The sequence below is a fragment of the Streptomyces sp. NRRL B-1140 genome (assembly GCF_001280065.1).
Lineage (GTDB): Bacteria > Actinomycetota > Actinomycetes > Streptomycetales > Streptomycetaceae > Streptomyces.
Genome location: NZ_LGEA01000090.1, coordinates 1 through 115,343, shown reverse-complemented (window position 1 = coordinate 115,343; position 115,343 = coordinate 1). Strand labels below are relative to the sequence as shown.

Below are 115,343 nucleotides of genomic sequence, written 5' to 3'. Positions count from 1 at the left end.
GCGGCAAGAAATGTCCGGTCGTCAGGCCACAGCCGGGCATCGGCCGTTTGATTCCAAAGGCTGCGCACGACGGCCTGACCTGCCCGAGCGGGATCGCTCTGCTGAGCGTCGGCCAGTACCTGGACGAAGAGTCGGTTGTAGTCCTTCGTCGTCATCAGGCACACGGCTCGCCGCATGAGAAAGGAGTCGATGGCGCGGGCCGCGATCGCTCGCTGGTCGTTCGGTACGTCGTCTGTCGCGTGCAGATAGAGCAGTACCGGCCACGGCGTCGTCGTCATGGTCTGCATGCGGTCGAGCAATCGGCCGGTGGGATCGGTCAGCGGCAATCCCCGAACCCGCTGATACGTCTCGGCATAATGCCTGATGTCCCGGATCACGTCCGAAGCCTGCCGGCCACTTTCCGGCAGCCACTTCTTGAAGTCGGCGAAGAGGTGCTCCACCAGCACGTCTTGACGCTTTTGAACAGTCAGCCAGTAAGCCAGGAGCAAGTCGATCAGGGCACGCCTGATGCGTCCTGTGGTGACCTGACCGCGCCAGGGTTCGGCATCCAGAGGCAGCCAGGCGTTCATCAACAGCTCTTCGGAGTGCTGGTGCTCCCCCTGCGACTCGACGGTTTGGAAAAGGAGGTTCTTCACGAGGTCCGCGGCGTCAAGGCGCACGCCACGGTGATTCAGCGCCTCGAAGATCACCTGCGGGTCGTCACCCGCGTCCAGGACGATCTCGACGAGCTGCATGCGCTCTTGAAGCGTGTAGAACAGGTCGTCAAGCCGCTGGACCGGGCTGGGCGCGGCCTTGGCCCAGTCGCCGATCTCCTGCTCGAACCACACGCGGGCGCGGACCAGCCGGTGGTCGGGGGCGGGCGCCGCACCGTCGTCGTCGCTCCCGCGTACGGCCCAGAGGAATGCCGCACGGTCCTGAGGGAGCGGCCAGACTTTGTAGCGGTCGTCCGGGTACGCCTCGTGAACCGTCTCCGCCCGGTTCTCCAGCAGACTCGTGAAACGACCGACGACGCTGTCGGCGGCAATGTCGTGGGCGACAGCCCGAGCTGCCGCGAAGAGGATCTGCAGCGTGGTCATACGCTGCTGGCCGTCGATGATGTGGGACGAACCGAGGCGCCGGGGCGGCCGGTATCGCTCCTGTACGACCACGGCGCCCAGGAAGTAGGTGCGCGGCTTCGACTGCCCCGTACCACTCTGGGGCTCCGTCTCCGCCTCCACTTCCTCCGCCGCCGTCCGGACGTCCATCCACAAGGGTTCCCAGTTGTCCTCCTGATCCCATACATAGGGCCTCTGGAAGATCGGGATCACGCTCTGGTGGTCGTTCGCGAATACCTTCCCCAGCTTGACGTCGCCGGCTTGCATCGCCCCTCCGGTCCCAGTACCTGCATGGTCATCGCAGCGTAACGGCGCAGCGCAGAATTTGATCGCCCTTCCTGTGAACGTCCGCACTTGCAAGGTCACTTGAGCTAAAGGTCCGTGGACCTAGCATCATGAGCTGTTCACCCTGGCGTGCGTCAGGAGAGGGCGAAGGAGGATCGGCACACATGTGGTTCGGGGACCCCGGGCACGTCAGCGATGTCACGATCCGGGCCGCCGCCGAGAAGGCACTTGCGGGCATGTCCGACAGCGTGCGCGCCGCATGGACGGCAGCGATGGAGGAGGCACGCAAGGACATCCTCGGCAGCGGCACCGTGCTGGAGTCGAAGCAGTACACGGGCACCTACGACCACCGGTACGACTGCTGGGACATGCCTGCCGAACTGGGCATCGGCATCGACGCCGTCGACGACGGCCAGGCCACCGTGCGGCTCGTTCAGCACCGTATCGGGGAATTCGACACCATCAGTCAGGTCGTGTCGTTCATCAACGGCAGACGGCTGTTCCACAAGGTGACCGTGGGCGAGATCCTGTCCGCAGGGTCCTGGACCAGCTACAGCCCGGAGAGCTACACCCTCCGACTCCGCGAGGCGGAAGACGCCTACCGCACTCTCCAAGCCGCCTTCGGGGCCCCCGACGGCCGTGCGGAGCGCTACCAGAGCCTTCTTCGGCTGACCGCGTCTCTGAAAGAGCAGGCGCGTGCTCTGGAGACGACCGCTCCCGCTCCAGCCGAGTCACGTGCGGTACCCGACTGGTTCGCCTTGTCGCCGACCGAGTTCGAGTACGCCGTCGCCGAGTTGTGCCGTAAGGACGGCTGTACCCGGGTGCAGGCGATCGGCGGGGCCGGGGACCTTGGAGCGGACGTCGTCGCCTACACCCCTGACGGGCGCAAGGTGGTAATCCAGTGCAAGCAGTACCGGGGCAAAGTCGCCAGCCCCGATCTGCAGAGGTTTGCCGGAACCGTGTTCAACATCCACCATGCCGACGTGGCGGTGCTGGTGACCACCGGAACCGTCACCGCCCCTGCGGCTCGACTGGCCAAGGCTTCGGGCATAGAGATCGTGCACGCCGACCGGCTCGACCGGTGGGCAGACGGAAGAGATCAGCCGCCCTGGCATCACAGCCGCACCCTGTTGCCGCCCGAAGGCGGGCCCTGACCGGGCCGCACAACCTGGTCGGTTTCCGTCTCGTTCATCGCTGTGCGCGAGCATCCGGGGCCGTTCGCTCAGCCACGCCCGGCGCAGCACCCGGACGGGAGTGCCGTCGTCCACCCTCAGACTCTGGGTGGCTCAAAGTAGCGATGCGCCGCCACCGGCGGCCCGGCAGCCACGGCAGCCTCGAATATGGACTGGGTGAGCGAGACGAACTCCTGCTCACGCTTATTCAGATTGGCCGTAGCCCAGTCGAGCCACCCCTGGCCATAGATTCGCCAATGACGGCGCGCGACTTCACCTTTGAAGTGCACCTCCAATGTGATTTTAGTGGCCGCTAGAGTTACGCGACCCACCACATAGTCCGAGAGCCAGAGACGGTAGATCAGATTACAGAAGGCGTGTTGCCGATTTTCCAGGAAAGTAAGAGGTTCCGGCGGCGGCTCCCAGCAGTGCGCGAGCGTCTCGTCATCCAAAGCACGGAGTATCAGTTCTTTGTGCATGGATGATCGGATCTCTTCATGCATGATGCGAGTCTGCTTTGCTTGATGCCAGATGGAGATCACGGCACCGAGGAAGGCTGCCGCAGAGAAGAGGACGGCTACCGCTCCGTAGACTTGGCCGACCTCACTCAACCTGTTCCAGTCCATCCCCACGGGCGCCACAGCGCGCAAGATGAAAGGAGACAAGGCTACGAGCGCCATAGCCCCTACCCCCGCGACAGCCCACAGGATCCGCTGTTTCCACAGTTTTCGATACCTCATCCGCGCCTCTTATGCTTGACAAGGACCGGCATTCACCTGAAGAGATCGGATCGACGCGATACAGGAAGGGGGCGGTTGTCAGGGTGTGCGGGCATTGAGCCAATGAAGGAATGCATCCCAGCTCCCCTTCGTCAGGTATATCCGTCGACTTACCGTCAGCTTTGAATCACGAAGCCATATGATGTCGACGACGTATGCCACCTCAAGGCAGTTTGCGCCAGTAGCGGATCGTGAGCTCTTGCGCCAGACCTGTCCCGCCACCCCGCCCCCCTCGGCCGTCCATAGCCATAGTCGCCAAGCTTCACACTGACGTCCAGCACTGGGAGTCGGACCGCCGGCCCATCCGGCCACCTCGCGAGAGGGACAGGAAGAGACGCCCCTTCACGCCCGAACTGTGGCGCTCCGCAGAGCGTGGGGCTTCGGAAACCCGACGAAGTCATCGGCATCGCCCCTCGGCGTCAACAGGCACGCGGGCGGGGGTCCAAGAGGGTTTGACCGTTGGCCTTCCGCAGCGCCCGGTGTTCGTTCTCCGCTCGTACCGCGTCCAACCACAGCCACAAGCCGGCCTCCTCGGGCCTCAGACCGGGGCAGGCGATGCGATGCGGGACGCGGCACACCGCGCCGGGGGCGGGCTCGTCCTGGCGGCTGTTCCACGCCGTGCCGTTGGAGTCCACGTACCAGCGGTGCCATGCGGGCACCATGTGCGCGGGTACCGGCATGCCCGGTTCGAGGAGGACATGTGTGCCGTAGTACGTGATGTGCCGCTCACCGGTCAGCCCGCAGTGGGGGCACTCGGGTGGGGCGGGTGGCTCGGGGCCGGTGGCGCCTTCCATCGCGGCCTGTGCCCGGTCGGTGTGCTCCCACGGGCGCGGCGCGTCAGGGGGCCGCTGCCGGTGTCCGTCGGGGTCGGGTAACGGGATGATGCTCGACGCTTCTGTGTCCCCCATGACTCGAGCATGTGCGGGAGTTCCGGCGCGGAGAAGGGCGCGTTCAGGGCGCAACGGGGCAATCCGGCGGGCGACTCGGGTCGTTGTGACGTTCACGGCACGGCGCGCGGAGAGTCCCGCACAACCCCGAGTGCCTCTCAGGTGTCCAGGACATGACCGGTAGGCGATGCTCCGGTCCGTCCGTCCCCTGTTTCGACGAGGAGAATCACCGTGCACCTCCGCCCCTCGGCAGCCGTCCTGGCCACCGTCGTGCTCGCCGTCGCCGGTCCCGCTGTCGCCGCGCCCCTGGCGCACGCGGAGGGGGGCGAGCCCGAGCTGGTCGTGTCCGCCCTGCCGTCCGCGACCCCCAAGCCGGGCGAGGTCTACGACAAGTCCGTCACCCTCACCAACCAGGGCACGGCCGCCGTGGACGGGGTCACCTTCCGGGTGCGTCTGACGCGTGGGCTGGACTTCCCCGAGCAGGTGAAGGGCTGCACCTACTCGACCGTCGAGGACCAGGTCAGGCAGGCGGTCTGTGAACTGGACACGGTCGTCGAGCCCGGCGCCTCCGTCACCACACCCGTCCGCTTCAAGGCGCTGGACAACGCCCTGATGGAGTCCGTCGAGTACGGCACGAGCGCGAGCGGTGACGCCCCGGGCGAGGGGTTCGGCGACAGCTACCGGCGGCTCACCCTGACCGCGGACAACACCGCCGATCTGGTCGCGGTGGGTGAGGAGATGGAGGCGCTGGCGGGCGGGGAGCAGTCGGTCACGGCGACCCTGCGCAACGACGGCCCGGGCTGGGTGCAGAACCAGGAGAGCGACGACCTTCCCGGTCTGCTGGTGCAGATCCCGCCGGGCACGGTCGCCGTGAAGGTGCCGAAGGACTGCGCGCCGTTCGGGATCGACGGGCCGAGCGCACCGCAGGGCACCACCGGCAAGCCGAAGTACGTGTGCTGGCCGCAGGACGGCACCCTCGACGTCGGCCAGTCCCTCATGTACACCTTCACCTTGAAGATCGCGAAGTCCGCGCAGGACACCGAGGGCGAGATCAAGGCGTCGTCCGTCTACGACATCGTCCCCGCTTACGACAAGAACCGCGCCAACAACATCGCCTCGATCGGCATCGACCTGCCGAGCGACTACGAGCCCGAGCCGAGTCCCTCGGACGGCGCCGACGGCGGTGCGGGCGACGGCGGCAACGGCAACGACCCCGAGGGCCAGGCCGCCGGCGGCACGGGCGCCACGACCTCCCCCTCGCCGTCCGCGACGGCTTCGGAGGGCTCCACGACCGGTGGCTCCACCGGCGGCAACCTCGCCGCGACCGGCTCCGACGGCACCCCGCTCCTCGCCGGTGCCGCGGCAGCCGCCGCGGTGCTGGGAGGCGGCCTGGTGGTCGCCGTCCGCCGCCGCAACTCCGTCAAGTCCGGCTGACGCGACCGGAGTCCGGCCCGCCGCCCCGTATTGCACCGGTCAATCCAAAACGGTTAGGGTGACGCCATGGCCCGACCGAGGATGTTCGACGAGGAGCGGGCCCTGGACGCGGCGATGCACACGTTCTGGAAGAAGGGCTATGAGGCCACTTCCACACAGGACCTGTGCGACGCCACGGGACTGGGGCGCAGCAGCGTCTACAACACGTTCAAGAGCAAGCACGACCTGTTCGAGCGCGCGCTGAGCCGCTACATCGACACCATGACGACCGCGCAGCTGGCCGTCCTGGAGGATTCGCGGCTCAACGGCGCCGACCGCATCCGCACGCTCTTCACCATGGTCATCGACGGCGACGCGGAACACCGGGCGGAGGGCCGCAGCATCGGCTGCCTGACGGTGAACACCACGGTCGAGCTGGCCGCCCGCGACACCGGCGCGGCGCGCATGCTGGAGCGTGACACAGCCCGCCGGCTGACGGCCTTGCGGGCGGTCGTCGAGGAGGGCCGGCGGGACGGCAGTATCACCTCCACCCGGGACACCGGCGCGCTGGCCCGGTTCCTCAACGCGGCGATCGCCGGCATGCGCGTCTCGGGCCAGGGCGGCGCAGACCGTGCCGCGATGGAGTCGATCGCCGAGGTCACCTTGGACGCCCTCACCCACTGATCCCCTCCCCTTCCCCTTCCCCTTCCCCAGCCCACCGGGTACCGGCTCACCGCCTGCGAACACACACTCCCGGATGCGCACACGCATGCCCAAATTTTGAACTGACCGATACATAACGGCGCCCTCCAAGCCCGTAGATCCCGGAAATCCCGGAAATCCCGGAAATTCCCAAGGAGACCGAAACCGTGCCACGTGCCGTATACGTCCTGGCGCTCGGCATCTTCGCCATGGTGACCAGTGAGTTCGTGGTCGCCGGGCTGATGCCCCAGATGGCCGATGGGCTGGACGCGACCATTCCGCAGATCGGGTATCTCATCACCGCGTTCGCGGTGGCCATGGCGGCCGGCGGGCCGTTCCTCACCGTGGCGCTCATGAAACTCCCGGCGCGCACGGCACTGATGGTGCTGTTCGCCATCTTCCTGACGGGCAACGTCCTCGCCGCCACCGCGAACGGCTACGCCGCGATGATGGCCGCCCGGATCATCAGCGGCGTCGCCTCCCAGGCCTTCTTCGGCGTGGGGATCTCGATGTGCGCCCGGATCACCCGCTCCGAGGTCCGGGGCCGTGCCATCGCGGTCGCGATGAACGGCCTCATGCTCGGCACCCTGCTCGGGCTGCCGCTGTCGACCCTGGTGGGCGAACGGCTCGGCTGGCGTGCGGCGTTCTGGGTGATCACCCTGATCACGGTGATCGCCGCGCTGGCCACCCTTCTCGGTGTGCCTCGCGTCGAGCGCGCCGAGGGCGACAACGGACTGCGTGCGGAGCTCGGCGTGTTCAGGAAGCCGCGCCTGTGGCTGGTGCTGTCCACCAGCACGCTCATCATCGGCGCCAGCTTCTCGGCCTTCAGCTATCTCAACCCGATCCTCACCGACGTCACCGGCTTCTCCGCCGGTACCGTCCCCTTCCTGCTGATCGCCTACGGTGCCGCCACCGTCGTCGGCAACACCGTCGTCGGGCGCCTCGCCGACCGTCACACCGTGCCGGTGCTCGCCGCAGGGCTGGTCCTGAACACCGCCTTCCTCGCCGGCTTCGCGCTGCTCGCCGGCCTGCCCGTCCCGGCCGTCGTCTGCATGATGGGCGTCGGGCTCGTCGGCGTCACCATGAACCCGGCGATGGTGACCCGCGTTCAGCGCACCGGCGGGGCGGGACCGCTGGTCAACACCGTGCACACCTCGTTCATCACGCTCGGCGTCATCATCGGCTCCTCCGTCGGCGCAGTCGTCATCGACAACTGGGGCTTGCGCGCCCCGCTCTGGCTGGGTGCGGTCATGGCGCTGGTGGGCCTGGCCACCGTCGTGCCCGACCCCTCCCGCCGCTCCACCGCTGTGAGCGACCCGGCGGGTGTCCGGGCCACCGAGCGGGAACAGCCGCAGCGGGTCTGAGCAGGGCCCGAGGCCATGTCCTCAGAGCACCCCGCCGGCCTCGTCCTGGAAGGCGTCCGTCCAGTAGTGGCGGACCGTTCTGTCCGCGGTGAGGCCGGTGGGGTCCACCGTCGACAGGACCTGAAGCATCGTCATGGCCAGTTGGTCGTAGGTGTCGGTGGTCAGCTCGTGGGACGACTGGGCGTCTATCGCGCGCTCACGGTGCAGGAGCCAGAGGGTGAAGGCGAGGGTCGACACGTCCGTGTTGAGGGGGTACAGCCTCGCCTCTGGTTCGCTCCAGTTCAGGACCGCGCCCGTCGCGCCGTCGACCACCAGGCTGTTGTCCTCGACGAGGTGGCCGAGGCGGATCAGACGGTGGGCCCCGGCCGGGAGCTGCGCGGGCGCGTCGGTGTCGGCGTAGTACTCGGCGAGCGTCGCCAGGGGGACGTCGGTGTCCAGGGAGAAGACGTGCGCGTCCTCCGGCAGGCCCACCTCGCGCAGGAAGCGGCGGGTCGGCTCGTGCGTGAGGGTCGCGGGGAAGTCGACGTCCTCGAAGCGCGCCACCTTGCGGGGCCCGAACTCCTGGTCCAGGAGACGGTGCGGGAGGTCCAGGGAGAGCCCGGACACGCCGCCGCGTCCCGCCACCAGGGACAGGGGGCGGATCAGCACCGCCATCTTCCAGAACGGGGCCGGTTCGCCGTCCGCGCCGTCGCGGAACACCGCGAGCAGGTGCTGGGACGCCTGCGCCACCGCCTTGGGGCCGAAGCGGCCCGCATAGGAGGCGAACTGGCCGCGGAGACCGGCCAGTTCGTCCGTGGCCTCGGCGAAGCGGACCAGTGTCCGCAGCGATGGGGCCAGGGGGCGGCGGTCCATCGGGCCGGGGCGGTCGTGCAGAACGTACGCCGTCGAGATCTCGCCCGTCGCGCCGTCCAGCAGGAGCGACTCCGTCTCCAGGCCGCCCGGGCCCAGCAGTCCGCCTATCACCAGCTGCTCGCGCAGCTCGGCCGGGAGACGGTCGTCCGGGTCTCCGGTCGAGTCGGCGACCGTGCGCAGGCCTTCGCGGCTCAGCTCCGCGAAGCTCAGCACGCCGCTGTCGCCGGGCAGTCCGGGGCCGGTCAGCCAGTGCCGCGTGGACGCGTGCGTCACCCAGGGGTCCAGGTCGGACTCGGTCAGGGTGATCACCGCGCAACCGGTGTCGGTCGTACTCATGGGCTCCCCCGCATGTGCTAGCTCACCGTCCCCCGGCGGGGCACGGCAGAATCGCCCGGCCCAGCCCGGCAGCCGTTCCCCACTGCCCAGAACAGTACGCCCGACCACTGACAACGCCCCGGAACAGCGACGCGCGCCCGGCGACCCCACGCGTCCACCTCACAAGACGCTCGGAGCACCCTCGCGCGTTCCCTCCCGCCGCAGAAATCGCTTCCGGTCTCTGGCGCGCCGTCAGTTCCGAGGCGCCTCGGCCGGGGCCCGGTGACCGGGATCCGGTGCGTGGAGCACGGCCGGCCCGGCCGACGGCACGGGCGGGCTCAGGCGCGTTCCGTGACCACCGCGGCCTGGGGGCGGATCGGGAGGCGGTTCACGGGGCGGCCCGTGGCGGCGCGGACGGCGGACGCGATGGCCGCCGGGGACGCCACCACCGGCACCGCGCTGACCGCCTTGGCCCCGAAGGGGGCGACCACGTCCCGTTCCTCGACCAGCCGGACGATGCGGATGTCGGGCGCGTCGAGGGCGGTCGGGAGGGCGTAACCGGTCAGGTCGGGGTGGCGGACGATGCCGCGCGGCGTGCGGAGGTTCTCGGTGAGGGCGATGCCCACCCCCTGCGTCACGCCCGCCTCGATCCGGGCGGCGAGCTGGGCCGGGTTCAGGACGCGGCCCACGTCCTGGGCGACGGCCAGTTCCACGACCCGCACGGAACCGATCTCGATGTCGACGTCCACCACCGCGCGAATCGCACAGAAGGCCATGCCCACGAAGGCGTCGCCCTGGCCGGTCTCGTCCAGGGGCTCGGTCGGGTGCGGGCGGCACTGGGCGGTGGCCCACAGCTCCTTGCCGTCCAGCGCCTCGGTGACGGTCGTGGAGAGGACCCCGTCGTACGACGTGATCTTGCCGTCGGTGATCTGGAGCAGCTCCGTCGACATGCCGAACTTGTGGGCGAGCGGCTGGAGGAGCTGGGTGCGGACCATCTTCGCCGCGCGCTCCACCGCCCCGCCGGAGACCCAGGTGTGGCGGCCGCGGCAGCCCGCGCCGGCCGGGGGCTGGTCGGTGTCCACCGGCGCCACGTGCACCTCGTCGATGCCGAGCGTCTCCTGGACGATCTGCCGGGCCAGCGTCGTGAAGCCCTGGCCGGTCTCGACGGCCGCGCACAGGACCGTCGCGACCCCGTCGTGGACCTTGACGGTCGCCGTGGAGACCTCGTCCGCGCCCTCAGCGCCGAGCATGTGCACCATGCCCACGCCGTAGCCCACGCCCCGGCGCACCGCGCCCGGCTCCCCCGCGCCCTCGGGTCCGCCGGGCAGCAGCCACTCGTCCTCGGGCGTGTCCTTGGGCAGCGGCGGCAACTCGACGTCCCGTACGGCCTGGAGGAGTTCGGCGACCGGGGCCGGGCAGGTCACGGTCTGGCCGGTCGGCAGCACGTCGCCAGTCGCCAGCGCGTTGCGCAGCCGCACCTCCGCCGGGTCGAGGCCGAGCTTCTTGGCGATCTTGTCCATCTGCGCCTCGTAGGCGGCACAGACCTGCATGGCGCCTTCGCCGCGTACGTGGCCGGACGGGGGGTTGTTGGTGCGTACGGCCCAGCCCTCGATGAAGGCGTTCGGGATGACGTAGGGGCCGCAGGCGAAGGAGACGGCGGCGGCCAGGGCCTCGGAGGAGGTGTCGGCGTAGGCACCCGCGTCGAGCAGGATCTGCGCCTCGACCTTGACGAGTCTGCCCTCGGCGTCGGCGTGGTGGCGGTAGCGCAGCAGGGTGGGGTGGCGGTGGACGTGGCCGAGGAAGGACTCCTCGCGTGTGGCGGTGAGCTTCACCGGGCAGCCGGTGCGCAGCGCCAGCAGGCCGAGCGGGAGCTGGAAGCCCTGGTCCTCGCGGTCGGCCGTGGCACCGGGAACGCCGGTGACGACGATCTTGACGCGCTCGGGTTCCAGCCCGAAGGCGGCGGCGGCCGCGTCGCGGTCGGCGTGCGGGTCGGTGGAGGCGAGGTACAGCTCCACCCCGCCGTCCGGGCGCGGCACGGCCAGGCCCGCCTCGGCGCCGATGGGCGCGGGGTCCTGGCGCCCGATGCGGTACAGGCCCTCGACGACGATCTCGCCGGCCGCGTCCGGGTCGCCGTGGCGCAGCGGGATGTGCCGGATCAGGTTGCCGTCGGGGTGCAGCGGCTCGGCCTCGAAGGCCTGTTCCGGGTCGGTCACCGGCTCGAGCACCTCGTACTCGACGATGACGGCGGCCGCCGCCATGCGCGCGGTATCCGGGTGGTCGGCGGCGACGGCGGCGATGGGCTCGCCGTGGTGGCGCACGACCTCGGAGGCGAAGACCGGGCGGTCGGCCGTGCCGCGGCCGTGGAACGGGCTGCCGGGGATGTCCTCGTGGGTGACGACGGCGCGGACGCCGGGCATCTCGCGCGCGTGGGTGGTGTCGATGGACAGGATGCGCGCGTGCGGGTGCGGTGAGCGCAGCACGGCCGCCCACAGCAGGCCCTCGGCCCACAGGTCGGCGGCGTAGGGGAAGGTGCCCTCCGTCTTGGCGCGGGCGTCGGCGGGCGGGAGCGAGGCGCCGATGCCGTGCGGGAGCGGTTCCGGGGCCGGGGCGGCCTCCGCGGCCTGTGTGGCCTGGGCGGTGGCTGCTTCGTTGCTCACGCGGGGCCTCCGTCCTGGCCGTAGGGCTGGTCGTGCGCTTCTGGGGAGTGCGGTCCGGGGGCGTGCGGTTCCGGGGGCACTCCGAAGGCCGACGCGTTCACGCCACCGGCGCCCGGGCCCGCCTGGCGCGGGATGCGGGCCTCCTCGGTGTCGCCGTCGCCCGGCGCGGAGTGGGCCTCGCGTTCGGCGACTACTTCCTTGACGGCGTCCACCACGCCCCGGTAGCCCGAGCAGCGGCACAGGTTGCCGCACAGCGCCTGGCGGGTCTCCAGCTCGGTGGGCGCCGGGTTGCCCTCCAGCAGGTCGTGCACGGTCATCGCCATGCCGGGGACGCAGAAGCCGCACTGCACGGCGCCGCAGCGCGCGAGCGCCCGCTGCACGTCCGACGGCTGCCCGTCCTCGGCCAGACCCTCGACGGTACGGACCTCGCTGCCGGCGGCGGTGACGGCCGGGACCAGGCAGGACGCCACGAGCCGCCCGTCGACCTGGACGTTGCACGCGCCGCACTCGCCCTGTGAGCAGCCGTCCTTGGCGCCCGCGAGTCCGAGCCGCTCGCGCAGCACGTACAGCAGGGATTCGCCGATCCACGCGTCGCTGACGGGGCGTTCGGTGCCGTTGACGCGCAGGACGTACGAGGCCAGGGGGTGTTCCTCCTGGGGGACGGTGCCGGACGGGGCGTCCGGGGCGCCGGCCGGCTCCTCGTCCGGGGCCGGGCCGTCCTGGGGCCCGCCGTCGGCGGTCTGCCGGCCGGTGCCGGTGTCGGCGTCGGCCTCCGCCGGGGCCGGCAGGGGCTCCACCGCGGGCTCGGAGGGGCTCTCGGCGGCCTCGGGGGCCTCTGGGGCGTCCGGCGCGTCCTCGGCGTGCTCACCGGCTTCGGGAGCGGCCTGTGAGGCGTCGTAGGCGTCCTGCGGGAGCGAGGAGGCTTCCGGGTGCGAGGCGGGCAGGGGTTCGCCGGGGAACTCGCCCGGGAAGTCGCCGGGTGCTTCCGCGTGCGACGGCTCGGACGGGTGAGCGGCGGACTGCCCCTGGTGGGCGTACTCGGTCTGCTCCGACCCGTGGTCGGCGTACTCGGCCTGCTCGGCGAACAGGGACGGGTCCGTCGGGTGACCGGCCTCTGCGGCCCCCGCCGGTGCGTAGTCCGACGGCTGGGGCGCGTGAGAGGGGCCGGGCGTCTCAGGCGCGTGGCCGGGGTTCCCGGACGTCTCCGGCGCATGGCCGAACTCCCCGTCGGGGTCTGCCTGCTGCTCCGGTGCGTATCCGGAGGCCGGTCCGGCGTCGGCCCGCCGACCGTGCCCGTGGTCCTGGTCGTGACCCGGGCCCTGGTCGTGGCCGTGTTCGTGGGGAGGAACCGAGTGGGCCGCCTCCTGCCCGGCCGGGTCCTGCGGGTCCTGCTCACCCCACGGCCGGCCCGCGGCCTGCGTTGCCCAGGGCGCGGGCGCGCCGCCGGGCAGCGTGGCCGGCGGGGTGCCGCCCCACTGCTCGACCAGCGAGGACGTGGTGAACTCGCCCGACTCGTCCGGAAGGTCGCCCCCGGCGACGGGGATGGACCACTGTCCGGTCACGTCATGGCCGGGCGCGGTCTCGGCCGCCGCCACGGTCTCCTCGAAGTTCCACTGGCCGGTCACCGGGGGGTCGTACGTGAACCGGTCGTCCCCGCCGTACTGCGGTGCCGTCGCGCCGGAGCCGTAGGGGGTGCCGGGGTCGTACGGCGTGTCGGAGCCGTAGGGCTGCTCGGGTACGTCGTGGCCCTGCTGCCGGTGCGCGCCGTGCTCGTGTCCGTGCTGCTGGTGCGCGGCGTTCGGGTCGTGCCACTGCGCTCCGTCGACCGGCGCGCCGGGCACCGGCCACGCGCCCGTGGCCGCCGGGTCGGTGCCGGCCGTGGTCGCGGGATCGACCGTTATCTGCGGCGGTACGTAGCCGTGGCCGGGCGCGGCCAGCGGGCTGTCGGCGGCCAGCAAGGCGTCGACGCCCCCCTCGGGCAGTTCGACGAAGGCCGTGGCGCCGTCGTCGTACTCGCCCTGGGGCAGCGGGTCCCAGCGGCTCCCGCCCCGGGGCGTGCCCTCTCCGTGCTGGTCGTCGGTCACGACAGCGCCCTCCCCAGTGCTCGTCGGGCCAGCGCGGCGACGGTGCGCCGCAGGTGCAGTACGGCGGGCGGAAGCGGTGCGACCGAGCCGTCCTCGGCCGGCGCCGCGTCGGGGATGCAGGCCGCGGCGACGTACTCCCCGAAGGCGTTCAGCGCCTCCGGGACGAGCGCGCGGTTGTTGTCCCAGTCGATGAGGCCGGCCACCCACTGCTCGGCCTCCAGGGGCCGCAGCGCCATCGGCGCTATGGCCCCCACCGCGCAGCGCACACCCCGGCGCGCGGGGTCCAGGACCAGGGCCACGGACGCCACCGCGCGTCCCGGGCCGGTCCGGCCGGTGGCCTTCAGGAAGACCTGCGGGGCGTGCAGCAGCGGCACGCGCACGAAGCCGATGAGTTCACCGGCGCGCAGCATGTCCATCCCGGCCAGCAGGTGCGAGACGGGGATCTCGCGGCGGGCTCCGCCCGGTCCCGCGATGATCAGGGTCGCCTCCAGGGCGGCCAGCACCGGCAAGGCGTCGCCGGTGGGGGCGGCCGAGGCGATGTTGCCGCCGAGGGTGCCCGCGTTGCGGATGTGCGGCGGGCCGGCGGCGCGCGCGGCGGCGGCGAGCGCCGGGATCAGGGCCGCGAAGTCGGGGCGGCCCATGCGGGCGTGCGTGAGGCCCGCGCCGAGCAGCGCGTGACCGTCCAGGTACTGCCAGCCGCGGATCTCGCTGATCCGGCCGAGTCCCACCAGGGCGGCGGGCCTGAGCTGCCCGGAGTTGACGGCCGCCATCAGGTCGGTGCCGCCCGCGACGGGCACGGCGGCGGGCACGGCGGTGAGCGCCGCGACGGCCTCGTCCAGCGTCGTGGGCAGCGTGACGGCCTGCGCCGCCTGCGGTGCGTGCGTGGTCAAACCGGCTGCCCCTTCCCGCTGCCCCACCTGGTCCCACCTGTGCTGCCGTACGGTACGTGCTGACAGGGCGGACGTGGCAACTCTGGCACATCTTGGCGAGAGCCGAAGACACGGGTCCGCTAGGAGGCATTCGCCCACCTCACCGGCGAGATGGTCCGTTTTCGCACAGGTTCGCCAATGCATGCCGATTGGCACTTTCGGTGACCCTTGTGCGCTTTTTCCGCGGCCTGTTCGAGCTGTTCGGTCGCGGCTGCCGGCGCTACCGGCTGGGCGGTGGGCCGTCGATCGGGCGGCCCACCACTCCGGGGCGCCGCTGCCAGGGCAGCGGGCCCGTCGGGGGCCGGTAGGCGACCCCCAGGGCGTCCAGCCGCCGGTAGTGGGCCGTCATACGGCGCTGGAACCCGGCGAAATCCCGTTCCGCCGGGGCGGGCAGGGCGCTCCAGGCGACTTCGGCGAAGGCCGCGAGGCGGGGGAAGGCCTGGTAGTCCACGCGTGCGTGGTCCTCCATCACCTCGGTCCACAGGTTGGCCTGCGTGCCCAGCACATGGCATGCCTCCTCGGGCGTCAACTCCGGTGGAACGGGCTCGAACCGGTAGACGTCCTCCAGGGTGCGCACCCACCCGATCGGTACCGGCTCCTCGGGGCCCGGGGCCTGACGGTGGTCCAGGTACACCTGCTGCTCCGGGCACATGACGACGTCGTGGCCGGCCCGGGCGGCGGCGATGCCTCCGGCGTAACCGCGCCAGGACGACACGGCCGCGCCCTTCGCCAGACCGCCCTCCAGGATCTCGTCCCAGCCGATCAGCCGCCGTCCACGCGCGCTGAGCCAGGCGTCGAAGTGCCCGATGAACCAGGACTGGAGCCCGTCCTCGTCCGCGAGCCCGAGTTCCCTGATGCGCGCTTGGGCCGTCTCCGACCGCCGCCACTGCTCCTTGGGGCATTCGTCGCCGCCGATGTGCACGAACTCCGAGGGGAACAGCCGGAGCACTTCCTCGAGGACGCCCTCGTAGAAGCGCAGGGTGTTGTCGGTGGGGGCGAGTACGTTCGGGTTGATTCCCCAGGTGTCCCAGACGGAGAGGGAGGTCGTGTCGATGACATCGGTGTTGCCGAGTTCCGGGTATGCGGCGATGGCGGCCTGCGAGTGGCCCGGTACGTCGATTTCGGGGACGACGGCGATATGCCGCTCGGCGGCGTACGCGACGATCTCCCGGATGTCGTCCTGGGTGTAGTAACCGCCGTGCGGCTTGTCCTCCCACAACGGCGAGGCCCGGTGGCCGGTTTTCGTACGGGCGCGCCAGGAGCCGATCTCGGTCAGCCGCGGATGCCGCTCGATCTCGATGCGCCAGCCCTGGTCGTCCGTCAGATGGAAGTGGAAGACGTTGAGTTTGTGCGCCGCCATCAGATCGAGGTAACGCAGTACGCCTTCCTTGGGCGTGAAGTGCCGGGCGACGTCGAGCATCAGACCGCGCCAGCGGAATCGGGGGCCGTCCTCGATCCTGAGATACGGCACGCTCCAGACGCGGTCGCGATCGAGCGGGGCCCTGCGGTAGGCGTCGGGGCCGAGGAGCTGACGCAGGGTCTGGGCGCCCCAGAAGACACCGGCCGCGTCGCCGCCCTCGACGAGGATTCCGCCCGGGTCGCTGACGAGGCGGTACTCCTCGGGGCCGAGCCCGGGGTCGAGCCGCAGCCCGATGCCGTCGCCACCGGCGCCGTCGGGGTGCCCACCTTCGCGCAGCGGCAGGCCGGTGGACTGCCGGAGGACCCCGCACAGCCAGTGTGCGGTGCCTTCCGTCGCGGTGTCGGCGCAGATCCGGGAGTGCCGTGTCAGCCGCACCTCTCCGGAGCCGGCGACGGTGCTGCGGGGCGCGGGAATCAGTTCGGTCACGTCAATCCTTCACCTTGCAGAAGACGAGCGGGAAAAGGATCTGCCGCAGGAATCGTGCCCTGCTCGCCCCGTCGACGTACGCGGCCTCCTCCAGCGTCTCCGGAACGGCTTTCACGAACCGAGGACCAGCGAGCCCGGCGTGTTGATCACAAGGGTGGTCCGGAGGCGGAAGCGGAATCGCCTGACGGCGGTCGCGGCGAGAAACACGATCAGCCCGGCGGTGATCACGGCACAGCCCGTCACGACAATGCTGCTGAGGAAGGAGCGGCCGAATTCCCCCTGCCCGCGGACACACCATTTCGCCGTGCACCCCACATCGGAGGCCGGGGACTGCGCGAACCCGCCCACAGAGGTCTGAACCTCCCTGCGTCCGGCGGACGGCACCCCGCACGACGCCCGACAGCACAAAAGCCCCCAGGCCGCGTGAAACGCACCCTGGGGGCTCCACACCCGCAGGCCGGGGCTACTGGTCGCCCTTGCCCTCGTCCCCGGAGCTCATGGACTCGTAGATCTCCTTGCACATGGGACACACGGGGTACTTCTTCGGGTCGCGGCCCGGCACCCAGACCTTGCCGCACAGCGCCACGACGGGAGTGCCGTCGAGGGCGCTCGCCATGATCTTGTCCTTCTGGACGTAATGGGCGAAGCGCTCGTGGTCACCGTCACCGTGCGAGGTCTGCGGCGTCGGCTCAACGAGGGTCCCCGTACCAGTCCCGCGCTCGGGCTCGAGAGTGCTCATAGGGCCAAGGGTACTGAAGCCCGGGCGCATCAGTTGAGCGAAGGGTCGTCCGGGTAGGTCGCCACCATCGCCAGCTCGCTGCGCTGGCGGCGCAGCACCTCGCGCCAGAGCCGCTCGGGAGACGGGGACGAGACGTCACCCGGCTCCGACTCGACCACGTACCAGGCGCCCTCCGCGAGCTCGTCCTCCAGCTGGCCCGGGCCCCAGCCGGCGTACCCGGCGAAGATGCGCAGGGAGCCGACGGCGGAGGCCAGCAGCTCCGGCGGGGCCTCGAGATCGACCAGGCCGATCGCGCCGTGCACCCTGCGCCAGCCCAGCGGGGCCGCCTCGCCGGTCGCGCCGCCGGGGACGACCGCGACCCCGAGGGCGGAGTCCAGCGACACCGGGCCGCCCTGGAACACGACACCCGGTTCCACGGCGAGATCCCCCCAGCCCTCCAGGATGTCCCCCACGCCCACCGGGGTGGGGCGGTTGAGGACCACGCCGAGCGAGCCCTCCTCGTCGTGGTCGAGGAGCAGCACCACCGCACGGTCGAAGTTCGGGTCCGCCAGGGCGGGGGTGGCCACGAGCAACCGCCCTGTGAGCGAGGACACCTCGGTCATGGCAGACATGATCCCGCATTCTCCCCGCGCGTGGGGAGGCGATGCGGCACGAGGAGGGGGCCGCAGCTCAGGGCGCACCGAAGCGTCCCCACGCGCACGAAACCGGTCGTGACCCCATGTGCCCGGTGCGGAACGGTTCGTGTTGTGACAGAGCGGTGACGTGGCTGGGTCTCACTCAGGCTTACAGAAGGGGGGTGGTGGGCGATTACCCTTTCCCTTCTGACCCCTGCCCGACTCCATGGAACGCGAGATTCATGACCGTCAACGACGATGTCCTGCTTGTCCACGGCGGAACCCCGCTGGAGGGCGAGATCCGTGTCCGCGGTGCGAAGAACCTCGTACCGAAGGCCATGGTCGCAGCGCTGCTGGGCAGCGCTCCGAGCCGGCTGCGCAACGTTCCTGACATCCGCGACGTCCGGGTCGTGCGGGGTCTGCTGCAGCTGCACGGTGTGACGGTCCGTCCGGGTGACGAGCCCGGCGAACTGGTGATGGACCCGACGCGCGTGGAGAGCGCGAACGTCGCCGACATCGATGCCCATGCCGGTTCGAGCCGGATCCCGATCCTGTTCTGCGGCCCGCTGCTGCACCGCCTCGGCCACGCGTTCATCCCCGGCCTCGGCGGCTGCGACATCGGCGGCCGGCCCATCGACTTCCACTTCGAGGTGCTGCGGCAGTTCGGCGCGAAGATCGAGAAGCGGGAGGACGGGCAGTACCTGGAGGCGCCACGGCGGCTGCGCGGCACGAAGATCGCGCTGCCGTACCCGTCCGTCGGAGCGACCGAGCAGGTGCTGCTGACGGCCGTCCTGGCGGAGGGCGTCACGGAGCTGTCCAACGCGGCCGTCGAGCCGGAGATCGAGGACCTCATCTGCGTGCTGCAGAAGATGGGCGCGATCATCGCGATGGACACCGACCGGACGATCCGCATCACGGGTGTGGACCAGCTCGGCGGCTACAACCACCGCGCCCTTCCGGACCGCCTGGAGGCCGCGTCCTGGGCGTCGGCGGCGCTGGCGACCGAGGGCAACATCTACGTCCGCGGCGCGCAGCAGCGCTCGATGATGACGTTCCTGAACACCTACCGGAAGGTGGGCGGTGCCTTCGAGATCGACGACGAGGGCATCCGCTTCTGGCACCCCGGCGGCCAGCTGAAGTCCATCGCGCTGGAGACGGACGTGCACCCCGGGTTCCAGACGGACTGGCAGCAGCCGCTGGTCGTGGCCCTGACCCAGGCCACGGGCCTGTCCATCATCCACGAGACGGTCTACGAGTCCCGCCTCGGCTTCACGTCCGCGCTGAACCAGATGGGCGCGCACATCCAGCTCTACCGCGAGTGCCTGGGCGGCTCGAACTGCCGCTTCGGCCAGCGCAACTTCCTGCACTCGGCCGTCGTCTCCGGCCCGACCAAGCTGCAGGGCGCGGACCTGGTCATCCCCGACCTCCGCGGCGGCTTCTCGTACCTGATCGCGGCCCTGGCGGCCCAGGGCACGTCCCGCGTCCACGGCATCGGCCTGATCAACCGCGGCTACGAGAACTTCATGGAGAAACTCGTCGAGCTGGGCGCGAAGGTCGAGCTGCCGGGCAAGGCGCTCGGCTGATCCACTGATCCCGGCCCTGCGCCCACGCCCGCCCGGCCGGGGGTCCGGGGGTCGTCCCCCGGGCAAGCACAGCATGGAGAAGCTCGTGGAGCTGGGCGCGAAGGTGGAGCTGCCGGGCAAGGCGCTCGGCTGATCCACTGATCCCGGCCCTGCGCCCACGCCCGCCCGGCCGGGGGTCCGGGGGTCATCCCCCGGGCCGGCACAGCATGGAGAAGCTCGTCGAGCTGGGCGCGAAGGTCGAGCTGCCGGGCAAGGCGCTCGGATAGTCCCGCACCGCACACGCCGAGGGGCGGCCACCTGGATCAGGTGGCCGCCCCTCGGCGTTTCCTGCGGTTCTGCGTGGCGCGCCCCGAAGGGGCGCGGGGAACTGCGCGACCGGCCAGAGGCGGCCCGCAGTCGCCCACGGCGCACGCGACGGGCCGCTTACTTGCCCTTGGCCGCTTCCTTGAGCTTCGAGCCCGCGGAGACCTTCACGCTGTAACCGGCGGGGATCTGGATGGGCTCGCCGGTCTGCGGGTTGCGGGCGGTGCGAGCGGCACGGTGGGTGCGCTCGAAGGTCAGGAAGCCGGGGATGGTGACCTTCTCGTCGCCCTTGGAGACGATGTCGCCGACGACGTCGGCGAACGCGGCCAGCACGGCGTCGGCGTCCTTGCGAGTCACCTCGGCGCGGTCGGCCAGCGCGGCCACCAGCTCACTGCGGTTCATGTTCTTACTCCCGTGTTCATCTTGCCGTTGAGGCGTCAGATCGAAGCCGATGCTGCCAGGGTCCTCGATGAGTCCCCGGACCCGGGTCCGTCGTCAGACCCTCGCGCCCAGAGACGCATCCTGCCCCTACCTGCGGCGGGAAAGCCAATCCGGCACCCGCAGGAGTCGTGAGAACACCCTTGGGGAGTCACACGAAAAGAGGGCCTGAGCCTGGCGCCACGATAGCTCCGCTGCTGACAGGGTTCTTGCGACGCGCCGGGTTCCAGGCTGCCGTGGGGTTACTCACAGTCCGGGCGCCTGGCCCCGTGGGGCCCGGTCCGGCCTCGGTCTCAGACACCGGCCGGGCTGCCCACCGTCGCACCGACCGCCTTGGCGGCCTCCCGCACGGCGCCGGCGACCGCGCCCGCGACCTTGTCGTTGAAGACGCTCGGAATGATGTAGTTCGGGTTCAGCTCGTCCTCGGTCACCACGTCCGCGAGTGCCTTCGCCGCGGCCAGCATCATCTCGGTGTTGACCGTACGGGACTGCGCGTCCAGCAGACCGCGGAAGACGCCCGGGAAGACCAGCACGTTGTTGATCTGGTTCGGGAAGTCCGAGCGGCCGGTGGCGACAACGGCCGCGGTCTGGCGGGCGATTGCCGGGTCGACCTCGGGGTCCGGGTTCGCAAGCGCGAACACGATGGCACCCTCGGCCATGGCGGCCACGTCGTCGCCGTCGAGGACGTTCGGGGCGGAGACGCCGATGAACACGTCAGCGCCGCGCACGGCCTCCTTGAGGGTGCCGGTGAGGCCCTCGGGGTTGGTGTTGTCGGCGATCCAGCGCAGCGCCGAGTCGGGGGCGGCGTCCACCAGGTCCTCGCGGCCCGCGTGCACGACACCGTGGATGTCGGCGACGACGGCGTTCTTGACGCCCGCGGCGAGCAGCAGCTTCAGGATGGCCGTGCCGGCGGCGCCGGCGCCGGACATGACGACGCGGATGTTCTCCATGGCCTTGCCGGTGACGCGCAGCGCGTTGGTCAGGGCGGCCAGGACGACGATCGCGGTGCCGTGCTGGTCGTCGTGGAAGACGGGGATGTCGAGGGCCTCGCGCAACCGGGCCTCGATCTCGAAGCAGCGGGGGGCGGAGATGTCCTCGAGGTTGATGCCCGCGAAGCCCGGGGCGATCGCCTTGACGATCTCGACGATGGCGTCGGTGTCCTGGGTGTCGAGGCAGATCGGCCAGGCGTCGATGCCGGCGAACCGCTTGAACAGGGCGGCCTTGCCCTCCATGACGGGCAGCGCGGCCTTGGGGCCGATGTTGCCCAGGCCCAGCACGGCGGAGCCGTCCGTCACGACCGCAACGGAGTTGCGCTTGATGGTGAGGCGGCGGGCGTCCTCGGGGTTCTCGGCGATCGCCATGCACACCCGGGCCACGCCCGGGGTGTAGACCATGGACAGGTCGTCACGGTTGCGGATGGGGTGCTTGGACGCCATCTCGATCTTGCCACCGAGGTGCATGAGGAAGGTCCGGTCCGAGACCTTGCCAAGGGTGACGCCCTCGATGCCGCGGAGTTCCTCGACGATCTCGTCCGCGTGCGCGGTCGACGTCGCCGCGATGGTGACGTCGATGCGGAGCTTCTCGTGACCGGACGCGGTGACGTCGAGGCCGGTCACCGAGCCTCCGGAGGACTCCACGGCGGTGGTGAGCTGCGAGACGGCGGTTCCGCTCGCGGGCACCTCCAGCCGGACCGTCATCGAGTAGGAGACGCTGGGCGCCGTTGCCATGGCCGACTTCCTCTGCTTTCACCTGACGCTGAGTTGTGCCGTCCGATCGTCGCACCTACCGCTGAGTAGCAGGTAGCCGCCCTCAATTGCGAACGTTTTGTTCGCGGAATGGGGCAGCAAAAAGAGACCCACGTCACGTGGACGTGGGTCTCTTCGAAGTAAGTGGCACCGACCCGCCATGCTCGCCTCGCGGCAAGTGGTCGCTCGTAGCGACGAAGGTTGGGCCCGGGGGCTTGGATCGAGCCGGTGCCACGTCCAGGCTAACAAACAGATCCCGTAAGGCCATTCCCGTACCGGTGGTTCATTTCGCCGGCAAGTGGGTAGCGGGCCTCAGTCCCTGAGCAGATCCGGAACTCCCGCCGCGTCGGGCTCGTCGCGGTCGGCGGAGACGACCGTGAGCTGCTGGGTGGCCCGGGTCAGCGCGACGTAGAGGACGCGCAGTCCGGCCGGGGACTCGTCGGCGATCTCCGCCGGGGAGACCACGACCGTCGCGTCGTACTCCAGGCCCTTGGCCTCCAGGCTGCCGAGGGCGACGACCCGGTCGCCGAGGCCGGCGAGCCAGCGGCGGGCCTCCTCCCGGCGCTGCATGGCGACGACCACGCCGACCGTGCCGTCGACGCGTTCCAGCAGCCGGGCGGCCTCGTCCCGGACGGTGGCGCCCAGACTGTCCTCGACGACGGTGAAGCGCGGCTCGACGCCGGTGGAGCGCACCGCCTTCGGCGAGACGGAGCCGGGCATGGCCAGGGCGAGGACCTTCGAGGCCAGCTCGGCGATCTCGGCCGGGTTGCGGTAGTTCACGGTGAGTTCGAAGCGGCGGCGGGGGCGGGTGCCGAGGGCCTCGTCACGGGCCTCGGCGGCCTCGTCCGGGTCGGACCAGGAGGACTGCGCCGGGTCGCCGACGACCGTCCAGGTGGCGTGCCGGCCGCGACGGCCGACCATGCGCCACTGCATCGGGGTGAGGTCCTGGGCCTCGTCGACGATGACGTGGGCGTACTCGACGCGTTCCTGGGCGAGGCGTTCGGCGCGCTCGCGCTGCGACTCCTCGCGCACCGGCATCAGCTCCTCCAGGCCGGTGAGCTGGTCGAGCGGGTCGAGTTCGCGCTTCCTGCGGGGGCGGGCAGGGGCGCCGAGGACCGCCTGGAGCTCGTCGAGCAGGGCGATGTCGTGCACCGAGCGGCCCTCGCGCCGCAGCGAGCGGGCGACCTTCCGGACCTCGCCGGGGTTGAGGATCCGCCGGGCCCAGCGGCCGAGGCGGCGTTCGTCGGCCATGGCGTCGAGGACGGCCCCCGGGGTCAGCTCCGGCCACCAGGCGTCGAGGAAGGCGATGAAGTCGTCCTCGGAGGTGATGTCCTCGTCGAAGGAGGACCGCAGCTCGGCGGCGAGCTCGGGGTCGGTGTGCCGGCCGGCCGCGCCGGAGCGCTCCCACAGGGCGTCCAGCAACAGCTTGCGGGCGCGGGGACGCAGCAGGTTCACGGGGGCGGTGCCGCCGAGGGCCGCGCGGCGGACGCCGTCCAGCTCCCCGGCTTCCAGCTCCAGGCGGCGGCCGAAGGCGACCACGCGCAGCCGGGCCGGAGGGTCGTTCAGCTCCAGGGCGCCGCGCGCGGCCTTGCGCAGCACCTTGAGCATGCGGGAGGAGCCCTTGGCGCGGGCCACGGACGGGGAGTCGTAGAGCGTGGCCTCGGCGCCCTCGACCAGGGAGCCGATGGCGCGGATGGCGACCTGGCCCTCCTCGCCGAGGGAGGGCAGCACGCCTTCGGTGTAGGCGACGAGCAGCGGGGTCGGGGAGACGATCAGGATGCCGCCCGCGTAGCGGCGCCGGTCCTGGTAGAGGAGGTAGGCGGCGCGGTGCAGGGCGACGGCGGTCTTGCCGGTGCCCGGGCCGCCCTCGACGTACGTCACGGAGGCGGCGGGGGCGCGGATGACCAGGTCCTGCTCGGCCTGGATGGAGGCGACGATGTCGCGCATGGTGTGGCTGCGGGCCTGGCCGAGCGCGGCCATCAGGGCGCCGTCGCCGATGACGGGCAGTTCGTCGCCGTCGAGGTACGCCGTGAGCTCGGGGCGCATCAGGTCGTCCTCGACGCCCAGGACCCGGCGGCCCTTGGAGCGGATGACGCGGCGGCGGACGACCCGGCCCGGGTCGACCGGGGTGGAGCGGTAGAAGGGGGCGGCGGCCGGGGCCCGCCAGTCGATGACCAGGGGCGCGTAGTCCCGGTCGAGCACGCCGATGCGGCCGATGTGCAGGGTCTCGGCGATGTCGGCGGTGTTGTCGGGGCGTACGGCGCCCTCCGCCGGCTCGACGGCGGTGTACGCCCCGTCGGGGCCCTTCTTGCCGTCCTTGCCGGTCAGCAGGTCGATACGGCCGAAGAGGAAGTCCTCGAACTCGTTGTTCAGCCGGCTGAGGTGGATGCCCGCGCGGAAGACCTGCGCGTCCCGCTCGGCGAGTGCGCCGGGGGTGCCGACCTGGCCGCGCCGGGCGGCGTCCTGCATGAGGAACTCCGCCTCGTGGATCTTCTCCTCGAGGCGCCGGTACACCTGGTCCAGGTGTTCCTGTTCGACGTGGATCTCCCGGTCACGAACCGAGTCGTGCACCGAACCGACCGCGCCTTGTCTGTGAGCCTGAGCGGCCACCGGGCCCCCTTCTGACGTGCTGGGCAGCCGTCAACCGTACGCGAAGGGGACCCCTGGAAGCTACGGGCCGACGGCAGGCGCGGGGCTCTTTCCCCCGATGGCGCCCGCCGGACGACCGAACAGCTCTACGCGTCGACCTCGACCAGCCGCTTGCCGTCGAAGGTGACGACCTCGAAGTGGTCGATCTCGTTCGGCTCGAAGGCGGCGCCGCCCTGGACGTACAGGGGCTGCTTGGCCTTCTCGGTCTTGGCGTCGGGCAGGCCGTAGCCCCACTCCGGGACGGACCAGGAGGACAGGGTCTCCCGCTCGCCGTTCTTGCCGACCGCGACGAGGGCGCACTTGAGCGGACCCTTGACGTTCTTCAGCTCGGTGACCACGCCCGTCCCCCAGTCCTTCTTCTGAAGGGCGACGGTTGCGGTGACCTTGGTGTTCGGGTCGGTGGCCGAGATCTTGTCGGAGATGCCTTCGAAGGCGGCCTTCGCGGGGCTCGCCGCGAGCGGGCGGTTCTCCGCTCCGCCGCTGCCGCCGTCGCCGCCGTTCGTCGCGACCGCGACGAAGGGGCCGCCGATGATCAGTGCACCGGCCGCGGCCACCATGTAGAAGCTGCGGCGGCGCTTCTGGGCGCGGCGGTCGGCGACCTCGTCGACCAGCTTCTCCACCAGGCGCGGCCGGGGCTTGGCGGACAGCGACTCGCCGATGGCGGGTGTGCTGCCGGAATTGGGCAGGTCGGCGAGGGCGGCGAGCATCGGCTCCATGCCGGCCAGTTCGTCGAGCTGCTGGGCGCACCATTCGCAGGTGGCGAGGTGGGCCTCGAACGCGGTCGCTTCGGCGTCGTCGAGAATGCCGAGGGCGTAGGCGCCGACGGTCTCGTGCTCGTTCGGCACCGGAGATTCCTGCATGGGACCAGACATACCCATGCCTCCCGTACCGAACCCCTGGTTACCCCCGTAAACACTCATCACGCCGTCACCCCCCGCTCCTCCAGTGCGAGCTTCATCGAGCGCAGGGCGTAGAACACCCTGGAGCGGACGGTGCCGCTGGGTATGCCCAGGGTCTCGGCCGCCTCATTGACGGTACGCCCCTTGAAGTACGTCTCGACGAGCACCTCCCGGTGGGCGGGGGTCAGGTCGTCGAGTGCGTCCGAGAGAGTCATCAGCCACAGCGCCTTGTCGATCTCGTCCTCCGCGGGGATGACCTCCAGCGGCGACGGGTCGACCTCCTGCGGCCGGGCCTGCCGGCTGCGGTGGCCGTCGATGACGATGCGCCGGGCGACCGTCACCAGCCAGGGGCGTACCGATCCGGTCGCTCTGTTGAGCTGACCGGCGTTCTTCCAGGCACGGATGAGCGTCTCCTGCACGACGTCCTCGGCGCGCTGCCGGTCTCCCGCGACCAGGCGCAGGACGTATGCCAGCAGGGGTCCGGCGTGTTCGCGATAGAGCGCACGCATCAGCTCCTCATCGGGTTCCGAGGGCTGGGACATGCGATGTCGGGCCCTCGGTGCTCGTTCATTGGCCACGACGGAATCCTTGCGCACGCCCACCTCCGATGTCCGGGGGTTCCCCCAGTCGGTCGCTCCACATGCCGTACGGACGCGAGCGGTTGGGCGTTCAAAGAGACCCGACAGATTTCTTCAGGATGACGTCACGAGCGGGACATGGGGTCACATTCCCACCCCGCGTTCTTTACATTTCCGCCACATCGACCAGATCAAGCCAGCTCTTCCCTACGGTGGCGTAGGTAAACGGCATGTAATAGAAATCACTTCGCGACCGAGGCCGCAGAAGTAGCATTTAGGACAGGGGAATTGAGTGCACGGACCACTCAATTCCGTTTCACGCGCGGGCGAGTGCCGCGCGGCGACGATGCCGGGCGACGCGTTCGCGGTTCCCGCAGACCTCGCTGGAGCACCAGCGCCTCCTGCGTCCGCGGGAGGTGTCGAGGTACACGATGGGGCAGTTGTCCCCTTCGCACTGGCGCAGGGCCGCACGGGCGACGGGGTCGGTCAGCAGGTCCACGGCGTCCCGGGCGACGGCCGCGAGCAGGGCGGCGCAGCCGGGCGGGCCGTCCAGCCGTCGCAGCAGCCGGCCGTCTTCGCCGCGGACCGCTCGGGGTGCCGGGGGCGCGGTGCGGGCCAGGTCGTTCACGCGGGCGAGGGCCAGGTCGTACGTCGCGACCCCGGGTCTCGGCCGGCAGCGCACCAACCGGTCGACCTGGGCGCGCAGTTCGCGGAAGGCGAGCAGCCAGCCGGTGTCGGCGTGGGCCAGGGCGGTGTCCGCCGGAACGAGCCCGGAGCCGGTGATCCAGGCGCGCAGCACGTCCACGGAGTCGAGCCGCTCCTCGGGGTGCGTGGTGGTCAGCAGGTCCAGGCAGATCCGCCCGGTGTCGAAGCGCAGCTCGTTGGAGGCCGTGGCCGTGCTCAGTGCCATGTGCCTGTCACCGCCTAGGGTTCACCCCGGTCGCGAGGGCTTCGGTGAGACGCGTCGCCGGGACACCGACGAGAGGGCCGGTGAGCCGCTTCCCCTTACAGTGCCTGTCCGCCACGCCGCCGAGAACCCCTCGGGCACGCCTTGCGCGCCGGACGCCCGCCCGGGATGCCCCTTCCAGCCACACCGCAGCAAGGCGTCGGGCCGGGGCGGGGGCCGGCGGGACGATCGCCCACGAGCTCACGCGCTCCGCTCCGGCCGGACTCCCCTGGGCGATTCCATTCCGGCGGCGTCCGAACCCTGTCGGACGACTTCTCGTGGGCATGGGCCCGGCGCCACCCGCCGGCGCCGGACCGGAATCTGTGGCGTCCGGGCGGCCTCCGGCGAGGTCGTCTCCGGCGGCTGAACCCGCTCGGTGCGTCCCACGTCCCACCCGGCCCTCGGGGTCACGCTGTGGCCGGGGCCCGGGGAACGCCCCCGCGTCCGCGACGGCCCGGCGCACGGCCCGGGTGGCTGGAGGAGGCTGGCGCGTCCCCCTCACGACAGGGCCGGGAGATGTCGCGATCCGGCTCAACCCCCGGACGGGCTCACGCGTCCGCGTACTTCGTCTCCACACTCGGGTCCAGGGCCAGACGGTAGCCCCGCTTGACCACCGTCTGGATCAGCTTCGGGGTGCCGAGGGCCGTGCGCAGGCGGGCCATGGCGGTCTCCACCGCGTGTTCGTCACGGCCGGAGCCGGGCAGGGCACGCAGCAGGTCCGCCCGGGCGACGACCCAGCCGGGGCGGCGGGAGAGGGCGCGCAGGAGGGCCATGCCCGCGGGCGGGACGGGCTTGAGGTCCCCGTCGACCACGACGGCGTGGCCGCGGATCTCCACACGGTGCCCGGCGACGGGCAGCGACCGGGCCCGCGCGGGCAGTTCCTGGCAGAGGAGCTGGACCAGGGGGCCGAGCCGGAAGCGTTCGGGCTGGATCGTGTCGATGCCGCGGGACTGCAGGGGCAGAGCGGTGACCGGGCCCACGCAGGCGGGCAGGACGTCGTGGCTCAGTGCCGCCAGCACCTCGTCGAGCAGTCCCCGGTCCTTCGCCCGGGACAGCAGGGAGGCCGCGGCCGGGGCGCTGGTGAAGGTGACCGCGTCCAGGGCCCGGGCGATCGTCGCGTCCAGCAGACGGTCGACCGGGGTGATGTCCTCCGGCGGCATCCAGCGGTAGACGGGCACCCCGACCACCTCGGCCCCTCCCTCCCCCAGCGCCTCCACGAACCCGGGCAGCGGCTCACCGTGCAACTGGATCGCGATCCGCAGGCCCTCGACCCCTTCCTCCAGGAGCCGGTCCAGCACCTCCGCCATGGACTCCGACGACGGCGACCACTCCTCGGTCAGCCCGGCCGCCCTGACCGCGCCCTTGACCTTCGGCCCGCGCGCCAGGATCCGTACGCCGCCCAGCCGCGCCAGCAACTCCTCCCCCAACCCCCAGCCGTCGGCGGCCTCGACCCAGCCCCGGAAGCCGATCGCGGTCGTGGCCACGACGATGTCCGGCACACGCTCGATGATGTCCTTCGTCGCCGCCAGCAGCTCGCTGTCGTCGGCGAGCGGCACGATCCGCAGAGCAGGGGCGTGCAGGACGGCGGCACCGCGTCGCTGCAGCAGCACCCCGAGCTCATCGGCCCGGCGCGCGGCCGTCACACCCACGGTGAAACCCGCCAGGGGCCCGTGGTCCGGTCGCTGTTCTTCGTACATGGCTCTCGTCCCGCACTCGAGTCGTCGTACTTCGTGGGTACGGCGTACCTACATGCCGATCGAGCCTGTCAACGGCTCGTGACAGGCTCGGATCGGTGTGATGTCGCTGGTGTTACGTCACACCTCCGCGTAGCTGAGCTGCGGCTTGGCCTCCGAGGCCGTCGTGCTGACGGGTACCCGGGCCGAGGTACGGCGAAGGTATACGGCCCAGGTGACCGCGAAGCAGACCGCGTAGAAGGCGAGGAAGGCGACGAACGCCCCGGTGCCCGAACCGTAGGAGAGGAAGGACTGGCGGAAGGCGAGGTTGATGCCGACACCGCCGAGCGCGCCCACCGCGCCGATCAGGCCCATGGAGGCCCCGGACAGCCGCCGCCCGTCCGCCGCGGCCTCCTCGCCCTCCAGTCCCTTGGCCAGTGCCTTGTTCTGGAAGATGCCCGGGATCATCTTGAACGTCGAGCCGTTGCCGAGCCCGCTGAGCACGAACAGCACCACGAACGCCACGGTGAACAGGGCCAGCGACTTCTCCATGGAGGCGCCGATGAGGACCGCAGTCGCGGCGCCCATGCCGACGTAGTTCCACAGGCTGATCCGCGCGCCGCCGTAGCGGTCGGCGAGCCAGCCGCCGACGGGCCGGATGAGGGAGCCGAGCAGCGGGCCGAGGAAGGTGACGTACGCGGCCTGGAGCGGGGTCCGGCCGAACTGGTTCTGCAGGACCTGGCCGAAGGCGAAGCTGTAGCCGATGAAGGAGCCGAAGGTGCCGATGTAGAGGACGGACATGATCCACGTGTGCATGTCGCGCGCGGCGTCCTTGGCGGCACCGGTGTCGTTCTTCACGTTCTCGAGGTTGTCCATGAAGACCGCGGCCAGGACCGCGGCGAGGACGATGAGCGGGATGTAGATCCCCAGCAGGACCCGCGGTCCGCCGCTGGCGCCGATGATCGCGAGGGCGGCCAGCTGGATCACCGGCACGCCGATGTTGCCGCCGCCGGCGTTCAGGCCGAGCGCCCAGCCCTTCTTCCGCAGCGGGAAGAAGGCGTTGATGTTGGTCATGGAGGAGGCGAAGTTGCCGCCGCCGACACCGGCGAGCAGGCCCACGAGCAGGAACGTGGAGAAGGAGGTCCCCGGCTCCATCACGGTGAACGCGGCGACCGTCGGGACCAGCAGGAGGGACGCGGAGATGATCGTCCAGTTCCGTCCGCCGAAGATCGCCACGGCGAAGGTGTAGGGAACGCGGACCACGGCGCCGACCAGCGTGACCATCGAGGTCAGCATGAACTTGTCGGCCGGGGTGAGTCCGTACTCCGGGCCCATGAACAGCACCAGCACGGACCACAGGGTCCAGATCGAGAAACCGATGTGCTCGGACAGCACGGAGAAGAAGAGGTTGCGGCGGGCGACCTTCTCTCCGGTCTCCTTCCAGAACGTCTCGTTCTCGGGGTCCCAGTGCCGGATCCAGCGTCCGCCCTTGCTCGGGGGTGCGGGTGCTGTGCCAGGACCTGTCATGACGCCTCCACTGTGCTCCGGGCTCGGTCGTACTTCGACTGACTGGTCCCGAAGGTAGGGAGGGCGCGTTTCCTGCCTGTGGCACCGGGTGACCGCGAGGGAACTTTGCTCTCACCCCGGGCTCGGGCGGGATGAGAGGTTCCGGCAGGTTTTCCGTCTCAGTGCCGCGGGGGCTGCCCGTGCGGGTTCTGCTGGGGGTGGGGCTGGTGGTACGGCTGGGCGTACGGGCCGGGAGGCTGCGCACCGTACGGACCGGGAGGCTGCGCAGCGTACGGACCGGGCTGACCGCCGTATGGAGCCTGCGCGGGCTGACCGCCGTAGGGGGCTTGCGCGGGCTGACCCGGGTACGGGGCCTGTGCGGGCTGACCGCCGTAGGGGGCCTGCGCGGGCTGACCCGGATACGGGCCGGGCGCCGGCTGCGCGTACGGCCCGGGCGTCTGCTGCCCGTAGGCCGCCGGCGCCCCCGTCGCCGGAGCCGGCCGGCCCGGCACGGCCCCGTACGGACCGCCCGCGAACGGGTTGCCCTGCCCGGGCTGCTGCGCCCCCGGCGGCAGATACCGCAGCCGACCGTTCTCGTCGCGCACCGGCGTGAAGCCGGCCGCCTGCAGCCGGGCCGCGAACTTGGCGTTGCGCTTGCGTGTCACCAGGAAACCGATGCCGAAGACCGCCATGAGCAGCAGCCACACCACACCGGCCGCGACGAAGTCGGTGGGCTCGCCGCCGGAACGGAAGGCGAGGATCACACAGCCGACGGTGACGCCCAGGGCCGCGTACCCCATGCGCTTCTCGGCGTTCTTGCCGGTGAGGTCGAAGTTGATGCGGGCCTTGAGGAGTTCGAAGGCGTCCGGCACGAGGGGCGGCAGGGAGACACCGTCGGCCGCGTTCGGGTACTGCGCCCAGTTCTGCCCGGCCCGCGCCCGGGCCTGCGGGCTCGGGTCGGGCACGAGCAGCATGATGAGCGCGCCGTTGCGGCCGCTGCTCTGGCGGACGTCGGCGTACTCGTAGCCGAACTGCTGGGCCACGAAGGCCAGCCGGGCGAGTTTCTTCACGGACGCCATCGGGCTGGTCAGCTCGACCGGTTCCCCGCTCGCCATCAGCCGCAGCATCTTCTGTGTCTGCCGCTTGCTCATTCCACCACTCCCCCGGGGCCACCCGTTCACAGACGCAACTCGGGCAGTTTTCCACACGGGCGAGGGCCCGGGGGAACGGGCCCTCCCCCGCGCCGGCCCACCCCTACCGCCGGCGCCTCCGGCTGTTGCCGCCTCGCCCGTTCGGCCACCACCGCGGTGACCGCTTCGCCGCGATGTCCTCGACCCAGCCGAACATGAGGATCGCCGCGCCGATCAGCGGCCAGACCAGGGCGAACATCCAGAGGGTGTACGTGCTGTCCAGGGCGGACACCGCGCTGTCGCTCTGGAGGAACGGCAGTTCGTACAGCAGGTCGAGGATCGGGACCGTGGCCATGATGAGGAGGTTGTGCCAGAGGTAGATCGTGACGGCGCGGTTGTTGGAGAGGGTCACGAGCTTGTCCCACCTGGCCAGCCGGCCCGGGAGTTCGCGCCACGACGGGGAGTACTGGAGGAGTACGACCACGAAGCCGAAGGACCAGGCCGCCTGGGCCATCGGGATGTCGTTGAGGTCCCAGCCGTCGGGACCCAGGTGCCCCGAGGCCCACCACAGGCCGAAGGCCATGAGCAGGGCCGCGCAGGAGATCGCCAGGTAGCGGGGGATCCGCTTGAGCAGGCCCTCGTGGTGGGCGAAGCCCAGGACCCAGCAGCCGCCGTAGACCGCGAAGTCGGTCACCGCGTTGCCCGTCTCGCCGGGGATCTTCACCAGGCCCGTGCCGACGACCGCCGTGAGGCCCAGCGGTGCCAGCAGCGTCGGCCACGGCGCCCGCCGGAACGCCCACAACAGCAGCGGGGAGGCGATGACGAACCAGAGGTAGGCCCGCAGGTACCACAGCGGACCGGCCGCCTGCACCGCCCAGGTCTCCTCCAGCAGGCCGGACTTGGCGCCGAGGTGCCAGGGGAAGGGCGGGGCGCCGACGGGGAAGAAGTAGTTGGCCAGATCGACCAGGCCCCAGGCACCGCCGTGGTCCGGGTCCTTCAGCGGATCCCAGCCGGCCGCGAACATCATCGCCAGCACCACGACGCCGAACACCCAGAGCGGGGGCAGGAGCCGGCGGATCCGGCCCCGGATCACACCGAGCGCCGGGCGGTCCAGCGAGCGCGCCATCAGGGAGCCCGCCAGCGCGAACATCACGCCCATCGACGGGAACAGGACCGTCAGCCACGCCCAGCCGAACAGGTGGTAGACGACGACACGGACCAGGGCGATCGAGCGCAGCAGGTCGAGGTAGCGGTCACGGCCGCCGCCCCGGCCGGCCGACGGGGAGGGGGCGGCCGCGGTGGCGGCTTCGCCCTCCGGTCGGGGGTCCGTCGTGCGCTGCTGCGGCATGCCGTAGGACGGCGCCGGTGACGTGGGGATCGGGTTTCCGTGGGTCATGCCACCGGCCTCCGCTCGGAGTTGCTCTGGGACCGCTGGCGCGGCATCGGGCCGCCGCCGGGCGCGTCGACCGCACCGGTGCGCCGCAGCTTCTGCCAGCGCAGCCGTCCGCCGGTAAGGGCGGTGATCCAGGACTGGAGGAGTACGACGTACATCAGCTGGCGGTACAGGATCTGCTGCAGAGGCAGCGAGACGAGGTGGGTCATGCGCTCGCGGTCGAGCCGGAAGGCGTAGGCCGCGCAGACCGCCTGGATCGCCAGGACGCCGAGCCACGCCATGATCGTCTTCTGGGTGGGGCCGAACACGAGGCCGTAGACGAGGAAGACGTCGATGAGCGGGGCCAGCAGGGGCGCCAGGACCATGAAGAGGGCCACCAGCGGCAGGCCGACCCGGCCGAAGCGGCCCGAGGGCCCCTTGTCCACCAGGGCCCGGCGGTGCTTCCAGATGGCCTGCATGGTGCCGTACGACCAGCGGTAGCGCTGGGACCACAGCTGCTGGACCGTCTCCGGCGCCTCGGTCCAGGCACGGGCGTTCTCCGCGTAGACCACCCGCCAGCCGTCGCGGTGCAGGGCCATGGTGATGTCGGTGTCCTCGGCGAGTGTGTCGTCGCTCATGCCGCCGACCCGTTCCAGCGCGCTGCGGCGGAAGGCTCCGACCGCGCCGGGGATCGTCGGCATGCAGCGCAGTACGTCGTACATCCGGCGGTCGAGGTTGAAGCCCATCACGTATTCGATGTGCTGCCAGGCGCCGATGAGACTGTCCTTGTTGCCGACCTTGGCGTTGCCCGCCACCGCGCCCACGCGCGGGTCGCCGAAGGGCTGCACCAGTTCGCGCACGGTGGACGGCTCGAAGACAGTGTCGCCGTCCATCATCACGATCAGGTCGTACCGGGCGTTGGCCACACCGCGGTTGAGCGCGGCCGGCTTGCCTGCGTTGAGCTGGCGGACGACCCGGACGTTCGGCAGGCCCATGGCCTCCACGATCCGTGACGTGCCGTCGGAGGAGCCGTCGTCGATGACGAGGACCTCGATGGGGTGGTCACTCTCGGCGAGGGACCGGACCGTGTTCTCGATGCACTTGGCCTCGTTGTACGCCGGGACGAGAACCGACACCGGTTCGGTGACCGGCGCTCCCCAGCGGAAGCCGCGGCGGCGCACCCGGCGTGCGTGCACCCCGGAGAGCAGCAGCATCAGCACGAAACGGCCGATGACGAGGGTGCCGACGATCGACAGTCCGACGACCAGCACTTCGGTGAGGTGCTCCGAGGCCTGGACCAGGAAGATCCACGCCGCGCCCTTCCACCGTTCGAGGCCGGTGACCGTGGAGTGCGCGCTCGGGGCGTCGAGGGCCTCGGTGAGGTTGCTGAACCGGTAGCCCTGCTCGCGCAGGTCGGGCAGCATGCGGTCCAGTGCCTCGACGGTCTGGTGGCGGTCGCCGCCGGAGTCGTGCATCAGGACGATCGCGCCCTTGCCGCCCTTGGGCGTGGCGCGCCGGACGATCTCGGCGACGCCGGGCTTGCGCCAGTCCTCGCTGTCGGTGTTGTTGACGACGGTGATGTAGCCGCGGTCGCCGATGTACTTCGTCACCGGCCAGGACTGGTTGTCCATGGCGTCGGCGAAGGAGGAGTACGGCGGCCGGAAGAGGGACGTTCGGATACCCGCCGCGCCCGAGAGGGCGAGCTGGTTCTGGGACAGTTCCCAGTCGATGCGCTTCTTGGACTGGTAGGACAGGTCGGGGTGGTTGAAGGTGTGCAGGCCGACCTCGTGGCCTTCGTCGACCATGCGCCGGACCAGGTCGGGGTAGCGCGAGGCCATGGTGCCGGTGACGAAGAAGACCGCGTGTGCGTCGTGCTTCTTCAGCACGTCCAGGACCTTCGGCGTCCAGGTCGGGTCAGGGCCGTCGTCGAAGGTGAGCACCAGGCGGTGGTCGGGCACGCGCAGGCTCTCGGTGCGGCCGCTGCGGGCATCGATGACGGGCCCGCCGCTCATGATCTTCTCCGGCACCCGGTCGGTGGCGGCGGGCGGCCGGACCCGGTGGTCGGCGAGGATTTCGCTGTGCACGTATCCGCGCAGCATGAGCATCGCCCCCAGCGCGACGAGCACGAGCAGGGGCAGCAACAGACGCATGGGCAGGCGCCGGCGCCTGGAGCCGCCAGGGGCTCGGGACGCGGGCCCGGAACGGCGAGTACGGGATGCCATGAGTGGTGGTACTCCGGGTGGTGCGGGATGGGATGGCACGGGGACGGGCCAGGCGGACGGTGTGGCGGGAAGGGCCCGGCCGGGCGGGCGGTGCCGTCGCGGCTGCGCGGGGTGTCCGCGAGGTCATCGGGGCTCCGCCGCGTGAGCGGGACGGGACCTGCGGAACCGCTGATCGCGAGGTGGTTCCGGCCCGGAGGACTCGGGTTCCTCCGGGGCCGGCGGGATCCGGTGAGAGAGGGTGCGCCCGGCCGGAAGCGGTGGTGCGGCGCCCGGAGCGGCGGGCGCCGCACGTGCGACGCGGCCCGGGTGGCGACGCGGTTCAGGCGACGACGCGACCCGGACGGCGACGCGGTCTAGGCGGCGGGCGTCTCGGCGGCGGGCTGCGTTTCGGCCGGGGCCTCCGCGACGGGCTGCGGCTCGGCCGGCCCTTCCGCGACGGTGCCGCCGTCGCCGCCGGTGCCCGTGGTCTCGGTGGGCTGAGGGGTGGGCTCGCCCGTGGGTGTCGGGTCGGTGACCGGTGTGCTCGGCGGGTCCGCCGGTTTGGTCGGGGCCGGGGCGGTGGTCTTGGTGCCCGGTTTCGGGGTGGGCAGGGCCGCGGTCGGCGTGGGCTTGGCGGACGCGCCGGGGCGTGTGCCGGGGTCGGCGGTGTCATCCGGCGCGGCGGCGCTGCGGCCGGGCTCGGGTGCCGTGGCGTCGCCGGTCGCCGGAGTGCTGCCCGGGGCGGTCGCGCCGGTGCCTTCCGCGTCTTCGGGCGGTGCCGACTCGGCGGTCAGCGGCGGGCTGTCGACCTGCCCGGCCGGCGGGTTGTCCTCCTTGGTCGGCACGGGCAGCCACGGGGCGTTGGAGTTGCCCGACAGCAGCGTGGCGACGATGACGACGGCGTAGACCCCGCAGGCCAGGGCGACGGCCATGCCGATCCGGCGGTAGCGGCGGCTGCGGCGGCCCGACTCGTCGACGAAGACGGGCCGGTCGGCGGGGGCCCCGGCGCCCGTGCCTTCTTCGGCCCGGCGCAGGAGGCCGTCCCCGAGCTGCACGGCGTCGAGCTGGATGGTGACCTCGTGCGGATCGTGGGTCTGCCGGTCCGCCGCGCCGGCGTGCCCCGACGGGCCGGCCTCCTCCTGGTCCTGCCAGGGGTCGCGGACCGACGTCCGGCTCACCGTGGCGAACGAAGCGTCCTCGCCGTCGCTCTGGCGGGGAATGCCGGCCAGTACCTCCGTCGCGGCGGGCAGCCGGTGACCGGACGTCCGGACGTCATGGCCGGGAAGGACCTGCGTGGATCTCCGGTACCGGACTCTTCCGTCCGACGGGAGTTCCCCGGTAGTTGCAGCGGCCTCGGGCCACTCGGGTTGGGCGTCTTCTCGCCACTCTTTCACGCGCACGCACTTCCCCCCACGGGATGGTTCAGGTGCGCTTGACGACCTGAGCACCCGCCGTCGGACCGGGCCCCCACCCGTCCCAACGCACCCCTATTACCACACCGTGCTCAGGCATTGAATGTAGCGCACGGGGAGGTTGTGTGTGTGCGCGGGTGCCGAATCGTGTCAGTCGTGAGACGTCATGAGGACATCGTCACCGGCCGGAATCCACCCTCCGGCGGGCCGCCGCAGCCACCCCTCCTCGACGGCGAGCCGGGCAGCCGCCCGCCGCAACGCGTCGAACGCGGGATGGGTCAGGCCCTTGCGCCATACCAGCGAGACAGGGGACAGCGGCACCGGGTCGACCAGGGGCCGCACCACCGTCGACGGCAGCGCCGGGAACTCCACGACGGCCAGGATCGGGTTGCGTGTTCTGGCCATGATCCGCTGGAACTCCTCGTCCCCGACGGCCAGCGGGGCGGGTGGCGCGATGTCGATGCCGCGCCCCTCGAACAGCAGCCGTGCCAGCCCGGTCCACTCCGGGGTGCGCGGATTGCCGGCGCCCGCGTAGACGCTCTCGCCGGCGAGCTCGGCGAGCGGCACGCGGTCCCACGCGGCCAGCCGGTGGTCCTCGGGCAGGACGACCGCCATCGGCTCGAACCGCACGGGCTGGTGGGCGAGGCCTGCCCGCAGCGCCGGGTCCAGCCCGGCGAACCGTCCGAACGACGCGTCCAGCCGCCCGGCGAGCAGTTCACCGGCGGCTCCGGTCAGGCCGCTCTCGTAACGAGCCATCAGCTCGTGCCGGGGCGCGAGTTCACGCGCCTCGTGCAGGACGCGGCGCGGGGTGGTCAGGCCCGGGGAGTTGAGGTCGACCAGCAGCGGCCGGGCCTGGCCGAAGGCGGCGAGCAGCTCGTCCTGTGCCTGGAGCACCCGGCGGGCGTACGGCAGCAGCCGCTCTCCGTCGGGAGTGAGCGTCACCTGCCGGGTGGTCCGCACGAACAGCTCGGCCCCCAACTCCCGCTCCAGCCGCCGCACGTCCCGGCTGAGCGCCTGCTGAGCCACGTGCAACCGCGCCGCGGCACGGGTGAAGTGCAACTCCTCGGCCACGGTGACGAAGCCACGCAGCAGGCGAGGATCGAGGTGGGCGGACATGCGGCGAACCTACAGCGGCCCGGGGGCCGGGCGGACGGGGGTGCCGGTCTGCGGGGAGACCGGCGGCAGACCGGGGTGGCGAGGCCACAGGGCACCGTGGCACACGAGCGTACGGGGAGCGACGGTGGCGGGCGGGGTGCTCCGACTGCCGGCCACCGGCCGCACGCAGGAACGCGCGTCATCGACGGGCCCAGCGTGCGGACCTTGGCCGCGAGGGCGGCCGGGGCGGGCGGGGCGCCGCTCGCCGGGGGCGACAGGACACCGGCGGCAGAGACAGCGGGAATGCCAGGGCTCCGGGCACGTGCGGCACGCGAGGTCGCCGGTGGCCCAGGCGCCATCACCGGCACGCGGGGCTCCGAGGCCACGAACACCGGCCCCGCGCCGGGGCGCCGGCACAGCCGGCATCACCTGCACGCCGGGCGCCGACGCCACGGCACAGGCCGCCCGCAGGGACGCCGGGGCGCCCGGAAGACCGGCCGCACGCGAGGCTGCGGGTGGCGCAGCAGGCCATCACCGACGCGCCGGGCGCCGGGCGCGAAGGCCACGAACACCGGCCGCACCGGGGCACCAGGGCACCCGGAGCACCGGCCCGCTCAGGTACCGATGTTCCCTCGGGTGGTTCCGCCGTGGCCGCTCCCAGGGTCCGCTCCCCCCGGTGCCTCCGGCCCCGGCCGGCCCTCCGCAGCCGGCCCGGGCGGAGCCTGGCGCAGCCGGTGGCGCGGCACCGACCGCATCGGCGGCCTGGTCAGCGTGATCTGGCGGACGACCTGCTGGAAGCACGCCAGGGCCGCGAGGCCGGGCAGGGCCGCCGCCGCGATGCCGAGGACGGTCCGGGGTGCCTGGACGACGCACAGCAGCACGGCGATGCAGGAGAAGACCAGGACCACGCACCAGGAGTGCACGGCACGGCGCTGGTGCAGCGCGGCCCGCAGGACGGACAGGGAGCCCACCAGCCACGGTCCGTACACCAGCAGGGGCCACCAGGTGCGCAGCCCCCGGGCGGCGGGGGACACGGCGACCAGGCGCAGCGGGTCGTAGGCGACGACACCGCTCAGGAGGCTCACCGCGGAGGCGATGACGGCGGCCAGGGCCGCGACGAGGAGGCTCGTGGTGCGGAGCACGCCCGCGGCCTTGCGGACCCGCACCTTGCGGTGCCGTCTCGGGATGTCCCGCACGGGCGGCAGTTCCTCGGTGATGTCCTGGAGGCGCCGCATGTGGGTCACCGGTGCGGGGGCCGGGGTCGGCTCCGCGGCGGGGGGCAGGTCCTTGTCACGGGGGGCGGGAATCCTCGCCTGCTCCCCGAGTGCTTCCTCGAGGATGAACGCGAGTTCCTCCGCGGGGTCCCAGGTGGGGTCCGGAGGTGTCAGGGGTGTGATGAAATCCCGGGCCGGAGCCCGGTGCCGGCCGGTGCCCTCAACTTTGTCGTACACGGCGCGCCCCGCTTATTCCGCGAGAGCGAATGCGGGCCAATCCGTCGCACTGATCCACCGTCGGGCAAGATCCTTTTCCAGCGTGCTCATGGCGTCGATGAAGTCGCGCAGCACCGCCTCGGTCACCTGCAGCGTGACCGGGCAACCGCCTTTGGTGAGCGTCCCGTTGACTGTCGCCGACGAGTGCGCTGGAGCGGGAATGTAGGTGTACGGGCCGAGCGTTACCGCCCAGCCGTCTTTCCTGGTCGCCTCGGTCATGTACCGACTAACCGTCGGCCCACTACGGCGGATGCGCGGCAAACGAGTGAAGGAATTTCCCGAATGAGCATCTTTTCCATGCGCTATGAGGAGCATCAGTAATCTCCATATCCCTGTATGAAGAACAGGCAGCGAACGCTTCACGCCAGGGACTTTTCGGCCTGGCGCCAAGGATCCACAACGCAGGTGCGTGAATGCGCACCGGACAGGTGTTGGACCCGCTGATCGTCCCCGGGCGACGGTGGCCGCATGCCCCGACTCTCCCCGTACCGCCGCCTGTTCCGCCTGCCGGGCACCCGTGCCTTCACCGCGGGGAACCTCATCGCCCGCCTGCCGATGGGCATGTTCAGCGTCAGCGCCGTCGTGATGATCGCGGGAAGCCGTGGTTCGTACGCCCTCGCCGGTGCCGTCACCGCGACCGGACTCGCGGCGACCGCACTGATCGCGCCGTGGATCGCCCGGCTCGTCGACCGGTACGGCCAGGCCCGGGTGGCCCTGCCCGCCACGGTGATCGCCGTGCTCGGCTCCCTCTCCCTGCTGCTGTGCGTGCGCCACGACGCCCCCGACTGGACGCTGTTCGCCTCCTACGCCGCCACCGCCACGACCCCCAACACCGGCGGTATGTCCCGGGCCCGCTGGGCGCATCTGCTGGACGGCGACCCCGAGGCGCTGCACACCGCCAACTCCTTCGAACAGGCGGCGGACGAGCTGTGCTTCATGCTTGGCCCGGTGCTCGCGGCCTTCCTGTGCGGGACGCTCTTCCCCGAGGCCGGCACCTTGGCCGGCGCGGTGCTGCTGCTGACCGGCATGGTCCTGTTCACGAGCCGGCGCGCGACGGAGCCCCCGGTCCGCGCGCACATACCCGGCAAGGCGCCTGTGCGCGCTCCCGGGATCCCCCCGCTGCTCGCGGTCTGCCTGGCGATGGGCGGCGTCTTCGGCGCGACGGAGGTCGTCACCCTGGCCTTCGCCGACGCACAGGGGCGGCAGCCGGTCGCCGGTGCGGTGCTCGCACTGCAGGCCGCCGGCTCCTGCGTGGCGGGCCTGCTGTACGGCGCCGTGAAGCCCGCCGGCCCGGCCGCGGTGCGGCTGTCCCGGTGCGTGGCCGCGATGGCCGCGCTGCTGACCCTGCCCCTGCTGGCCGCGGCCCTCACCGGTTCGCTCCTGCTGCTGGCGGCCGCCCTGCTCGTCGCCGGAATGGCGACGGCCCCGACGATGGTCACCACCATGACGCTGGTCCAGGAACGTACTCCCGAGGGCCGGCTGAACGAGGGCATGACCCTCGCGGTGACCGGTCTGCTCGGTGGCATCGCCTGCGGCAGCGCGATCGGCGGCTGGACGGTGGAGCACCTGTCACCGACGGCGGGTTACGCGGTCCCCGTGACGGCGGCGGCCGTGGCACTGACGCTGTCCTTGGCTCTGCCAACGCATCCTTCTTCGAATCGCTTCAACATGACTCCTACGCACCATTGACGCTTCCAGGCACCCCACATACGTTCAACCGTCGAAGCGCTTCGACTTCGAGGGCGCCGGGAGAGTAGGGACCTCATATGAAGTTCACCGACGGCTACTGGCTCCTGCGCGAGGGCGTGACAGCGTCGTACCCGGCCCAGGTCCTCGACGTCACCGCATCGGACGGCGCGCTGGAGATCCACGCGCCGACCCGGCCCATCCGCTCCCGCGGCGACCTGATGACCGGCCCGGTGCTCACCGTCCGGGTGCACTCCCCCATGCCCGACGTCATCGGGATGACCTTGACCCACTTCACCGGTGGGGAGTCCCGCGGCCCCGAGTTCGAGCTCACGGCGTCGGACACCACCGCGGAGATCTCCTACGACGACGAGCACGCCACCCTGACCTCCGGCGACCTGTCGGTCCGGCTGGCCCGCGGCGGCCCCTGGGACGTCGAGTTCCTCGCGCACGGCCGCACCCTCACCCGCAGCGGCCACAAGAACGCGGGCATCATGCGGGACGCCTCCGGCGCGCACCACCTGCGCGAACAACTGGTCCTGACGGTCGGTACCTCGGTGTACGGCCTGGGTGAGCGCTTCGGCCCGCTGGTGAAGAACGGGCAGGTCGTCGACATCTGGCAGGCGGACGGCGGTACGTGCAGTGAACAGGCCTACAAGAACGTGCCGTTCTATCTCACGGACGCCGGCTACGGCGTCTTCGTCGACCATCCGGGCCAGGTGTCCTTCGAGGTCGCCTCGGAGGTGGTCTCCCGGGTGCAGTTCAGCGCGGAGACCCAGGAGCTGACGTACTACGTCATTCACGGGCCCACGCCGAAGGACATCCTGCGCCGGTACACGGCCCTGACCGGCCGCCCGGCCCTGCCGCCCGCCTGGTCGTTCGGTCTGTGGCTGTCGACGTCCTTCACCACCTCGTACGACGAGGAGACGGTGACCTCCTTCATCGAGGGCATGCGGGAGCGCGAACTCCCGCTGTCCGTCTTTCATTTCGACTGCTTCTGGATGCGGGAGTTCCACTGGTGCGACTTCCGGTGGGACCCGCGGGTCTTCCCCGACCCCGAGGGCATGCTGGCCCGGCTGAAAGCCCGTGGCCTGCGCGTCTCCGTCTGGATCAACCCCTACATCGCCCAGCGCTCCCCGCTGTTCGCCGAGGGCAAGGCGCTCGGGCACCTGCTGAGGCGACCGGACGGCGGTGTCTGGCAGTGGGACATGTGGCAGCCCGGCATGGCCCTGGTCGACTTCACCTCACAGGCCGCCCGCGACTGGTACGCCGGCAAGCTGGAGGCGCTGCTCGCGCAGGGCGTCGACTGCTTCAAGACCGACTTCGGCGAGCGGGTGCCCCTCGACGTGGTCTGGTCGGACGGCTCGGACCCGGAGCGGATGCACAACTACTACACGTACCTGTACAACCGCACGGTCTTCGAGGTGCTGCGCAAGCACCGCGGTGAGCAGGAGGCCGTGGTCTTCGCCCGCTCGGCGACGGCGGGCAGCCAGCAGTTCCCCGTGCACTGGGGCGGCGACTGCGAGGCGACGTACGAGTCGATGGCGGAGTCGCTGCGCGGCGGGCTGTCCCTCGGCCTGTCGGGCTTCGGCTTCTGGAGCCACGACATCGGCGGTTTCGAGGGCACTCCCACCCCTGCCCTGTTCAAGCGCTGGCTGGCCTTCGGCCTGCTCTCCTCGCACAGCCGTCTGCACGGCAGCCGGTCCTACCGGGTGCCCTGGCAGTTCGACGAGGAGTCGGTCGACGTGGCCCGCCGCTTCACCCGGCTGAAGCTCCGCCTCATGCCCTACCTGTACGAGACGGCCCGCACGGCCCACACCGAGGGCCTGCCCGTGATGCGGGCCATGGTGCTGGAGTTCCCGGACGACCCGGGGTGCGCCCACCTGGAGCGGCAGTACATGCTCGGGCCCGACCTGCTGGTGGCCCCGGTGTTCAGCGACGAGGGCGACGTCACGTACTACGTCCCCGAGGGCACCTGGACGCATCTGCTGACCGGCGAGCCGGTGACCGGCCCGCGCTGGGTGCGCGAGCGGCACGGTTTCCTGACCGCGCCGCTGCTGGTCCGGCCCGGCGCGGTGATCCCGCTCGGGGCGCGGGACGACCGCCCGGACTACGACCACGCCGACGGCGTGACCCTGCGGGCGTACGGCCTGCGGCCCGGCGACGAGGTGACGGTGCCGGTCGGGGACGTGACCTTCACGGTCGTCCGCGAGGGGAACACCCTGCGGGCGACCTGCGCCGACCCGGCAGCCGCCTGGAACCTGGCCGCGGGCGACCGCGAGGTCCAGGCCCCGCCGGGCACGGATTCCCTCACCTTGGAACTCGGCCGGTGATCACGAGCTGCACGACCGCATGACAAAGGCCCCGCCGCACTGAAGCGGCGGGGCCTTCGCCCACATGGGATGAGTGGAGATGGCGGGAATCGAACCCGCGTCCAACGGTGCAGAATCAGGGCTTCTCCGTGTGCAGTTCGCTGCGATTTTCTCGGCCCCGGCGATCACGCGAACAAGTCGCCGACGGGCCCAGTCACTGTTTGATTTCCCATCGAACCCCGTGACCGGGCTCGATGGTTTAGTTCCCTAGATTATGCCAGGATCCGGGCCGGGAACACTCCCGGGCTGACACCCATTTAGGGTCCTTCAGTCACTGCTTATCAGGCAGCGAGGGCGAAGGACTGGGAATCGCGCTTGGTGTTGGCGATTATTTTTTGCGACATATGGTTTACGAGATCATTGCCGCTTCCTCGACACGCTTCCCCTGCTTCGACAGCCGCTGTCGAAACCGATCATCCCCATGTTGTGTTGACAATCCCTCCGGAGAGGGGCGCGCACCCGCCATGGGGTGCAGGCACCATCGTACGTGACCAACGCAGGTCGGTGCCAGCGTATTCCCTACGCCCCGCGCTGCCTCCGCTTCACGGCCGCGATCGCGCGGTCGGTCTCCCGGCGGTCCTGCTTCTCCCGGAGCGCCTGGCGCTTGTCGTACTCCTTCTTGCCCTTCGCCAGCGCGATCTCGACCTTGGCCCGGCCGTCCTTGAAGTACAGCGCGAGCGGCACGATGGTGTGGCCCGTGTCCCCCGACTTCGACTCCAGCTTGTCGATCTCCGCGCGGTGCAGCAGCAGCTTCCGCTTGCGCCGGGCGCTGTGGTTGGTCCAGGTGCCCTGGCTGTACTCCGGCACGTGCACGTTGTGCAGCCACGCCTCACCGTCGGTCAGCTGCACGAAGCCGTCGACCAGCGACGCCCGTCCCTGGCGCAGGGACTTCACCTCGGTCCCGGTGAGGACCAGGCCGGCCTCGTAGGTGTCGATGACGAGGTAGTCGTGCCGCGCCTTCTTGTTCTGCGCGATCAGCTTGCGCCCTTTTTCCTTAGCCATAGTGCCGACCATTTTCGCACTACCGAGGGGCCCCGCGGAAAGTCGATTACGAGGAGCTCGCGAGGCCGCGCAGTACGGTCCCGGCCCGCTGGAGGGCGTCCTCGCCGGTCTCCAGGTCGGGCGTGATGCCCCGGCCGTCGACCCCGCGGCCGGAGGGGGTGCGGTAGTGCCCGACGGTCAGCTCCGCGACGGAGCCGTCGGGCAGCCGGCTCGGCATCTGGACCGAGCCCTTGCCGAAGGTGCGGGAGCCCACGACGAGCGCCCGCCCGCGGTCCTGCACGGCGCCGGTGAGGAGCTCGGCCGCGCTCATCGTCCCGCCGTCGACGAGCGTGACCAGCGGTCTGGTGGTGTCCCCGCCGGACCCGGCGTGCAGGGCGCGCTGCTCGCCGTCGACGTCGTAGGTGGCGACGAGGCCGCCGTCGAGGAAGGCGGACGCGGCGGTCACGGCCTCGGTGACCAGGCCGCCGGAGTTGCCGCGCAGGTCGAGGACGATCCCGGCGCGGGGCGGGGTTCGGCGGACGGCTTCGCGGACCTGGTGGCCGGAGCCCTTGGTGAAGGTGTCGACCTTGATGACGGTGACGCGGCCCGCGAGCTCCCGGACGGTGACCGAGTCCGTGGACAGCTGGGCCCGGCGCACGGTCTCGGTCCAGGCGCGGCCGTCGCGCTCCAGGCCGAGACGGACGGTGGTGCCCGCCGGGGCGTCGGTGGCGTCGCCGCGCAGTAAGGAGACGACCTCGGTGACGGGCCGGCCGTCGGTCTTCTCCCCGTCGACGCTGCGCAGCAGGTCGCCGCGGCGGATCCCGGCGCTGGCGGCGGGCGACCCGGCGCGCACCCTCGTCACCTCGATACGGCCGTCCCGGTCACTGCGGGCCCACAGGCCGACGCCGGTGTACTGGCCGTCGAGGGACTCCTCGAACTCCTCGTACTCGCCGCGGGAGTAGACGGCGCCCCAGCGGTCCCCGCTGCGGCTGACGGCGCGCTTCGCGGCCTGGACCGGGGACGTGCCGTCGGCCATGGCCTCCTCGGCGGCCCGGGCGACGTCCTCGTGGTGTGCGGCCGGACCCGCCGAACGGACCTCGTCCGGAGCGGACTTCCCCTGTCCCTGGGGCAGCGCCCCGGTGGCCGCACCGGCGACGAGCACGCTCGTGAAAACCAACGTCAGGGCGGCCCCACGACGGATACGGCGGGGCTGACAGAACGGGTCACGACCTGACATGCCGGTGAGTCTAGGACAAGCGGAAGGGCCGTACGGTCGGTTGACCGTACGGCCCCTCGCGGCATGCGTCACACCTTCAAGTACTTGCGCAGCGCGAAGAACGCGGCCAACGCGGGCATCAGGAGGCTCGTCGCGAGGATGAGCGGCAGGTACTTCAACACCGCGCCCCAGCCGATGAAGTTGATCAGTGTCAGCTGGTCGGCCAGGGCGAGTCCGTGGTCGATGAGGAAGTACCGGGCGAGCACCAGGAAGCCGCACGCGAGGGTGCCGCCGATGAGTCCGGCGACCGCGGCCTCCATGATGAACGGTGCCTGGATGTAGAAGCCGGAGGCGCCGACGAGCCGCATGATGCCGGTCTCACGCCGGCGGCTGAACGCCGAGACGCGCACGGTGTTGACGATCAGCATCAGCGCGACGACCAGCATCAGCGCCATCACCGCGCGGGCGGCCCAGTTCATGCCGTTGAGCAGCTTGAACAGATTGTCCAGGATGCCCTTCTGGTCCTGGACGGACTGCACTCCGTCCCGGCCGTTGAAGGCTGTGGCGATGACCTGGTACTTCTCCGGGTCCTTCAGCTTGATGCGGTACGACTCCTGCATCTGGTCCGGTGTGAGGGAGCTGGCGAGCGGGGAGTCGCCGAACTGCTCCTTGTAGTGCTTGTACGCCTGGTCCTGCGACTCGTACGTGACCGCCTGGACGACGTTCATCTTGTCGAGGTCGGCCTTGATCTGCTTCTTCTGGTCGTCGGTCACCGCGCCCTTGGCGCAGTTCGGGTCCGACTCGGCGTCGCTCTTGTTGCAGAGGAAGATCGAGACGTTGACCTTGTCGTACCAGTACCCCTTCATGGTGTTGACCTGGTCACTCATCAGGAGCGACCCGCCGAACAGGGCGAGCGACAGGGCGACGGAGACGACGACGGCGAAGGTCATCGTCAGGTTGCGGCGGAGACCGACACCGATCTCCGACAGGACGAACTGGGCGCGCATGGCGACTGGTTATGCCTTTCCGTGGATCTCGGGTGCGGTATCAGTGCTGGTAGCCGTAGACACCGCGGGCCTGGTCGCGCACGAGGCGGCCCTTCTCCAGTTCGATGACGCGCTTGCGCATCTGGTCCACGATGTTCTGGTCGTGGGTGGCCATCACCACGGTCGTGCCCGTCCGGTTGATGCGGTCGAGCAGCTTCATGATGCCGACGGACGTCTGCGGGTCGAGGTTGCCGGTGGGCTCGTCGGCGATGAGCAGCTTGGGGCGGTTGACGAAGGCCCGCGCGATGGCGACGCGCTGCTGCTCACCACCGGACAGCTCGCCGGGCATCCGGTCCTCCTTGCCGCCGAGCCCGACGAGGTCGAGCACCTGCGGCACGGACTTGCGGATCTCACCGCGCGACTTGCCGATGACCTCCTGAGCGAAGGCGACGTTCTCGCCGACCGTCTTGTTCGGCAGCAGGCGGAAGTCCTGGAACACCGTCCCCAGCTGGCGCCGCATCTGCGGGACCTTCCAGTTGGAGAGGCGGGCGAGGTCCTTGCCCAGAACGTGCACCTGGCCGTGGCTGCACCGCTCCTCGCGGAGGATCAGCCGCAGGAAGGTGGACTTTCCGGAGCCGGAGGACCCCACGAGGAAGACGAACTCGCCTTTCTCGACCTCCAGGGATACATCCCTGAGGGCGGGGCGGGTCTGCTTGGGGTAGACCTTGGAGACGTTGTCGAATCGGATCACGGATGCACCACGGGTCGCCGGGGGTAGATGAGCGTGACCATACGCGAACCGGGTGGGGCACCGCAGTCACCGACCGTGATTGCACCATGGATGTGCCGTTTTGTGCCCAGCGCCGGGGGACGCGGGCGGACTGTGCGTACCACCACAGAAATCGCGCGGCCGCGCGACGGCCGACGGAACCTGGCAAAGTGGAGGGGGAACATTCCCGCCCCCACGGACGTTGAACACGTGGAACCGGCGCAAGGAGGGCAAGCGCATGACGTACGACCGGCTGGTGTGCGCGAACTGCGCGTCCCCCGTGAACGAGGGCCGCTGCCCCGTGTGCCGCGCGAACCGCGAGCGGCTGCAACAGGAGAACTTCCTGGCGGGCCTGAATCCGATGGCTCTGATCACCCTGCTGATGGTGCTGATCGCCGCGGTGGCCCTGCTGGCGCACCAGACCGTATGACGGCGTAAGCCCCGAGGACACGGCCGAGGGCCCGGAGCGTTCGCTCCGGGCCCTCGGTGTTGCGCTGGGCGCACGGTCCGTACGGACGTGACTACCGTCAGGCGGCAGCGCCGCCGCGGCCGCCCACGAGGCGGGGCAGCAGACGGAAGCCGACACCGCCGGCGATCATCGTGGCAGCGCCGATCACCAGGAAGGTGGTCTGCGCGGCACCCGTCTCGGCGAGCTCCTGGCCGTTGCCCTGGGCCTGGGCCTGCGAGGCCGGGGTGGAGTCCGAGCCGACCTCGGTGAGGGAGGAGGAGCCCTCCTCCTGCGGCGAGGTGCCGCCGTCGGGGTCGGCGTTGTTGCCGCCGCCGTTACCGCCACCGTTGCCGTTGCCGTTGCCGTTGCCGCCGCCGGTGCCGTTCCCGTTGCCCGGGTCGGTCGGGGCGTCCGTCGGGTCCTCGGTCGGCTCGGTGGGCTCGTCCGTCGGCTCGGTCGGCTCGTCGGTGGGCTCCCCGGTCGACGGCGGGTCCGTCGGGAGGTCCGTGGGCGGGTCCGTCGGGAGGTCCGTGGGCGGGTCCGTCGGGAGCTCGGTCGGCGGGTCGGTGGGCTCGTCGTCGCCCGTGCTCACGCCGACACCGACGCTGGTGTCGCCGATGCCGACGTTCACGCCCAGGTCGAGAGCGGATGCCGCACCGGCGGCGGTCAGCGAGGCGCCGGCGGCGATCACGGCACCGGCGGCTATCCGCGCGACACGAATCCGCGTCTTCTTCGTCATGTGGTTGCTACCCCCAGTAGCTCATCGTCATTAGGCAGCGCTCGGGGCTGTGCTCGACGGGGCAACTGCGATGAAAGGCACCCCGGTTCACATGCGCCCCAGAGACACGCATGCCGCGCTTTACCCTTCCCATTTTTCAAGAACACGTCAAGGCCGTTTACGGCTGCCATGTCCAACTACGGGGGCTATGCCGGGAGTCTGAGGCTGTGACTGTGATGTAAAACCCGGACATGGAGTACGCAAAAGGCAACTGCCGCCCTGGTGGCGGCAGTTGCCTTGTCGACAAACTTACTTCTCCTGCTGCTTGCGCCAGCGAATTCCGGCTTCGATGAAACCGTCGATCTCACCGTTGAACACGGCCTCGGGGTTGCCGACCTCGAACTCGGTGCGCAGGTCCTTGACCATCTGGTACGGGTGCAGGACGTAGGAACGCATCTGGTTGCCCCAGGAGCTGCCGCCGTCCTTGAGGGCGTCCATCTTGGCCCGCTCCTCCTGGCGCTGCCGCTCCAGCAGCTTCGCCTGGAGCACGTTCATGGCGGTCGCCTTGTTCTGGATCTGCGAGCGCTCGTTCTGGCAGGACACGACGATGCCGGTGGGGATGTGGGTGAGGCGCACCGCGGAGTCGGTGGTGTTGACGCCCTGGCCGCCGGGGCCGGACGAGCGGTACACGTCGACGCGCAGTTCGGACTCGTCGATCTCGATGTGGTCGGTCTGCTCCACCACGGGCAGGATCTCCACGCCCGCGAAGGACGTCTGCCGCCGGCCCTGGTTGTCGAAGGGCGAGATGCGCACGAGCCGGTGCGTGCCCTGCTCCACGGAGAGCGTGCCGTAGGCGTAGGGCGCCTGGACGGCGAAGGTGGTCGACTTGATGCCGGCCTCCTCCGCGTACGACGTCTCGTAGACCTCGGTCTTGTAGCCGCGCTGCTCGGCCCACCGCAGGTACATGCGCTGGAGCTTCTCGGCGAAGTCGGCGGCGTCGACGCCACCGGCCTCGGCACGGATGTTCACCAGCGCCTCACGGGAGTCGTACTCACCGGAGAGGAGGGTGCGGACCTCCATCTCGTCCAGCGCCTTCTTCACGGCGGCGAGCTCGGACTCGGCCTCGGCACGGGTGTCCGGGTCGTCCTCCTCCTCGGCCATCTCGAAGAGGACGCCCAGGTCGTCGATGCGACCGCGCAGGGCCTCGGCCTTGCGCACCTCGGCCTGGAGGTGGGACAGCTTGCTGGTGATCTTCTGCGCCTCATCGGGGTTGTCCCAGAGGGACGGCGCGGCCGCCTGCTCCTCGAGCACGGCGATGTCTGCCCTCATCTTGTCGAGGTCCAGAACGGCCTCGATCGACTCCATGGTCGAGGAGAGGGACTTGAGCTCTTCGGATACGTCGACGACTGCCACGCCCTCCAGCGTAACGGCTCCGCCCGGCGGCCAACGCCGGGCGGCCGCAGCGGGCGGCTCAGGGCGTCTGCGGAGCGGAGTTCTGCGTGTCCTGGGGAGGTGCGCTCCCGTCGTCGTCCGACGTGGTCAGCCAGGCTCCGACGCCGATCGCCGCGGCGAGGGCGACCGCACCCGCTCCCAGGGCCACCCGGCGGCGCCGGGCCGCGGCGCGGTTGCGGGCCGAGCCGGGGCGGGGAGCACCCGCGGTACGCGGGGCCCGGGCCGTGCCGTGGGCGCCGCCGGCCAGCTCGTCGGGGGCGGGGACGCGCATGGAGGTGTGGGTGTCCCGGTTGGAGTCGGCGGGCTTCGCGCCCGGCACCAGGGGGACCGCGCCCCGCCGTCTGACCCGCTCCCCGGCCGGCGCCGGCCCGGCGGGCTGTTCCTCGCGGTCGGACTCCTCCGCGGACTCGGTGTCCGGCTCGTCGACCTCCAGCGGGGGCATGCCCGCCAGCATCGGCAGCAGCTCCCGCAGCCGGACCCCGAGCTCCGAGGCCCGCAGCCGCGAGGCCGGGGCCTTGGCCAGGCACTGCACCAGCAGCTGCCACAGCTCGTCCGGGATGCCGGGCAGGGGGACGACCGTCTCCGTGACGTGCCGGCGCAGGACAGCGCCCGGGTGTCCGCCGCCGAAGGGCGTGAAGCCCGCCAGCAGCTCGTAGAGGACCGTGGCGAGCGCGTAGATGTCGACGGACGCGCGCGGGGGCAGGCCCTCGACGATCTCCGGGGCGAGGTAGTCCGGGGTCCCGATGATCTTCGTGGCCTTGGTGCGGCGCGGGGTGTCGATGAGCTTGGCCACGCCGAAGTCGGTCAGCAGCGCGCGGTGGGAGCCGCCGGGGCCCAGCGGGCCCTGCATGTCCAGCAGGACGTTCTCCGGCTTGACGTCCCGGTGCACCACCCCCGCGGCGTGCGCGGCCGCCAGCCCGTCGGCGATGTCGGCCGCGATGGCCACGGCCGCCTCGGGGGCCATGCGCCGGTCCCGGTCCAGGCGGGTGCGCAGGTCGGTGCCGCGCACGAGGTCCATGACGAGCGCCAGATCGTTGCCGTCGACGACCAGGTCCCGCACCGACACCACGTGCGGATGGTCCAGCCCGAGCAGGGCCGTGCGCTCCTGGACGAAGCGTCCGACGAGTTCCTGGTCGGACGCGAGGTCCTCGCGCAGCAGCTTGATGGCGACGGGACCCTCGGGGCCCTCGCCCAGCCACACCGTGCCGGCGCTGCCCCGCCCGAGGATCTGGTGGGCGGTGTACCGGCTGCCGATCTTCCGTGCCAAGGCTGCTCCTACCGACGCGTGTTGTCGCTAAAACTACGCGTACGGAAGGCCAACCTTCACCGGGGAGGCGGAAATCACCCGCCGGGTGTCGACAAATCACCAACCCCGCAGGGCGGTTCCGGTCACTTCGTGCCGGAACCGCTGCCGAGCTTCTCGAACCAGCCGGTCACGGCGCTGAACCAGTCGGTGAGCTGGTCCCAGTAGCCCTTGCCGGTGCCGATCCACTCCTGCAGCGGACTCAGTTCCCAGATCAGCCAGCCCGCGACGAACAGGATGACGATCGTGAAGAGGCAGCCCTTCAGGCAGCCGAGGCCCGGGATCCGCATCGGGTTGGCGCTGCGCTGCCGCGGCTGCCGGGGCTCGCGCTGGGGCCGTTGCGGCTGCTGGGGCTGGGCCGGGGGCGCGGGCGGGGCGTAGCGCTGCGGCGGCTGGGGCCGCTGCGGCTGCTGGGCGTACTGCTGGGGCTGCGGGTTGGCGTAACCCGAGGGGGGCGCCTGACGGCGCGGGGGCTGCTGCTGCGGCCTGGCGACCTGGCGCTGGGGGCGGCGGCGCAGCGGGTCCTCGTTCGGGTCGAGGTACTGGACCTGCGTCTGCTCGTTGCGGTCGCGGGCCGCCCGCAGCTGGTTCTGCCAGGGGTGCGGGTCCTCGGGGCCGCCTTGCTGGTTCTGCTGACCCGGGTGGCCGGGTGATCCCGGCGGGACGGGCGGCATGACGGCGGTCGGGTCGGCCGCGCCCCGGTGGGGCATGACGGCGGTGGGGTCGGCGGCGCCGGCCGGGCCGCCGGTGTGCGGCATGACACTGGTCGCGGCGTTCGGGTCGTAGGCGGCGGCGCCCTGCGGGAGGACCTGCGTGGGGTCGGCCGAGCCGGGCGTGCCCGGTACCGGCGCGGGGGCCGGGTCGGGCACGAGGAGCATGCCGACGCCTTCTGCGGCGGCGATCTGCGCGGAGTTCGCGTGCACTCCGATGCCCTCGGCGACGACGCGCAGGCCGCGGGCCAGGTTCTCGGCGCTGGGGCGCTCGTCGGGGTTCTTGCGCAGGCAGCGCTCGATGACCGTCCACAGCGGGTCGGGCACCGTGGAGGGGCGGCGCGGCTCGGCGCTCAGGTGCTGGTGCAGCACCTCCAGGGCGGAGCCGCCGCCGAACGGCGGGCGGCCGGTGACCAGCTCGTAGAGCAGGATGCCGGCGCCGTAGATGTCGACGGCGGAGGTCTGCGGGCGGCCCTCGGCGGACTCGGGGGCGACGTAGGCGGGCGTGCCGACGAACTCCTGGGTGCGGGTCAGTCCCGGGGAGTCGGCCAGCCGGGCGATGCCGAAGTCGGTCAGCAGCGGGTGCATCCGCCCGTCGTACTGCTGGAGCAGGACGTTGGCCGGCTTGAGGTCGCGGTGGACGACGCCGTCGGCGTGGCTGGCGGCGAGCGCGTCGGCGATCTGGGCGGTGAGCAGGGCGGCGGCGACCGGGGTGAACGGCCCGTTCTCGCGCAGGTAGCGGTGCAGGTCGGGACCCTCGACGAGGTCCATGACCAGCGCCAGCAGCTCGCCCTCGACGACCAGGTCACGGACCCGGACGATGTTCGGGTGGGTCAGCCTGAGCAGGACGGACCGCTCGCGCAGGAACCGCATGACGATGTCCGGGTCGCCGGCCAGCTCCTCCTTGAGGACCTTGATCGCGACGGTCTCGCCGGGCTGCCCCGGCACGGCCGCCTCGGCGCCCGCGGTCTCGCGCTGGCGGGCTCGCCAGACGGTGCCCGTGGCGCCGCGTCCGAGCGGCTCCTCGAGCAGGTACTTGCTGCCTACCGGCCGCACGTCATGCGCTCCCTGGTGCTTGCCTTGCCTGCTGGCCTGTCCGACCCACTGTAGTGCCGGGGGGCCGGGGACCGGAGTGTCGTCTTTCTGTGGGTCTTACGTCGCGGCCCTCACACTCGTTCGAAGGGAAGACGCTCACCTCGGTCTCGTGGTTGCCGGAGAGGAACGTGAGTGATCTCAAGCGGTCGGCTGTGGGTCATCTCTCAGGCACTTTTGCGGGCAGAGCCGACCATTCAAGATCACCTTTTCCGGAGCGAGGGGCGCACTGTCAGTGGCAGGTGCGAGGATGCTGCCAGTTACTGGCCGACGTGCCGGGGCGGGGTGGGGGACTCCGCGCCCGGGCAGAAGGGACCGCTGACGGCGATGCAGATCCGGCTGACCGTCGTAGATCCGCTGGGCCCGTCGGCGCCGGCGCGGGATCGCGCCCCGCGCACCGACGTGCTGGTCACGGCACCCGCCGGTACGGCGCTCGCCGCGGTGGCGTCGGCGCTCGCCCAGGCGGTCTGCGGCGGTGACGGCTCGGGCACACCCGTGTTGTATGCCGGGGAGCACCGGCTGGACGCCCAGCGCTGCACGCTCGGCGAGCCGCCGCTGACCGACGGCGCCGTGCTGTCCGTCGGCGCGCCGGGCGAGCCGGAGCCGCACCCGGAGCTGGCGGACGCCCCGGCCCAGCTGCAGGTCGTGGCCGGTCCGGACGCCGGTGGTGTCCATCTCCTCCACGGCGGCGAGATCCGCATCGGCCGCTCCGCGGACGCGGACGTACCGCTCGACGACCCGGACGTCTCCCGGCTGCACTGCGCGGTGACGGTGAGCGCGGACGGCCGCGTCGCGGTCGCCGACCTGGACTCCACGAACGGCACGACGGTGAGCGGCGCGCGGGTGGGCGGCCGGGCGGTCCCCTTCGTGCCGGGTGCGCTGCTGCGGATCGGCGAGTCGGCCCTGCGGCTGGCTCCCGCCGGGGGGCCGGGGGGCCGGGTGGAGACGACCCCGGACGGGGAGGGGCACGTGCGCGTGGCCGGGCCCGTGGAGGCACCTGCCACCGGCGGGGCCGCTCCGAGGACGGCCGGCCCCACGGACTCCACGCACCACGCCCACGGCCCGGCGGTCCTGGGCACACCGGCCGCTCCCGCGCGCGGCTCGGCGGATCCGGCTGTGGTGCCGGGACAGGGCGGGGCGCCGTGGATCGAGGGCGAGGGTGCGGGCCCCGGTCCGGAAGCGGCGCGGGCCGGGAGCGGCAGTGCGGGCTCGGCGCCCGAAGCGCTGCGGATAGGCGGCGGGGGTCCGGGGCCGGAAGCGCCGGGGATCCAGGGCGGCGGCACCAGGTCGGATGCGCCGCAGGAGCGGGGGCACGGCCAGGGGCCCCGCGCTGCGGACGGTGCGGGCGAGGCCCGCCCGGGGGGCCACCGGAGCGAGGTGCCGCACCAGGGCGCCGGCAACGAGACCCGAGCGGGGAGCCGGAGCGACCCGCCGTCCTTGGGTGCCGCAGGCACCGCCCACGCCGGAGGCCACCACGACGAGGTCTCGGCCGCCGCCCATGCCGGGAGCCACCGGGGCGAAGTACCGCCCCCGGGCACCCGCGGCGAAGTCCGGCCGGGACGCCGAAGCGAGGTCTCGCTCCCAGACGCCGACAGCGAAGCCCGCTCCCGACGCCGGAGCGAGATGCCGCCCCCCAGCACCGGGGGCGCCGCCCACGCCGGAGACGGTTGGAGCGAAGTGCCGCCCGGCGGCAGGGGGGGTGAGACGCGGCGGCAGACGGCCGGGAGTGGATCAGCGTCGGGGGCCGCCGGGTCCCCGGAGGTCCACGGGCCGCGCCCCGGTTCGCAGGAGGACACGCTCCGGACCGCTCGGCAGCGCGATGCCGCTCAGGATTCGTCGTCCCTCGCTCCTCCCGGCGCCGCGCGGCAGCGCGATGCGGGCCCGGCGACCGGCGGTGTCGGGGACACGCATGCGGGTCGTGCCGGGGCCGGACCGGCGTACGGCACCGGCGCCGCGGACGGAAGCGGTCACCGCCCCTGGGACCCGGACCCCGGCGCCGACGACCCGGCCCTGGCGGACCAGCGGGCCGGTCGTGGGCGCAAGGGCACTCCCCTGCGCGGCACCGACGTGCCCCCGGGTACCCGCAGGCGCGGCGGGCTCGGGGCGTGGGCGCGGCGGCTCACCGGGGGGCGCGGCGAGCGGGCGGCGGAACCACGCGAGACGTACGAGGACGAGCCCGCGGCGACGGTGGCCGCGGAGCACCACCCGGTCGTCGTGCCGTCCGCCCCGGAGACCTGGCCGGACCCGGCCACGCTGCTGCTCACGGCCCTCGGTCCGGGACCCCGGCTGTGGGAGCGCGGCCCCGGCCACCCGGAGGCGCTCGCCGTGCGCCTCGGCACGGCCGACCGGGCGGCACCGGACGGCTCGGGCCTGCTGCCCGCCGTCCCCGTGACCGCCGGTCTGCGCGAGGTCGGCGCACTGGGACTGGCCGGGCCGCGGGCGCGGCTGGCCGGGCTGACGCGTGCCGTCCTGGCCCAGCTCACCGCCCTGCACTCCCCCGACACGCTGGAGATCGTCCTGATCGCCGCGGACCGCTCCCGTTCCCTTCAGGAGCGCACCGCCGACTGGTCCTGGCTGGGCTGGCTGCCGCACGTGCGCCCGGGGCACGGACAGGACTGCCGGCTGCTCCTGGCCCACGACCGGGAGCAGGCCGCCGCGCGTTGCGACGAGCTGACCCGCCGTCTGGAGGACCATCTGGCGGACACGGGTCAGGCCGGCGGCCCCGGAGCCGACGCTCCCGTCCCGGCGCCCCGCCGCCCCTCGTGGGCCCAGGACGGCGCGGGCGGCGACACGGCAGAACGCTTCCCCGGCCCGTACACGGTCGTGGTCGTCGACGGCGATCCCGGCGGTGCCGATCTGAGCGGAGCCCTCGCGCGCCTGGCGCTGGAGGGCCCCCGGGCCGGAATCCATGTCGTCTGCCTGGCCGAGACGGCCGCCGCCTCCCCGGCCTCGCCGGTGACCGAGACGTACGAGGCGGCCTGTTCGGTCGCGCCGGTCTTCCGGCAGTGCGGCGCGGTCGCGCTGCTCAGCGGGGACGTGGCGACGGCCCTGCGGCTGGTGCGCGTGGCCCGTACCGGCGGCGACGGTTCGTCGGCGGGGCCCGTCGGACACGGCACGGTCGCCACCGTCGACGCCGTCTCGGCGGCCTGGGCCGAGCGGTTCGCGCGGGCGCTGGCGCCCCTGCGGACGGACGGCCCGGCGAGCGAGCGCCAGCCGCGGGTCTCCGCACCGCTGCCGCAGGCGGCCCGGCTGCTGGACGAACTGGGCCTGGCCCGCGCCACCCCTGCGTCGCTGATGGCGCGCTGGGCGGACGCGGCCGACGACGCCGAGGCGCTGGGCGGGCGGGTGCGCGCCGTGCTCGGCGCCGGGCCGCGCGGTCCGGTCGGCGCGGACCTCGCCGCCCAGGGGCCGCATCTGCTGATCGAGGGCCCTGCGGGCAGCGGCCGCACGGAGCTGCTGCGGTCGATCGTCGCGTCCCTGGCCGCCGCCGAGCGGCCGGACCGCCTCGGCATCGTGCTGGTCGACGGCCGGGGCGGCCCGGGCGCGGGCGGCGGCAACGGCGAGGGACTGCAGGTCTGTACGGACGTACCGCACGTCACCACGCTGCTCATGGCCCACGACCCGGTCCGGATGCGGGAGTTCGCGCAGTCGCTGACCGCCGAGCTGAAACGGCGCGCCGAGCTGCTCGGGCGGTCCGACTTCGCCGAGTGGCACACGGGCCGCGAGCTGTCGGGCCGTATGGTCGCGCAGCGCACGGCGTCGGCCCGGGGCGGTGCCCAGGCCGACGCGGCCGGGGCGGGAGGGGCCGGCGACCTCGACTCGCCGTCCAGTTCCACCATGCGGCTGCGGCCCGGCGCGGCCCGGCGGCAGACGGAGGCGGCCGCGCCCCCGCTGCCCCGGCTCGTCGTGGTCGTCGACGACCTGGACGCGCTGGTCGCCCCGGCGCTCGGCTCCACCGGGCGGCCGGCGGCCGGGTCGGTGATGCGCGCACTGGAGGCGGTGGCCCGGGACGGCGAGCGGCTCGGCGTCCATCTGGTGGCGGCCACCGGTCCGTGCGCCCGCACGGCGGAGACGGAACCGGCGCGCCGGGCCACCCTGCGCGTCGTGCTCGACGCCCCCGCCGCGGGCCCGGACGAGCCCGCGCCCGGCCGGGGAAGGCTGACCGGTGCGGACGGGCGGGTCACCCCGTTCCAGGGCGGCCGGGTGACCGGCCGGATCCCGCGGACGGCGACGCTGCGTCCCACGGTCGTCCCCCTCGAATGGCACCGCATGGGTGACCCTCCGGCCCGGCGTCCGGTGCGGGAACTCGGAAACGGCCCGACCGACCTGGCACTGTTGGCCAGCGCGCTGGAAAGGGCGGCCCGGGAGGTCGCGGCTGCGAAGGTGCCGTCGCTCCTGTGAGCGGGGAGGGTCATCGGCCCCACCCGCGCCATGGGGCCGCGTCCCTGGTCACGAGGGAGTCACGATCCCCCGCTTGACAGCCGATGCCATCTTGCCGCCCCCGCACACCCGGGCGTAGACCAGATCGCACGGGAGCGCGCTCGACGTTCGACGAGGAACGAAGAAGCGGGGCAGTCATGCGCATGACGAGCAGCACCATCCGGACACGCTGGTCGCCCAGGCGGGACACGGCGACCCCCCAGAGCCGCAGAGCCGTCAAGGCCGCGGCCGCCGTCGCAGCGGGAGCCCTCGCGCTCTCGCTGAGCGCCTGCGGAAGCAGCGACACCGACAGCGGTGGAAGCACGGGCGACACCACGGAAACCGGCAACAACGTCACCCTTCCCAAGCTCGACGGAACGAGCCTGGAGATCGCCGCCGTGTGGACCGGCACGGAACAGGCCAACTTCAAGAAGGTCCTGCAGGAGTTCGAGAAGCGCACGGGCGCCAAGGTCACGTTCGTGCCCGCACAGGACCCCATCATCAACTTCATCGGTTCGAAGGTGGCCGGCGGGCAGCCGCCGGACATCGTGATGCTGCCGCAGCCCGGCGCCATCAAGCAGGCCGTCGACAAGGGCTGGGCCAAACAGCTGGGCTCCGACACCGTCAAGGAGCTCGGCGAGAACTACTCGCAGGGCTGGCAGGACATCGGCAAGGTGGGCGGCAAGCCGTACGGCGTCTACTACAAGGCCGCCAACAAGTCCCTGATCTGGTACAACAACCAGGTCTTCGAGAACGCGGGGGCCAGTGAGCCCGAGACCTGGCCGGACCTGCTGAACACCGCGCAGACGGTCTCCGACTCCGGCGTCACCCCGTTCTCCATCGGCGGGGCCGAGGGCTGGACGCTGACCGACTGGTTCGAGAACGTCTACCTCTCCCAGGCCGGCCCGGAGAAGTACGACCAGCTGGCCAAGCACGAGATCAAGTGGACCGACCCGTCCGTGAAGGACGCGCTGACCACCCTCGCGCAGGTCTGGGGCAAGCCCGACTGGATCGCGGGCGGGGCGAACGGGGCGTTGCAGACCGACTTCCCGGCCTCCGTCACGCAGGTGTTCACCGGCGGGGACCAGCCCAAGGCGGCCATGGTCGCGGCGGGTGACTTCGCGCAGGTCAACATCCCGTCGAGCATGAAGATCGGGACGGACGCGAAGGTGTTCCCGTTCCCGGCCGTGGGTGACCAGGGTCCGGTGGTCTCGGGCGGCGACGCGGCCGTGATCCTTGAGGACTCGAAGGGCTCGCAGGCCCTGGCGACCTGGCTCGCCTCGCCGGACGCTGCGTCGATCCAGGCCAAGCTGGGCGGCTACCTGTCGCCGAACAAGAACGTGCCGAACTCCGACTATCCGAACGCGGTGCAGCAGAAGATCGCCAAGGCGCTCATCGACGCCGGTGACGACTTCCGCTTCGACATGTCCGACCAGGCCCCGCAGGCCTTCGGCGGCACGCCCGGAAAGGGCGAGTGGAAGATCCTCCAGGACTTCCTGAAGAACCCGAAGGACATCGCGGGGACCCAGGCGAAGCTGGAGGCCGAAGCAGCCGCGGCGTACGGGAACTGACGTCATGACGTCGGTTCCGGCGGCAGGGGGCACCGAGCCCCCTGCCGCTCCCACGTCGCGCAGGAGTGTGACCGGTACCCGCAGGACCGTCGCGGCGCTGTTCCTGCTGCCCGCGCTCGTCCTGCTCGGCGCGCTCGTGGTGTACCCGATCGGGTACTCGGTCGTGCGCAGCTTCTACGACCAGTCCGGTAACGGCTTCGCCGGAATAGACAACTACAAGGCCCTCTTCACCGACGAGGGCATCCGCACCGCGCTGAAGAACAACATCATCTGGGTGGTGTTCGCGCCGACGATCGCGACCGCGCTCGGCCTGATCTTCGCGGTGCTGACCGAACGGGTGCGCTGGGGTACGGCGTTCAAGCTGGTCGTCTTCATGCCGATGGCGATCTCGATGCTGGCGGCGGGCATCATCTTCCGCCTGGTGTACGACCAGGACCCGGACAAGGGCGTCGCGAACGCGGTGTGGGTGGGCGTGCACGACACGTTCGCCCAGGCCTCGGCGTTCCCGAAGGCCCACCCGGGCCGCGACTCGCCGCTGAAGCCGGCCGGTGGGGGCGCGTTCATCACCACGTCGCCCGTCCGCACGGGCGAGGCGGTCTCGCTGCCCCTGGTGGGGGTGGCGCCCGATCAGCTGCCCGACGGCGTGAAGGCCGCGGTGGCGCCGAAGCCCGAGCCGGGCAAGGTCACGGGCACGACGTGGCAGGACTTCACGCGCGGCAAGGGCGTCGGCACGCTCAACAGCGTCGATCCGTCCGAGCTGGGCTACGCCGGCATGCGGATCGAGGCCGTCAAGGACGGCAAGGTCGTGGCGTCGACGACGGCCGCGGGCGACGGCACCTTCAAGCTGCCCGCCTCGGCCGACGGGGCCCAGCTGAGGCTCCCGGCGAGCAACTTCAAGGAGCCGTACAACGGTCTGGACTGGCTCGGCCCGTCCCTGGTCACCCCATCCATCATCGGCTCGTACATCTGGATGTGGGCGGGCTTCGCGATGGTGCTGATCGCGGCCGGGCTGGCGAGCGTGCCCCGGGAGCTGCTGGAGGCGGCGCGGGTGGACGGCGCGAGTGAGTGGCAGGTGTTCAGACGGGTCACGGTGCCGCTGCTGGCGCCGGTCCTGGCGGTCGTCGCCGTCACTCTGATGATCAACGTGCTGAAGATCTTCGACCTGGTCTTCATCATCGCTCCGGGCTCCTCCCAGGACGACGCGAACGTCCTCGCGCTGGAGCTGTACCGCAAGGGCTTCTCCGAGGACCAGCCGGGCATCGCCAGCGCCATCTCGGTGTTCCTGCTGCTGCTCGTGGTGCCGGTGATGTGGTTCAACGTGCGCAGGCTCAGGCGGGAGGTGCGGCGATGAAGGCCAGGCAGTCGCTGGGGTCGCGGCTGGCCGAGGCGGTCAGCGGCGGGGTGCTGCGGGTGTTCCTCGTCGTCGTCGGGCTGTTCTGGCTGGTGCCGACCATCGGGCTGCTGCTGTCCAGTCTCCGTACGCCGGAGGACATCGCGGCGAGCGGCTGGTGGAAGGTGTTCACCGAGCCCTCGCAGATCACCTTCGACAGTTACGCGAAGCTGCTGGAGAACGAGGACATCACCAGCTCCCTGGTGAACACGGTCTGGATCACCGTGCCGGCGACGCTGCTCGTCGTGATCATCGGTTCGCTGGCCGGCTACGCCTTCGCGTGGATGGAGTTCCCCGGCCGGGACTGGTGGTTCCTGGGCGTGGTCGGTCTGCTGGTCGTGCCCGTGCAGGTGGCGCTGATCCCGATCGCCGAACTCTTCGGCAGCATCGGCATCTTCGGCTCGGTGCTCGGCGTGGTGCTCTTCCACGTCGGCTTCGGCCTGCCCTTCGCCGTGTTCCTGCTGCGGAACTTCTTCGCGGAGATCCCGAAAGAGCTGCTGGAGGCGGCGCGCCTGGACGGCGCGGGCGAACTGCGCCTGTTCTTCCGTGTCGTGATGCCGCTCGGCGCCCCGGCGATCGCGGCGCTCGGCATCTTCCAGTTCCTGTGGGTGTGGAACGACCTGCTCGTCGCGCTGATCTTCTCGGACTCCGGGAGCCAGCCGATCACGGTCGCACTGCAGACGCAGGTACGGCAGTTCGGCAACAACATCGACGTGCTGGCACCCGGCGCGTTCATCTCGATGGTCATCCCGCTGGCCGTGTTCTTCGCGTTCCAACGGCAGTTCGTGTCCGGCGTGATGGCGGGCGCGGTCAAGTAGCGATCAGAGCACGGTAGTCGAAGGGGCGGGGCCGGGGGCGGGCCGCCCCTTCCGCGTTCCCCCGGATGCCGTAGCGACCGTAACCAAGTCGGCCCAGCGGCCGTTCCCGGGCCGAACGCCCGCGCCGACCGATGGATGGCCTCTTGCCCAGGTTCAGTGTCATTGTCCCCGCGTACCAGGTTCAGGCGTACCTGCACGAGTGCCTCGAATCGGTGCTCTCCCAGTCCTGTCCCGATCTGGAACTGATCGTCGTCGACGACTGCTCGCCGGACGCGTGCGGTGCGATCATCGACGAGTTCGCCGCCCGCGATGCCCGGGTACGCCCCGTCCACCTGCCTCAGAACGTCGGCCTGGGCCGCGCGAGAAACGCCGGCGTGGCGCACGCGAGCGGGGACTACCTGCTGTTCCTGGACAGCGACGACACCCTCACGCCCGACGCGCTGCGGTCGATCGCCGACCGGCTGAAGGAGACGGGCGAGCCGGACGTGCTGGTCTTCGACTACGCGCGCACCCACTGGACCGGTGAGGCGATCCGCAACCAGGCGGCCGCGCAGCTCACCGAGCAGGGCCCGGCGCCGTTCCGCCTGGAGGACCGGCCGGGGCTGCTGCGGCTGCTGATGGTCGCCTGGAACAAGGCCTACCGGCGGGAGTTCGTCGAGGAGGGGGGTTTCGTCTTCCCGCCCGGGCTCTACGAGGACACGCCGTGGACGTACCCGGTGCTGATGACCGCCGAGTCGATCGCCACCCTCGACCGGGTCTGTGTGCACTACCGGCAGCGGCGGCAGGGCAGCATCCTGCGCACCACCAGCGAGCGGCACTTCGACGTCTTCGAACAGTACGACCGGGTCTTCGCGTTTCTCGACGAGCGCCCCGAACTGGCCCGGTGGCGGCCGGTGCTGTTCCGCCGCATGGTGCACCATCTGGTGATCGTGTACTCCCGGCGGGACCGGCTGCCCCGGGGCTCGCGCGCCCGCTTCCTGCGCCGGGCCCGCACCCACTACCGGCGCTACCGCACCCCCGGTGCGCCCGTGCCTCCCGGCCTCTCGACTTCGCTCGAGCGGGGGCGCCCCCGCTGCCGGATCCACCACGTCCTGATCCGCTTCGGCCTGCACCGCACCTACCGCACCCTCCAGCTGGCGTCGGCCCTGCACCGCGCGGCCGCCCGGACCACCGGGAAGCTGCTGCGGGGCCTTCGGTCGGCCGCCCTCCGCACGCACTACCACGTGCAGCGCTGCCTTCCGCTGCGCGCCGACCGCGCCGTCTTCGCCGCCTACGACGGCCGCGGCCACGGCTGCAACCCCGGCGCGCTGGAGGCCGCGGTCCGCGACCTCGCGCCGCACATCCGCACGGCGTGGATCGCCCGCCGCGAGCACCACCACACGATCCCGCCCGGCCCGCGCCGCATCGTCCCCGGCACGGCCGCCTACTGGACGGCGCTCGCCCGCTCCCGCTACCTGGTCAGCAACAGCGGCTTCGACGACCGGCTGGCCAAGCGCCGGGGCCAGGTCCTGATCCAGACCGGGCACGGCACCCCGCTCGGCCACATCGGCCTCGACCTGCAGGAGCGCCCCGCGGCGGCCCGCGGCCGGGACTTCGCGCGGCTGCTGAAGGACGTCGAGCGGTGGGACTACGTGCTGTCCGCCAACCGGCACACGACCCTGACGAACGAGCGCGTCCACCCCGGCCGCTACACCACGCTGGAGTACGGCTACCCCCGCAACGACGTGTTCCGGACGGCGACCCCGGCGGACGTGGCCCGGCTGCGGGCCTCCCTGGGCATCGCGCGGGGCGCGGTGGCGATCCTGTACGCGCCGACCCACCGTGACTACCGCCGTTCCCAGCACCGTCCCCTGGACCTGCAGCGGATCGCGCGCCGCCTCGGCCCGCGCTTCATCGTCCTGGCCCGCGCCCACCACGCCTACGACGCCCCGCTGACCAGCACCTGCGGCCGGGTCGTGGACGTCTCCGACCATCCGAGCGTGGAGTCGCTCTGCCTGGCGTCGGACGTCCTGGTCACGGACTACTCGTCGCTGATGTTCGACTACGCCAACCTGGACCGGCCGATCGTCGTCCACGCCGACGACTGGGAGGCGTACGACGCGGCCCGCGGCACCTACTTCGACCTGCGCGACGTCCCGCCGGGCGCGGTCGCCCGCGGCGAGGACGAGCTGATCGACATCTTCGCCACCGGCCACTGGCGCGGCTCCCGCTCGGCCCAGCTGCGGGCGGCGTTCCGCGAGCGGTTCTGCACCTACGACGACGGTCGGGCCGCCGAGCGGGTGGTGCGCCGGGTCGTGCTCGGGGAGTCGGAGCTGCCGCCGGTCGTGCCGCTCGGCGAGCGCCGCCCGGTGCCCTCGGCGGCGGCCTCGCTGACGCGTGAGCCGCTCACCACGGTGCCGCTGGCGGCCGGTCCCCGCGCCGTCACCGACAGCCTCTGAGCACGGTTCGCCCTCCGGGGAGTCCGCATGCCCGCCGGCCCTCGCGGCCGGCCCCGCCCCCGTCCCCGCCCGCCGGGGGTCCGGGACGCCCCCGCGGCCCGTGTGACCCGGCCCGCCCCCGACAGACCCGCCTCCCGACAGAAAGAGCCACATGCCCCGCTTCAGCATCGTCGTCCCGTCCCATGGGGTCGCGGGCCGGCTGTCCCTGGCGCTGGAATCCGTCCTCGCCCAGTCGTTCGGAGACTTCGAGCTGATCCCGGTGTGCGACGCGCCCGACGCACCGGCGGCGGACATCGCCGCCGGGTACGCCGAGCGGGACTCCCGGGTGACGCCGGTGCACTCGCCGCCGTCGGACGGGCTGGCCGGGGCGCGCAACACCGGGCTGCGGGCGGCCGTCGGCGGCCATGTGCTGTTCCTCGACGGCGACGACCTCCTGGCCCCGGGGGCACTGGCGGCGCTGGACGCCCGGCTGGGTGAGACCGGTGACGTGGACGTCCTGTACTTCGAGCACGAGCGCACCCCCTGGTGGGAGGGCGAGCCGGCCAACCCGGCCGCGCCCCTGCTGGCCAGGACGCCGGACGGGGCGTTCTCCCCGGGCCTGGCCCCACGGCTGACGGGCGTGGCGCTCCCCGCGTGGAGCGCGCTCTACCGGCGGGCCTTTCTCACCGAGCAGGACCTCGCCTTCCCCGGGGAGCACTACACCGACATCGGTTTCGGCGGGCTGGCCGGCCTGCGGGCGGAGCGGGTGGCGGTGCTGCGCGCGGTCGTCGTCCGGCACCTGCTGCGCCGGCAGGGCAACCGGCTGGGCCTGCCCGGCGAGCACCACTCCGAGCTGCTCGACCAGTGCGAGCTGGTGCTGGCGCGGGCCGCGGAGCAGGAGCTTCCGGCGGACCGGCTGTCGCCGCTGTTCGAACAGCTCTTCGCCGCCGTACTGAAGACGGCCGCCCACCCCCGGCGGCTGACGTCCGGCCGCCGGGCCTTCTTCCGGCGGGCGAGCGCGCTCTACCGGCGGCACCGCCCCGCCGGGTACCGGGCGCCCGGCGGCAGCCTCGGCGTCCAGCACCGGCTGCTCGCCTCCGGGTCCTACCCGGCGTTCCGCGCCCTGCGCGCCGTCAACCGGACCGTACTGCGGGCCGCCACGCTGCTCCCCCGCCCGCGCGGGCTGCGCACCCGGCTGCGCTACGCGCTGGACCTGCGCCGGCCGCTCGACGAGAACCTCGTCGTGTATTGCGCCTACTGGGGCCGCGGCTACGTCTGCAACCCGGCCGCGATCCACGCCAAGGCCCGCGAACTGGCGCCGCATCTGCGCGCGGTGTTCCTGGTCGAGCCGGACGCGGTGGGCAGCGTGCCACCGGGCGTCGAACACGCGGTGATCGGCAGCCGGACGTACTGGCGGGTGCTGGCCCGCGCCAAGTACCTGGTCAACAACGCCAACTTCGCCGACGCCGTGGTCAAGCGCCCCGGCAGCGTGCACCTGCAGACCCAGCACGGCACCCCGCTGAAGATGATGGGCGCCGACCAGGCGACGTACCCTGTGGTGGCCGCCGCGACCGGCAGCATCGCCAGGCTGCTGACCCGGGTGGACCGCTGGGACTACAACCTGACCTCCAACCGGCACTCCACCGAGATGTGGGAGCGGGCGTTCCCGAGCGCGCACGAGACGCTCGAGTACGGCTATCCGCGCAACGACGTCTACTGCACGGCGTCCGCCGAGGACGTGGCCCGTGTCCGCAAGGAACTGGGCGTCCCCGACGGCAAGAAGGCCCTGTTGTACGCCCCCACGCACCGCGACTACGCCACCGGTTTCGAGACGGGCCTGGACCTGGCGGAGTTCTGCGAGGCGATCGGCGACGAGTACGTGGTGCTGCTGCGCGCCCACTACTTCTACGACCAGGGGACGAGCAGGAGCGGCGGACGGATCATCGACGTCACCGGGCACCGCTCCTCGGAGGACGTGTGCCTGGCGGCGGACGCGCTGATCACGGACTACTCGTCGATCATGTTCGACTACGCCAACCTGGACCGCCCGATCGTGGTGTACGCGGACGACTGGGACGTGTACCGGGAGACCCGGGGCGTCTACTTCGACCTGATGGAGTCCCCGCCCGGCCGGGTCGCGCGGACGCCCGGGGAGCTGGCGGCCGTCTTCCGCGACGGCTCCTGGGCGGACGAGTCCGCCGCGTCGCTGCGGGCCGCGTTCCGGGAGCGCTTCTGTCAGTTCGACGACGGGCGGGCCGCCGAGCGCGTGGTGCGCCGGGTGCTGCTCGGGGAGCCACCCGAGTCGATCCCGCCCGTGGTCCCGCTCGCGGAGCGCGTCCCGGCCCCCGCCGCCACCCTCACAAGGAGCTGACCGAAGACGTGCCCCGCTTCAGCATCATCGTCCCCGTCTACAAGGTGCAGGGCTTCCTGCGCGAGTGTCTCGACTCGGTGCTCGGCCAGTCCTGCGGCGACTTCGAGGTGATCGCCGTGGACGACCGCTCGCCCGACGGCAGCGGCGCGATCCTCGACGAGTACGCCGCCCGCGACGACCGGGTGCGGGTGCTGCACCTGCCGGAGAACGTGGGTCTCGGCCGGGCCCGCAACGCGGGCCTCGCGCAGGCGGCCGGCGACTACGTGCTGTTCCTGGACAGCGACGACGCCTACACGCCGGGCCTGCTGGCCGCCGTCGCCGCCCGGCTGGCGGCGACGGGCGAGCCGGACATCCTGGTCTTCGACCATGTGCGCACCCACTGGTGGGGCCGGGGCGGGCGCAGCGAGGCGGCGGACCTGCTGGCCGCGGCGGGCCTGGAGACGTTCTGCATCCGGCAGAGCCCGCAGTATCTGAACCTGTTCCTGGTCGCCTGGAACAAGGCATACCGGCGCTCCTTCTTCCAGGAACACGGGCTTCGGTACGCGGCGGGGCTGTACGAGGACGCGCCGGTCACCTACCGGTCGATGGTGCTGGCCGGGCGGATCGCCTGCCTGGACCGGATCGGCGTGGAGTACCGGCAGCGCCGGCAGGGCGCGATCACCAAAACGCCCGGGCGCCGGCACTTCGAGATCTTCCCGCAGTACGAGGGCCTGTTCGCGTTCCTGGAGCAGCGTCCCGACCTGGACTGGGCGCGGCCGCTGCTGCTCGAACGGGCCCTGGACCACATGCTGTTCGTGCTGGCCCGCGAGGACCGGGTACGGCCCGCCGACCGGGGCGACTTCTACCGGGAGATCCGCTCCTTCCACCGCCGTCACCTCCCCGAGGGCGGTTTCCCGCTGCCGGACGGCCGGCGTGGGGTGGAGATGCGGCTGCTGGCCTCGGCGCCCTACGCGTCGTACGCGGCGGTCCGCGGACTGCGGGACGTGCGCGCGGCCGCCCTGGGCGGGCGGCGGCGGGTGGCGAGGAAGGCGTCGGAGACGGCCAGGCGCGGCTGGTACGCGGCCCAGTCGAAGCGCCCCCTCGATCCGCACCTGGCCGTCTACTCGGCGACCCACCACCGGGGCGTGAGCGGTGATCCGGCGGCGATCCACGCGAAGGCGCGCGAGCTCGCCCCGCACATCCGGGGCGTGTGGGTGGTCCGGGAGGATGCCGTGGACGCGCTGCCGCCCGGCATCGAGCACGTGACGCCCGGCTCGCGTCGCTATCACGAGGTCATGGCGCGGGCCACGTACTGGGTGAACAACGTCAACTGGCCCGGCACCCTGGCCAAGCGGCCCGGCAGCGTGCACATCCACACCCATCAGGGCACCCCGCTGAAGTACATGGGTGCCGACCTGCTGACCAAGCCGGGCGCCCGGCACGGCTTCGACGTGCCGCAGATGCTGCGCCGGGCGGACCGCTGGGACTTCAGCCTGGTCGCGGGGCGGTACGCGGAACAGGCCTGGGAACGGGCGTACCCGTGCCGCTTCACCTCGCTGCGGACCGGCAGCCCGCGCAACGACGTGCTGGTCGGCGCGGGGCCCGAGCGGGGCCGCGAGGTGCGCGAGCGGCTCGGCGTCCCGGCCGGTGACACGGTCGTGCTGTACGCCCCCACCCGCCGCGACTACCGGCGGGGCGGCCACGTCGACCGGTTCGACCTCGCCCGCTTCGCCGAGGACCTGGGCCCCGGGCACACGCTGGTCGTCCGGCTGCACCCGTCGCTGGCGGCGGGTGTCGCGCGGGGCCTCGGCCTGTCCGACCTGCACCGGCGGGGGGTGCTGGTGGACGCGACCGACGAGCCGCACGTCGAGGAGGTGATGCTCGCCTCTGACGTACTGGTGACCGACTACTCCGCCCTGATGTTCGACTACGTCCTGCTGGACCGGCCGATCGTCGTCCACGCCGACGACTGGGGCGCGTTCGCGGCGAGCCGGGGCGCCTACTTCGACATCACGGCCGACGCGCCGGGCCATGTGTCGCGCTCGTACCGCGAGCTGGCAGGGCTGTTCGCGTCCGGCACCTGGCAGGACGCCGAGGCGGCACGGCTGCGCACCGGGTTCCGGGAGCGGTACTGCGAGTTCGAGGACGGGCGGGCCGCCGAGCGGGTCGTCCGGCTGCTGATGCTGGGCGAGCGGGGCGGGGCGCTGCTGCCCGCGGCCCGCCGGACCGAGGGTGTCCGCACCCGGCCCGAGGCGCTGATCGAGAGATGAGAACTCCCGCGACCCCCGAGGCCGTCCCCTCCCTGCCCGGCCAGCGGGCCTCCTCGTCCCGGCCGCCCGCCGTCGCCGAGCGGCTGCGGGCGGTGCGGTGGTGGCACGCCGCCCTGGTCGCCGTGCCCACCGCGGCCCTGTTCGTGCTGGGTTACCGGCGCCGCTGGATCTGCGACGACGGGCTCATCTACCTGCGTCCGGTCCGGCAGATCCTGGCGGGCAACGGGCCGGTGTTCAACGTCGGGGAGCGGGCGGAGAGTTCGACGGGCACCCTCTGGCAGTGGCTGCTCGCGCTCGCCGCCTGGGTCTCCGGCGAGGACCCGGCGTTCCTCGCGGTCGGACTGGGGTTGCTGCTGAGCACCGCCGGGTTCGCGTTCGCCCTGGTAGCGACGTGCCGACTGCACCTGGGCGGCGGGCTGCTGCTGCCGGCGGGTGTGTTCGTGCTGCCGGCCGTGCCGCCGTTCTGGTCGTACATGACGTCGGGTCTGGAGAGCGGCCTCGGCACCTTCTGGACCGGCCTGTCGTGGTGGCTGCTGACACGCAGCCGGGGTGGCCAGCAGACCCGGGTGACGTGCGCGGCCGCCTTCGTGTTCGGTCTGGGTCCGCTGGTCCGGCCCGATCTCGCGGTGGTCACGGCGTGCTTCCTGGCCGCCCAGTGGTGGGTGCTGCGCCCCTCCCGGCGGCGCACGGCGGCGGTGCTGGCGTCGGCGGGGGCGGTGCCGATGGCGTACGAGGTGTTCCGGGCGGGGTACTACGGGATCCTGGTGCCGCTGCCCGCCATCGCCAAGGAGGCGAGTGCCAGCGACTGGAGCCGGGGCGCCGGGTATGTGCAGGAGACGCTCGGGCCGTACTGGCTGTGGCCGGTGGTCCCGGTGCTCGGGGCGCTGGCCGTCCTGCTGGTGCGGCGCACCCGCCGGGAGCGGCGGGGCCGTGTCCCGGGGCGGGCCTCGCTCGCGGTGCTGCTGGCGCCGCTCGCCGCGGGCCTGCTGCTGGCCGGGTACGTCGTGCGGGTCGGCGGCGACTACATGCACGCCCGCATGATCCTCCCCGCCCTTCTGCTGCTGCTCCTGCCGGTTCTGGTCGTGCCCGCGCGCAGGGTCACCGGGGCCGCGAGCGTGCTGCTGGCGGTGTGGCTGTGCGTGACGGTCAGCCCGCTGCGGGCGCCGTTCGACGTGCGCAGCACGCCCGGGTCGTTCAACGTGCGCAGTTCCGACGTGGAGAGCCTCGGCGATCACAACCCGGTGCGTAGCGCCACCTGGGTGACCAACTGGCCCGCCCTGCCGGAGGGGCGCGCCATGCTGGCCCGGGCGGAGCGTGCTCCCGGGCCGACGCTGCTCTACTTCGACGCCGGGCGGCGGCTGCACGCCACGCCGATGCGCACGGACGCGCCGTACCGGGTGGTGATCGTGGGCCGTCACCTCGGAGTGACGGGAGCGGCGGCGCCACTGGACGCCTATGTCAACGACGCCTGGGGGCTGGCCAGTCCGATCGGCGCGCATCTGGCGCTGGAGCGGTGGAGCTGGCCCGGGCACGAGAAGTTCCTGCGCAACCACTGGATCTTCGCCGAGTGGGCGGCCGAGCGCCCCCCGCGGCGCGACCTGCTGCGGGCCGGGACTGCACGGGAGACGGTCGTGGCGGCCCGGGCCGCGCTGGGCTGCGGCGAACTCGCCGAGCTGCGGGAGTCGGTGCGGGCGCCGCTCACCGCCGAGCGGTTCTGGCAGAACCTCACCGGCTCGGTCGAGCGGACGCGGTTCCGCTTCGCGCGCTGGCCGGCGGCGGCCCAGCGGGCGCTGTGCGACTGAGCGTCGGCAGGTGGGGAGCGGCTGTCAGCCGGACGACCGGCAGGTGGGGTAGCCGCCTCACTCGATGAAGTGATCCGGGGTCAGGGCATGCGTAGGGCGGGAACATTCGGCGCATGCCCCAGACCCCCTCCGCCCTCCGGTGAGCGCCCCGGCCCTGGTCCGGCGGGCCGTGCGCGGCGCGACGGCGCTGCGCGGCGGCCGCGCCGGACGGCTCACCCCCTACCGGTTCTACGGCGTCCTGTTCTGGCTGGTGATGACGCTGGCGTACTGGCGGATCCCGCTGTGCTGCGATGCCGGGCAGCACGCGGCGGTCGTCGAGCGCCTCAGGGCGGACCTGCTGCACCCGGCCCACAGCATGGCCGACCTGCCGGGCGCGGGCAGCCCGTACTACGGCCCGTACGCCGTCGCCCAAGGCGTGCTCGCGCGGCTGACGGGGCTGTCCGGCTGGGAGGTCGTGAAACTCGCCGGGCCGGTGCACCTGCTGGTGCTGCTGACGGGGATCGGCCGCTTCGTCAGGACCCTCACCCCCCGCCCGTGGGCGCCGGTGTGGGCGCTGCTGTTCATGACGCTGCTGTGGGGTACCGCGCGGGTCCTGTGGAGCGGTTACCTCGGGCTGATGTCGATGACGACGAACCTGGGCTACCCGTCCACCATCGCCATCGGCCTGACGTTCTGGGCGTGGGCCTGGACGGGCACCCGCGCGCGGGGGGACACCCCCGCCGTGCGGTTCGTCGGTCCGAGCGGGCTCGGCGGCTGGTGGGGGTACGCCGGGATCGGCGCCCTGTACGGGCTGATCCTGCTCACCCACCCCGTCACGGCGGCCTCGGCGCTCACCGGGGCGGCGGCGATCGTGGCGGCCCGGCAGCGCGGCCGGCGCCGCGGGGTCGTGGCTCGCTGGCTCCTCACCGGGGCGGTCTGCGCGGCGGTCGCGGTGGCGTGGCCGTACTACGACGTGCTGACCCTGGTCGGCGACACCGGCATGGACGCGATGCACCGGCAGCTGTACGAGAGGATGCTCGCCAATTCCTGGCTCGCGCTGCTCGGCCTGCCCGCGCTGTGGGTCCGGGCCCGCAGGTCGGCGCGCGATCCGCTGGTGTGGATGTTCCTGCTGGAGTGCCTGCTGGTGGCGTACGGCTGGGCGAGCGGGCACTACACGTACGCCCGGGCCCTGTGGGCCGTGCTGGTGCCGCTGCAGTTCGCCCTGGCGGTGGAGTTGGCGGCGCCCCGGCCCTGGCGTCGTGCGAGACGGGTGCTGGGTTGGGCGGCGGCGGCCGGGGTGTGCGCCGGGTTCGTCACCGTGCACGCCGGGGCGGTGGTGCCGCGCTCGGCCGACCCGGTGGGGTTCGAGCAGCCGACGCGCTGGCCGTCGTACGACTGGGCGGCCCGGCACATCGGGCACGGCGAGGTGGTCATCACCGACGGGTACTTCGCCAGTCACGCCATCGCCGGGTACGGGCCGAACCTCGCCGCGCCCATCTGGCCCGACCCCGCTCTCGACGAGCGGGAGCGGCAGCGCCGGGCGGCCGATGTGCGCGCCTATCTCGCCCCCGGTTCGACCCGCGCCGAGCGTTCCGCCGTCGTCCGCCGCTACCACGTGCGCTGGTTGCTGCTGACGCGCTGGCACCCGGTGCCCGAGGAGGCGGTGGTGGTGGCGTGGAGCAGACGGACGGGAGAGGTGCTGGCGCGGGTCGGAGGGCGAGGTCCGGTGTCCTTCGGACCTACTCGATGACGAGGTCGACCTCGATGTTGCCCCGGGTGGCGTTGGAGTACGGGCAGACCTGGTGGGCCTGCTCGACCAGCTTGCGGCCGGTCGCCTCGTCCACGCTGTCGGGCAGCTCCACGCGGAGGACGACGGCGAGCCCGAAGCCCTCGCCCTGCTTGCCTATGGAGACCTCGGCGGTCACGGCGGCGTCGCTGACGTCGACCTTGGCAGCGCGGCCGACGAGGCCGAGGGCGCTGCCGAAGCAGGCGGCGTAACCGGCGGCGAAGAGCTGCTCGGGGTTGGTGCCCTGGCCGTTGCCGCCCAGCGCCTGGGGCATGCCCAGGGCGAGGTCCAGCACGCCGTCGGAGCTGACGGCCCGGCCCTCACGGCCGTGGGTGGCGGTGGCGACAGCGGTGTAGAGCGCGTCCATGGAAAACCTTCCCTCTCACGTCAACGTTTCGGCGGCCCGCTCCCGGGCCGCCTGACACCCAGAATTAGAGCACACAATTTAGTTGTGCGCAATTGAATGACGGGCGCGAGCTATCCTGGAGGCATGAACACGCCGGACGACGACTGGCTCCGCCTGGACCAGCAGATCTGCTTCTCCCTGCACGCGGCCTCCCGCGCCTTCAACGGGGTCTACCGCGGAATCCTCAAGGACCTCGGCCTCACCTACCCGCAGTACCTGGTGATGCTGGTGCTGTGGGAGCACGACGAGCTGCCCGTGAAGAAGCTCGGCGAGCACCTGCGTCTGGACTCCGGCACGCTGTCACCGCTGCTGAAGCGACTGGAGGCGGCCGGACTGGTGCGCCGGGAGCGCAGCGCCCGCGACGAGCGGTCGGTGGAGGTACGGCTGACCGAGGAGGGCGTCGCGCTGCGCGGCCGGGCACTGCAGGTCCCGCGCCGGATCGCGTCCTCGACCGGCTTCGGGCCGGAGGAGGTCCGCGCCCTGCGCGCCCGCCTCGACGAACTCACCACCGCCCTCGACGCCGCCGCGGCGCTCGCGGAGCACCAGAGCGGGGCACCGGCCGGGCCGTCGTAGCCGCGCCGCGCGGGTCGCCTGCCGGCACATCGGGCGGGGTGCCGGCCTGCCCACCGGGCGGGGTGCCGCCCGGCTGCCGCCGGACGTGGAGGCGGAGGACCACCCCGTCCCGGGTGTGTTCCTCCCGGACGGTGAACTCCTTCCCCAGGACGGTGAGCTTGGTCCGCTCGACCGGATCGGCCGGGGGCCGGCGTGGGTTCAGCACGTGCGCCTCGGCGACGACCCAGACGCGGTCCACCGAGGCGAGCCGCCGGCGCAGTTCCCCGGGGGTCGCTTCCCTGCCCCACAAGGTCCCGGAGCGGGGCGCGGACTCCCGCAGCGCGATGTCCCGCACCCGCCGGAACCCCTTGGGGTAGGCCAGCGCTGCGAGCCTTCCGACCGACGGCACGAACAGCACCGGGTCACCAGGGCGCATCCGGCGGACGGCGAGCTCGGAGACCACGGCGAGGTTGTCCGGGCGGTGCGCGGCGGAGCGGTCCTGACGGTGCACGGGGAGCTGAGTCAGGAAGGTGCCGACGAGGGCGAGCACGCCGGTGACGCCCACGAGGGCCCGCACCCGTGGCGCGCCGAACCGCCCCCGCAGCCCGACACCACTCACCGGCCACCCACCGACCGGCACCCTCGTCAGCACCCGCTCCAGCGCCCGGCCCACTCGCCCGGCCCCCGCCGCGGCCAGCAGGGACGCGCCCGCCAGCGCATAGAGCACGTACCGGTCGTGGTAGAGCGGCCGGACCTGCGACACGGCCATCAGGATCCCCGGCGGCACGAGCAGCAGCGGTACCGCGACCGCGGCCGTGCGCCGCTCCCGGAGTCCCAGGACCATCAGCAGCGACGCACCCCAGAACACCGGCCCCGCCGGGCCGGGGGCGAAGTTGCGGGCGAGCCTGTCGACCCGGTCCCACCCGGGCGGCACGAGCCACGACACCTGACCGGCCTGCCCCTGCGACACCCACACCAGCGGCAGGAGAAGCAGCGCCGCCGCCCCCGCCGCGCGCCCCCAGCCGGACCACAGCCTCCTCGGCACCCGCAGCAGCGCCAGCGTCAGCGCGTGCGCGCCCAGCACCGGCACCGCCAGCTCGTGCAGCGCACAGGTCAGGGCGACGACCGTCCCGTACCCCCACCACGCCCGGGCCCCCGCCCCCTCCACGGCCCTCAGGAGCAGCAGCGTCGCCCCTGCCACTCCCCCCGCGACCAGCGCGTACGACCGTCCCTCCTGGGCGTAGTGGCCGGCCATCGGGGTGATCGCGTAGAGGGCACCGGCCGCCAGGCCGACCCGGGGCCCGGCCAGCCGGACGCCCAGGGCCGCGACCAGGCCGGCGGTCGCCGTCGCCGCGCACACCGACGGCAGGCGCAGCACGACCTCGTCCGGGTGGAGGGCGAGGACGGCGTGCATGAACAGGTAGTACAGGCCGTGTACCGCGTCCACGTCGTGCAGCAGCCGCCAGATCTGCGGAACGGTGCGCTGCGCGACCTGGAAGGTGACGCTCTCGTCTCCCCACATGCCCCCGCGGTCCAGTCCCCACAGCCCGGTCGCGAGCATCACCGCCATGGGCACCGCCACGGGCAGCGCCCCCGTGGCGAAGCTGCAGCTCCCCCTCCACCGTCCGCTCTTCACGGCCCGATTCTGTGCCGAATCTGAGGGTTCGCGGAGGTTTGGTGGTGTGTTACCACTTTCATGTCATTCACCCGGCTTACGATCCACAGTGATGAATGCCGAGGGCGAGACCGAGCGGGCCACCCGGACGCCGCGTTCCCGGGTGGCCGTCGTGGTGATCGGTCATGACGACGCCGCCCATGTGACCGACGCCGTGCGCTCGGCGCTCGCCCAGGGGCTGGCCGTGCGCGAGGTGGTGGCGGTCGACGACTGCTCCCAGGACGGCAGCGCCGGCCTGCTGGAACGGCTCGCCGCCTCGGAACCCCGGCTCAAGGTGATCCGCCGCCGGGTCAACAGCGGCGGCTGCGGCACCCCGCGCAACACCGGGCTCGGCGCGGTGACCTCGCCGTACGTGATGTTCCTGGACAGCGACGACATCCTGCCGCCCGGCGCGGTCGAGGCGCTGCTGCGGGCGGCCGAGGGCGCGCACGCGGAGGTCGCGGGCGGCCTGTGCGTACGCCGGGAGCTGCCCTCGGGGCGCGAAGTCCCCTGGCAGGGGCGCCTCTACGCGCTGCACGCCGTGGTACCGCACCCCGCGCGGCGACCTCGCCTGGTCCACGACACGCTCTGCGTCAACAAGCTCTACCGCACCGACTTCCTGCGCACGCACGGCATCCGCTTCCCCGAAGGCCGCTTCCCGTACGAGGACGTCGTCTTCAGCGCGCGGGTGCTGGCCGCGGTCCCGCGCATCGCCCTGGTCCCGGACCGGGTCTACGTCTGGCACGTGCGCCGGTCCGCCGGGCGGCTGTCGATCTCCCTGGACCGCGCCGGTGTGGAGAACTGGCGGGCCCGCACCCAGGCGTGCCGACAGGCGTACGAGGTGCTGCTGGGCGCCGGGCAGAAGGAACTCGCGCGGGCCGTACGCGCCAAGTTCCTCGACCACGACCTGCGGATGTACGTGCGCGAACTGGGGTTGCGCGACGCCGCGTACCAGCGCGCCTGGTGGGAGCTCACGCGGGCGCACCTCGCGGAGTACGACGCCGACGACTGGGCCCGCAACCCGGCCGCTCCCGGCCGGCTGATCGGGCGGGTCGTCCTGGCCTCCCCGGAGCCGTGCGACCTGCTCCGGCTGCGGGAGCTCGCGGCCCGTCCGGCCCGCCTGTGCCCGCCGTACGCCCGCGCCGCGGACGGCACGCCCGTCTGGTCGCACGGCCTCCCGCAGGTCTCCCTGGAACCCCTTCAGGCCCGGCCGGTGCGGGCGCTGCCCTTCGCCGTCGACGGCGAGCTGCGGCCTGGCGCGCGGGGCACCCGGCTGCGGCTGCGCCTGCACGAGCTGTACGGGCGGGCGGCGCAGGCGGGGCCGGAGGCGCTGGAGGTGGAGTGGCGGCACCGGGACGACGGTGACGTGGTGGTCCGGGGTGCGAGGGTGGCGCTCGCGGCGTGTGCGGGGGCGCGGCCCGGGGCCGCGGGGACCGCCGGACCCGAGGGGCGCGAGGCCACCTGGTCGGGGGAGACGGCCGTCGACCTCGGCGCACTGGCCGCGCTCGGCGCGGGCACCTGGGACCTGCGCCTTCGCGTCCGCTTCCGTGACGGCGCGAGCCGGGACGTCACGGCGCACGCTCTGCGGGGCGCCGGTCTGCTGCGCCGCCGCGCCGTCCCGAACGCCCGGCTGGGCGTGGTACTCGTTCAGCCGTACTCCACCCACTCCGGTGCGCTGGCGCTGCGGGTGGCGCCCGGCGTACGCGGTGTGCTGTCGGTCGTACGCGCCCGGCTGCGCCGCCTGCTTCACTGAAGGCACGACGACGGCGACGACAGCGACAGCGACGGATCAGCGCGCAGCACCACCACCACGGGCCAACTGACGAGGGGACGGCCGCACATGACCTGGTTGATCACCGGCGGCGCCGGTTACATCGGCGCGCACGTCGTACGGGCGATGACCGCGGCGGGCGAACGGGTCGTGGTGTACGACGACCTGTCCACCGGCATCGCCGCGCGCGTGCCCGAGGGGGTGCCGCTGGTGGTGGGCTCGACCCTGGACGCCGAGCGGCTCGCCCGCACCCTCGCGGACCACTCGGTCACCGGCGTCGTCCACCTCGCGGCGAAGAAGCAGGTGGGCGAGTCCGTCGAACGGCCGCTGCACTACTACCGGGAGAACGTCGAGGGCCTGCGGGTGCTGCTCGACGCCGTGACGGCGGCGGACGTGCGCTCCCTCGTCTTCTCCTCCTCGGCGGCGGTGTACGGCATGCCGGACGTGGACCTGGTCACCGAGGAGACGCCGTGCGAGCCCCTGTCGCCGTACGGCGAGACCAAGCTGGCCGGTGAGTGGCTGGTCCGTGCGACGGGCCGGGCGACCGGACTGTCGACGGCGTCCCTGCGCTACTTCAACGTGGCGGGCGCGGCGGACCCGGAACTGGCGGACACCGGCGTCTACAACCTCGTGCCGATGGTCTTCGAAAGACTCACGGAGGCCGCGCCGCCGAGCGTCTTCGGCGACGACTACCCGACCCCGGACGGCACCTGCGTGCGCGACTACATCCACGTCGTCGACCTGGCAGAGGCCCATGTCGCGGCGGCCCGGGTGCTGCGCTCCTCCCCCGGCCGCGACCTGACGCTCAACATCGGCCGGGGCGAGGGCGTCTCCGTCCGCGAGATGATCGACCGCATCAACGCGGTCACCGGCCACGACCGGCCGCCGGCCGTCCTCCCCCGCCGCCCGGGCGACCCGGCCCGCGTGGTCGCCTCCGCCGACCGCGCGGCCGCGGAGCTGGGCTGGAAGGCCCGGTTGGACGTGCAGGACATGATCACGTCGGCGTGGGAGGGGTGGGTGCGGCTTCACCCGGAGGCACGGCGGGGCTGATCCGCCCGGCCTCTGAGTGAGCCCCGGGGCCCTTGCCGGGGTTCACTCGAACGGGGTCCCCCTGACGGGCCCGCCCTACAGCGCCTTCAGACCCTCCGACGTGGCCCGGGCCAGGGCGCCCAGGTACCCCTTCGGGAGCTTCGGGCTGCGGATCACCACCGAGCGCCAGTAGAGGGGACCGGAGATCAGGTCGAGGGCGAGGTCGTGGTCGACGCCCTCGCGCAGCTCGCCGCGGCGTTCCGCCGCGGTCACGATGCCGGTGGCCACGCCGTCCTGGCCCTCCCGCAGGGCCTTCTGCATGGCCTCGGCGATCTCCGGGTTGCGGGCCGCCTCCGCCTGGAGGTCGGGGATGACCTGCGAGGCGACGGGGTGGCGCAGGGCGCGGGACGTCACCTCGTACAGCAGCCGCAGGTCGCCCTCCAGGGAGCCGGTGTCCGGCACGGGCAGGCCCTGCACGGCGAGCGCCGAGACGATGTCGAGAACCAGGTGCAGCTTGGAGCGCCAGCGGCGGTACACCGCCGTCTTCCCGACCCCCGCCCGGCGTGCGATCCCCTCGATGGACATCCGCGCGTAGCCGACGGCCGCGAGCTCCTCGAAGACGGCCGCCCGGATCGCTTCCGTCACGTCCTCCCGCAGTACGGCCGCCCCCGCGGGGGCCCGGCGACGCGGTGACTGCTGGGGCTCGTCGGGGTTCGTCGTCATGCCGACAGCATAGGGCGTCACGACGAAACGGTTGCGTTCCGACGTTCATCCGACGTACGCTCCCGTTACGACGATACGGTCCCGTCCCGACGTAAGAGTTCGTGAAGAACCCGGCAAGAGAACGACCCTCTCCGGACCTCACGGACCCCGGGCCCCAGCCCCGCACCCCTCCCCCGAGCGAAAGCAGCGGATGTGAGTACGGTCCTCCACACACCGCCCCAGCCCCCGGCCCAGGCCGACCACGACCTCGCGGCCCTCGCCGCCCGCCACGGCCTCACGGTCAGCGGCGCGCGGCCCTCCCTGCCCGAGTACGTCCGGCAGCTGTGGGCCCGCCGCCACTTCATCACCGCGTTCGCCACCGCCAAGCTCACCGCGCAGTACAGCCAGGCGAAGCTCGGCCAGGTCTGGCAGGTGATGACCCCGTTGCTGAACGCGGCGGTCTATTACTTCATCTTCGGCGTGCTGCTCGGTACCAAGCACGGCGTGCCGGACTACATCCCGTTCCTGGTCACGGGCGTGTTCATCTGGACGTTCACGCAGAGCTCGATCATGGCGGGCACCCGCGCGATCTCCGGCAACCTCGGCCTGGTGCGGGCCCTGCACTTCCCGCGCGCCGCGCTGCCGATCTCCTTCTGCCTCCAGCAGCTCCAGCAGCTGCTGTTCTCGATGGGCGCGCTGATCGTCATCCTGCTCTGCTTCGGCGTGCCGGTCTCCGCCTCCTGGCTGCTGGCACTGCCGGCCCTGTTCCTGCAGTTCACGTTCAACGCGGGCGTCTCGATGGTCATGGCCCGGATGGGCGCCAAGACACCCGACATCGCCCAGCTGATGCCGTTCGTCCTGCGCACCTGGATGTACGTCTCGGGCGTCATGTGGAGCATCGACAAGCTGGCCCAGAAGGACAGCCTGCCCCACGTGGTGAAGATCGCGCTGGCGACCAATCCGGCGGCCGTGTACATCGACCTGATGCGCTTCGCCCTGATCGACAGCTTCCACGCGAGCCAGCTCCCCGCCCACGTCTGGGCGATCGCGGCCGGCTGGGCACTGCTCGCCGGCGTCGGCGGCTTCATCTACTTCTGGAAGGCTGAGGAGACCTACGGCCGTGGCTGAGCACCCGAGCGAGAAGATCCCCACCGTCGTCGCCGACGGCGTCGACATCGTCTACCGCGTCAACGGCACCGGCGCCGGACGCGGCTCCGCGACCGCAGCCCTCAACCGCATCGTGCGCCGCAAGCAGAGCGAGAAGGCCTCGGGCGTGCGCCGGGTGCACGCCGTGAAGAACGTGTCCTTCGTCGCCTACCGGGGCGAGGCGATCGGCCTGATCGGCACCAACGGCTCCGGCAAGTCGACCCTGCTGAAGGCCGTCGCGGGTCTGCTGCCCGTGGAGAACGGCGCCATCCACACCGACGGCCAGCCCTCCCTGCTCGGCGTCAACGCCGCCCTGATGAACGACCTCACGGGCGAGCGCAACGTGCACCTCGGCGGCCTGGCCATGGGCATGTCCCGCGAGCAGATCAGGGACCGCTACCAGGAGATCGTCGACTTCTCGGGCATCAACGAGAAGGGCGACTTCATCACGCTGCCCATGCGGACGTACTCCTCCGGCATGGCCGCCCGGCTGCGGTTCTCCATCGCCGCCGCCAAGGACCACGACGTCCTGCTGATCGACGAGGCGCTGGCCACCGGCGACCGCTCCTTCCAGAAGCGCTCGGAGGAGCGCATCCGCGAGCTGCGCAAGCACGCGGGCACGGTGTTCCTGGTCAGCCACAACAACAAGTCGATCCGCGACACCTGCGACCGGGTGCTGTGGCTGGAGCGCGGTGAGCTGCGCATGGACGGGCCGACGGAGGACGTCCTCAAGGAGTACGAGGCGTTCACCGGGGACAAGGCGCCGAAGGCCAGGCCGAAGGCCGCCGTTCCCTCGTGAGGCCCACCCGATCGGCCCTTTTGTCTCATTGATGGCAGCATGACCGCATACGGTGCAGCTGTGAGAGGGGGTCCCCGGGATGACCGAGCTCAGTGTGATCGTCCACGGGCCGAACGTTCAGGACCATCTGACGGAACTCCTCGACTCCCTCGCCGCCCACCCCCTGCCGGACGCCGAGGTGATCGTGGCGGCGGTCGGCGACTGGGCCCGGGAGACGGCCGAGCGGCACACCCCGGACGGCGCGGTCGACGTAGTGCCGCTGCCGGACGGCACCGGTGACGCGGCGGCCCGCGCGGCGGGCGCCGCCCGGGCCTCAGGCCGCTGGCTGCACTTCGTCCACGCCAAGGACGGCCTGCCCGCCGGGGCCTCCCGCACGATCGCGGAGCGGGTGGCCGAGCTTCCCGGCGAGGTCGACGTCCTCCTGTTCGACCATGTCCGCAGCACCTGGCACACCTCCGGCATGCCCTCCCCCGACGGCCCGCTCCTCGCCCGGGCGGGCCGCGCCGAGGTCACCCTCGACGACTGCGCGCCCCTGCTGCGGCTCACCCCGCTGCTCGGCACCCGCGCCCTGCGCGCGGAGTTCTGGCGGGCGCACGAGTCGCGGCTCAGCACCGACGACGAGCCGTACGCCGCCCTGGCCACCCTGCTGCTCGCCGACCGCGTCGCCTGCCTGCCGCACGTCGCCTACGAGGACCGCGGGCTGCGGCCCGCGAGCCTCCCCCCGGTGCCGCCCGAGCAGCGGTACCGCCTCGTCGAGCGCTACGAGTCCCTCCTCGACCTCACCCGCGACCGGCGCGCCGCGCACACCGTGCTCTACGACCTGATGGTCCGGGACTGCCTGCGCACCTTCGCGCGCGGCGGCATGCCGGAGGAGGTGGCGCGCGAGTTCTTCCGCCGCGCGTCCCTGGCCGCCCTGCGCCGCCGCCCCGAGGGTCACCGCCGCCCGGCCGGGCTCGAAGGGGTCCGCCGCTCCCTGCTGGAGGAGGGCGCCTACGCGAAGTACCGGGCCTTCCAGGCCGTCAACCGCGCCCGCCGCAACGCCAGATCGGTCGTCCGGGCCCGGCAGCGCCAGGCCGGTGCCAAGCTCCGCGACCACCAGTACCGCAGGGCGCTCGGCCGTCCCGTCAACCCGCATCTCGCGGTGTTCGCGGCGTACTGGAACCGCGGCGTCGCCTGCAACCCCGCCGCGATCGCCGCCAAGCTCGCCGAACTCGCCCCGCAGATCCACGCGGTGTGGGTGGTCACCGAGGAGAACGCGGCCCTCCTGCCGCCCGGCACCGACCACGTGGTGCCCGGCAGCCGCCGCTACTGGGAGGTGCTGGCGACCGCCAAGTACCTCGTCAACAACGTCAACTTCCCCAACGCGGTGGTCAAACGCCCCGACGCGATCCACGTCCAGACCCATCACGGCACGCCCCTGAAGCGCATGGGCCTCGACCAGATGGCGTTCCCGGCCGCCGCGCAGGGCCTGGACTTCCAGGCGCTGCTGGAGCGCATCGACAAGTGGGACTTCAGCGTCTCGGCCAACAGCCACACCACCCGCATGTGGGAGCGCGCGTATCCGTCGCACTACGTCTCCCTGGACCACGGCTATCCGCGCAACGACGTCTACTACACGGCCGGCGCCGACGACATCCGCGCGGTCCGCGACCGCCTCGGCATCGCCCCGGGCCGCCGTGCCGTCCTGTACGCGCCGACCCACCGCGACTACGAGGCCGGCTGGACCCCGCGCCTTGACCTCGCCGCCCTCGCCGACCGCCTGGGCGAGGACACGGTCCTGCTGGTGCGCGGCCACTACTTCTACGGCGGTGCCGCCTCCCCGCTCGCCAACCTGCGCCGCACCGGCCGGATCATCGACGTCTCCTCCTACGACCCGGTCGAGGAACTGTGCCTGGCGGCGGACGTCCTGGTCACGGACTACTCCTCGATCATGTTCGACTACGCCAACCTCGACCGGCCGATCGTGATCCACGCCGACGACTGGGAGACGTACCGCACCACCCGCGGCGTCTACTTCGACCTGATGGACCAGGCCCCGGGGCCCGTCTCCCGCACCCAGCAGGAGCTGACGGAGATCCTCACCACCGAGGCCTGGCGCGACGAGAACGCGGCGAAGACCCGGGCCGCCTTCCGGCGCCGGTTCTGCGAGTACGACGACGGCCGCGCCGCCGAACGCGTCGTCCGCCGCGTCTTCCTCGGCCAGGACGAGCGGGACCTGCCCCCCGTGCTGCCGATCGAGGAGCGCACCCCCGCCCCGGCCCCGCGGGAGGCGACCGCATGAGCACCCCCGACGTCACCGTGACGGTCATCGTCTACAACGACGCCGAACGCCTCACCCGCGCGGTCGAATCGGTCCGCCGCCAGACCCACGCGAACCTCGAGATCATCATCAGCGACGACCACTCCACGGACGCGACCCCGGCGGTGGCACAGCGGCTGGCCGCCCAGGACCCCCGGGTCCGGCACCTGCGCCTGGAGCGGAACAGCGGCGGCTGCAGCGCCCCGCGCAACCGCGCCCTGCGGATCGCGCGGGCGCCGTTCCTGATGTTCCTCGACAGCGACGACGAACTCCCCGGCAACGCCGTCGAGCTGCTGCTCGCCGCGCACCGCGAACGCGAGATCGACTTCGCGATGGGGGCGGTGCAGCGGATCCGGGCGGACGACGGCCGCCGCTCGACGTGGATGCCGCACCTGGTCGCCGAGCGCCGCACACTCGACGGCATCGAGGCCGACCCGCGCCTGTTCTTCGAGCACCTGTCCACGAGCAAGATGTACGCCCGCGCCTTCCTCGACCGGCACGACCTGCGCTTCCCCGAGGGCATCCACTACGAGGACCAGCTGTTCTCGGCACAGGCGTACTGCCTGGCCGAGAGCTTCACGATCATCCCGGAACCGGTCTACCTCTGGTACGTGGCGCCCTACGCGGCCTCCGAGACGGCGTCGATATCGAACCAGCGGCACAAGCTCGCCAACGTCCGGGACCGGATCCACGTCCAGCACCTCATCGACGCTTTCCTGTCCGAGAGCGGGCACGAGTCGCTGCGCGAGGACAAGGACCACAAGTTCCTCAAGCACGACCTGCGGATGTACACCGGCGACCTGCCCTACCGGGACGACGCCTGGCTGACGTCCTTCGCGGACATCGTCACGCCCTACCTCGACACGCTCGCGCCGGGCGCCTTCGCACGCCTCCCGCGCGCCGAACGCGTCGTCATCCAGCTGATCCGCGACCGCCGTCTTCCGGAAGCACGCCTGGCCGCCCGGGGCCTGGGTCACGCAGTGGGTCCGAGGAGCGTGACCGCCGACGCGGCAGGCCGCACCTACTGGGGGGAACGGGTCCCCGAGTCGGCGTGGTCACGCCGCGAACTGAGCGTCTCCGACCTGGAACTGGAGACGCGCCCCTTCCCCAGCGCCCAGTTCCGCCACGAGATCAAGGAGATCACCCGGGGCCCGGGCGCTTCGGTCGACCTCACCATCCGCACCTACGACCCGGCGCTGCGCCTCCCCGTCGGCCCCCAGCGCGCGACCCTCCTCATCGCTCCGGGCGGACGCCGCCTGCACGTCCCCTTCCGGCTCTCCCCCGTCCGCCCCGGCCTCTTCGAAGGCCACGCCCACCTGGACCTCGCGACGGCGCAGCTCCCCCTCCAGGGCTTCGCGGGAATCCGCCACCCGATGCTCCGCCTCCAGCACCAGGGCCTGTCCCACACGGGCCCGCTGCTGGCCCCCCTGACCTTCCCTGCCCTGACGACCCGCGTCCCCTCCCACCACCTCACGGTGGAACCGGAGGGCCACAACCCGGGCCGCCTCCAGGTCCGCTGGGAGCCGGTGGGCATCACGGCGACCCTGATCCGCCCGACGGTACGCCGACTGGCCCGCCCGAGGGTGAAACGGGCGGTGCGGCTGGTGGCGAGCGCGTTGAAGTAGCGGCCGGTTCCCCCTGGCTGCCACAGAACGCGGCACCTCTTACCGCACCACCGCGTACAGCACCTGCCCCTCCGGCCCCCGAGCCACCTCCCGCAGCCCGGCACCCCGCATGCCGACCCCCGCGATCACCCACCGCACCCCGTACTCCCGCAGGATCCCCGCCCGCTCCTCCTCCGGCGTCCCCTGCGCGAAGTACCTCCGCACGGCCCTCACCCGCCGTCCTTCGTCCGGCAGGAAGAAGTCGGGATACCCGGGCGCCACCGTGTACGCCCCGTACGCCGGGATCTGCCGCGCCGGCCGCCCCTCTCGCACCATCACCACGTCCCCGTACCTCACCCACGGCGTCATCCACTGGTACCCCGTCCACGGCCGCCGGTACTTCTGCGCGACGGCCTCCGGAAGATCCCCCGGCTTCACCACGTACCCGACCGTCCCCACCTGCGTCCACGCCCCCAGAGCCAGCGCGGCGCCCAGCACGCACGCCCACCCGGCCCGCGCCCCGCGCCGCCCCGCCTCGCACACCTCCACGGCGACCGCGACCTGAGCCGGGATCAGCACCGCCGGCAGAGCCCGCCCCCACGACCAGTGCCCGCTCACCCCGCCGGCCGTCACCAGCGCGGCCCCCAGCACGAAGAACAGCACCAGCGGATCCCACCGGTCGCGCCACCACCGCACCCCGAGGGCCACTACGCCGAGCAGCACCAGCCAGTACCGCCCCAGCAGGTCGTCGTACAGCGGCCGGTGCACCGCCTCGAGCCCGCCACCCGCCCCGAACAGCGCGAAGAAGTCGTAATACGGCCACAGCGCCAGCACCCCGAGTCCCACCGCCAGAACGCCGCCGAGCCGAAGCCACGCCGCACGGCCCGGCCGGGCGGCGACCACCGTCGCGGCCGCTCCCAGCGAGGCCACCACTCCCGAGAACTGGTGGCACAGCAGGATCACCGCCCACAGCACCCCGAGCCCGAGCCACACCCCCCATCCGGCATCCTCGCGCGCCGCTCGCCCCAGCCACGCCCAGAGGTGGAACGCCAGCGCGAGCGCGAACAGGCTCGGATACGGCACCGTCAGCGCCAGCGAGCCGAGCCCGTAGAAGCCGCTCCACTTGAACACGGCCGTCCCCCACAGCAACAGCAGGCTCAGCAGGGCCAGCGCGGGCGCGGCGCGATGACCGGTCAGGGTGCGTACGTAGCGCCACACCCCCGTCACCAGCAGCGCGAGTCCGGTCAGCGCCGCGAGGCGCAGCACCACGAAGACGGACAGGCCGGTCACCCGCGCCACGCACCCGAGGATCAGCGTCCAGGGCGAGTAGTACGGGCTCGGCGTGTCCGCGTCGACCAGCGGATCGCCCGGGTCGACGAGGTCGTGCCGCAGGCGCTGCACGGTCGCGGCGTGCATCCCGAGGTCCCCGGCCCAGGGCAGGCGGACGATGACCAGGAGCAGCAGCAGGAGAACCGCCGAGGCGGGAACCCACGCGGCGAGGGCGGCTGGTCTAGGCGCGGCGCGCATCGTGCGGGAACACCCAGGTCCGGTAGACGAGGAAGCGGAAGGCGGAGGCCAGCACGATGGACAGCGCCTTGACCGCGTTGGATTCCAGCGGCCCGTCCAGGCCGAGGCCGTGGTAGCCGACGTAGAACAGCCCGCTCTCCATGGCGACGCCGATCGTGCTGAGGCCGAAGAACAGCGCGATCTGACGCCGGGTCCGGGAGGCCCGCTCACGGTAGGTGACGTACCGGAAACCGAGGTAGTTGCCGCCCATCGCGATCAGGCTGGCCGGCACGGTGGCCACCATGGCGGGCAGGTGCAGCCCGTGCAGGAGCGCGTTGAACACCAGGAAGTTCACCGCGACGCCGCTGCCGCCGACCAGCGCGAAGTGCATCATTTCGAGGACGACGTGCCGGGCCGGGCGGGCGGGGGCGGCCAGGCGTTCCTCGGAGACATCGAGAGTCACGTCCCCAGCCTTAGCCGGATCGGGTAAGTCCTCCAGTCGAATCGCCCTAAGGCAGGCCAAGAAGGGGCGCCCCGGGCCGGAGACCGGCCCGGGGCGCCCCTCACGCCGTACGCCCTACGAGTGCGTCCGCAGCAGCGTCCTCATCGTGCGCATCGCCACCGACAGGTTGGCGAGGTCGAACGCGTCGGAGCTCTGGATCTCCTCCAGCGTGCTGCGGGCCCGGCCGAGGATCGCCGCGTTCTTCTGCTCCCACGCCTTGTACCGCTGCTCCGGCGTGGACGTGCCGTCGCCCGCCGCCAGGACGTCCGCGGTCAGCGCCGCGTGCGCCGCGTACAGGTCCTCGCGGATCGCCGCGCGGGCCATGGACTGCCAGCGGTCGGCGCGGGGCAGCTCGATGATGCGGTCCATGAGCTGGGTGATGCGCAGCCGGTCGGCGAGGTCGTAGTAGACCTCGGCGACGTCCAGCGGCTCCCGGCCCATGCGGTCGGCGATCGAGACGATGTCGAGCGTCGGGAAGGCCGAGGAGAAGCCCGCCACGCGGGTGGCGAGGTCCTCCGGGACGCCCGCGCCCGTCAGCTCGTCGTGGATCTTCTGGTACCACTCCAGGTCGGCGCCGCGCAGCAGCTTCGGCAGCTGCCCCCAGACCTGCTCGACCCGGTCGGCGAAGAAGTCGACCGTCCCGGCGAGCTCCAGTGGCTGCGGCCGGTTGTTGAGCAGCCAGCGCGTGCCGCGCTCCACCAGGCGGCGTGCGTGCAGCCGGATGCGGGTCTGGACCTCGGCCTCGACCTTGTTGTCGAGCGCCTCGACCCCGTCCCACACCGGGGACTGGCGGAAGATCGCCCGGGCCGCGGTCTGCGCCCGCACGATCTCCTCCAGCGACGCGCCGGTCTCCTCGCGCAGCCGGTGCAGGTACGTCGTACCGCCCGTGTTCACCGTGTCGTTGACCAGCACGGTCGTGGTGATCTCACGGCGCAGCGGGTGGCAGACGAGGTGATCGGGGTACTGCTCGCGCAGTTCCTTCGGGAAGTACGCGTGCAGCAGGGTGCTCAGGTACGGGTCGTCCGGCAGCGAGGTGTGCAGCAGCTCCTCGGCGACCGTGATCTTCGTGTACGCCAGCAGGACGGCCGTCTCCGGGCCGGTCAGGCCCTGGCCCTGGGCGAGCCGCTCGCGGATCTGCCGGTCGGTGGGCAGGAACTCCAGCGCCCGGTCGAGGTGTCCCTCCCGCACCAGGTGCTTCATGAAGCGCTGCTGGGCGTGGAGCATGGCGCTGGACTGGGCGAGGGCGTTGGCGATCGCCGTGTTCTGCGCGTAGTTGTTGCGCAGCACCAGGCGGCCGACCTCGTCGGTCATCTCGGCGAGCAGCTTGTTGCGCTGCTTGACGGTCATGTCGCCGTCCCGCACCAGGCCGTTGAGCAGGATCTTGATGTTCACCTCGTGGTCGGAGGTGTCCACGCCCGCGCTGTTGTCGATGGCGTCGGTGTTGATCCGGCCGCCCTGCAGCGCGAACTCGATCCGGCCGAGCTGGGTCAGGCCGAGGTTGCCGCCCTCGCCGACGACCTTGACGCGCAGGTCCTTGCCGTCGACGCGGATGGCGTCGTTGGCCTTGTCTCCGACGTCCGCGTTGGACTCGGCGGAGGACTTGACGTACGTGCCGATGCCGCCGTTCCACAGCAGGTCGACCGGCGCGTGGAGGATCGCCTTCATCAGGTCGGCCGGGGTCAGCTTGGTGACCTTGGCCTCGATGCCGAGGGCCTCGCGGATGTGGGCGTTGACCGGGATCGCCTTGGCCGTGCGCGGGAAGATCCCGCCGCCGGCCGACAGCAGCTCGGTGTTGTAGTCCTCCCAGCTGGAGCGGGGCAGCTCGAACAGGCGGCGGCGCTCGGCGTAGGAGGTGGCGGCGTCCGGGGTCGGGTCGATGAAGATGTGCCGGTGGTCGAAGGCCGCGACCAGGCGGATGTGCTCGGAGAGCAGCATGCCGTTGCCGAACACGTCACCGGACATGTCGCCGATGCCCACGACCGTGAAGTCCTCGGTCTGGGTGTCCACGCCCAGCTCCCGGAAGTGCCGCTTGACGGACTCCCAGGCGCCGCGGGCGGTGATGCCCATGCCCTTGTGATCGTAACCGGCGGAGCCGCCGGAGGCGAAGGCGTCGCCGAGCCAGAAGTTGTAGTTCTCCGCGACTCCGTTGGCGATGTCGGAGAAGGTGGCGGTGCCCTTGTCGGCGGCGACGACGAGGTAGGTGTCGTCCTCGTCGTGCCGGACGACGTCGGCCGGGGGCACGACATCGCCCGCGACCATGTTGTCGGTGATGTCGAGCAGCGCCGAGATGAACGTCTTGTAGCTGGCGACGCCCTCGGCCATCCACGCGTCCCGGTCCACGCTCGGGTCGGGCAGCTGCTTGGCGACGAAACCGCCCTTGGCGCCGACCGGCACGATGACGGTGTTCTTCACCATCTGCGCCTTGACCAGGCCGAGGATCTCGGTCCGGAAGTCCTCACGCCGGTCGGACCAGCGCAGACCACCGCGCGCGACCTTGCCGAAGCGCAGGTGCACGCCCTCGACCCGGGGCGAGTACACCCAGATCTCGAACGCCGGGCGCGGCGCCGGCAGGTCGGGGATGGCCTGCGGGTCGAACTTCATGGAGACGTAGTCGTGCGGCTTGCCGCCGGCCGCCTCCTGGAAGAAGTTGGTCCGCAGCGTCGCCTTGATGACGGTCAGGAAGGACCTGAGGATCCGGTCCTCGTCGAGCGAGGCCACCTGGTCGAGGGCCGCGTCGACCTCTTCCAGCAGCGCGTCCACGATCTCGTGCCCGGCGCGCTGCCGGTCCGGCGACATCCGCGCCTCGAACAGGGAGACGAGCAGACGGGTGGTGTGGACGTTGTTGCGGAGGGTGTCCTCCATGTAGTCCTGGCTGAACGTCGACGCCGCCTGGCGCAGGTACTTCGCGTACGCCCGCAGCACCATCGCCTGGCGCCAGGTCAGCCCGGCGCTGAGCACGAGCGCGTTGAAGCCGTCGTTCTCCGCCTTGCCGGTCCAGGTGGCGGCGAAGGCGTCCTGGAAGCGCTCGCGGGCGTCGTCGCCGAAGTAGTCGCCGCCGCCGTTCGCGCGGGGCATGCGCAGACCGAAGTCGTAGATCCAGGCCACGCTGCGGTCCGAGCAGCGCAGCTCGTAGGGCCGCTCGTCGACGACCTCGACGCCGAGCCGGTTGAGGACCGGCAGGACGGCGGAGAGGGAGATGGCGTCGCCGGTGCGGTAGATCTTGAAGCGGCGCTCCTCGGGGGCGGCGCCGACCGGCTCGTACAGGCTGAGCGAGAAGTCCTTGTCCGCCTCGGCGTTCAGCTGTTCGAGGTGGACGAGGTCGGCGACCGCGGCACGCGGGTTGTGGTCGGCCTTGTAGCCCTCGGGGAAGGCGTGCGCGTACCGGCGCAGCGCTTCGGCGGCGTGCTCCTCGCCGAGTTCGGCGTTGAGCGCCTCGGCGAAGGCGTCCTCCCAGGAGCGGGCGGCCTCCACCAGCCGGGCCTCGATGCGCTCCTTGTCGGAGTCGGACAGCTCCGGCAGCTCGGTGCCCTGCGGGACCCGGACCACGAAGTGCAGCCGGGACAGGATCGACTCGGTGTTCCAGGCGGTGAAGTCGACGCTGATGCCGCCGAGCTCCTCCTTCAGGATCTCGATGATCCGCAGGCGGACGGCGGTGGTGTACCGGTCGCGCGGGAGGTAGACGAGGGCGGAGTAGTAGCGCCCGTACTCGTCCTGGCGCAGGTAGAGCCTGAGGCGCCTGCGCTCCTGGAGGTAGAGGACGGACGTGACGATCGACCGCAGCTCGTCGACCGGGGTCTGGAACAGCTCGTCGCGGGGGTACGTCTCCAGGATCTGCAGCAGGTCGCGCCCGTCGTGGCTGTTGGGCGAGAACCCCGCCTGCTTCAGGACCTCCTCGACCTTGCGCCGGATGACCGGGACGCGGCGCACGGACTCGGTGTAGGCGGCGGAGGAGAACAGCCCGAGGAAGCGCCGCTCGCCGATGACGTTGCCGTCCGCGTCGAACTTCTTGACCCCGATGTAGTCCAGGTACGACGGGCGGTGCACGGTCGCCCGGCTGTTGGCCTTGGTCAGTACGAGCAGCTTGTGCTCGCGCGCCTTGGCCCGGGCGTCGGCGGGCAGTCGCTCGAAGGAGGGGCTGACCGGGTGGCTCTCCTCGGCCGCGTGGTGCGGGTCCGCGCGCAGTATGCCGAGCCCGGTGCCGGGCACGGCGGCCAGCGAGTCGTCGTCGCGCAGCTGGTACTCGCGGTAGCCGAGGAAGGTGAAGTGGTCGTCGGAGAGCCAGCGCAGCAGCTCGCGGGCCTCCTCGACCTGCGGTCCGGGCAGGTCACTGGGAATGGGCTCGTCCGGCAGCCCCTCCGCCAGCCGGATCGCCGCTTCCCGCATCTTGCCCCAGTCCTCGACGGCCTCACGGGCGTCGGACAGCACGCGCAGCAGGTCGGCGGTGATCTGCTTCAGATCGGCCCGGTCGGTCTCGCGGTCGATCTCGACGTGGATCCAGGACTCGACGTGCGCGTCGTGCGGGAGGTCTCCGGTCGCCGGGGTCGACAGCACCTCGATGAGCTTGCCGGTGACATCGCGCCGCACGACGAACTGCGGGTGGATGACGACGTGGATCCCACGCCCCTGGCGCGTCAGCTCGTTGGTGACGGAGTCGACGAGGAAGGGCATGTCGTCGGTGACGACCTCGACGACCGAGTGGCTGCAGGTCCACCCGTTCTCTTCCACGGTGGGGGTGTGCACCCGCACGTTGGCCGTGCCCTGGGGGCGGTTCTCGGCCAGCCGGTAGTGCGATACGGCAGCTCCGAAGACGTCGACCGGGTCGCGGTCGGTGAGGTCCTCCGGGGCCGTGTGCAGGTAGTAACGCTGGAGGAACGTGTGGAGGGTCTCGCGGTCCGGGGCCTTCTGGGCGTCCGGGGTCTCCTCGCCCGTCGACCCGGTCGGTAGGTGCCCCCCGACCGGGCTGTTCTCAGCTACCCGGGCGGCCCTCTCGAGCAACTCGGCCTTGGCTTCGTCCAGCTTGGTCTGCATTGTCCTCTGGCTCCTGTCGCGCGCCGTTGCGTGACGTAGAAGGAAGTACGGCCTCCGCGCTGACGGCCTCACGTCGTGACACGGGGTATCCGGTCTGTTCCGACGCTATGCCGCTAGGCGAGATGAGCGGGGGTGTCTGAGCCAATTTTGAGCTGCGCCACCGGTGTGACGCTGCTCTCTGCGACGCCCGGATACGGATGGTGCTTGGCGTCCCGGGAGCCCTGGATGGCACGTCCCGCCCGCGAGGACCAGCGACTGCCGCCCGGTCACGGATGTCGTCCGTGCTCTCCGGGCGCAGGGCAGGGACGACGGCGTCCCCGCGAACTATCGCGCTGATCACGCCACCAAGGCTATCGCTCCTCACAGGGGCTCCGTCATGAGCCGTATGTGTACAAAACCAGCCGTGGAAGTTTGACGTTCTGCACAGTGCTGCTACGGGTTCCGGTCCGGAAGGCCGGTCACGCCGCGAGCCGCTCCGCCTCCGCGACCGCTTCCTCCAGCGTGTCCACGACAGGAACGCCGACGGCTTCCAGGCTCACTCTGCTGTGCGATCCGCCGGTGTACAGCACGGCACGGGCCCCGACGTGCAGCGCCGCCACCGCGTCGTCCGCGGCGTCCCCGATCACCACGGTCCGCTCCGGCGCCACCCCGCTCAGCGACGCCAGGTGCCGCACCATGTGCTCGGCCTTGCTGCCCCCCGACGGCCCGGTCCGCCCGTCCACCCGTATGAAGTGCGGCTCGATGCCGAACCCCCGCACCAGCGGAACCAGCTCCTCGTGCACGTACATGCTCAGGATCGACTGGCTGCGGCCCGCCGAGCGCCATCCGGCCAGCAGCTCCGCGGCCCCCACCGTCAGCCCGCACGATGTCCGGTGCTCGGCGTAGTACCGGTGGAAGACGTCGTCCATGGCCTCCCACTCGGCCTCGGTGGGCAGCCTCCCCATCAGCCGCTCGTAGAACTTCGGCACCGGTACGCAGTACAGCTCCCGGTACTTCTCCAGCGTCAGCGGCTCCAGGCCCAGCTCGGCGAAGGCCGCGTTCGTCGCCCCGATGATCGCGTCGTTGTCGTGGAACAGGGTGCCGTTCCAGTCCCAGACGATGTGCGCGCCCGTCTTCATCCCCATGCCCGAAAACGTACCCGCCCCCACTGACAATCAAGAGAGCGGTGCATCGACGCGCCCCCGGCGACGGTTCAGTCCCCGCGTGCCACCAGGTTCGCGATCTCCTGGGTGGCGAACCACAGCAGCTCGTGGTCCTCCGCCCCGTCCACGACGGACTGCGCGTCGTCGTCCCCGCCGTCCGCCGCCGGCAGCGCCTCGGCGGCCGCCGTCACATCGGCCTGGGCGTCCGTGGCGTCGACGTGCACCGACGCCGCTTTGCCGAGCGGCACCGGGCCCGCGACCCGCACCTCACCCGGCTCCTCGCGGCCGTCCGCGCTCACGGCCCGGTCGGCGACGTCGACGGCGATCACGACCCGGCGCCGCGGCGCCCCGGGCTCGGCCGCCAGAAGGCGCAGCGAGGCCAGCGCGGCCCGGCCGAGCGCCGCGTACTCCAGCTCCTCGATGTCGTCCGAGGCGTACCACTCGCGCAGCCCCGGCGTCACGGCGTGGGCGGCGAACGGCCCGCTCCCCAGCTCGCCCGTCTTGTACGCCTCGGCGAGGCCGGGGAGGGTCAGGGGCACGTAGACACGCATGGCTGGCCGCTTTCGTGGTCGTGATGGTCGTGGTCGCGTGGTCATGGCCGGAGGACTCGGCACGGCTCGAAGGTGTTCAGGATACGTGCGGGGCGTCCCCTTTCGAGCCCCGCCCCGTGACGCCGGACGCGTCCACGCGCGGCCCCGAATTCACCCGGGACGCCCCCGGCAGCCAAGGGCTCCCCACCCCGAGACCACCCGGATAGGTGAACCTTCCCGCCGCCGCGACCCGATCCGCTCTTCCTTGCCGCGCCCCCGGTCCGCCCCGTACAAGATCACCGACCTGAAGTTACTCCCTGGTACTCACCGGACCCACGAAACGGGGACCCCCCATGCACAAGGTCATGACCAGAACCCACCACCGCCCGGCCACCCACCCGTCGCCCCCCACCGACACCCGCCGTACGGCCACGACCACGGCACCCCGGCCACCGGCCACGGCATCTCACGCCCCCGCCGACACCTCTCCCCGCACTCCCGGCGGCCCGGCGCACCGCCCTGCCGTGCGCACCGCGCCCGGCACTCCGGGCAGCCCCACACGCAATCCCGGCAGCCCGCCCCTCGCCTCCGGGCACGCCGCACCGCACGCCCCCGTCGGCACCGCCTCCGCACCGCCCCCGCTTTCCGGCGGTTCCGCACCTCCGCGCTCTCCCGGCAACGGACCTGCCCGGCCCCCGGCCGCCGGCGGACGTCCGCCGGCCTCCGGCCGCGCCAGGGCCTCCCGCACCCGCCCGGCGGACACGCGTCCACCGTCTCGCTCCGCGACCCGCACAGCCCCGCGTCGGGCCCCGGAACCAGCCGGCTCCCCGGCCCTCCCCAACACCACCGCCTCCACCGAGACCGCCCCACGGCCCCCGGCCCCGGGCCCAGGTCACGTGGCGGTCCCCCGGCTCCTGCCCACCGACGTCTTCGCCGACCTCCTCGTCGCCGTCCTGAGCGGCCACCGGCCCGTCCACTCGATGCTCCGCCACACTCGCGGCCGCGCCTACGACGAGCTGGCCTGGCTGGCCGAGCGCGGCCCCTTGCGCACCCGCGGCGCCCGCCCCGTCGTCCGTGACATCGGCTGGTACGAACCCCGGTCGGGCGCCATCGAGGCCTTCGCCCGGATCGGTGCCGGCGACCGGCTGCGCGCCATGGCCTTCCGTCTGGAACTCGGCCAGGACCTCCGCTGGCGCTGCACGGCGGTGGAACTCGGCGGCCCGCGTCCGCCCCGCCCGGAGTGCGACTGAGGCCTGTCGGGACCCCGGGAAGCAGGTGCCTGTGCAGCGGTCACCGCCCCGCGGTCCCCCGCTCATGACGAGGGGCCGGACACCCGCAGGTGCCCGGCCCCTCAGCCGCTACGCGGCAACCGTCACTTCTTGCGACGCCCCCGGCCGCGCGCCTGCTTGCGCCGCTCCGCACGCGTCAGGCCGTCGGCCTCGGAGCGCACCGGCTCGCCGTCCTCGGTGAAGTCGCCCTCGATGGTGCCGCCCTCGCCGTCGACGGTCGGCGCGGAGAAGTGGAGGTTGCGCCGCTGCGGGACGTCGAGCCCCTTGGCACGGATCTCCGGACGGGAACCCGCCTGCGCCGGCACCGCGTCGTGCTTCTCCAGGTCGGCCACCGGCTTGGTGTCCTCGACCGGAACCTCCTCGACCTGCTGCTCGACCTGAACCTCCAGGTTGAACAGGTAGCCGACGGACTCCTCCTTGATGCCCTCCATCATGGCGGTGAACATGTCGAAGCCCTCACGCTGGTACTCGACCAGCGGGTCCTTCTGCGCCATGGCGCGCAGGCCGATGCCCTCCTGGAGGTAGTCCATCTCGTAGAGGTGCTCGCGCCACTTGCGGTCCAGGACCGACAGCACGACCCGGCGCTCCAGCTCACGCATGATCTCGGAGCCGAGCTGGCTCTCACGCGCCTCGTACTGCTCGTGGATGTCGTCCTTGATGGAGTCGCCGATGAACTCGGCGGTCAGGCCCGCCCGGTCACCGGCCGCCTCCTCCAGCTCCTCGATCGTGACGCTGCACGGGTAGAGCTGCTTGAAGGCACCCCACAGCCGGTCGAGGTCCCAGTCCTCGGGGAAGCCCTCGGCGGTCTCGGCCTGGACGTACGCGTCGATGGTGTCGTCCATGAAGTGCTGCACCTGCTCGTGCAGGTCCTCGCCCTCCAGGACGCGGCGGCGCTCGCCGTAGATGACCTCACGCTGGCGGTTGAGGACCTCGTCGTACTTGAGGACGTTCTTGCGCGTCTCGAAGTTCTGCTGCTCGACCTGCGACTGGGCGGAGGCGATCGCGCGCGTGACCATCTTGTTCTCGATCGGCACGTCGTCGGGGACGTTCGCCATCGACATCACGCGCTCGACCATCTGGGCCTTGAACAGCCGCATCAGGTCGTCGCCGAGGGAGAGGTAGAAGCGGGACTCGCCCGGGTCGCCCTGCCTGCCGGAACGACCGCGCAGCTGGTTGTCGATGCGCCGCGACTCGTGCCGCTCGGTGCCCAGGACGTAGAGCCCGCCGAGCTTCTCGACCTCGTCCTTCTCGTTCTGGACGGCCTTCTCGGCCCGCTTGAGCGCCTCGGGCAGGGCGTGCGCCCACTCCTCGATGTGCTCCTCCGGGTCGAGGCCGCGCTGGCGCAGCTCCGCCTCGGCGAGGTCCTCGGGGTTGCCGCCGAGCTTGATGTCCGTACCACGGCCGGCCATGTTGGTGGCCACCGTGACGGCGCCCTTGCGGCCGGCCTGGGCGACGATCGTCGCCTCCCGGTCGTGCTGCTTGGCGTTGAGCACCTCGTGCTGGATGCCGCGCTTGCTGAGCTGCTGCGAGAGGTACTCGGACTTCTCGACGGAAGTGGTGCCGACGAGGATCGGCTGCCCCTTGCGGTGCTTGTCCTCGATGTCGTCGACGACCGCCTCGAACTTGGCGACCTCGGTGCGGTAGATCAGGTCCGACTGGTCCTTGCGGACCATCGGCCGGTTGGTCGGGATCGGCACCACGCCGAGCTTGTAGATCTGGTGGAACTCCGCGGCCTCGGTCATGGCCGTACCGGTCATGCCCGACAGGCCCGGCTGCTCCTTGCCGTTGTGGTCGTGGCGCTTGTAGAGGCGGAAGAAGTTCTGCAGGGTGATCGTGGCGAGCGTCTGGTTCTCGTCCTTGATCGGCACCGCTTCCTTCGCCTCGATGGCCTGGTGCATGCCCTCGTTGTAACGGCGGCCCGCGAGGATACGTCCGGTGTGCTCGTCGACGATCATGACCTCGTCGTCGATGATGACGTAGTCCTTGTCCTTCTTGAAGAGCTCCTTGGCCTTGATGGCGTTGTTCAGGTAGCCCACCAGAGGGGTGTTCACCGACTCGTAGAGGTTGTCGATGCCCAGCCAGTCCTCGACCTTGGCGACACCGGACTCGTGGATGGCGACCGTGCGCTTCTTCTCGTCGACGTCGTAGTCGCCGGTCTCCTCGATGCCCTTGAGCGGCTGGCCGGCCTCACCGCGCTTGAGGCGCTTCACCAGCTTGGCGAAGTCCCCGTACCACTTGGTGGCCTGGTCGGCCGGGCCGGAGATGATCAGCGGCGTACGGGCCTCGTCGATGAGGATGGAGTCGACCTCGTCGACGATGGCGAAGTTGTGGCCGCGCTGGACGAGCTCGTCCTGGGACCACGCCATGTTGTCGCGCAGGTAGTCGAAGCCGAACTCGTTGTTCGTGCCGTACGTGATGTCGCAGGCGTACTGCTCGCGGCGCTGAGCCGGCGTCATGTTGGCGAGGATGCAGCCGACCTCGAGGCCCAGGAACCGGTGGACGCGGCCCATCATCTCGGAGTCGCGCTCGGCCAGGTAGTCGTTGACCGTGATGATGTGGACGCCCTTGCCGGACAGGGCGTTCAGATACGCCGGCAGCGTGCCGACGAGGGTCTTGCCCTCACCGGTCTTCATCTCGGCCACGTAGCCCATGTGCAGGGCCGCGCCGCCCATCATCTGCACGTCGTAGTGACGCTGGCCGAGGACGCGCTTGGCGGCCTCGCGGACGGTGGCGAATGCCTCGGGCAGCAGGTCGTCCAGGGTCTCGCCGTCGGCGTAGCGCTGCTTGTACTCATCGGTGAGGGCGCGCAGCTCGGCGTCGGAGAGGTCGACGAAGTCCTCTTCGATGGAGTTGACCTGGTCCGCGATGCGGTGCAGCTTGCGCAGGATCTTGCCTTCGCCTGCACGCATGAGCTTCGAGAGGACGGACACGGGGGTTGGTCTCCTTGCCGGTCGGGCCTGGGACGGTCGGTTACCACTTGACTTACTGAGCAACGGCCATCGTATGCGAGGACCCCACCGCGCCGGGAGGGCCTGCCGTGACGGCGACCGTCCGCTGCTTCGATTCTGATTCACGTCTGCTTCAAAGGGGACAACGTGCGGCACCCCCGGATAGTGCCGCACCTCCCCACTCGTTTGCACAAAGCGTGACCGCCGCCTCACCCAGAGCAAAAAGATGGCACCGTGGCCCGCCGCCGAGCAGAATCGGCCGATGGACCCCGTCACCCTCACCACGGACCGCCTCCTGCTGCGCACGGTGGGCCCGCAGGACATCGACGCGGTGTACGACGCCTGCCAGGACCCCGACATCCAGCGCTGGACCACGATCCCCTCGCCCTACCTGCGCGAGCACGCCCGAAGCTTCACGGAACAACTCGTCCCGGACGGCTGGGCGGACGGCTCCATGTTCACCTTCGGAGTTTTCCTGCACTCAGGGGAACTGGCGGGCATGATCGGCATCACGATGCGCGCCCTGGGCATGGGCGAGATCGGCTTCTGGGCCGCGAAGCGGCACCGCGACAACGGCTACGTCACCGAGGCCGCCCTCGCCGTCTGCCGCTGGTCCTTCACCCATGCCGCGCTCGACCGCGTCGAATGGCGGGCGGCCGTGGGCAACCGGGCCTCCCGCGCGGTGGCCGAGCGAGCGGGCTTCACGATCGAGGGCACGCTGCGCTCCGCCACGAACAACAAGGGAGTACGCCACGACACCTGGGTGGGCTCCCTGCTCCCCTCGGACCTGGGCCTCCCGTCGACGGCCCCCTACCTGCCGGCGCCCCGCCCGTCTCGGCCGCCCGGGTAGATCCGCAGGTCACACCGCCTTGTCAGTCCCACCCCCTACTCTGCGACCATGACCACCCCGCGCCCCACCGCAGAGCTCTCCGCCGACGAGGCCCGCAGAATCGCGCTCCGCGCCCAGGGCTTCCTCGGTGTGCCCGACCGCCGCGCCGGCGTCCGCGGCGTCCTCCGCCATCTGGGCGCGATACAGCTCGACACCATCTCGGTCCTGGCCCGCTCCCACGAACTCGTCCCGTACGCCCGGCTGGGCGCGGTGGGCCGGAAGACGGTGGAGGACGCCTACTGGCGGGACACGCACTCCTTCGAGTACTGGTCGCACGCCGCGTGCATCCTGCCCATCGAGGAGTGGCCCCACTTCGCCTTCCGCCGCCGCGCCTACCGCAACCGCCCGCACTGGAACCACGACCTCCCCGACGGCGCCTACGACCAGGTCATCAAGCAGCTCCGCGCCGAAGGTCCCCTCACGGCGACGGAGCTGGGCGGCGCGAAGAAGACGAACGACTGGTGGGACTGGTCCGGCTCCAAGGTCGCCGTCGAACGCGCCCTGATGTACGGCGAGGTGGTCTGCGTGGAGCGCCGCGGCTGGAAGCGCCTCTACGACCTCGCCGAGCGCGCCGTCCCCCAGGAGCTGCTGCACGACGAGCTGGACGACACAGAGTGCCTGCGCCGCCTGGTCCGTCTGGCCGGCCGCTCCCTGGGGGTGGGTACGCGCGCGGACATCGCCGACTACCACCGTCTCAAGGGCGAGCAGGTCGACGCGGTGATCGCCGATTCGGGCCTGATCCCGGTCGTCGTCGAGGGCTGGGGCAAGCCGGCCTGGGCCGACCCCGAAGCCCTGGAGACGCCCCCGCGCGGGCGCCACCGCACCACGCTCCTGTCGCCCTTCGACTCCCTGATCTGGGAGCGGTCACGCACCGAGCGGATCTTCGGCTTCACACACCGCCTGGAGGCCTACGTCCCCAAACAGAAGCGGGTGTACGGCTACTTCGCGATGCCGGTGCTGGCCGGGGGCCGTCTGGTCGGCCGCGTGGACCCGGCCCGCGAGGGCCGCACCCTGGTGGCCAAGCAGGTCACGCTCGACGGCCCCAAGGCGATCCCCGCCGTCGCCCAGGCCCTGGCGGAGGCGGCGACCTGGGTGGACTGCACGGACGTCCGCGTGGAACGGGTCGACGCCCCGGGCCTGCGCGAGCCCCTGGCGAAGGAACTCGCGCACGCTCTCGGCTGAGAGCGGCCCCTAGCGGATCTCGAGGATCTTCTCCCGCATCGCGTAGACCACCGCTTCCATCCTGGAGTGCAGTTGCAGCTTCTCCAGGATGTTGCGGACGTGGTTCTTCACGGTGTTCTCGGAGATGAACAACTCCTTGGCGATGTCCCGGTTGTTCATCCCCGTGGCGACGAGCTTGAGGACTTCGAGTTCACGGTCGGTCAGACGCGGTGCGGGCACCAGGCGCCGTTCGTCCGTGCGCTGGATCATCGACTTGAACTCGGTGAGGAGTTTCGACGCCATGGACGGGCTGATCTGCGACTGCCCGTCGGCCACCGCGCGGATGGCGGTGGCCACCTCGTCCGTGGAGATCTCCTTGAGGAGATAGCCGGTCGCGCCCGCCTTGATGGCGTCGTAGAGATCGGCTTCCTCGTCGCTGATCGTCAACATGATGATCTTGGCGCTGGGCGCCACCTCCTTGATGGAAGTGCACGCCTCGATCCCGCCCCGCTTGGGCATCCGCACGTCCATCAGGACGATGTCGGGCAGCAGGTCGGCGGCCTTCTCCACAGCCTCGGCGCCGTCGCCCGCCTCCCCGACGACCTGGATGTCCTCCTCGGCGGCGAGCACGATCTCCAGGCCACGGCGGAACAAGGCGTGGTCGTCCACCACGAGGACTCTGATCGGTTCCTTGCGGGGAGTCCCCGAGTCCGGGCCCATGCCGACGACGCCGTCGTCGGCATCCTCGTCACGCATCGGTCCGAAGCTGTCCGCCATCGTTCCTCCCCCTGAAGGCTGTGGCCTGAAGTCCTGAGCCATCGCCAACCCAGAGCAACGACCCACCGGTTGGGCCGTGGTCATCATGATTTCATGCCTGGACGGCACCGGAGTGCCCAAGCGGGGCGCGAAGTGGTCGCACGGAGGTGCCCCTGGGGGCGCACACGCGCTCCAGGGGCACCTGTTCCGCTGTCACCCGGCATGGTCAGCCGCCGAGCGCACCGCCCGCGTCGGACGAGTGCGCCTGTGTGACCATCGTGTCCGTGCTGAGGTGGATCACGCCGTAGTCGTAGGCGTGCCGTCGGTAGACGACACTCGGTTCCTTGGTCTCGGAGTCGACGAACAGATAGAAGTCGTGCCCGACCAGCTCCATCTCGTAGAGAGCCTGGTCGAGGGTCATGGGGGCTGCGACGTGCGTCTTCTCCCGGACGACGATGGGGCCGTCACCCTGCACTTCCAGCGAGCCGATCTTCTTCGTCGGTACGGCCTCGGGCTCCTCCTCGGAGGCCGGCACCAGGCCGTTTCCGTTGAGCGTCGCCACACCCGGGACGTGGTCGGCGACCTCGGCGGCCGGGATCCGGCGCGCACCACGGCGCGAATACCGCTTGTCGTGCTGCCTGCGCAGCCGGGCTTCCAGCTTTTCCGCCGCCAGGTCGAGCGCCGCGTACGGATCGCTCGCCGCTGCCTCCGCCCGGATCACCGGGCCGCGGGAGCGGAGCGTGATCTCCACTCGGTCACAGCGGTCGGCCTGCCGGGGGTTGGGCTCCTTGGACACCTCGACGTCGAGGCTGATCACCTTGCCATCGAGCTTCTGGATCTTCTCCAGCTTCAGCTTCTCGGCCACGTGCTTCCGGAACCGCTCGGGCACCTCGGTCTTGCGGCCCTTGACGACGATGTCCACGCAGAACTCCGTTCCCGGATCGCTCCGCTTCGATGCGGAGCGTCTCCCTTTTGCACCAGGCTCCGGTGAGTCCCGGAACCTCGGACTCGCGGTGACTTCCACCTCCTCCCCGAGAGCGAGATCTCCACTCCACCGCCGCGAGTGATGAAAAACCCGCAGTACGGCATTCGGATTGAAGAGGTGTGGCCTGCGGCTTTCCCTCTCAACCGAACATATCTCGCCCGGACGGATGTCGTCACCCTCTACTGCGGCGTACCTCCGTTCAGGTGAAAAGGCCCTCTCGTTACCTGCAACGACACAAGATCTCAATCAGTTCCGGTTTATTTCGAAAGAGTCCGGTGAGGCCGCGACCACCGCCGCGCACGCCACGTCGACGACACCGTCGGCGCCGACCACGCCTGCATTCACCTGCCGGGCGGGCCGCCGGTCCGTCCTCTTCCTTCTTGATCCGACGTTCTGTTCCTCTCTGCTTTCCCAGGTCTCTCCCCGGTACACGGCCGAAGTTCCTTCATCGTTCCAAATCGGCCCCGTCACGCCGGGTTGCCTCCGAGACCCGTGCGAGGCCGCCCGCACCGCACGCGCGGCCTCCGCGAGGGACGCTCCCGTGGTCATCACGTCGTCGACGAGGACGACCGGCCCCGCGCGCAGCAGCCGGGCACCTCCCGGCGCCACCGCCAGCGCGCCCGCGAGATTGGCCAGTCGCTGCCGGGAGTTGAGCCCCGACTGGTCGGCCACGGCGCGGCGCTGCCGCAGCACACCGGCCACCCGGGCCGGAAGCCCCCTCCGCCGCAGCTCACCCGCCGCCGCGAGCGCGATCCGCCGCGCCGGATCATGCCCCCGGGCCCGCACGGCCCGTCTTCCGGACGGCACCGGCACGAGCAGCACGGGAGCCCCGCCGCGCCGGGGCCACGCCACCCCGGCCCCCGCCGAACCCGGAACGCCCCGGAGCCCGGCGTAAACGGCCCCCGCCAGCGCCACCCCGAGCGGCCCCGCGAGCGCCAGGGCACCCCGCTCCTTGTGGGCCAGCAGCACCGCCCGGACCTCGTCCGCGTACCGCGCAGCCGCGTACACCCACGGCAGCCCGGACGGCTCCGGAACCGGCCGCACCCGATGCACCGCTCCTGCGCTCAACACCGCACGGCACCGCGCGCACAGCACCGTACGAAGCACCCCGCACCCCCCGCACTCGCCCGGCAGCACCAGGTCGGTGAGGTCCTGCCACCACCCCCGCATGGCCACCACTGTGCCGACCCGAACCCGGCCCCGCCACCCCTGTGGACAACGGCCTGTGGACAACCAACCGCCCCGCCACCTGCGCGTCCCCCACACGAGCGACACCATGAGCACCCCCGGAAACGCCGACGGCCGCCCCGACGAGACCGACCTCGTCAGCAGCGGCCGCCCACGCACACCGGTCACACCGGCCGCCGCAGCGAGAAGGCCTCACCCCGGATAGACCGGCGCCGTCCCTTCCGTCACCTTCTGCCACTGCTCACCCGAGGGCAGGCGGACGATGCCGTCCACCGAGTACGCCACCAGCGGCAGCTGGTCGTCCTCGGCGGCGGTGACCTCCTTGACCCCGGTCAGGGCCGCGGGCGCCGGCACGTCCGGCGTGGAGCCGTCGACCTGGACGTACCGCATCTGCTCCACGCCGCCGTGCTCGCGCCCGACCACCACGAGCCGGCTGTCCCCGGCCCACGACATGGTGGTGACCTCCTCCAACTCGGGCGTCGCGGAGCGCAGTGCGGCCACGCTGACGACCGGCTTCGCGCCCGGCCTCTCGTCCCGTTCGATCAGTCCCACGAGCAGGGTCTTCTTGCCGCCCTTCTCCACGACCAGCGCGATCCGCACTCCGTCGGCGGCCACCTTCACGGACTGGATCCGTCCGCCCAGGTTGGGCATGCGCACCTCCACCGGGTCGCCCTTGCCCTCCTGGAAAAGGACCAGCCGGGGATGGTCGGGATCGCGGTCGGCCACCCACAGGCCGTCGTCCGCGTCCCAGCTGGGAGTCGTCAGCCGGTCCTTCTCGGCACCCCCCTGGCTGCGCAGCACCGGCTCACCCAGCGAACCGCCCGAGACCAGCGATCCCACGTACAGCGACTTGCCGTCGAGGCTGATCCCGGCCGCGGTGTGTTCGTCGCGCGAGACCGCCACCGACCGCAGCGCCGTCTCGCCCTCGCCGAGCGCTCCGGGCGCCGGGTCCGGTTTCGTGCCGCTGTTGCCCGCGGGGATCCGCACGAGCCGGTGCTCGCCGTCCACGAAGTACAGGTAGTCGGGGTGCCGCGCCGAATTCCTGATCGCGGTGGCGTCGGCCTCGCTCTGCGTGAGCGAGCACAGCTCCGACCCGCCGGCCCGCAGCCCCACCTCGTCCACGGCCGGGCTGAGACTGCGCAGCGTGAACAGGATCTGGGCGGCCATCTCATCGCACCGGTTCGCTCCGATGCCCGCGGCCTTGTCGTTGAGCGGCACCGTCAGCCTGTTCCGGTCGTCCGGCGTCAGCGCGTCGGCGTTCTTCGCCAGAGCCGCACCCGTCGGGAAGCTCGACCTGACCACCGGCCCGAGCCACCGCGTGGGTCCCTTGAGGAGGGAGCTCACCACCTGCGTCATGGGCTCCACGCGCCGGCGCACGTAGACGGGGTCGGCGACCGCCGTGGGCTGTGCGTTCGACCCGGTCGCGGAGGTGTTCGAAGCGAAGTAGTACTTGCTGACGGACATGTAGTTGCGCTGGAAGTCCGACTCCCCCATGACGACGCCCTGCGGCAGCGCGTCGATCCGCCACTGCCGCTTGGCGTCCTGCGTCAGGTGCACGCTCCTGCCGTACGCCCCGGTGGCCGGCGCGTACGCCTGCTGCGCGTCGACGGTGGCGACCTTGGTGCCGGTCAGCATGTACGAGATCTCGCCGTTGGTCTCCCCACCGCCGCCCGCCTCGGGCTTGGCGCCCGGCCCGTCGGTCAGCACCGTGGCGGAGGCCTCCGGCCGCCAGGTCTTCGCGGCCTGGCCGGTCAGGTACTGACGAGCGGTCTTGTAATGCGGATCGTCGCTGGTCAGCGCCTCCAGGAAACCCTGCACGATCTCCGAGGGCGGCGCGTCCTCCCCCGGCGGCACGGCGAACACCCGCACCTGCGTCTCCTGGCGCGGAGTGGAGTCCACGCCCCGCAGATCCCCGCTGTCCGGCATCGAGGCACACCCCGCCAGCACCAGGGCGCCACCTGCGGCGAACGCCATCACGCGCGCGGGCCCGTACCGGCCGCGCCCCTCGCGGTCAGCGCCCACGAGATGCCTCCCCTTGCCTGTCCACGTCCCCCCGCTCGGCCTCCCGGCCATGAGGGCCCGCGGAGCCGTCGTCCTCGTCCCGCGCCCCGTTCGGCGCCGGGTCACGCCCCGCCCGGCCGCAGGGCTCCCCGCCCCGCCCGGTCCCCTCGCGCCCGCTCGGGCCCGCACCGGCATCCGACTGCTCCGCCTGGTCCGCCCGCGCCGCTTCGTCCTGCGGTCGCGTGCCCGAGGCAGGCCTGGGCACCACACGCGAACCGTTGCCGGGCAGCGCCGTCGGGTCCGCCGTCGGAGCGACACGCGGGGGTATGGGGTCCCGCTTCGACCCCTGCGGCAGCGGTCCGCTCGCCGGCTGCGCCGGAACGGTCGCCCGCTTCTCGCCGTCCCCGCCGGACGGCAGTCCGGCGTCGTCCAGACCCCGGTTCCGCCGGGAGTCCTTGGGCTCCAGCGGTATCGGGGAGCCCCGCAGCGGCTCGTCGGCCGTCCTCGGCAGCGTCAGCCGGAACTGCGAGCCGCCGCCCGGCTCGCCCCACGCCTGCAGCCAGCCGCCGTGCAGCCGCGCGTCCTCCAGGGCGATGGACAGCCCCAGCCCCGTACCACCCGTGGTCCGCGCGCGTGCCGGGTCGGCCCGCCAGAAGCGGCTGAACACCCGGGTCGCCTCGCCCGGCTTGAGCCCGACCCCGTAGTCCCGCACCGCCACCGCGACCGCACCGCCCGCCGCGGCGAGCTTGACGACGACGTCCTTTCCCTCGCCGTGCTCGACGGCGTTGACGACGAGGTTACGCAGCACGCGCTCCACACGCCGGGCATCGGCCTCGGCGACCACGGGCTGCTGGTCACCCCGGATCCGGATGCGGGTGCCCTTGCGCTCGGCGAGCGGCTCGGCCCCGCTGACCACCCGCCGAACGACGTCCCTGAGGTCGATCGGTTCCGCCTCGAGCGCCGCGGCGCCCGCGTCGAACCGGCTGATCTCCAGCAGGTCCGCCAGCAGCGATTCGAACCGGTCGAGCTGGTCGGCGAGCAGCTCCGCCGAACGCGCGGTGATCGGGTCGAAGTCCGCCCGCGCCTCGTGGATGACGTCCGCGGCCATCCGCACGGTCGTCAGCGGCGTACGCAGCTCGTGCGACACGTCCGACACGAACCGGCGCTGCATCCGCGACAGGTCCTCCAGCTGACTGATCTTCAACTGAAGGTTCTGCGCCATCTTGTTGAAGGCCTCACCGAGCCGCGCGATGTCGTCCTCGCCGGTGACCTTCATACGTTCCTGGAGCCGCCCGGCCGACAGCCGCTCGGCGATCCCGGCCGCCATCCGCACCGGCGTGACGACCTGCCGCACGACGAGCCACGCGATGGCCCCGAGCAGGACGACGACGAACAGCCCGGCCGTCGCCAGCGTGCCCTTGACCAGGCTCAGCGACTTCTCCTCCTGGGTCAGCGGGAAGAGGTAGTACAGCTGGTACGGCTCGCCATTGGGGTCGTTGACCTGTTTGCCGATGACAAGGCCCGGCTGGGAGTCCTGCTTCTTGTTGTTGTAGACGATGCGCGTGTAGCTCTGCGCGGCCGTCATATCGGTGCCGATCCGCTCCCGCAGGTCGGCGGGCACGCTCTTGCTCCAGTTCACTTCGCCCGAGGCACGGGGCCCGCGCCCGCCTGTGCCGTCCGCGGCGGAGGCCGGGAGCGTGACCACCTCGAAGGCGCCCTGACCTCCGCTGGACAGGGACGACACGAGGTCGCTCATCCACTGGATGACGTTCTGCGCGGGCCGGCCGTCCGCCGTGGCGACATCGTCGCCCGTGCCGCTCGCCGCCTCGTCGGCCCGCTGCTTGGCCACCGCGAACCCGCCCGTGGCCTGGCTCTGGGACGCCTTCACCTTGGCGTCCAGCAGCCCGTTGCGCACCTGCCCGATGACGACGAAGCCCAGCAGCAGCACCACACCCAGCGACATCAGCAGGGTCGTGACGACGACCTTGAGCTGGATGTTGCGCCGCCACAGCCGCATGACGGGCAGCAGCGGCCGGCGCACCCACCGCATGAACAGGCGGATGACCGGGCTGCCCTGCATCCCGCCCTGGAGCAGCAGCCCGCTCTCCAGGAACCGCCCCCAGCGGGAGCCGGACCTCTTCCGCCCGACAGGCCGCTCCGGGCGGGCCCCGGACCGGCCGGGCGCCGAAGCGGCACTGTCGCCGGACATGTCAGCTCGGCCCTGCCTTGTACCCGACGCCACGGACGGTCACCACGATCTCCGGCTTCTCCGGATCCTTCTCGACCTTGGAGCGCAACCGCTGCACATGGACGTTGACCAGCCGCGTGTCCGCGGCGTGCCGGTAGCCCCAGACCTGCTCCAGCAGCACCTCGCGTGTGAACACCTGCCACGGTTTGCGGGCGAGCGCGACCAGCAGGTCGAACTCCAGCGGCGTCAGCGCGATCGACTGCCCGTCCCGCTTCACGGAGTGCCCCGCCACGTCGATGACCAGGTCACCGATGGCGAGCTGCTCCGGAGCGGGCTCCTCCGACCTCCTGAGCCGGGCCCGGATCCGGGCCACCAGCTCCTTCGGCTTGAACGGCTTCACGATGTAGTCGTCGGCACCCGACTCCAGGCCCACGACCACGTCGACGGTGTCGCTCTTCGCCGTCAGCATCACGATCGGCACACCCGACTCGGCCCTGATCAGACGGCACACCTCGATGCCGTCCCGGCCGGGCAGCATCAGATCGAGCAGCACCAGATCGGGCTTGGCCTCGCGGAACGCGGCCAGCGCCTTGTCACCGTCCGCCACGAACGACGGCTCGAAACCCTCACCACGCAGCACAATGCCGAGCATCTCGGCCAGTGCGGTGTCGTCGTCGACGACAAGGACTCGTCCCTTCATAAACGACATCATCCCATTCTCATAACGGCAGCGAAGGTGGTGGTGAGGCAGGTCACTGACCAGTGACGATAGTCGTACTGAGCCGTAGCTGTCTTCCCCTGTCCGCCGCTGTTGATGTCAGCGGCGGATGTCAGGCAAGTCGGTGGTTGCTGGGCAACAGAACGGCCCGCCGTCCATACGCCGGGCCTGGCATCGCTGCTCAGCAGTGATCAGCCGGCCACCACGGGACATCTTGGGGGGGTAGGAGTCACGCCCGCCAACCAGCTCGGGCCTGCTCGGTGGTCGGGTAGCAGCCGATGATGCGGTCGACGCCGGTCATCTGTGGCACGCGCAGTACGGCAGCCTGGGCGCCGACGATGCTTGTGGCTGTCGACATCGGTCGTCGTTGGGCACCCTCCGACGGCCCGGAGGCGGTCCCTCAGGCCCCGCCGTGTTGCCATTGATTCCACGGCGGGTCGTTGCGCGGCGCCGTGATCAGAGCGGGAGAATTCCTCGCATAACCGGCAGATATGTCGAATCGAGTGAGGGAGGCCCTCTGTGACCTCTGAGGGCAGACGAGCAGCAGAGCCTGTTCATCGAGGCAAGGCCATGATCTGGCTGTCGAAGGTGTTCGAGCTCAACCCTGCGGGGCTCAACTGGCCGCGGGCGGTTGCCTTCCTGGACACCGCGCTTGTGCCCATGTTCGTCTTCTGGGCCATCGGATACGAGGTGTACCTGCTCAGCGCGTTGTTCGGCCTCCTGTTCGCAGCGCTGGCCGACCCGGGAGGCAGCTACGGGTACCGCGCGCTTCACATCGCTGTCTTCGCGCTGATCGGTGCTGGGGTGACGGCGCTGGGGTTCGGCATCGGGTCGGAGGCCTGGGGCTGGCTGGTGCTGGCGTCTTTCCTGGTCACGCTGGCTGCGGGCCTGGCAGCCGTGTTCGGGGTACGTCGATTCGTCAACGCTCTGCTCCTCAATATCTGGTTCATCGTGGCCGTTGCGTTCGAGTTCAGCCTTCACAAAGAGGGCCACATCACCAGCTACACCTGGGGACAGGTGCTCTCCTGGGCCGGCGGTGCGGCCCTGTGGATCGTGGTGACGTTCCTCTGGTGGCTGGTGCGGGGACGTGTGGAGCAGGAGCAGCCCTTCTCGGAGCTCCCGGGCGATACCTCCCGCAGGGAGCTGACGCCGCCACTGATCCTGTTCGCAGTGATCCGCGCCGTGGTCATCGGCGGCACCGTGGCGCTGGCATTCGGGCTGGATCTCTCGTACGGCTCCTGGATCCCGATCGCGGCCATGATCGCGCTGAAGCCGAATCTGGAGCAGGCCGCCATTGTCAGCGCGCAGCGCCTCTCTGGTGCCTTGATCGGTGCCATTGTGGCCGCGCTCCTGCTCTGGGTAGCCGCGAGTGAACAGGGCCTCAAGCTGTTCGCGATCCATCGCGGACTTGAACTGGTGGCGCTCGTCCTCTTCATGCATGGAGCAGGAATCCGCTTTTGGAACTACACCCTCTACACCGCCGCCATCGCCGCAGGGGTCCTCATCCTGGTGGACCTTCCGCAGCCCTCCGACGACTCGGCAGAGGGCTACCGAGTGCTGTGGACCTTGTGCGGTGTGGGCATCAGCCTGCTGGTCATGCTGATGGCGGGGCTACTGGCCAAACGCAAGCGGCACCAGTGACAACAGGTCGGCGGAGCGGCTTTGGACGGGAGCTGCTTTGGGGCGAGTGATCATGGCCCCGTAAGCTTCCGGCGCGTCGGGCAGTCTGTGGACCTGCCCGTTAAAGCACGACGTTGGGGCCATGATCTTAGAGACTCGCCCGCTGTCTAAAGCCGTGGAGCCGACCGCCCCAGCCACAGAGGGTGTCTCCCACTTCATGCCCGCAGCCGTCGAGCGCGCCGCCGGGCGCGGCCAGCCGGGGCGCAGACAGGAGGCAGGCCGCGCCGCAGAGGCGGCGCGCGCCCGCGCCGTGCGCGGGCCTTGATGTCACCGTTGGATGTCACGGCCCCTCTCCCCGCGCATCGGCGCAGGTAAGGGGGCCGTTTCTGTTGATCAGGGTGAGAGCATCCCATTCTCATCCGTGGCGAAGGCAGTGGTGAGGTAGGTCACCGGCCAGTGCCCATAGTCGCAGCAAGCGCTACTGTCTGCCCTCGCCCGCCCGTCGATGATCAGGCCCCGGGCGCCGCGCACCCCGCCCCGGGCCCTGGAGACGGCGCGAGAAGGGTGCCGGAGCCCTTCCCGCCCCGCACACCCTCCGTGACCCCCGCACCGCCCGGCTCAGCCCCCCGCCATCCCGCGGGAGCGCGCACACACCTGGGCGAGTGCCTCAGCCGTCACGGGCGAAACGGCACCCTCCTCCGTGACGATCGCCGTCACCAACTCGGGCGGCGTCACGTCGAACGCCGGGTTGTACGCCTGCGTCCCCAGCGGCGCCACCGGAATGCCCCCGCCCGCCTCCGCACCGACCACCGGCACCTGCGGCGCCGTCACCTCGGTCACCTCGTGCCCGGGACGCTGCTCCACCTCGACGGACGCCCCGTCCGCCGTGTCCAGGTCCACCGTCGTCACCGGCGCCACCACGATGAACGGCACATGGTGGTACCGCGCCAGCACGGCCAGCGGATAGCTCCCGACCTTGTTCGCGACCGAACCGTCCGCCGTGATGCGGTCCGCCCCGATCAGCACCGCGTCCACCTCCCCCGCGGCGAACAGCGACCCCGCCGCGTTGTCGGTGAGCAGCGTGTACGCCATCCCGCTGCGAGCCGCCTCGTACGCCGTCAGACGAGCGCCCTGCAGCAGCGGCCGCGTCTCGTCCACCCACAGCCGCCGCAGCCGCCCCCTCCGGTGCGCCGCGAGCGCCACCGCGAACGCCGTCCCCTCACCGCCCGACACCAGCGAACCGGTGTTGCAGTGGGTGAGGATCCGGTGCCCGCCACCGGGCAGCAGCTCATCCAGCAGCGCCAGCCCGTGCTCGGCCATCCGGCCGCTCGCCTCGGCGTCCTCCCGGTGCAACTGCCGCGCCGCGGCCAGCGCCGCCGCGGCCGCCTGCCGGACGTCAGCGCCCTTGGCCAGCGCCGCCTCGTGCGCCGACTGCGCCCGGCGAACGCCCACAGCCAGGTTCACCGCGGTCGGCCGGGCGGCAGCCAGCGCGGCCGCCGCCTCGTCCACGTCGAAGCCCCGTACGGCAGCGAGCGCGACACCGTACGCCCCCGCGATGCCGAGCAGCGGCGCCCCGCGCACCGCCAGCGAGCGGATCGCCTCCACGAGCGCGGGCGCATCCGTACAGACCAGTTCGACCTCCTCGGCCGGCAGCCTCGTCTGGTCCAGCAGGACCAGAACGGGGCCTTCCGGTGGCTCTTCCCAGCGGATCGCCGGAATCTCGGTCGGCCGCTTGTCATCGCCGCTGTGCGCGTACTGATCAGCCATGCGGTCAGTCTGCCCCCTATCGGGCGGACAATTGAAGGTACGCAGCCCCTACCGCGGCCGGTCACTCCAAGACCACCCCATGGCACGATGGCAGCCAACCTGCCACCGCGACCGCGGACGGGCACCGTGAAGGAGCGACGATGAACGACACTCCGGGCTGGGCCTCGCCCGGATCCGCCCCGTCCGACGGCCAGAAGCCGGACCACTCCGGCCCTACGGAGCCCACCGACCACCCCGGCCCCGCCCAGCCGGCGGACCAGCCGGCCCAGGCCCCGCAGAACCCGGGCCCGCAGTGGTCCAAGGAGCAGCCGCCACCGGCCCAGTGGTCCGCCCCCAGCGGCCCGACCGCCCCCGGCCAGGCTCCCCCTCCTCCGCCCCCCGGCCCGGGCTGGGGCAACCAGCCCCCCGGCGGACACGGCCCCGCGGGCAGTGGCGGATACGGCGCCCCCGGAGCCCACCGCGGCTGGGGAAGCGGCTGGGGCGGCCCGCCTCCCGCCGCCAAGCCCGGCGTCATCCCGCTCCGCCCGCTCGGCGTGGGCGAGATCCTCGACGGCGCGGTCTCCACCATGCGCACCTACTGGCGCACGGTCCTGGGCATCTCGCTCACCGTCGCCGTCCTCACCGAGGTCATCGTCGTCCTCTTCCAGGGCCTGGTCCTCGACGGCACCAGCACCGACGCCCTCAACGACCCCAGCGCCGGCCTCAACGAGCTGAGCCGCGCCATGGGCGACGCCATGCTCAGCTCCACCGTCGTCTTCGTGATCTCCCTGGTCGGCACGGTCATCGCGACCGCCCTGCTCACCACCGTCACCAGCCGCGCCGTGCTCGGCAAGCCGGTGACCATCGGCGAGGCCTGGCGGGACGCCCGCCCTCAGGTCCTCAAGCTCTTCGGTCTCATCTGCGTGTTGCTGCTCATCACCGTCGGGGTCGTGACCGTGGGAGCCGTGCCCGGCCTCCTCCTCACCGTCGCCGGGAGCACCGGCGCAGGCGTCGCCCTCATGGTCCTCGGCATCATCGGCGCCGGCATCGTCGCCTTGTGGCTGGCGATCCGCTTTTCCCTCGCCTCTCCCGCCCTCATGCTGGAGAAGCAGGGCATCAAGAAGGCCATGGGCCGCTCCGCGAAGCTCGTCCAGGGCACCTGGTGGCGGATCTTCGGCATCCAGCTGCTCGCCACGCTCATCGCCAACGTCGTCGCGTCGATCATCGTCATCCCCTTCACCCTGCTCGCCGCGGCCCTCAGCGGCGACGGCCTCACCGGCTGGCTCAACACCGGTGTCGGCGGCCTGGGCTGGACCTTCCTCATCATCAGCGGCATCGGTTCGGTGATCGGCTCCATGATCACGTTCCCGATCACAGCGGGCGTCACCGTGCTCCTCTACATCGACCAGCGCATCCGCCGCGAGGCCCTCGACCTCGAACTGGCCCGCGCCGCCGGTGTCCAGGGCTATGGCCCCACCGCCCCCGGCACCACCCCGGGGAGCTGATGCGGTGAGCCGGGCGGGGGAACTTCTCACCACGGCGCTGCCACGCGCCGGCATACGGACGCTGCTGAGCGCCCACGACAGCACGCTGCTGTCATCGGCCCGCTCCGCGGACGAGCCACCCCTCACCACACCGCGCGACCCCGCGCGCGAGGCGGCCCGGCGCGAACTGTCCAAGCGGATGTACCACGAGAACGACCCCAGCCTCTTCCAGCGCGCCCTCGACGCCTTCTGGGAGTGGCTCGGCAAACTCCTCAGCGCCACCTCGGACGCCACCCCCGGCGGCACACTCGGCCTCCTCGTCATCGCCCTGGCCGTCGTCGCCGTGCTGGCCGCCCTGTGGTGGCGCCTGGGCACCCCACGCCGCCAACCCACCTCGTCCGCCGCCCTGTTCGACGACCGCCCCCGCAGCGCCGCCGACCACCGCGCCGCAGCCGAGGCACACGCCGCCCAGGGCCACTGGAGCAAGGCCGTCCAGGAACGCATGCGGGCCCTCGTCCGCGCCCTCGAGGAACGCGCCCTCCTCGACGTCCGCCCCGGCCGCACCGCCGACGAGGCAGCAGCCGAAGCCGGCCGGGCCCTGCCCGCCCACACCGACCGACTGCGCACCGCCGCCCGCGACTTCGACGACGTCACATACGGCGGCCGCTCGGCGACCGAGCAGTCGTACCACCGCATCGCCGAACTCGACCGCGACCTGGAACGCAGCAAGCCCCAACTCGCGACGAGCAGCGCCGCCACGGCCCCCCACACCCACCCGGGAGCCGCCGAATGACCACCGGGGCCACCCTCACCTCCACCTCGGCCTCGCTCACCGCCCGCCAGATGTGGACCCGCACACGCGGCATCGCCCTCGCCCTCGTGGTGCTCCTCGCCGGAGCGATCGCCATCGCCGTCATCCGCTCCGACGCCCGCCACGGCGAACTCGACCCGCGCTCCGCCGATCGCTACGGCAGCCGCGCCGTCGCCGAACTCCTCGCCGACCGGGGCGTGGACACCCGCGTGGTCACCACTCTCGACGAAGCAGCCACCGCTGCCGGCCCGGACACCACTCTTCTCGTCGCCACCCCCGACCTGCTGACCCCCCGTCAACAGACCCGGCTCCACCACGCGTTCGCCGGGTCCCACGGCCGCACAATCCTGGTCGCCTCCGGCAGCGCCTCCATCGAACGGCTCGCCCCCGGCGTCACCGCCGACCCCGCCACCAGCCTCGACTCGACGCTCGCCCCCGACTGCGCCCTGCCCGCCGCCCGGCGCGCCGGCACCGCCGACACGGGCGGCGTCCGCTACTCCACCACCCACCTCGGCGCCGACGCGTGCTACCCCAGCGAACGCCTGACCACCCTGCTGCGCATCCCGGACCGGCGCGGGGACGGCGACACCATCGCCCTCGGTGCGCCCGACATCCTCCTCAACGACCGCCTCGACGAACACGGCAACGCCTCCCTCGCCCTCCAACTCCTCGGCTCCCGCCCCCATCTGGTCTGGTACCTCCCCTCGCTCTCCGACGCGTCGGCCACCGGCCCGGACGACGAACGCAGCTTCTTCGACCTGCTCCCCTCGGGCTGGCTCTGGGGCACGCTGCAGCTCTTCATCGCCGCAGCCCTGGCCGCCCTCTGGCGGGCACGCCGGCTCGGCCCCCTCGTGCCCGAGAAACTCCCCGTCGCGATCCGCGCCTCTGAAACCGCCGAAGGCCGCGCCCGCCTCTACCGCAAGACCGACGCCCGCGACCGCGCGGCCGACGCTCTGCGCTCCACCACCCGCACCCGCCTCGCCCCCCTCACCGGCGTCCCCGTCACCCAGGCGCACACGCCCGAGGCCCTGCTCCCCGCCCTGTCCGCCCACCTCCACGGCAACGGCCAGGACCTGCACGCCCTCCTCTTCGGACCACCGCCCAGCGACGACGCAGCACTCATCGCACTCGCCGACCGACTCGACGCCCTCGAAAGAGAGGTACGCCGTCCATGATGGACCCGACCACTGACAACGCCGGGCAGAGCGGGGACCCGGGCACCGCCCGCGACGCTCTGGAGGCCCTGCGCGCCGAGATCGCCAAGGCCGTGGTCGGCCAGGACCCCGCCGTCACCGGTCTCGTCGTCGCCCTGCTCTGCCGCGGCCACGTCCTCCTCGAAGGCGTCCCCGGCGTGGCCAAGACCCTCCTGGTCCGCGCCCTCGCCTCCGCCCTGGAACTCGACACCAAGCGCGTCCAGTTCACCCCCGACCTGATGCCCAGCGACGTCACCGGCTCCCTGGTCTACGACACCCGCAGCGCCGAGTTCTCCTTCCAGCCCGGCCCGGTCTTCACCAACCTCCTGCTCGCCGACGAGATCAACCGCACGCCCCCCAAGACCCAGTCGTCCCTCCTGGAAGCCATGGAGGAACGCCAGGTCACCGTCGACGGCACCCCCCGCCTCCTCCCCGACCCGTTCCTGGTCGCAGCGACCCAGAACCCGGTCGAGTACGAGGGCACCTACCCCCTCCCGGAAGCCCAGCTGGACCGCTTCCTCCTCAAACTGACCATCCCCCTCCCCTCCCGCCAGGACGAGATCGACGTCCTCACCCGCCACGCCGAGGGCTTCAACCCGCGCGACCTCCACGCCGCCGGCGTACGCCCCGTAGCGGGCCCGGCCGACCTGGAAGCGGCCCGCGCCGCGGTCGCGAAGACGACCGTCTCCCCCGAGATCACCGCCTACGTCGTCGACATCTGCCGCGCCACCCGCGAGTCGCCGTCCCTCACTCTCGGCGTCTCCCCCCGAGGCGCCACGGCCCTGCTGGCCACCGCCCGAGCCTGGGCCTGGCTGACCGGCCGCGACTACGTCATCCCCGACGACGTGAAGGCACTCGCCCTCCCCACCCTTCGGCACCGCGTCCAACTGCGCCCGGAGGCCGAGATGGAAGGCGTGACGGCCGACTCCGTGATCAACGCGATCCTCGCCCACGTCCCCGTCCCTCGCTGATGGCACTCACCGGACGCGCCGCCCTCCTCGCGGCCCTGGGCTCCCTCCCCGTCGGCATCTGGGAGCCCAGCTGGACGGGCATCCTGGCGGTCAACGCTCCTCTGGCCGTGGCCTGCGCCTGCGACTTCGCACTCGCCGCCCCCGTACGCCGGCTGGGCCTGACCCGCTCCGGCGACACCTCCGTACGCCTCGGCGACACGGCGGACGTGACCCTCACCGTTACCAACCCGTCCCGCCGCCCCCTGCGCGCCCGGCTCCGTGACGCCTGGCCCCCCAGCAGCTGGCAGACAGGCACGGAGACAACGGCCTCCCGCCACCGCCTCACGGTCCCCCCGGGCGAACGTCGCCGTGTGACCACCCGCCTGAGCCCCACCCGCCGAGGCGACCGTCAAGCCGACCGCGTCACCATCCGCTCCTACGGCCCCCTCGGTCTCTTCTCCCGTCAGGGGACCCACAAGGCCCCTTGGACGGTACGCGTCCTCCCCCCGTTCACCAGCCGCAAGCACCTGCCCTCCAAGCTGGCCCGCCTCCGCGAACTGGACGGCCGCACCAGCGTCCTCACCCGCGGCGAAGGCACCGAGTTCGACAGCCTCCGCGAGTACGTCCCGGGCGACGACACCCGTTCCATCGACTGGCGTGCCACCGCCCGCCAGACCACCGTCGCCGTACGCACCTGGCGTCCCGAGCGCGACCGCCACATCCTGCTGGTCCTGGACACCGGCCGTACCTCGGCCGGCCGGGTGGGCGACGCCCCCCGCCTCGACGCCTCGATGGACGCGGCCCTTCTCCTTGCAGCCCTCGCCTCCCGCGCCGGCGACCGCGTGGACCTCCTCGCCTACGACCGGAAGGTCCGCGCGCTCGTCCAGGGCCGTAGCGCAGGCGATGTCCTTCCCGCTCTGGTCAACGCGATGGCCACACTCGAGCCCGAACTCGTCGAAACGGATGCCCGAGGCCTGACGGCGACCGCCCTGCGCACGTCCCCCCGCCGCTCCCTGGTCGTCCTCCTCACGACCCTGGACGCAGCCCCCGTCGAAGAGGGCCTGCTGCCGGTTCTCTCACAGCTCACCCAGCGCCACACGGTCCTGCTGGCCTCGGTGGCGGACCCGCACATCGGCGAAATGGTCAAGGCCCGCAGAAATGTGGACGCCGTATACGAGTCCGCGGCGGCCGCCCAGGCCCAGTCGGAGCGTCACCGCACCGCAGAGCAGCTCCGCCGCCACGGTGTCACGGTCGTCGACGCCGCACCGGACGACCTGGCGCCGGCACTGGCGGACGCATACTTGGCCTTGAAGGCATCCGGACGCCTATAACGGACAGCGAGCCCCCGGAAGGGGGCCCTGAAACGCAGAAAACCCCCGCATCCGAAGATGCGGGGGTTTTCCCAAAAATTGTTCGGCGGCGTCCTACTCTCCCACAGGGTCCCCCCTGCAGTACCATC

Annotated in this window: 84 protein-coding genes, 1 other RNA gene and 1 pseudogene (1 of these 86 running past the window's edge); 33 read left to right on the top strand and 53 right to left on the bottom strand. The window is 71.8% G+C overall.

Annotated features, from left to right (window positions below; genetic code table 11):
- Window positions 1-1,361, bottom strand: the 5' portion of a protein-coding gene (locus ADK65_RS11340) for a DUF262 domain-containing protein (protein WP_053669850.1). It extends 502 nt beyond the left edge of the window; the window shows 1,361 of its 1,863 coding nt (coding positions 1-1,361); it begins with the start codon at window positions 1,359-1,361; its stop codon lies beyond the left edge, outside the window.
- 254 nt (window positions 1,362-1,615) lie between these two features.
- On the opposite strand from ADK65_RS11340, the gene ADK65_RS11335 reads away from it, so the two are divergent.
- Window positions 1,616-2,533 (top strand): restriction endonuclease, encoded by a 918-nt coding sequence (locus ADK65_RS11335; RefSeq protein ID WP_234352851.1) that lies wholly within the window; start codon window positions 1,616-1,618, stop codon window positions 2,531-2,533.
- A gap of 116 nt (window positions 2,534-2,649) precedes the next feature.
- Here the strand turns inward: ADK65_RS11335 and ADK65_RS11330 are convergent, their stop codons facing one another.
- From ADK65_RS11330 to ADK65_RS11325, 3 genes are all read right to left on the bottom strand, one after another.
- Complete coding sequence (locus ADK65_RS11330; RefSeq protein ID WP_053669848.1) at window positions 2,650-3,231, bottom strand: DUF6082 family protein; 582 nt, start codon at window positions 3,229-3,231, stop codon at window positions 2,650-2,652.
- A 138-nt stretch (window positions 3,232-3,369) separates the two neighbouring features.
- Window positions 3,370-3,552 (bottom strand): DUF397 domain-containing protein, encoded by a 183-nt coding sequence (locus tag ADK65_RS39905; RefSeq protein ID WP_159038769.1) that lies wholly within the window; start codon window positions 3,550-3,552, stop codon window positions 3,370-3,372.
- A gap of 197 nt (window positions 3,553-3,749) precedes the next feature.
- The gene (locus ADK65_RS11325; protein ID WP_053669847.1) at window positions 3,750-4,238 is read right to left on the bottom strand and encodes a DUF6083 domain-containing protein; all 489 of its coding nucleotides are present in this window, start codon (window positions 4,236-4,238) and stop codon (window positions 3,750-3,752) included.
- Window positions 4,239-4,448: 210 nt separating this feature from the next.
- Between ADK65_RS11325 and ADK65_RS11320 the strand changes: the two genes are divergently transcribed.
- From ADK65_RS11320 to ADK65_RS11310, 3 genes are all read left to right on the top strand, one after another.
- Complete coding sequence (locus tag ADK65_RS11320; RefSeq protein WP_234352850.1) at window positions 4,449-5,651, top strand: LPXTG cell wall anchor domain-containing protein; 1,203 nt, start codon at window positions 4,449-4,451, stop codon at window positions 5,649-5,651.
- 66 nt (window positions 5,652-5,717) lie between these two features.
- Window positions 5,718-6,314 carry a TetR/AcrR family transcriptional regulator gene (locus ADK65_RS11315; RefSeq protein WP_053669845.1) on the top strand — a complete coding sequence of 199 codons (597 nt, stop codon included), beginning with the start codon at window positions 5,718-5,720 and terminating at the stop codon, window positions 6,312-6,314.
- 185 nt (window positions 6,315-6,499) lie between these two features.
- Window positions 6,500-7,696, top strand: a complete 1,197-nt coding sequence (locus tag ADK65_RS11310; protein ID WP_053669844.1) for an MFS transporter — start codon at window positions 6,500-6,502, stop codon at window positions 7,694-7,696.
- Between the two features lie 21 nt (window positions 7,697-7,717).
- On the opposite strand, the gene ADK65_RS11305 is transcribed toward ADK65_RS11310, so the two are convergent.
- The 8 genes and pseudogenes from ADK65_RS11305 to ADK65_RS11270 all read right to left on the bottom strand — a co-directional run bounded on the left by ADK65_RS11305 (window position 7,718) and on the right by ADK65_RS11270 (window position 17,720).
- Window positions 7,718-8,884 carry an SUKH-4 family immunity protein gene (locus ADK65_RS11305; protein ID WP_053669843.1) on the bottom strand — a complete coding sequence of 389 codons (1,167 nt, stop codon included), beginning with the start codon at window positions 8,882-8,884 and terminating at the stop codon, window positions 7,718-7,720.
- A gap of 317 nt (window positions 8,885-9,201) precedes the next feature.
- Entirely contained in the window at window positions 9,202-11,520 is a 2,319-nt protein-coding gene (locus ADK65_RS11300; RefSeq protein WP_053669842.1) for a xanthine dehydrogenase family protein molybdopterin-binding subunit, read from the bottom strand.
- Window positions 11,517-13,604, bottom strand: a complete 2,088-nt coding sequence (locus ADK65_RS11295; RefSeq protein WP_053669841.1) for a (2Fe-2S)-binding protein — start codon at window positions 13,602-13,604, stop codon at window positions 11,517-11,519. The genes ADK65_RS11300 and ADK65_RS11295 overlap by 4 nt, the downstream gene beginning before the upstream one ends.
- A complete protein-coding gene (locus ADK65_RS11290; RefSeq protein WP_053669840.1) occupies window positions 13,601-14,494 on the bottom strand; it encodes an FAD binding domain-containing protein in 894 nt (297 codons plus the stop codon). The genes ADK65_RS11295 and ADK65_RS11290 overlap by 4 nt, the downstream gene beginning before the upstream one ends.
- A gap of 259 nt (window positions 14,495-14,753) precedes the next feature.
- On the bottom strand, window positions 14,754-16,379 hold the full coding sequence (locus ADK65_RS11285) for a beta-N-acetylhexosaminidase (RefSeq protein WP_053669839.1): 1,626 nt from the start codon (window positions 16,377-16,379) through the stop codon (window positions 14,754-14,756).
- Window positions 16,380-16,398: 19 nt separating this feature from the next.
- Window positions 16,399-16,661: pseudogene (locus ADK65_RS11280) on the bottom strand (carbohydrate ABC transporter permease); the annotation flags it as partial.
- A 181-nt stretch (window positions 16,662-16,842) separates the two neighbouring features.
- A complete protein-coding gene (locus ADK65_RS11275) occupies window positions 16,843-17,118 on the bottom strand; it encodes a DUF3039 domain-containing protein (RefSeq protein WP_053669953.1) in 276 nt (91 codons plus the stop codon).
- Window positions 17,119-17,147: 29 nt separating this feature from the next.
- The gene (locus ADK65_RS11270) at window positions 17,148-17,720 is read right to left on the bottom strand and encodes a YqgE/AlgH family protein (RefSeq protein ID WP_053669837.1); all 573 of its coding nucleotides are present in this window, start codon (window positions 17,718-17,720) and stop codon (window positions 17,148-17,150) included.
- Window positions 17,721-17,974: 254 nt separating this feature from the next.
- Here ADK65_RS11270 and murA point away from each other — a divergent pair, with 254 nt between their 5' ends.
- A complete protein-coding gene (murA, locus tag ADK65_RS11265) occupies window positions 17,975-19,315 on the top strand; it encodes a UDP-N-acetylglucosamine 1-carboxyvinyltransferase (protein WP_053669836.1) in 1,341 nt (446 codons plus the stop codon).
- Window positions 19,316-19,738: 423 nt separating this feature from the next.
- Here the strand turns inward: murA and ADK65_RS11260 are convergent, their stop codons facing one another.
- The 15 genes from ADK65_RS11260 to ADK65_RS11190 form a co-directional block, all read right to left on the bottom strand.
- Window positions 19,739-20,020: an HU family DNA-binding protein gene (locus ADK65_RS11260; RefSeq protein ID WP_003990598.1), complete on the bottom strand. Its 282-nt coding sequence runs from the start codon at window positions 20,018-20,020 to the stop codon at window positions 19,739-19,741.
- 329 nt (window positions 20,021-20,349) lie between these two features.
- Window positions 20,350-21,783 (bottom strand): NAD-dependent malic enzyme, encoded by a 1,434-nt coding sequence (locus ADK65_RS11255; protein WP_053669835.1) that lies wholly within the window; start codon window positions 21,781-21,783, stop codon window positions 20,350-20,352.
- Window positions 21,784-22,113: 330 nt separating this feature from the next.
- Entirely contained in the window at window positions 22,114-24,411 is a 2,298-nt protein-coding gene (locus tag ADK65_RS11250) for a HelD family protein (RefSeq protein ID WP_053669834.1), read from the bottom strand.
- 125 nt (window positions 24,412-24,536) lie between these two features.
- On the bottom strand, window positions 24,537-25,295 hold the full coding sequence (locus tag ADK65_RS11245; protein ID WP_053669833.1) for an anti-sigma factor family protein: 759 nt from the start codon (window positions 25,293-25,295) through the stop codon (window positions 24,537-24,539).
- A 74-nt stretch (window positions 25,296-25,369) separates the two neighbouring features.
- Window positions 25,370-25,891 carry a sigma-70 family RNA polymerase sigma factor gene (locus ADK65_RS11240; RefSeq protein WP_010039908.1) on the bottom strand — a complete coding sequence of 174 codons (522 nt, stop codon included), beginning with the start codon at window positions 25,889-25,891 and terminating at the stop codon, window positions 25,370-25,372.
- 352 nt (window positions 25,892-26,243) lie between these two features.
- Window positions 26,244-26,837, bottom strand: a complete 594-nt coding sequence (locus tag ADK65_RS11235; RefSeq protein ID WP_053669832.1) for a CGNR zinc finger domain-containing protein — start codon at window positions 26,835-26,837, stop codon at window positions 26,244-26,246.
- 584 nt (window positions 26,838-27,421) lie between these two features.
- Window positions 27,422-28,570 carry a uroporphyrinogen-III synthase gene (locus ADK65_RS11230; RefSeq protein ID WP_053669831.1) on the bottom strand — a complete coding sequence of 383 codons (1,149 nt, stop codon included), beginning with the start codon at window positions 28,568-28,570 and terminating at the stop codon, window positions 27,422-27,424.
- A gap of 117 nt (window positions 28,571-28,687) precedes the next feature.
- Window positions 28,688-30,073 (bottom strand): nitrate/nitrite transporter, encoded by a 1,386-nt coding sequence (locus ADK65_RS11225; RefSeq protein WP_053669830.1) that lies wholly within the window; start codon window positions 30,071-30,073, stop codon window positions 28,688-28,690.
- Between the two features lie 158 nt (window positions 30,074-30,231).
- Window positions 30,232-31,203 (bottom strand): hypothetical protein, encoded by a 972-nt coding sequence (locus ADK65_RS11220; protein ID WP_053669829.1) that lies wholly within the window; start codon window positions 31,201-31,203, stop codon window positions 30,232-30,234.
- Window positions 31,204-31,306: 103 nt separating this feature from the next.
- The gene (locus tag ADK65_RS11215; RefSeq protein ID WP_053669828.1) at window positions 31,307-32,578 is read right to left on the bottom strand and encodes an acyltransferase family protein; all 1,272 of its coding nucleotides are present in this window, start codon (window positions 32,576-32,578) and stop codon (window positions 31,307-31,309) included.
- Complete coding sequence (locus ADK65_RS11210; RefSeq protein WP_053669827.1) at window positions 32,575-34,776, bottom strand: polysaccharide deacetylase family protein; 2,202 nt, start codon at window positions 34,774-34,776, stop codon at window positions 32,575-32,577. The genes ADK65_RS11215 and ADK65_RS11210 overlap by 4 nt, the downstream gene beginning before the upstream one ends.
- A 353-nt stretch (window positions 34,777-35,129) precedes the next feature.
- Window positions 35,130-36,149 (bottom strand): hypothetical protein, encoded by a 1,020-nt coding sequence (locus ADK65_RS11205; protein WP_234352849.1) that lies wholly within the window; start codon window positions 36,147-36,149, stop codon window positions 35,130-35,132.
- 168 nt (window positions 36,150-36,317) lie between these two features.
- Window positions 36,318-37,283: a LysR family transcriptional regulator gene (locus ADK65_RS11200; RefSeq protein WP_053669826.1), complete on the bottom strand. Its 966-nt coding sequence runs from the start codon at window positions 37,281-37,283 to the stop codon at window positions 36,318-36,320.
- Window positions 37,284-37,876: 593 nt separating this feature from the next.
- Complete coding sequence (locus tag ADK65_RS11195; protein WP_053669825.1) at window positions 37,877-38,713, bottom strand: hypothetical protein; 837 nt, start codon at window positions 38,711-38,713, stop codon at window positions 37,877-37,879.
- Between the two features lie 12 nt (window positions 38,714-38,725).
- Window positions 38,726-38,971 carry a hypothetical protein gene (locus ADK65_RS11190; protein WP_053669824.1) on the bottom strand — a complete coding sequence of 82 codons (246 nt, stop codon included), beginning with the start codon at window positions 38,969-38,971 and terminating at the stop codon, window positions 38,726-38,728.
- Between the two features lie 249 nt (window positions 38,972-39,220).
- On the opposite strand from ADK65_RS11190, the gene ADK65_RS11185 reads away from it, so the two are divergent.
- Entirely contained in the window at window positions 39,221-40,441 is a 1,221-nt protein-coding gene (locus ADK65_RS11185; protein WP_053669823.1) for an MFS transporter, read from the top strand.
- Between the two features lie 77 nt (window positions 40,442-40,518).
- On the top strand, window positions 40,519-42,771 hold the full coding sequence (yicI, locus tag ADK65_RS11180; RefSeq protein ID WP_053669822.1) for an alpha-xylosidase: 2,253 nt from the start codon (window positions 40,519-40,521) through the stop codon (window positions 42,769-42,771).
- A 71-nt stretch (window positions 42,772-42,842) separates the two neighbouring features.
- On the opposite strand, the gene ssrA is transcribed toward yicI, so the two are convergent.
- The 5 genes from ssrA to ftsE all read right to left on the bottom strand — a co-directional run bounded on the left by ssrA (window position 42,843) and on the right by ftsE (window position 46,744).
- Window positions 42,843-43,231, bottom strand: a transfer-messenger RNA (tmRNA) gene (ssrA, locus tag ADK65_RS36610).
- A 98-nt stretch (window positions 43,232-43,329) separates the two neighbouring features.
- Entirely contained in the window at window positions 43,330-43,812 is a 483-nt protein-coding gene (gene smpB / locus ADK65_RS11175; protein WP_053669821.1) for an SsrA-binding protein SmpB, read from the bottom strand.
- A 46-nt stretch (window positions 43,813-43,858) separates the two neighbouring features.
- Window positions 43,859-45,028, bottom strand: a complete 1,170-nt coding sequence (locus tag ADK65_RS11170) for a S41 family peptidase (RefSeq protein ID WP_078955909.1) — start codon at window positions 45,026-45,028, stop codon at window positions 43,859-43,861.
- 68 nt (window positions 45,029-45,096) lie between these two features.
- Window positions 45,097-46,014 (bottom strand): permease-like cell division protein FtsX, encoded by a 918-nt coding sequence (gene ftsX / locus ADK65_RS11165; protein ID WP_053669819.1) that lies wholly within the window; start codon window positions 46,012-46,014, stop codon window positions 45,097-45,099.
- Between the two features lie 40 nt (window positions 46,015-46,054).
- A complete protein-coding gene (ftsE, locus tag ADK65_RS11160; RefSeq protein WP_003990615.1) occupies window positions 46,055-46,744 on the bottom strand; it encodes a cell division ATP-binding protein FtsE in 690 nt (229 codons plus the stop codon).
- Between the two features lie 256 nt (window positions 46,745-47,000).
- Here ftsE and ADK65_RS11155 point away from each other — a divergent pair, with 256 nt between their 5' ends.
- Window positions 47,001-47,192: a hypothetical protein gene (locus tag ADK65_RS11155; RefSeq protein ID WP_053669951.1), complete on the top strand. Its 192-nt coding sequence runs from the start codon at window positions 47,001-47,003 to the stop codon at window positions 47,190-47,192.
- Between the two features lie 97 nt (window positions 47,193-47,289).
- Here the strand turns inward: ADK65_RS11155 and ADK65_RS11150 are convergent, their stop codons facing one another.
- From ADK65_RS11150 to ADK65_RS11135, 4 genes are all read right to left on the bottom strand, one after another.
- A complete protein-coding gene (locus ADK65_RS11150) occupies window positions 47,290-47,949 on the bottom strand; it encodes a hypothetical protein (protein WP_053669818.1) in 660 nt (219 codons plus the stop codon).
- A 288-nt stretch (window positions 47,950-48,237) separates the two neighbouring features.
- Window positions 48,238-49,341 (bottom strand): peptide chain release factor 2, encoded by a 1,104-nt coding sequence (gene prfB / locus ADK65_RS11145; protein ID WP_053669817.1) that lies wholly within the window; start codon window positions 49,339-49,341, stop codon window positions 48,238-48,240.
- A gap of 58 nt (window positions 49,342-49,399) precedes the next feature.
- A complete protein-coding gene (locus ADK65_RS11140; protein WP_053669816.1) occupies window positions 49,400-50,647 on the bottom strand; it encodes a serine/threonine-protein kinase in 1,248 nt (415 codons plus the stop codon).
- 122 nt (window positions 50,648-50,769) lie between these two features.
- On the bottom strand, window positions 50,770-52,449 hold the full coding sequence (locus ADK65_RS11135) for a serine/threonine-protein kinase (protein ID WP_053669815.1): 1,680 nt from the start codon (window positions 52,447-52,449) through the stop codon (window positions 50,770-50,772).
- A gap of 363 nt (window positions 52,450-52,812) precedes the next feature.
- Here ADK65_RS11135 and ADK65_RS11130 point away from each other — a divergent pair, with 363 nt between their 5' ends.
- The 9 genes from ADK65_RS11130 (at window position 52,813) to ADK65_RS11090 (ending at window position 71,251) form a co-directional block, all read left to right on the top strand.
- A complete protein-coding gene (locus tag ADK65_RS11130; RefSeq protein ID WP_053669950.1) occupies window positions 52,813-56,886 on the top strand; it encodes an FtsK/SpoIIIE domain-containing protein in 4,074 nt (1,357 codons plus the stop codon).
- Between the two features lie 176 nt (window positions 56,887-57,062).
- On the top strand, window positions 57,063-58,475 hold the full coding sequence (locus ADK65_RS11125; RefSeq protein WP_053669814.1) for an ABC transporter substrate-binding protein: 1,413 nt from the start codon (window positions 57,063-57,065) through the stop codon (window positions 58,473-58,475).
- Window positions 58,476-58,479: 4 nt separating this feature from the next.
- Complete coding sequence (locus tag ADK65_RS11120) at window positions 58,480-59,826, top strand: carbohydrate ABC transporter permease (protein WP_199825605.1); 1,347 nt, start codon at window positions 58,480-58,482, stop codon at window positions 59,824-59,826.
- On the top strand, window positions 59,823-60,683 hold the full coding sequence (locus ADK65_RS11115; protein WP_053669812.1) for a carbohydrate ABC transporter permease: 861 nt from the start codon (window positions 59,823-59,825) through the stop codon (window positions 60,681-60,683). Before ADK65_RS11120 ends, ADK65_RS11115 begins: the two co-directional genes overlap by 4 nt.
- A gap of 143 nt (window positions 60,684-60,826) precedes the next feature.
- Entirely contained in the window at window positions 60,827-63,121 is a 2,295-nt protein-coding gene (locus ADK65_RS11110) for a bifunctional glycosyltransferase/CDP-glycerol:glycerophosphate glycerophosphotransferase (protein ID WP_053669811.1), read from the top strand.
- A gap of 151 nt (window positions 63,122-63,272) precedes the next feature.
- A complete protein-coding gene (locus ADK65_RS11105) occupies window positions 63,273-65,471 on the top strand; it encodes a bifunctional glycosyltransferase/CDP-glycerol:glycerophosphate glycerophosphotransferase (RefSeq protein WP_053669810.1) in 2,199 nt (732 codons plus the stop codon).
- An 8-nt stretch (window positions 65,472-65,479) separates the two neighbouring features.
- Window positions 65,480-67,720: a bifunctional glycosyltransferase/CDP-glycerol:glycerophosphate glycerophosphotransferase gene (locus ADK65_RS11100; RefSeq protein WP_053669809.1), complete on the top strand. Its 2,241-nt coding sequence runs from the start codon at window positions 65,480-65,482 to the stop codon at window positions 67,718-67,720.
- On the top strand, window positions 67,717-69,522 hold the full coding sequence (locus ADK65_RS11095) for a hypothetical protein (RefSeq protein ID WP_053669808.1): 1,806 nt from the start codon (window positions 67,717-67,719) through the stop codon (window positions 69,520-69,522). The genes ADK65_RS11100 and ADK65_RS11095 overlap by 4 nt, the downstream gene beginning before the upstream one ends.
- Window positions 69,523-69,661: 139 nt before the next feature.
- Window positions 69,662-71,251, top strand: a complete 1,590-nt coding sequence (locus ADK65_RS11090; RefSeq protein WP_053669807.1) for a hypothetical protein — start codon at window positions 69,662-69,664, stop codon at window positions 71,249-71,251.
- Here the strand turns inward: ADK65_RS11090 and ADK65_RS11085 are convergent.
- The gene (locus ADK65_RS11085) at window positions 71,241-71,654 is read right to left on the bottom strand and encodes an organic hydroperoxide resistance protein (protein ID WP_053669806.1); all 414 of its coding nucleotides are present in this window, start codon (window positions 71,652-71,654) and stop codon (window positions 71,241-71,243) included. The genes ADK65_RS11090 and ADK65_RS11085 overlap by 11 nt on opposite strands.
- Before the next feature lie 123 nt (window positions 71,655-71,777).
- On the opposite strand from ADK65_RS11085, the gene ADK65_RS11080 reads away from it, so the two are divergent.
- The gene (locus ADK65_RS11080; protein WP_053669805.1) at window positions 71,778-72,266 is read left to right on the top strand and encodes a MarR family winged helix-turn-helix transcriptional regulator; all 489 of its coding nucleotides are present in this window, start codon (window positions 71,778-71,780) and stop codon (window positions 72,264-72,266) included.
- On the opposite strand, the gene ADK65_RS11075 is transcribed toward ADK65_RS11080, so the two are convergent.
- Window positions 72,196-73,815, bottom strand: coding sequence for a glycosyltransferase family 39 protein (locus ADK65_RS11075; protein ID WP_053669949.1), 1,620 nt, complete (start codon window positions 73,813-73,815; stop codon window positions 72,196-72,198). The two genes, ADK65_RS11080 and ADK65_RS11075, sit on opposite strands and share 71 nt — an antisense overlap.
- A 157-nt stretch (window positions 73,816-73,972) precedes the next feature.
- On the opposite strand from ADK65_RS11075, the gene ADK65_RS11070 reads away from it, so the two are divergent.
- Together ADK65_RS11070 and galE are read left to right on the top strand one after the other, a co-directional pair.
- On the top strand, window positions 73,973-75,652 hold the full coding sequence (locus ADK65_RS11070) for a glycosyltransferase family 2 protein (RefSeq protein ID WP_053669804.1): 1,680 nt from the start codon (window positions 73,973-73,975) through the stop codon (window positions 75,650-75,652).
- 87 nt (window positions 75,653-75,739) lie between these two features.
- Complete coding sequence (galE, locus tag ADK65_RS11065; protein WP_053669803.1) at window positions 75,740-76,720, top strand: UDP-glucose 4-epimerase GalE; 981 nt, start codon at window positions 75,740-75,742, stop codon at window positions 76,718-76,720.
- A gap of 75 nt (window positions 76,721-76,795) precedes the next feature.
- Here the strand turns inward: galE and ADK65_RS11060 are convergent, their stop codons facing one another.
- Complete coding sequence (locus tag ADK65_RS11060; RefSeq protein WP_053669802.1) at window positions 76,796-77,422, bottom strand: TetR/AcrR family transcriptional regulator; 627 nt, start codon at window positions 77,420-77,422, stop codon at window positions 76,796-76,798.
- A 192-nt stretch (window positions 77,423-77,614) separates the two neighbouring features.
- Here ADK65_RS11060 and ADK65_RS11055 point away from each other — a divergent pair, with 192 nt between their 5' ends.
- The 4 genes from ADK65_RS11055 (at window position 77,615) to ADK65_RS11040 (ending at window position 83,270) form a co-directional block, all read left to right on the top strand.
- Window positions 77,615-78,529, top strand: a complete 915-nt coding sequence (locus ADK65_RS11055; RefSeq protein WP_053669801.1) for an ABC transporter permease — start codon at window positions 77,615-77,617, stop codon at window positions 78,527-78,529.
- The gene (locus tag ADK65_RS11050) at window positions 78,522-79,346 is read left to right on the top strand and encodes an ABC transporter ATP-binding protein (protein WP_053669800.1); all 825 of its coding nucleotides are present in this window, start codon (window positions 78,522-78,524) and stop codon (window positions 79,344-79,346) included. The genes ADK65_RS11055 and ADK65_RS11050 overlap by 8 nt, the downstream gene beginning before the upstream one ends.
- Window positions 79,347-79,425: 79 nt before the next feature.
- Window positions 79,426-81,627: a CDP-glycerol glycerophosphotransferase family protein gene (locus ADK65_RS11045; protein WP_053669799.1), complete on the top strand. Its 2,202-nt coding sequence runs from the start codon at window positions 79,426-79,428 to the stop codon at window positions 81,625-81,627.
- Window positions 81,624-83,270 (top strand): glycosyltransferase family 2 protein, encoded by a 1,647-nt coding sequence (locus ADK65_RS11040; RefSeq protein WP_053669798.1) that lies wholly within the window; start codon window positions 81,624-81,626, stop codon window positions 83,268-83,270. Before ADK65_RS11045 ends, ADK65_RS11040 begins: the two co-directional genes overlap by 4 nt.
- A 39-nt stretch (window positions 83,271-83,309) precedes the next feature.
- Here ADK65_RS11040 and ADK65_RS11035 read toward each other — a convergent pair whose 3' ends face one another.
- From ADK65_RS11035 to ADK65_RS11015, 5 genes are all read right to left on the bottom strand, one after another.
- A complete protein-coding gene (locus ADK65_RS11035; RefSeq protein ID WP_053669797.1) occupies window positions 83,310-84,776 on the bottom strand; it encodes a hypothetical protein in 1,467 nt (488 codons plus the stop codon).
- A complete protein-coding gene (locus ADK65_RS11030) occupies window positions 84,760-85,218 on the bottom strand; it encodes a GtrA family protein (RefSeq protein WP_053669796.1) in 459 nt (152 codons plus the stop codon). The genes ADK65_RS11035 and ADK65_RS11030 overlap by 17 nt, the downstream gene beginning before the upstream one ends.
- 114 nt (window positions 85,219-85,332) lie before the next feature.
- The gene (locus ADK65_RS11025) at window positions 85,333-90,285 is read right to left on the bottom strand and encodes an NAD-glutamate dehydrogenase (RefSeq protein WP_053669795.1); all 4,953 of its coding nucleotides are present in this window, start codon (window positions 90,283-90,285) and stop codon (window positions 85,333-85,335) included.
- Between the two features lie 458 nt (window positions 90,286-90,743).
- Window positions 90,744-91,409, bottom strand: a complete 666-nt coding sequence (locus ADK65_RS11020) for an HAD family hydrolase (protein WP_053669794.1) — start codon at window positions 91,407-91,409, stop codon at window positions 90,744-90,746.
- A 68-nt stretch (window positions 91,410-91,477) separates the two neighbouring features.
- On the bottom strand, window positions 91,478-91,978 hold the full coding sequence (locus ADK65_RS11015) for a DUF6912 family protein (RefSeq protein WP_053669793.1): 501 nt from the start codon (window positions 91,976-91,978) through the stop codon (window positions 91,478-91,480).
- Between the two features lie 875 nt (window positions 91,979-92,853).
- Between ADK65_RS11015 and ADK65_RS39765 the strand changes: the two genes are divergently transcribed.
- Window positions 92,854-93,207 carry an Rv3235 family protein gene (locus ADK65_RS39765; protein WP_324614261.1) on the top strand — a complete coding sequence of 118 codons (354 nt, stop codon included), beginning with the start codon at window positions 92,854-92,856 and terminating at the stop codon, window positions 93,205-93,207.
- 122 nt (window positions 93,208-93,329) lie between these two features.
- Here ADK65_RS39765 and secA read toward each other — a convergent pair whose 3' ends face one another.
- The gene (gene secA, locus ADK65_RS11005) at window positions 93,330-96,176 is read right to left on the bottom strand and encodes a preprotein translocase subunit SecA (protein ID WP_053669791.1); all 2,847 of its coding nucleotides are present in this window, start codon (window positions 96,174-96,176) and stop codon (window positions 93,330-93,332) included.
- 280 nt (window positions 96,177-96,456) lie between these two features.
- Here secA and ADK65_RS11000 point away from each other — a divergent pair, with 280 nt between their 5' ends.
- Both ADK65_RS11000 and ADK65_RS10995 read left to right on the top strand, forming a co-directional pair.
- Window positions 96,457-97,044: a GNAT family N-acetyltransferase gene (locus ADK65_RS11000; protein ID WP_053669948.1), complete on the top strand. Its 588-nt coding sequence runs from the start codon at window positions 96,457-96,459 to the stop codon at window positions 97,042-97,044.
- 48 nt (window positions 97,045-97,092) lie between these two features.
- Window positions 97,093-98,265, top strand: coding sequence for a winged helix-turn-helix domain-containing protein (locus ADK65_RS10995; RefSeq protein ID WP_053669790.1), 1,173 nt, complete (start codon window positions 97,093-97,095; stop codon window positions 98,263-98,265).
- Window positions 98,266-98,274: 9 nt separating this feature from the next.
- On the opposite strand, the gene ADK65_RS10990 is transcribed toward ADK65_RS10995, so the two are convergent.
- The 7 genes from ADK65_RS10990 to ADK65_RS39595 form a co-directional block, all read right to left on the bottom strand.
- Window positions 98,275-99,021, bottom strand: coding sequence for a response regulator (locus ADK65_RS10990; protein ID WP_053669789.1), 747 nt, complete (start codon window positions 99,019-99,021; stop codon window positions 98,275-98,277).
- Between the two features lie 205 nt (window positions 99,022-99,226).
- Window positions 99,227-99,922 (bottom strand): ribosome hibernation-promoting factor, HPF/YfiA family, encoded by a 696-nt coding sequence (gene hpf, locus ADK65_RS10985; RefSeq protein WP_053669788.1) that lies wholly within the window; start codon window positions 99,920-99,922, stop codon window positions 99,227-99,229.
- 309 nt (window positions 99,923-100,231) lie between these two features.
- On the bottom strand, window positions 100,232-101,155 hold the full coding sequence (locus tag ADK65_RS10980) for a ComF family protein (protein ID WP_053669787.1): 924 nt from the start codon (window positions 101,153-101,155) through the stop codon (window positions 100,232-100,234).
- A 210-nt stretch (window positions 101,156-101,365) separates the two neighbouring features.
- On the bottom strand, window positions 101,366-103,195 hold the full coding sequence (locus tag ADK65_RS10975; protein ID WP_053669786.1) for an LpqB family beta-propeller domain-containing protein: 1,830 nt from the start codon (window positions 103,193-103,195) through the stop codon (window positions 101,366-101,368).
- Window positions 103,185-105,383 carry an MtrAB system histidine kinase MtrB gene (gene mtrB, locus ADK65_RS10970; RefSeq protein ID WP_053669785.1) on the bottom strand — a complete coding sequence of 733 codons (2,199 nt, stop codon included), beginning with the start codon at window positions 105,381-105,383 and terminating at the stop codon, window positions 103,185-103,187. Before mtrB ends, ADK65_RS10975 begins: the two co-directional genes overlap by 11 nt.
- A 1-nt stretch (window position 105,384) precedes the next feature.
- Window positions 105,385-106,074 (bottom strand): two-component system response regulator MtrA, encoded by a 690-nt coding sequence (mtrA, locus tag ADK65_RS10965; protein WP_009188938.1) that lies wholly within the window; start codon window positions 106,072-106,074, stop codon window positions 105,385-105,387.
- A gap of 235 nt (window positions 106,075-106,309) precedes the next feature.
- The gene (locus ADK65_RS39595; protein WP_267889718.1) at window positions 106,310-106,438 is read right to left on the bottom strand and encodes a hypothetical protein; all 129 of its coding nucleotides are present in this window, start codon (window positions 106,436-106,438) and stop codon (window positions 106,310-106,312) included.
- Between the two features lie 212 nt (window positions 106,439-106,650).
- Between ADK65_RS39595 and ADK65_RS10960 the strand changes: the two genes are divergently transcribed.
- Window positions 106,651-107,721, top strand: coding sequence for an FUSC family protein (locus ADK65_RS10960; protein ID WP_053669784.1), 1,071 nt, complete (start codon window positions 106,651-106,653; stop codon window positions 107,719-107,721).
- Between the two features lie 597 nt (window positions 107,722-108,318).
- Here ADK65_RS10960 and mtnA read toward each other — a convergent pair.
- The gene (gene mtnA / locus ADK65_RS10955; RefSeq protein ID WP_053669783.1) at window positions 108,319-109,467 is read right to left on the bottom strand and encodes an S-methyl-5-thioribose-1-phosphate isomerase; all 1,149 of its coding nucleotides are present in this window, start codon (window positions 109,465-109,467) and stop codon (window positions 108,319-108,321) included.
- A 140-nt stretch (window positions 109,468-109,607) separates the two neighbouring features.
- On the opposite strand from mtnA, the gene ADK65_RS10950 reads away from it, so the two are divergent.
- From ADK65_RS10950 to ADK65_RS10930, 5 genes are read left to right on the top strand one after another with little or no spacing between them, the layout of a single operon-like run.
- Window positions 109,608-110,951 (top strand): glycerophosphoryl diester phosphodiesterase membrane domain-containing protein, encoded by a 1,344-nt coding sequence (locus tag ADK65_RS10950; RefSeq protein ID WP_053669782.1) that lies wholly within the window; start codon window positions 109,608-109,610, stop codon window positions 110,949-110,951.
- A 4-nt stretch (window positions 110,952-110,955) separates the two neighbouring features.
- Window positions 110,956-111,723, top strand: a complete 768-nt coding sequence (locus ADK65_RS10945; RefSeq protein WP_053669781.1) for a DUF4129 domain-containing protein — start codon at window positions 110,956-110,958, stop codon at window positions 111,721-111,723.
- Entirely contained in the window at window positions 111,720-112,916 is a 1,197-nt protein-coding gene (locus ADK65_RS10940) for a DUF4350 domain-containing protein (RefSeq protein WP_053669780.1), read from the top strand. Before ADK65_RS10945 ends, ADK65_RS10940 begins: the two co-directional genes overlap by 4 nt.
- A complete protein-coding gene (locus ADK65_RS10935; RefSeq protein WP_107092264.1) occupies window positions 112,916-113,905 on the top strand; it encodes an AAA family ATPase in 990 nt (329 codons plus the stop codon). Before ADK65_RS10940 ends, ADK65_RS10935 begins: the two co-directional genes overlap by 1 nt.
- The gene (locus ADK65_RS10930) at window positions 113,905-115,215 is read left to right on the top strand and encodes a DUF58 domain-containing protein (protein ID WP_053669778.1); all 1,311 of its coding nucleotides are present in this window, start codon (window positions 113,905-113,907) and stop codon (window positions 115,213-115,215) included. Before ADK65_RS10935 ends, ADK65_RS10930 begins: the two co-directional genes overlap by 1 nt.
- Window positions 115,216-115,343: the final 128 nt, after the last annotated feature.

Bases quoted from the DNA above. Each gene is read 5' to 3' on its own strand.
- ADK65_RS11335 (WP_234352851.1), top strand. From the start codon at position 1,616: ATGTCCGACAGCGTGCGCGCCGCATGGACGGCAGCGATGGAGGAGGCA.
- ADK65_RS11330 (WP_053669848.1), bottom strand. From the start codon at position 3,231: ATGGCGCTCGTAGCCTTGTCTCCTTTCATCTTGCGCGCTGTGGCGCCC.
- ADK65_RS11325 (WP_053669847.1), bottom strand. From the start codon at position 4,238: ATGGGGGACACAGAAGCGTCGAGCATCATCCCGTTACCCGACCCCGAC.
- ADK65_RS11315 (WP_053669845.1), top strand. From the start codon at position 5,718: ATGGCCCGACCGAGGATGTTCGACGAGGAGCGGGCCCTGGACGCGGCG.
- ADK65_RS11305 (WP_053669843.1), bottom strand. From the start codon at position 8,884: ATGAGTACGACCGACACCGGTTGCGCGGTGATCACCCTGACCGAGTCC.
- ADK65_RS11275 (WP_053669953.1), bottom strand. From the start codon at position 17,118: ATGAGCACTCTCGAGCCCGAGCGCGGGACTGGTACGGGGACCCTCGTT.
- ADK65_RS11270 (WP_053669837.1), bottom strand. From the start codon at position 17,720: ATGACCGAGGTGTCCTCGCTCACAGGGCGGTTGCTCGTGGCCACCCCC.
- murA (WP_053669836.1), top strand. From the start codon at position 17,975: ATGACCGTCAACGACGATGTCCTGCTTGTCCACGGCGGAACCCCGCTG.
- ADK65_RS11260 (WP_003990598.1), bottom strand. From the start codon at position 20,020: ATGAACCGCAGTGAGCTGGTGGCCGCGCTGGCCGACCGCGCCGAGGTG.
- ADK65_RS11255 (WP_053669835.1), bottom strand. From the start codon at position 21,783: ATGGCAACGGCGCCCAGCGTCTCCTACTCGATGACGGTCCGGCTGGAG.
- ADK65_RS11240 (WP_010039908.1), bottom strand. From the start codon at position 25,891: ATGTCCCAGCCCTCGGAACCCGATGAGGAGCTGATGCGTGCGCTCTAT.
- ADK65_RS11235 (WP_053669832.1), bottom strand. From the start codon at position 26,837: ATGGCACTGAGCACGGCCACGGCCTCCAACGAGCTGCGCTTCGACACC.
- ADK65_RS11230 (WP_053669831.1), bottom strand. From the start codon at position 28,570: ATGTACGAAGAACAGCGACCGGACCACGGGCCCCTGGCGGGTTTCACC.
- ADK65_RS11225 (WP_053669830.1), bottom strand. From the start codon at position 30,073: ATGACAGGTCCTGGCACAGCACCCGCACCCCCGAGCAAGGGCGGACGC.
- ADK65_RS11220 (WP_053669829.1), bottom strand. From the start codon at position 31,203: ATGAGCAAGCGGCAGACACAGAAGATGCTGCGGCTGATGGCGAGCGGG.
- ADK65_RS11215 (WP_053669828.1), bottom strand. From the start codon at position 32,578: ATGACCCACGGAAACCCGATCCCCACGTCACCGGCGCCGTCCTACGGC.
- ADK65_RS11210 (WP_053669827.1), bottom strand. From the start codon at position 34,776: ATGGCATCCCGTACTCGCCGTTCCGGGCCCGCGTCCCGAGCCCCTGGC.
- ADK65_RS11200 (WP_053669826.1), bottom strand. From the start codon at position 37,283: ATGTCCGCCCACCTCGATCCTCGCCTGCTGCGTGGCTTCGTCACCGTG.
- ADK65_RS11190 (WP_053669824.1), bottom strand. From the start codon at position 38,971: ATGACCGAGGCGACCAGGAAAGACGGCTGGGCGGTAACGCTCGGCCCG.
- ADK65_RS11185 (WP_053669823.1), top strand. From the start codon at position 39,221: ATGCCCCGACTCTCCCCGTACCGCCGCCTGTTCCGCCTGCCGGGCACC.
- yicI (WP_053669822.1), top strand. From the start codon at position 40,519: ATGAAGTTCACCGACGGCTACTGGCTCCTGCGCGAGGGCGTGACAGCG.
- smpB (WP_053669821.1), bottom strand. From the start codon at position 43,812: ATGGCTAAGGAAAAAGGGCGCAAGCTGATCGCGCAGAACAAGAAGGCG.
- ADK65_RS11170 (WP_078955909.1), bottom strand. From the start codon at position 45,028: ATGTCAGGTCGTGACCCGTTCTGTCAGCCCCGCCGTATCCGTCGTGGG.
- ftsX (WP_053669819.1), bottom strand. From the start codon at position 46,014: ATGCGCGCCCAGTTCGTCCTGTCGGAGATCGGTGTCGGTCTCCGCCGC.
- ADK65_RS11155 (WP_053669951.1), top strand. From the start codon at position 47,001: ATGACGTACGACCGGCTGGTGTGCGCGAACTGCGCGTCCCCCGTGAAC.
- ADK65_RS11150 (WP_053669818.1), bottom strand. From the start codon at position 47,949: ATGACGAAGAAGACGCGGATTCGTGTCGCGCGGATAGCCGCCGGTGCC.
- ADK65_RS11130 (WP_053669950.1), top strand. From the start codon at position 52,813: ATGCAGATCCGGCTGACCGTCGTAGATCCGCTGGGCCCGTCGGCGCCG.
- ADK65_RS11125 (WP_053669814.1), top strand. From the start codon at position 57,063: ATGCGCATGACGAGCAGCACCATCCGGACACGCTGGTCGCCCAGGCGG.
- ADK65_RS11120 (WP_199825605.1), top strand. From the start codon at position 58,480: ATGACGTCGGTTCCGGCGGCAGGGGGCACCGAGCCCCCTGCCGCTCCC.
- ADK65_RS11115 (WP_053669812.1), top strand. From the start codon at position 59,823: ATGAAGGCCAGGCAGTCGCTGGGGTCGCGGCTGGCCGAGGCGGTCAGC.
- ADK65_RS11105 (WP_053669810.1), top strand. From the start codon at position 63,273: ATGCCCCGCTTCAGCATCGTCGTCCCGTCCCATGGGGTCGCGGGCCGG.
- ADK65_RS11095 (WP_053669808.1), top strand. From the start codon at position 67,717: ATGAGAACTCCCGCGACCCCCGAGGCCGTCCCCTCCCTGCCCGGCCAG.
- ADK65_RS11085 (WP_053669806.1), bottom strand. From the start codon at position 71,654: ATGGACGCGCTCTACACCGCTGTCGCCACCGCCACCCACGGCCGTGAG.
- ADK65_RS11080 (WP_053669805.1), top strand. From the start codon at position 71,778: ATGAACACGCCGGACGACGACTGGCTCCGCCTGGACCAGCAGATCTGC.
- ADK65_RS11075 (WP_053669949.1), bottom strand. From the start codon at position 73,815: ATGGCGGTGATGCTCGCGACCGGGCTGTGGGGACTGGACCGCGGGGGC.
- ADK65_RS11070 (WP_053669804.1), top strand. From the start codon at position 73,973: ATGAATGCCGAGGGCGAGACCGAGCGGGCCACCCGGACGCCGCGTTCC.
- galE (WP_053669803.1), top strand. From the start codon at position 75,740: ATGACCTGGTTGATCACCGGCGGCGCCGGTTACATCGGCGCGCACGTC.
- ADK65_RS11060 (WP_053669802.1), bottom strand. From the start codon at position 77,422: ATGACGACGAACCCCGACGAGCCCCAGCAGTCACCGCGTCGCCGGGCC.
- ADK65_RS11045 (WP_053669799.1), top strand. From the start codon at position 79,426: ATGACCGAGCTCAGTGTGATCGTCCACGGGCCGAACGTTCAGGACCAT.
- ADK65_RS11040 (WP_053669798.1), top strand. From the start codon at position 81,624: ATGAGCACCCCCGACGTCACCGTGACGGTCATCGTCTACAACGACGCC.
- ADK65_RS11035 (WP_053669797.1), bottom strand. From the start codon at position 84,776: ATGCGCGCCGCGCCTAGACCAGCCGCCCTCGCCGCGTGGGTTCCCGCC.
- ADK65_RS11025 (WP_053669795.1), bottom strand. From the start codon at position 90,285: ATGCAGACCAAGCTGGACGAAGCCAAGGCCGAGTTGCTCGAGAGGGCC.
- ADK65_RS11020 (WP_053669794.1), bottom strand. From the start codon at position 91,409: ATGGGGATGAAGACGGGCGCGCACATCGTCTGGGACTGGAACGGCACC.
- ADK65_RS11015 (WP_053669793.1), bottom strand. From the start codon at position 91,978: ATGCGTGTCTACGTGCCCCTGACCCTCCCCGGCCTCGCCGAGGCGTAC.
- ADK65_RS11000 (WP_053669948.1), top strand. From the start codon at position 96,457: ATGGACCCCGTCACCCTCACCACGGACCGCCTCCTGCTGCGCACGGTG.
- ADK65_RS10995 (WP_053669790.1), top strand. From the start codon at position 97,093: ATGACCACCCCGCGCCCCACCGCAGAGCTCTCCGCCGACGAGGCCCGC.
- ADK65_RS10990 (WP_053669789.1), bottom strand. From the start codon at position 99,021: ATGGCGGACAGCTTCGGACCGATGCGTGACGAGGATGCCGACGACGGC.
- ADK65_RS10980 (WP_053669787.1), bottom strand. From the start codon at position 101,155: ATGCGGGGGTGGTGGCAGGACCTCACCGACCTGGTGCTGCCGGGCGAG.
- mtrB (WP_053669785.1), bottom strand. From the start codon at position 105,383: ATGTCCGGCGACAGTGCCGCTTCGGCGCCCGGCCGGTCCGGGGCCCGC.
- mtrA (WP_009188938.1), bottom strand. From the start codon at position 106,074: ATGATGTCGTTTATGAAGGGACGAGTCCTTGTCGTCGACGACGACACC.
- ADK65_RS39595 (WP_267889718.1), bottom strand. From the start codon at position 106,438: ATGTCGACAGCCACAAGCATCGTCGGCGCCCAGGCTGCCGTACTGCGC.
- ADK65_RS10960 (WP_053669784.1), top strand. From the start codon at position 106,651: ATGATCTGGCTGTCGAAGGTGTTCGAGCTCAACCCTGCGGGGCTCAAC.
- mtnA (WP_053669783.1), bottom strand. From the start codon at position 109,467: ATGGCTGATCAGTACGCGCACAGCGGCGATGACAAGCGGCCGACCGAG.
- ADK65_RS10950 (WP_053669782.1), top strand. From the start codon at position 109,608: ATGAACGACACTCCGGGCTGGGCCTCGCCCGGATCCGCCCCGTCCGAC.
- ADK65_RS10940 (WP_053669780.1), top strand. From the start codon at position 111,720: ATGACCACCGGGGCCACCCTCACCTCCACCTCGGCCTCGCTCACCGCC.
- ADK65_RS10935 (WP_107092264.1), top strand. From the start codon at position 112,916: ATGGACCCGACCACTGACAACGCCGGGCAGAGCGGGGACCCGGGCACC.
- ADK65_RS10930 (WP_053669778.1), top strand. From the start codon at position 113,905: ATGGCACTCACCGGACGCGCCGCCCTCCTCGCGGCCCTGGGCTCCCTC.